The sequence below is a fragment of the Nostocoides sp. F2B08 genome, assembly GCF_009184895.1.
Lineage (GTDB): Bacteria > Actinomycetota > Actinomycetes > Actinomycetales > Dermatophilaceae > F2B08.
On sequence record NZ_WESE01000009.1, the window covers coordinates 57672 to 173014 of the forward strand.

101 protein-coding genes (2 of these 101 cut by a window edge) are annotated in these 115343 nt (G+C 70.1%); 29 read left to right on the plus strand and 72 right to left on the minus strand.

Annotated features, from left to right (window positions below):
- From hpf to mtrA, 5 genes are all read right to left on the minus strand, one after another.
- A protein-coding gene (gene hpf, locus GA707_RS16735) for a ribosome hibernation-promoting factor, HPF/YfiA family (protein WP_152179597.1) crosses the window boundary here: on the minus strand, positions 1–575 show its 5' portion. 106 nt of this gene lie to the left of the window's left edge; 575 of the gene's 681 nt are visible here — the first part of the coding sequence; it begins with the start codon at positions 573–575; its stop codon lies beyond the left edge, outside the window.
- Between the two features lie 167 nt (positions 576–742).
- Complete coding sequence (locus tag GA707_RS16740; protein ID WP_152179598.1) at positions 743–1426, minus strand: ComF family protein; 684 nt, start codon at positions 1424–1426, stop codon at positions 743–745.
- 167 nt (positions 1427–1593) lie between these two features.
- Entirely contained in the window at positions 1594–3543 is a 1950-nt protein-coding gene (locus tag GA707_RS16745; RefSeq protein WP_152179599.1) for an LpqB family beta-propeller domain-containing protein, read from the minus strand.
- Entirely contained in the window at positions 3540–4562 is a 1023-nt protein-coding gene (gene mtrB / locus GA707_RS16750; protein WP_226963891.1) for an MtrAB system histidine kinase MtrB, read from the minus strand. Before mtrB ends, GA707_RS16745 begins: the two co-directional genes overlap by 4 nt.
- 623 nt (positions 4563–5185) lie before the next feature.
- Positions 5186–5863, minus strand: a complete 678-nt coding sequence (gene mtrA, locus GA707_RS16755) for an MtrAB system response regulator MtrA (protein ID WP_152179600.1) — start codon at positions 5861–5863, stop codon at positions 5186–5188.
- 193 nt (positions 5864–6056) lie between these two features.
- Between mtrA and GA707_RS16760 the strand changes: the two genes are divergently transcribed.
- Entirely contained in the window at positions 6057–7790 is a 1734-nt protein-coding gene (locus GA707_RS16760; protein WP_152179601.1) for a GAF domain-containing sensor histidine kinase, read from the plus strand.
- Positions 7787–8473, plus strand: coding sequence for a response regulator transcription factor (locus tag GA707_RS16765; RefSeq protein WP_152179602.1), 687 nt, complete (start codon positions 7787–7789; stop codon positions 8471–8473). The genes GA707_RS16760 and GA707_RS16765 overlap by 4 nt, the downstream gene beginning before the upstream one ends.
- Here GA707_RS16765 and GA707_RS16770 read toward each other — a convergent pair whose 3' ends face one another.
- From GA707_RS16770 to ahcY, 11 genes are all read right to left on the minus strand, one after another.
- On the minus strand, positions 8474–9385 hold the full coding sequence (locus GA707_RS16770) for a type II secretion system F family protein (RefSeq protein WP_226963892.1): 912 nt from the start codon (positions 9383–9385) through the stop codon (positions 8474–8476).
- Between the two features lie 5 nt (positions 9386–9390).
- Complete coding sequence (locus tag GA707_RS16775) at positions 9391–11391, minus strand: type II secretion system F family protein (RefSeq protein ID WP_152179604.1); 2001 nt, start codon at positions 11389–11391, stop codon at positions 9391–9393.
- On the minus strand, positions 11388–12752 hold the full coding sequence (locus GA707_RS16780) for a CpaF family protein (protein WP_152179605.1): 1365 nt from the start codon (positions 12750–12752) through the stop codon (positions 11388–11390). Before GA707_RS16780 ends, GA707_RS16775 begins: the two co-directional genes overlap by 4 nt.
- Entirely contained in the window at positions 12749–13918 is a 1170-nt protein-coding gene (locus tag GA707_RS16785) for an AAA family ATPase (protein ID WP_152179606.1), read from the minus strand. Before GA707_RS16785 ends, GA707_RS16780 begins: the two co-directional genes overlap by 4 nt.
- A complete protein-coding gene (locus GA707_RS16790; RefSeq protein ID WP_152179607.1) occupies positions 13915–14706 on the minus strand; it encodes a Flp pilus assembly protein CpaB in 792 nt (263 codons plus the stop codon). The genes GA707_RS16785 and GA707_RS16790 overlap by 4 nt, the downstream gene beginning before the upstream one ends.
- Before the next feature lie 48 nt (positions 14707–14754).
- Positions 14755–15963 carry a pilus assembly protein TadG-related protein gene (locus GA707_RS21855; RefSeq protein WP_152179608.1) on the minus strand — a complete coding sequence of 403 codons (1209 nt, stop codon included), beginning with the start codon at positions 15961–15963 and terminating at the stop codon, positions 14755–14757.
- Positions 15964–16356: a TadE/TadG family type IV pilus assembly protein gene (locus GA707_RS16800; RefSeq protein WP_152179609.1), complete on the minus strand. Its 393-nt coding sequence runs from the start codon at positions 16354–16356 to the stop codon at positions 15964–15966.
- 7 nt (positions 16357–16363) lie between these two features.
- A complete protein-coding gene (locus tag GA707_RS16805; RefSeq protein WP_152179610.1) occupies positions 16364–16510 on the minus strand; it encodes a Flp family type IVb pilin in 147 nt (48 codons plus the stop codon).
- Between the two features lie 86 nt (positions 16511–16596).
- On the minus strand, positions 16597–16767 hold the full coding sequence (locus GA707_RS16810) for a Flp family type IVb pilin (RefSeq protein ID WP_152179611.1): 171 nt from the start codon (positions 16765–16767) through the stop codon (positions 16597–16599).
- Positions 16768–16866: 99 nt separating this feature from the next.
- Positions 16867–18327 (minus strand): hypothetical protein, encoded by a 1461-nt coding sequence (locus GA707_RS16815; RefSeq protein WP_152179612.1) that lies wholly within the window; start codon positions 18325–18327, stop codon positions 16867–16869.
- Between the two features lie 27 nt (positions 18328–18354).
- Positions 18355–19803, minus strand: coding sequence for an adenosylhomocysteinase (gene ahcY / locus GA707_RS16820; protein WP_152179613.1), 1449 nt, complete (start codon positions 19801–19803; stop codon positions 18355–18357).
- A gap of 160 nt (positions 19804–19963) precedes the next feature.
- On the opposite strand from ahcY, the gene GA707_RS16825 reads away from it, so the two are divergent.
- Positions 19964–20491, plus strand: a complete 528-nt coding sequence (locus GA707_RS16825) for a YbaK/EbsC family protein (protein WP_152179614.1) — start codon at positions 19964–19966, stop codon at positions 20489–20491.
- 207 nt (positions 20492–20698) lie between these two features.
- Positions 20699–21526 carry a YihY/virulence factor BrkB family protein gene (locus tag GA707_RS16830; RefSeq protein ID WP_152179615.1) on the plus strand — a complete coding sequence of 276 codons (828 nt, stop codon included), beginning with the start codon at positions 20699–20701 and terminating at the stop codon, positions 21524–21526.
- Between the two features lie 79 nt (positions 21527–21605).
- On the opposite strand, the gene GA707_RS16835 is transcribed toward GA707_RS16830, so the two are convergent.
- The 3 genes from GA707_RS16835 to GA707_RS16845 all read right to left on the minus strand — a co-directional run bounded on the left by GA707_RS16835 (position 21606) and on the right by GA707_RS16845 (position 24244).
- Entirely contained in the window at positions 21606–22679 is a 1074-nt protein-coding gene (locus GA707_RS16835) for a PxKF domain-containing protein (RefSeq protein WP_152179616.1), read from the minus strand.
- A gap of 174 nt (positions 22680–22853) precedes the next feature.
- Positions 22854–23921: a PxKF domain-containing protein gene (locus tag GA707_RS16840; RefSeq protein ID WP_152179617.1), complete on the minus strand. Its 1068-nt coding sequence runs from the start codon at positions 23919–23921 to the stop codon at positions 22854–22856.
- Between the two features lie 131 nt (positions 23922–24052).
- Positions 24053–24244, minus strand: coding sequence for a Trm112 family protein (locus GA707_RS16845; protein ID WP_152179618.1), 192 nt, complete (start codon positions 24242–24244; stop codon positions 24053–24055).
- Between the two features lie 135 nt (positions 24245–24379).
- Here GA707_RS16845 and GA707_RS16850 point away from each other — a divergent pair, with 135 nt between their 5' ends.
- Positions 24380–27553: a VCBS repeat-containing protein gene (locus tag GA707_RS16850; protein ID WP_152179619.1), complete on the plus strand. Its 3174-nt coding sequence runs from the start codon at positions 24380–24382 to the stop codon at positions 27551–27553.
- Here the strand turns inward: GA707_RS16850 and GA707_RS16855 are convergent.
- From GA707_RS16855 to GA707_RS16870, 4 genes are read right to left on the minus strand one after another with little or no spacing between them, the layout of a single operon-like run.
- Positions 27518–28996 (minus strand): phosphomannomutase/phosphoglucomutase, encoded by a 1479-nt coding sequence (locus tag GA707_RS16855; RefSeq protein WP_152179620.1) that lies wholly within the window; start codon positions 28994–28996, stop codon positions 27518–27520. The two genes, GA707_RS16850 and GA707_RS16855, sit on opposite strands and share 36 nt — an antisense overlap.
- Positions 28997–29029: 33 nt before the next feature.
- Complete coding sequence (locus GA707_RS16860) at positions 29030–29833, minus strand: SagB/ThcOx family dehydrogenase (protein WP_152179621.1); 804 nt, start codon at positions 29831–29833, stop codon at positions 29030–29032.
- A 9-nt stretch (positions 29834–29842) separates the two neighbouring features.
- On the minus strand, positions 29843–32269 hold the full coding sequence (locus GA707_RS16865) for a TOMM precursor leader peptide-binding protein (protein WP_152179622.1): 2427 nt from the start codon (positions 32267–32269) through the stop codon (positions 29843–29845).
- 54 nt (positions 32270–32323) lie between these two features.
- The gene (locus GA707_RS16870; RefSeq protein WP_152179623.1) at positions 32324–32668 is read right to left on the minus strand and encodes a hypothetical protein; all 345 of its coding nucleotides are present in this window, start codon (positions 32666–32668) and stop codon (positions 32324–32326) included.
- Positions 32669–32832: 164 nt separating this feature from the next.
- On the opposite strand from GA707_RS16870, the gene GA707_RS16875 reads away from it, so the two are divergent.
- Positions 32833–33606, plus strand: a complete 774-nt coding sequence (locus GA707_RS16875; protein WP_152179624.1) for a methyltransferase domain-containing protein — start codon at positions 32833–32835, stop codon at positions 33604–33606.
- Between the two features lie 212 nt (positions 33607–33818).
- Here the strand turns inward: GA707_RS16875 and GA707_RS16880 are convergent, their stop codons facing one another.
- Positions 33819–34289 (minus strand): DUF3499 domain-containing protein, encoded by a 471-nt coding sequence (locus GA707_RS16880; protein WP_152179625.1) that lies wholly within the window; start codon positions 34287–34289, stop codon positions 33819–33821.
- Between the two features lie 120 nt (positions 34290–34409).
- On the opposite strand from GA707_RS16880, the gene GA707_RS16885 reads away from it, so the two are divergent.
- The 3 genes from GA707_RS16885 to GA707_RS16895 are packed head-to-tail and all read left to right on the plus strand — an operon-like array spanning position 34410 to position 36849.
- Positions 34410–36002: an MFS transporter gene (locus GA707_RS16885; protein WP_226963893.1), complete on the plus strand. Its 1593-nt coding sequence runs from the start codon at positions 34410–34412 to the stop codon at positions 36000–36002.
- A 59-nt stretch (positions 36003–36061) separates the two neighbouring features.
- Entirely contained in the window at positions 36062–36517 is a 456-nt protein-coding gene (locus GA707_RS16890; RefSeq protein WP_193315388.1) for a metallopeptidase family protein, read from the plus strand.
- On the plus strand, positions 36517–36849 hold the full coding sequence (locus tag GA707_RS16895) for a hypothetical protein (RefSeq protein ID WP_152179627.1): 333 nt from the start codon (positions 36517–36519) through the stop codon (positions 36847–36849). The genes GA707_RS16890 and GA707_RS16895 overlap by 1 nt, the downstream gene beginning before the upstream one ends.
- Here GA707_RS16895 and GA707_RS16900 read toward each other — a convergent pair.
- From GA707_RS16900 to GA707_RS16915, 4 genes are all read right to left on the minus strand, one after another.
- Positions 36785–41479: a peroxidase family protein gene (locus GA707_RS16900; RefSeq protein ID WP_152179628.1), complete on the minus strand. Its 4695-nt coding sequence runs from the start codon at positions 41477–41479 to the stop codon at positions 36785–36787. The genes GA707_RS16895 and GA707_RS16900 overlap by 65 nt on opposite strands.
- A gap of 89 nt (positions 41480–41568) precedes the next feature.
- Positions 41569–42078 carry a signal peptidase I gene (lepB, locus tag GA707_RS16905; RefSeq protein WP_152179629.1) on the minus strand — a complete coding sequence of 170 codons (510 nt, stop codon included), beginning with the start codon at positions 42076–42078 and terminating at the stop codon, positions 41569–41571.
- Positions 42078–42629 carry a hypothetical protein gene (locus GA707_RS16910; protein ID WP_152179630.1) on the minus strand — a complete coding sequence of 184 codons (552 nt, stop codon included), beginning with the start codon at positions 42627–42629 and terminating at the stop codon, positions 42078–42080. Before GA707_RS16910 ends, lepB begins: the two co-directional genes overlap by 1 nt.
- Before the next feature lie 5 nt (positions 42630–42634).
- A complete protein-coding gene (locus tag GA707_RS16915) occupies positions 42635–44116 on the minus strand; it encodes a multicopper oxidase family protein (RefSeq protein WP_226963894.1) in 1482 nt (493 codons plus the stop codon).
- A 265-nt stretch (positions 44117–44381) separates the two neighbouring features.
- Here GA707_RS16915 and GA707_RS16920 point away from each other — a divergent pair, with 265 nt between their 5' ends.
- The 3 genes from GA707_RS16920 to GA707_RS16930 all read left to right on the plus strand — a co-directional run bounded on the left by GA707_RS16920 (position 44382) and on the right by GA707_RS16930 (position 46946).
- Positions 44382–45212, plus strand: a complete 831-nt coding sequence (locus tag GA707_RS16920; RefSeq protein ID WP_193315389.1) for a BTAD domain-containing putative transcriptional regulator — start codon at positions 44382–44384, stop codon at positions 45210–45212.
- A 146-nt stretch (positions 45213–45358) separates the two neighbouring features.
- Positions 45359–46000 (plus strand): response regulator transcription factor, encoded by a 642-nt coding sequence (locus GA707_RS16925; protein WP_152179633.1) that lies wholly within the window; start codon positions 45359–45361, stop codon positions 45998–46000.
- A gap of 67 nt (positions 46001–46067) precedes the next feature.
- Positions 46068–46946 carry a Cof-type HAD-IIB family hydrolase gene (locus GA707_RS16930; RefSeq protein WP_152179634.1) on the plus strand — a complete coding sequence of 293 codons (879 nt, stop codon included), beginning with the start codon at positions 46068–46070 and terminating at the stop codon, positions 46944–46946.
- A 122-nt stretch (positions 46947–47068) separates the two neighbouring features.
- Here the strand turns inward: GA707_RS16930 and GA707_RS16935 are convergent, their stop codons facing one another.
- Together GA707_RS16935 and GA707_RS16940 are read right to left on the minus strand one after the other, a co-directional pair.
- On the minus strand, positions 47069–47722 hold the full coding sequence (locus GA707_RS16935) for a response regulator transcription factor (protein WP_152179635.1): 654 nt from the start codon (positions 47720–47722) through the stop codon (positions 47069–47071).
- On the minus strand, positions 47719–48780 hold the full coding sequence (locus tag GA707_RS16940; RefSeq protein WP_193315390.1) for a sensor histidine kinase: 1062 nt from the start codon (positions 48778–48780) through the stop codon (positions 47719–47721). Before GA707_RS16940 ends, GA707_RS16935 begins: the two co-directional genes overlap by 4 nt.
- Before the next feature lie 208 nt (positions 48781–48988).
- Here GA707_RS16940 and GA707_RS16945 point away from each other — a divergent pair, with 208 nt between their 5' ends.
- The gene (locus GA707_RS16945) at positions 48989–49678 is read left to right on the plus strand and encodes a hypothetical protein (protein ID WP_152179637.1); all 690 of its coding nucleotides are present in this window, start codon (positions 48989–48991) and stop codon (positions 49676–49678) included.
- A gap of 273 nt (positions 49679–49951) precedes the next feature.
- Positions 49952–50842 carry a M23 family metallopeptidase gene (locus GA707_RS16950; RefSeq protein WP_152179638.1) on the plus strand — a complete coding sequence of 297 codons (891 nt, stop codon included), beginning with the start codon at positions 49952–49954 and terminating at the stop codon, positions 50840–50842.
- 27 nt (positions 50843–50869) lie between these two features.
- On the opposite strand, the gene GA707_RS16955 is transcribed toward GA707_RS16950, so the two are convergent.
- Positions 50870–51733 (minus strand): LysR family transcriptional regulator, encoded by an 864-nt coding sequence (locus tag GA707_RS16955; RefSeq protein ID WP_152179639.1) that lies wholly within the window; start codon positions 51731–51733, stop codon positions 50870–50872.
- A gap of 69 nt (positions 51734–51802) precedes the next feature.
- On the opposite strand from GA707_RS16955, the gene GA707_RS16960 reads away from it, so the two are divergent.
- The 4 genes from GA707_RS16960 to GA707_RS16975 all read left to right on the plus strand — a co-directional run bounded on the left by GA707_RS16960 (position 51803) and on the right by GA707_RS16975 (position 54804).
- Positions 51803–52747, plus strand: a complete 945-nt coding sequence (locus tag GA707_RS16960) for a DMT family transporter (RefSeq protein WP_226963895.1) — start codon at positions 51803–51805, stop codon at positions 52745–52747.
- A 7-nt stretch (positions 52748–52754) separates the two neighbouring features.
- A complete protein-coding gene (locus tag GA707_RS16965) occupies positions 52755–53177 on the plus strand; it encodes an SRPBCC family protein (protein WP_152179640.1) in 423 nt (140 codons plus the stop codon).
- A gap of 6 nt (positions 53178–53183) precedes the next feature.
- On the plus strand, positions 53184–54155 hold the full coding sequence (locus GA707_RS16970) for an alpha/beta fold hydrolase (protein WP_226963916.1): 972 nt from the start codon (positions 53184–53186) through the stop codon (positions 54153–54155).
- A gap of 154 nt (positions 54156–54309) precedes the next feature.
- Entirely contained in the window at positions 54310–54804 is a 495-nt protein-coding gene (locus GA707_RS16975) for a hypothetical protein (RefSeq protein WP_152179642.1), read from the plus strand.
- 13 nt (positions 54805–54817) lie between these two features.
- Here the strand turns inward: GA707_RS16975 and GA707_RS21660 are convergent, their stop codons facing one another.
- The 8 genes from GA707_RS21660 to GA707_RS17015 form a co-directional block, all read right to left on the minus strand.
- Complete coding sequence (locus GA707_RS21660) at positions 54818–55183, minus strand: biotin/lipoyl-containing protein (RefSeq protein WP_152179643.1); 366 nt, start codon at positions 55181–55183, stop codon at positions 54818–54820.
- Positions 55184–55187: 4 nt separating this feature from the next.
- Positions 55188–55499, minus strand: coding sequence for a hypothetical protein (locus GA707_RS16985; RefSeq protein WP_226963896.1), 312 nt, complete (start codon positions 55497–55499; stop codon positions 55188–55190).
- Positions 55496–57064: an acyl-CoA carboxylase subunit beta gene (locus GA707_RS16990; protein WP_152179737.1), complete on the minus strand. Its 1569-nt coding sequence runs from the start codon at positions 57062–57064 to the stop codon at positions 55496–55498. Before GA707_RS16990 ends, GA707_RS16985 begins: the two co-directional genes overlap by 4 nt.
- A gap of 22 nt (positions 57065–57086) precedes the next feature.
- Entirely contained in the window at positions 57087–58595 is a 1509-nt protein-coding gene (locus GA707_RS16995) for a methylmalonyl-CoA carboxytransferase subunit 5S (RefSeq protein WP_152179644.1), read from the minus strand.
- Between the two features lie 82 nt (positions 58596–58677).
- Positions 58678–59406 carry a DinB family protein gene (locus tag GA707_RS17000; RefSeq protein ID WP_152179645.1) on the minus strand — a complete coding sequence of 243 codons (729 nt, stop codon included), beginning with the start codon at positions 59404–59406 and terminating at the stop codon, positions 58678–58680.
- A gap of 59 nt (positions 59407–59465) precedes the next feature.
- Positions 59466–60995: a DUF5719 family protein gene (locus GA707_RS17005; protein ID WP_152179646.1), complete on the minus strand. Its 1530-nt coding sequence runs from the start codon at positions 60993–60995 to the stop codon at positions 59466–59468.
- Positions 60992–64240 (minus strand): glycosyltransferase, encoded by a 3249-nt coding sequence (locus GA707_RS17010; RefSeq protein WP_152179647.1) that lies wholly within the window; start codon positions 64238–64240, stop codon positions 60992–60994. Before GA707_RS17010 ends, GA707_RS17005 begins: the two co-directional genes overlap by 4 nt.
- 49 nt (positions 64241–64289) lie before the next feature.
- Positions 64290–64547 carry a WhiB family transcriptional regulator gene (locus tag GA707_RS17015; RefSeq protein WP_152179648.1) on the minus strand — a complete coding sequence of 86 codons (258 nt, stop codon included), beginning with the start codon at positions 64545–64547 and terminating at the stop codon, positions 64290–64292.
- A gap of 433 nt (positions 64548–64980) precedes the next feature.
- Between GA707_RS17015 and cofD the strand changes: the two genes are divergently transcribed.
- Together cofD and GA707_RS17025 are read left to right on the plus strand one after the other, a co-directional pair.
- Positions 64981–65955 carry a 2-phospho-L-lactate transferase gene (cofD, locus tag GA707_RS17020; RefSeq protein WP_152179649.1) on the plus strand — a complete coding sequence of 325 codons (975 nt, stop codon included), beginning with the start codon at positions 64981–64983 and terminating at the stop codon, positions 65953–65955.
- Positions 65952–67025, plus strand: a complete 1074-nt coding sequence (locus tag GA707_RS17025) for a coenzyme F420-0:L-glutamate ligase (protein ID WP_226963897.1) — start codon at positions 65952–65954, stop codon at positions 67023–67025. Before cofD ends, GA707_RS17025 begins: the two co-directional genes overlap by 4 nt.
- A gap of 34 nt (positions 67026–67059) precedes the next feature.
- Here GA707_RS17025 and GA707_RS17030 read toward each other — a convergent pair whose 3' ends face one another.
- The 8 genes from GA707_RS17030 to GA707_RS17075 all read right to left on the minus strand — a co-directional run bounded on the left by GA707_RS17030 (position 67060) and on the right by GA707_RS17075 (position 78768).
- Entirely contained in the window at positions 67060–67983 is a 924-nt protein-coding gene (locus tag GA707_RS17030; RefSeq protein ID WP_152179650.1) for a DNA-3-methyladenine glycosylase, read from the minus strand.
- Positions 67980–68798 (minus strand): class I SAM-dependent methyltransferase, encoded by an 819-nt coding sequence (locus GA707_RS17035; RefSeq protein ID WP_226963898.1) that lies wholly within the window; start codon positions 68796–68798, stop codon positions 67980–67982. Before GA707_RS17035 ends, GA707_RS17030 begins: the two co-directional genes overlap by 4 nt.
- Positions 68795–69793, minus strand: coding sequence for a lysylphosphatidylglycerol synthase domain-containing protein (locus GA707_RS17040; protein ID WP_226963899.1), 999 nt, complete (start codon positions 69791–69793; stop codon positions 68795–68797). The genes GA707_RS17035 and GA707_RS17040 overlap by 4 nt, the downstream gene beginning before the upstream one ends.
- A gap of 1 nt (position 69794) precedes the next feature.
- Entirely contained in the window at positions 69795–71774 is a 1980-nt protein-coding gene (locus GA707_RS17045; RefSeq protein WP_226963900.1) for a glycosyltransferase family 4 protein, read from the minus strand.
- The gene (locus GA707_RS17050; protein ID WP_152179651.1) at positions 71767–72891 is read right to left on the minus strand and encodes a glycosyltransferase family 2 protein; all 1125 of its coding nucleotides are present in this window, start codon (positions 72889–72891) and stop codon (positions 71767–71769) included. The genes GA707_RS17045 and GA707_RS17050 overlap by 8 nt, the downstream gene beginning before the upstream one ends.
- A 49-nt stretch (positions 72892–72940) precedes the next feature.
- Positions 72941–74770, minus strand: a complete 1830-nt coding sequence (locus GA707_RS20940) for a cell wall-binding repeat-containing protein (RefSeq protein WP_193315391.1) — start codon at positions 74768–74770, stop codon at positions 72941–72943.
- 95 nt (positions 74771–74865) lie between these two features.
- Positions 74866–76878 (minus strand): hypothetical protein, encoded by a 2013-nt coding sequence (locus GA707_RS17070; RefSeq protein ID WP_152179652.1) that lies wholly within the window; start codon positions 76876–76878, stop codon positions 74866–74868.
- A 30-nt stretch (positions 76879–76908) separates the two neighbouring features.
- Entirely contained in the window at positions 76909–78768 is a 1860-nt protein-coding gene (locus tag GA707_RS17075; RefSeq protein WP_193315392.1) for a peptidoglycan-binding protein, read from the minus strand.
- Positions 78769–79153: 385 nt separating this feature from the next.
- Between GA707_RS17075 and GA707_RS17080 the strand changes: the two genes are divergently transcribed.
- Positions 79154–79972: a CoA transferase subunit A gene (locus tag GA707_RS17080; protein ID WP_152179654.1), complete on the plus strand. Its 819-nt coding sequence runs from the start codon at positions 79154–79156 to the stop codon at positions 79970–79972.
- An 18-nt stretch (positions 79973–79990) separates the two neighbouring features.
- Positions 79991–80653, plus strand: coding sequence for a 3-oxoacid CoA-transferase subunit B (locus GA707_RS17085; RefSeq protein WP_152179655.1), 663 nt, complete (start codon positions 79991–79993; stop codon positions 80651–80653).
- A gap of 24 nt (positions 80654–80677) precedes the next feature.
- On the opposite strand, the gene GA707_RS17090 is transcribed toward GA707_RS17085, so the two are convergent.
- Entirely contained in the window at positions 80678–81766 is a 1089-nt protein-coding gene (locus GA707_RS17090) for a glycosyltransferase family 2 protein (RefSeq protein WP_370460056.1), read from the minus strand.
- A 175-nt stretch (positions 81767–81941) separates the two neighbouring features.
- Between GA707_RS17090 and GA707_RS17095 the strand changes: the two genes are divergently transcribed.
- Together GA707_RS17095 and GA707_RS21860 are read left to right on the plus strand one after the other, a co-directional pair.
- Positions 81942–82832 (plus strand): ABC transporter permease, encoded by an 891-nt coding sequence (locus GA707_RS17095; RefSeq protein ID WP_152179656.1) that lies wholly within the window; start codon positions 81942–81944, stop codon positions 82830–82832.
- Positions 82819–84546, plus strand: coding sequence for a cell wall-binding repeat-containing protein (locus GA707_RS21860; RefSeq protein ID WP_193315393.1), 1728 nt, complete (start codon positions 82819–82821; stop codon positions 84544–84546). Before GA707_RS17095 ends, GA707_RS21860 begins: the two co-directional genes overlap by 14 nt.
- A 35-nt stretch (positions 84547–84581) precedes the next feature.
- Here GA707_RS21860 and GA707_RS17105 read toward each other — a convergent pair whose 3' ends face one another.
- From GA707_RS17105 to GA707_RS17170, 14 genes are all read right to left on the minus strand, one after another.
- Positions 84582–86195 carry a hypothetical protein gene (locus GA707_RS17105; protein WP_152179657.1) on the minus strand — a complete coding sequence of 538 codons (1614 nt, stop codon included), beginning with the start codon at positions 86193–86195 and terminating at the stop codon, positions 84582–84584.
- A gap of 17 nt (positions 86196–86212) precedes the next feature.
- Positions 86213–87595, minus strand: coding sequence for a hypothetical protein (locus GA707_RS17110; RefSeq protein ID WP_152179658.1), 1383 nt, complete (start codon positions 87593–87595; stop codon positions 86213–86215).
- The gene (locus GA707_RS17115; RefSeq protein WP_152179659.1) at positions 87592–88542 is read right to left on the minus strand and encodes a glycosyltransferase family 2 protein; all 951 of its coding nucleotides are present in this window, start codon (positions 88540–88542) and stop codon (positions 87592–87594) included. The genes GA707_RS17110 and GA707_RS17115 overlap by 4 nt, the downstream gene beginning before the upstream one ends.
- A 69-nt stretch (positions 88543–88611) precedes the next feature.
- Positions 88612–89550: a hypothetical protein gene (locus tag GA707_RS17120; protein WP_152179660.1), complete on the minus strand. Its 939-nt coding sequence runs from the start codon at positions 89548–89550 to the stop codon at positions 88612–88614.
- A gap of 2 nt (positions 89551–89552) precedes the next feature.
- The gene (locus GA707_RS17125) at positions 89553–90437 is read right to left on the minus strand and encodes a glycosyltransferase family 2 protein (protein WP_226963901.1); all 885 of its coding nucleotides are present in this window, start codon (positions 90435–90437) and stop codon (positions 89553–89555) included.
- Positions 90438–90497: 60 nt separating this feature from the next.
- The gene (locus GA707_RS17130) at positions 90498–93098 is read right to left on the minus strand and encodes a hypothetical protein (RefSeq protein ID WP_152179661.1); all 2601 of its coding nucleotides are present in this window, start codon (positions 93096–93098) and stop codon (positions 90498–90500) included.
- Between the two features lie 3 nt (positions 93099–93101).
- Positions 93102–94160 (minus strand): pseudaminic acid synthase, encoded by a 1059-nt coding sequence (gene pseI / locus GA707_RS17135; protein WP_152179662.1) that lies wholly within the window; start codon positions 94158–94160, stop codon positions 93102–93104.
- On the minus strand, positions 94157–95041 hold the full coding sequence (locus GA707_RS17140; protein WP_193315394.1) for an NAD(P)-dependent oxidoreductase: 885 nt from the start codon (positions 95039–95041) through the stop codon (positions 94157–94159). Before GA707_RS17140 ends, pseI begins: the two co-directional genes overlap by 4 nt.
- A 1-nt stretch (position 95042) precedes the next feature.
- Positions 95043–96161: an acetyl-CoA carboxylase biotin carboxylase subunit family protein gene (locus tag GA707_RS17145; RefSeq protein ID WP_152179664.1), complete on the minus strand. Its 1119-nt coding sequence runs from the start codon at positions 96159–96161 to the stop codon at positions 95043–95045.
- A gap of 27 nt (positions 96162–96188) precedes the next feature.
- Positions 96189–97472 (minus strand): UDP-2,4-diacetamido-2,4,6-trideoxy-beta-L-altropyranose hydrolase, encoded by a 1284-nt coding sequence (gene pseG, locus GA707_RS17150; RefSeq protein ID WP_193315395.1) that lies wholly within the window; start codon positions 97470–97472, stop codon positions 96189–96191.
- Entirely contained in the window at positions 97465–98154 is a 690-nt protein-coding gene (pseF, locus tag GA707_RS17155) for a pseudaminic acid cytidylyltransferase (protein WP_152179666.1), read from the minus strand. The genes pseG and pseF overlap by 8 nt, the downstream gene beginning before the upstream one ends.
- A 3-nt stretch (positions 98155–98157) precedes the next feature.
- Complete coding sequence (gene pseC / locus GA707_RS17160) at positions 98158–99303, minus strand: UDP-4-amino-4,6-dideoxy-N-acetyl-beta-L-altrosamine transaminase (RefSeq protein ID WP_152179667.1); 1146 nt, start codon at positions 99301–99303, stop codon at positions 98158–98160.
- Entirely contained in the window at positions 99300–100346 is a 1047-nt protein-coding gene (gene pseB / locus GA707_RS17165) for a UDP-N-acetylglucosamine 4,6-dehydratase (inverting) (RefSeq protein WP_226963902.1), read from the minus strand. The genes pseC and pseB overlap by 4 nt, the downstream gene beginning before the upstream one ends.
- A gap of 194 nt (positions 100347–100540) precedes the next feature.
- Entirely contained in the window at positions 100541–101965 is a 1425-nt protein-coding gene (locus tag GA707_RS17170; protein WP_152179668.1) for an LCP family protein, read from the minus strand.
- Positions 101966–102694: 729 nt separating this feature from the next.
- Here GA707_RS17170 and GA707_RS17175 point away from each other — a divergent pair.
- Complete coding sequence (locus GA707_RS17175; RefSeq protein WP_152179669.1) at positions 102695–103939, plus strand: LCP family protein; 1245 nt, start codon at positions 102695–102697, stop codon at positions 103937–103939.
- A 24-nt stretch (positions 103940–103963) separates the two neighbouring features.
- Here GA707_RS17175 and GA707_RS17180 read toward each other — a convergent pair whose 3' ends face one another.
- The 4 genes from GA707_RS17180 to GA707_RS17195 are packed head-to-tail and all read right to left on the minus strand — an operon-like array spanning position 103964 to position 107061.
- A complete protein-coding gene (locus GA707_RS17180; protein ID WP_152179670.1) occupies positions 103964–104512 on the minus strand; it encodes a hypothetical protein in 549 nt (182 codons plus the stop codon).
- A gap of 11 nt (positions 104513–104523) precedes the next feature.
- Positions 104524–105687, minus strand: coding sequence for an acyl-CoA dehydrogenase family protein (locus GA707_RS17185; RefSeq protein ID WP_152179671.1), 1164 nt, complete (start codon positions 105685–105687; stop codon positions 104524–104526).
- Positions 105688–105739: 52 nt separating this feature from the next.
- On the minus strand, positions 105740–105949 hold the full coding sequence (locus GA707_RS17190) for a DUF6767 domain-containing protein (RefSeq protein WP_226963903.1): 210 nt from the start codon (positions 105947–105949) through the stop codon (positions 105740–105742).
- A gap of 50 nt (positions 105950–105999) precedes the next feature.
- Positions 106000–107061 (minus strand): LLM class F420-dependent oxidoreductase, encoded by a 1062-nt coding sequence (locus tag GA707_RS17195; RefSeq protein ID WP_152179672.1) that lies wholly within the window; start codon positions 107059–107061, stop codon positions 106000–106002.
- A gap of 128 nt (positions 107062–107189) precedes the next feature.
- Here GA707_RS17195 and GA707_RS17200 point away from each other — a divergent pair, with 128 nt between their 5' ends.
- Both GA707_RS17200 and GA707_RS17205 read left to right on the plus strand, forming a co-directional pair.
- Entirely contained in the window at positions 107190–108527 is a 1338-nt protein-coding gene (locus GA707_RS17200; RefSeq protein WP_152179746.1) for a UDP-glucose/GDP-mannose dehydrogenase family protein, read from the plus strand.
- A gap of 68 nt (positions 108528–108595) precedes the next feature.
- Complete coding sequence (locus tag GA707_RS17205) at positions 108596–109048, plus strand: CoA-binding protein (protein ID WP_152179673.1); 453 nt, start codon at positions 108596–108598, stop codon at positions 109046–109048.
- A gap of 96 nt (positions 109049–109144) precedes the next feature.
- Here GA707_RS17205 and purE read toward each other — a convergent pair whose 3' ends face one another.
- Both purE and GA707_RS17215 read right to left on the minus strand, forming a co-directional pair.
- A complete protein-coding gene (purE, locus tag GA707_RS17210) occupies positions 109145–109669 on the minus strand; it encodes a 5-(carboxyamino)imidazole ribonucleotide mutase (RefSeq protein WP_152179674.1) in 525 nt (174 codons plus the stop codon).
- A 26-nt stretch (positions 109670–109695) separates the two neighbouring features.
- Positions 109696–110823 carry a 5-(carboxyamino)imidazole ribonucleotide synthase gene (locus GA707_RS17215; RefSeq protein ID WP_152179747.1) on the minus strand — a complete coding sequence of 376 codons (1128 nt, stop codon included), beginning with the start codon at positions 110821–110823 and terminating at the stop codon, positions 109696–109698.
- Positions 110824–110948: 125 nt separating this feature from the next.
- Here GA707_RS17215 and GA707_RS17220 point away from each other — a divergent pair, with 125 nt between their 5' ends.
- Positions 110949–111479: a GtrA family protein gene (locus GA707_RS17220; protein ID WP_226963904.1), complete on the plus strand. Its 531-nt coding sequence runs from the start codon at positions 110949–110951 to the stop codon at positions 111477–111479.
- On the opposite strand, the gene GA707_RS17225 is transcribed toward GA707_RS17220, so the two are convergent.
- The 4 genes from GA707_RS17225 to GA707_RS17240 form a co-directional block, all read right to left on the minus strand.
- Positions 111457–112479: a cell wall metabolism sensor histidine kinase WalK gene (locus GA707_RS17225; RefSeq protein ID WP_226963905.1), complete on the minus strand. Its 1023-nt coding sequence runs from the start codon at positions 112477–112479 to the stop codon at positions 111457–111459. The genes GA707_RS17220 and GA707_RS17225 overlap by 23 nt on opposite strands.
- A gap of 7 nt (positions 112480–112486) precedes the next feature.
- A complete protein-coding gene (locus GA707_RS17230) occupies positions 112487–113170 on the minus strand; it encodes a response regulator transcription factor (RefSeq protein WP_152179675.1) in 684 nt (227 codons plus the stop codon).
- A 114-nt stretch (positions 113171–113284) separates the two neighbouring features.
- Positions 113285–114382, minus strand: a complete 1098-nt coding sequence (locus tag GA707_RS17235; RefSeq protein ID WP_226963906.1) for an adenylate/guanylate cyclase domain-containing protein — start codon at positions 114380–114382, stop codon at positions 113285–113287.
- 19 nt (positions 114383–114401) lie between these two features.
- On the minus strand, positions 114402–115208 hold the full coding sequence (locus GA707_RS17240; protein WP_152179676.1) for a biotin--[acetyl-CoA-carboxylase] ligase: 807 nt from the start codon (positions 115206–115208) through the stop codon (positions 114402–114404).
- A gap of 23 nt (positions 115209–115231) precedes the next feature.
- On the opposite strand from GA707_RS17240, the gene GA707_RS17245 reads away from it, so the two are divergent.
- On the plus strand, positions 115232–115343 hold the start of the coding sequence (locus tag GA707_RS17245) for an acyl-CoA carboxylase subunit beta (RefSeq protein WP_152179677.1). Its footprint extends 1514 nt past the window's final position; the window shows 112 of its 1626 coding nt (coding positions 1–112); it begins with the start codon at positions 115232–115234; the stop codon falls past the right edge of the window.

Sequence of the window (115343 nt, forward strand, 5' to 3'; positions counted from 1 at the left end):
CGGTAGACGACGCTCGGGCGGTCGGTCTCGATGTCGTGGAACAGGTAGAAGTCGTGTCCGACGAGCTCCATCTCCTGCAGTGCCTGCTCCAGGTTCATGGGGGCGCTGGCGTGGACCTTCTCGCGGACCTCGATCGGGGAGTCGGCGAAGCGGTCCTCGAGGCTGCTCTCCCCCTCGCCCTCGGAGCCGGTCTCGCCGAGCTCGCCCTCGAGCACGGTCGCATCGAAGCGGGCGGTCGCCTGTGCGACGGACTCGGGAGTGCGGTGGCCGCGGGAGACGCGTCGACGGTCGTTGCGCCGGCGGAGGCGCTCCACGAGCCGGTCGATGGCCAGGTCGAGGGCGGCGTAGCGATCCTCGGCGCTGGCCTCGGCCCGGATCACCGGACCCTTGCCGTAGCACGTGATCTCGATCCGCTCCGCGGCCTTGGACTGTCGTCTGTTGGGCTCGTGGCTCACCATGACCTCGATGCGTTGGGTCTTGGGGGCGAGGATCGCAGCCTTGCCGACCTTTTCCTCGACGTGCGAGCGGAACGACTCGGCGACGTTGGTCTGGCGGCCTGTCACGACAATGTCCACGGGGGAACTCCTTCGCAGCTGGGGGACTCCACGCTCCGGGCCGTCTGCCCAGAGGTCACGGCGGGCCAAGCCTCGCTAGCGGCCACTCACCCCCTGCCGGGGTCTCTCGTCGCATACCTTCATAACCTGACGCTAGTCCACTTGCAGGGGTGGTGGTAGGCCTGGGGTCACATCCGTCTGGCGGTCGCGCAGATCACTCCCGCGCGCACCGAGCGGGGTCCGCGCAGGCCCTCGGTATGCAGTGCTCGCCTGGCCTCGGCGAGCGTCGCCCCGGTCGTGACGACGTCGTCGACGAGAACCACCTCCGCACCTGCGAGGACGCGCTCTGCGCCGCGCACCAGGCCCATCGACCCGGCGAGGTTGGCGCGTCGCTCGCGGTGGTCGAGACCCGCCTGGTCACGCACCCGGCGCACGATCCGCAGCACCGGCGCGATCCGCACCGGCCGGATGGTGCGGATGCGGCGGGTGATGTCGAGCAGCGGCTCTCGGCCCCTCGTTCGGCGCGAGGCAGGCGAGGAGGGCATCGGCACGAGGACCGGGTCGTCGAGGCCATCGATGACCGCCTCGACCACGTCCCCGAGCAGTGCCGCGAGCACGGGCTCGAGGTCGGTGCGCTCCTCGTCCTTGTGCGCGACGACGATCCGCCGCAGCGCCCCGGCATAGCCGCCCCACGTCAGCGTCGGCGGGAAGCCCGGTGGCGGCGGCGTCGGCGAGTGCCACCGGAGGTCGGCCTGCGCGGCCACGTCGAGGGCGCACCGCGGGCACAGCACCCGGCCGGCGACCCCGCAGGCGGCGCACGCTGCCGGCCACACGAGGTCTCGAAGCGGACCGAGGCCAGGCAGGTGGAGCACATCTCCACACCCTGCCTTCGCCGTCCGCGAGCTCGCAGCCCCTGTCTCCGGCCTGTGGACGACCCACCCGACGACACCGCCGGGTGTGGACTCAGTCGGCAGACCGATGCGTCCCCGTCCCCGGGTGCCCCGGGGGCTGGAACGAGGTGGGGCGGGCCCCGCAACGGTCACCGTGCCGCGACGATGACCTCCGAGCCGCGGTCCTGGGCCGGCAGCCACTCGGCGCCGACCCGCACATAGATGAGGTCCTCGGGCCCGGTGACGACGAGGTTCCGTTCGCCGCCGGTGGAGGTGATCCGCTCGGCACCCTCGATCGGTGGCAGATAGCTCGTGCGCCCGCCGACCGTGAGGATCGCGGGCTGCGATCCGGGCACCGCCTCGCCGTCGGCGTCGAGCTGCTCGGTCGGCACCGAGCGCGGCCGACCGAGGATGGCCAGGGAGTTCTCCCCGAGCCAGACGGCGTCGGTCACCGTCGTGTACTGCGCGGCGACGCTCTGCGGGCCGACGACGGTCGTGGGCAGTCCGTTGGGCTCGCGGATGACGGCGCCGATGTCGAGCCGCGCGGGCCCGCCGTCCTCGGCGGTGCTGATGACGGCGATCCTCGTTCCTTGCGGGGAGACGTCGCACGCGACGACGCGGCGCTCCTCGAGCCAGCCGACCCGCACGGCCCGCGCCGGTGAGCGCAGCGGGTCGGCCGGAGAGGCGGCAGCGTTGACGGCGAACAGCCGGTCGCGGGCGAGCAGGTCGCCGATCCCGCCGGCCCACAGCGACTCGTAGCGGTCGTAGCACGGCCGCCCCAGGTCAGAGGCGAACCCGGGAACGTCGTAGCGGATCTCCTCGCGCCACCGGCTGAGGTCGTCACCGGAGATCCCGGCGAGCTCCGAGCCGGAGTACGACAGCGCGAGCTCCTGCCACTCGGGCTCGATGGCCGGGAAGCCCTGATCGTTCGGCGGCGCCGGCTCCGCGTCGACGGGCACGTCGTCGAGCTGGGGACGCAGGGTCGCCTGCCCGATCGCGGTCCCTTGTCGGATCAGCGGGGGCACGCGGGACGGAGTCGGCGGTGCGGTGAACCCGAGGTCGCTCAGCGAGCGCACCTCCTCGACGCCGGGGATCTCGAGTGGGCTGCCCTCGAGGGTGATCTCGACGCGGTCGACCCCGCGCACCTGGGTCAGCGTGGCGACGAACTGCGCCCAGAGGTTCGCGCGCGCGGTGGGGTTCGCGCCGACCCCCTCGCCGCGCAGGTCGACGGTCGCCACACCGTCGAGGACCGGCACCGCACCGACGGCCAGGCGGGCGTCGGGCGGGATGTCCTCGCGCACGGCACCGCGCAGGTAGCCGGGGGTGTCGCCGAGCTGCAGCTGGGCCAGGCGGGTGGCCACCCGGTCGGTCGGCACGTAGCGGATGTCCGGGATGAGCTGCCGCTCACCGGTGGAGACGTAGTGCACCGCGTAGGGGTCGTAGAGCCGCTCGAAGTCCGCGGTCTGCAGCCAGCGCCCGAAACCCTCCTCGATGTGCCGTATGCGCCACTCGCCGTCGCTCTGTCGCAGGACGACGTCGGTGGTCCGCTCCTCCTGGGTGGGCAGTTCGCGGTACATCCCGTCCCGGCCGATCTCGGCCCAGGCCGGAACCGAGATGCGCAGGACGACCTCGTCGGGACCGGGCGGCGGCACCGGCCCGGTCCCGGTGGGCTCTTCGGTCGGTTCGTCGGTGGGTTCGTCGGTGGGTTCCTCAGTCGGCTCGTCCGTCGGTTCCTCCGTCGCCTCGGCAGCACCGTCGGTCACGTCGGTCACGTCGGTCAGCTGAGCCACCCCGCCGAAGACGACGGTGCCGGCCTCGGGCGACCATGTGTCGGCGGCATCGCCGACGAGGAACTCGCGCGCGGTGACGAAGTCCCCGCCGCTGCCGGCGAGCGCCTGGAGGAAGCCGCTTGCGATCTCGGCCGGCTCCGCGCCGGGACGCGGTCCCGGAGGGGCCACCTGGAGGTCGGCGTCCGGCTGGGTCCGGCCGACCCCGAGGCCGGGGCGGATCGTCGGGTCCGTCGCGAGGACCGTGCAGCCGGCCAGGAGGATGGAGACGGCCAGGACCACCGCATACCGAAGGGCGTGGAGGGGGTTCACTCGGCGTCCTCCTCGACCCCACGGGGGACGAGCGGGAGGGGCGACTCGCCGATCGGCAGGTCCTGGCGGCGCGGGAGGGTGAGCCGGAAGCGGGCCCCCTCCCCCGGCATACCCCAGGCCTGCAGCCAGCCGTGGTGCAGGTGGGCGTCCTCGAGCGAGATGGCCAGCCCGAGGCCGGTGCCGCCGGTGTGGCGGGCGCGGGCGGGGTCGGCCCGCCAGAACCGGTTGAAGACCAGCCCGGCCTCGCCGGGGCGCAGGCCGACGCCGTGGTCCTCGACGAGGACGGCGACGGCGGTCTCGTTGCCCTCGACGGCGATGCAGATCGGCCGGCCCTCGCCGTGCTCCACGGCGTTGACGACGAGGTTGCGGATGATCCGCTCGACGCGGCGCGGGTCGACGTCAGCCTCAGCGTCGCCGGTGGCGCGTTCGAGGATCAGCGCGCTCCCCCGCCGCTCCGCGAGCGGGCGGGCCCCGAGGACGACCCGGTCGACGAGCTCCTCGAGGTCGACCGGCTCGGTGTCGAGCGCGGCGAAGCCGGCGTCGAAGCGGCTGATCTCGAGCAGGTCGGCGAGCAGCTCCTCGAAGCGGTCGAGCTCGCCGCTCAGCAGCTCGGCGGAGCGGGCGACGGGGACGGTGAACTCCTGGCGGGAGTCGTGGATGAGGTCGGCGGCCATCCGCACGGTCGTCAGGGGCGTGCGCAGCTCGTGGGAGACGTCGGAGACGAAGCGCTGCTGGACCCGCGAGAGCGCCTCGAGCTGGCGGATCTGGGTCTGCAGGCTGTCGGCCATCGAGTTGAACGAGGTCGCGAGGCGGGCGAGGTCGTCCTCGCCGCTGACCGGCATGCGCTCGCCGAGATCGCCGGCCTCGAGCCGCTGCGCAACCGAGGCGGCTCGGCGGACCGGGGTGACGGCCTGGCGGGCGACGAGCCAGGCGATGGCGCCGATGAGGAAGATCAGGGCGATGCCGCCGATGAGGAGCGAGTTGGAGATGAGCCGGAGAGTGGCCTGTTCCTGGTACATCGGGGTGATGTAGTAGAGTGGCCTGTTCCTGGTACATCGGGGTGATGTAGTACAGGTCGTAGGGTCCGGCGACGGGCACGTCGATCTGCGATCCGACGACGACGGCCGGCACCTGCTCGCCGTCGATGGTCACCTGGGTGAGCTGCGTCTGCTGGCGGGTCGGGTCGTCCGCGACGGACTCGCGCAGGGCGTCGCTGACGGCGGACAGGCCGACCGCGCCGGCGGAGACGGTCGGCAGGACGGTCGTGGCGGTGTTGTTCTGGGCGCGGGTGAAGACGACCGAGAGCGACTGGTCGTTGCCGGGCGGGGCGAGGGAGTTGACCAGGTCGAAGGCCTGCTGGCTCTGCGCGTCGCCTTCGCGGGGCGCGGCGGCGTCGACGCTCCCCTGGGCTTGGGCGGTCAGGGACAGCGCCTGCTGCTGGGATCGCTCGACCCGGTCGTCCTCGAGGCCGTCGGCGATCGCGGAGTACAGATAGGTGCCGATCATGCCGATGACGAGCAGGCCGAGCAGCATCGTCGAGACGACGATGCGGAACTGGAGGGAGGACCGCCAGACGCCGGTCAGCCGGCGCAGACCCTGGCGGACGGTATGCGACGCTCGCCTCGCGAGCACCGTCACCCGGTCAGACAGATCCGGCTTTGTATCCGACACCACGAACCGTCACGACGATCTGGGGGTTCTCGGGATCGTGCTCGATCTTGCTGCGCAGCCGCTGGACGTGGACGTTGACGAGGCGGGTGTCGCCGGCGTGCCGGTATCCCCAGACCTGCTCGAGGAGGGTCTCGCGGGAGAACACCTGACGGGGCTTGCGGGCCAGGGCCACGAGGAGGTCGAACTCGAGCGGGGTGAGCGAGACCGGCTTGCCGTCACGCGCGACTGAGTGGCCACCGACGTCGATGGTCAGGTCGCCGATCTCGAGCTGCTCGGGCTCGGGCTCGTCGCCGCGGCGCAGCCGGGCCCGGATCCGGGCGATGAGCTCCTGCGGCTTGAAGGGCTTGACGATGTAGTCGTCGGCGCCGCTCTCGAGGCCGACGACGACGTCGTGGGTGTCGGTGCGGGCGGTGAGCATGACGATCGGGACGCCGGACTCAGCGCGGATACGCCGGCAGATCTCCATGCCGTCCATCCCGGGCAGCATGACGTCGAGCAGGACGAGGTCGGGGCGCGTGGTCCGGAAGGCGCCGACCGCCTCCGACCCGTCGGCGACGTGCGAGACGTCCAGGCCCTCGTTGCGCAGGACGATGCTCAGCATCTCCGCGAGCGAGGAGTCGTCGTCGACGATGAGAACGCGACCCTTCACGGTGTATCCATCCTTCCCATGTTCTTGCACAGCCGGTCCAAGTCGGCAGGCTCGTGCACCCCCGATCATCACATACGGTTGCGGGCCCGAGGAGTTCCCGAGACCCGTCGGGGCATCAGCAGTTCGGCTCTATTCCGGCGCGCCGGAGCACTCTGGCGAGGACAAACTCAACTAGGCACTACAGACTGGAGCGATGGAAGGCGCGTTTTGGTTCCGGCCGCACCGGATGCCCGGATTCGGGCTCGTCCTCCGGCTGAGCCTCTCGCTCGCCGCCGTCGGCATCGCGTTCCTCAGCGGCGACTTCTTCGACATCCTCCCGTGGGCGCTCGCCGTGACCGCACTCGACGGGATGTCGATGATGGTCCGGTACTGGCGACCCGAGGACGCTCGGATCTGGATGCCGGTCGCCACGGTCTTCCTCACCGCACTGAGCATGACCGGTTTGCAGGTCGTCGGCTCCGAGGCGCTCCTCCTGCTGCTCGTCGCGGCGATCCACGGCGGCTTGTACTCCGGCTTCATGGGCACCCTCATCGTCGGGTGGATCAGCCTCATCGTCGGCTTCCTCATGACGATCGTGGACGTCGAGCACGTCTACGAGGGTGCGGCCGTCCTCGGGTGGATGGGCATCGCCTTCCTCGCCGCGCTCATCGCGAAGCGCTGGCACCAGCCGCCACTCGACCCGGAGGCGGCTGCTGCACTCGAGGCCAAGGCCCTGCTCACGCGGCTCGGGTCTCTCGCCGACACCCTCGAGACCGGCTTCGACATCCCGGCCCTCGGCGACTCCGCGTTGGAGGACATCTCGGAGGAGCTCGAGATCGGCAGAGGCGCCGTTCTGCTCCGCACCGACGACCACGCCGTTGTGGTGGGGCTGCGCGGCCACACCCGGATGCCGTGGCCGTCCCCGACTGAGTCGTGGTCGATCCTGCACCGCACCTGGTCAGAGGGCGTGCCGATGCGTGGCGCCTTTGGCATCTCCCCCGAGCGATCGTTCATCATGACCGTCCCCATAGCGACGGCCGACGACACGCTCGTCGGCATGATCGCCCTGGATCGCTCCACCCAGCCGTTCTCCGCCGACGAGCAGCGGCATGTCGAGGCGGTCGCTCACCGTGTCACCCCGATGCTCGAGGTCGGTCTGCTGTTCTCCCGGCTCCGGGGCCGTGCCGCGATCGAGGAGCGGGCCCGCCTGGCGCGGGACATGCACGACGGCGTGGCCCAGGAGCTCGCCGCCCTCGCGTTCTCGGTGGACACGCTCATCGAGCAGGCTCCGGAGGACTCCCCGATGCGGCGCGGCCTGGAGTCACTGCGCACGATGATGCGCGATTCGCTCGGCGACATCCGGAGCCAGATCTCGACACTCCGCATGGTCGAACGGCCGGGAGTCTCACTGGGCGCCATGCTGTCGCGCGCACTGCAGGAGTTCACGTCGAACACGAATGTGCGCACGACCATGACGCTCGACGAGAGCCCCTTCCGCTTCCCGGCCCACGTCGAGATGCAGGTCCAACGTGCGGCCCTCGAGGTCCTCAACGATGCTCGGGCGACCGGGGCGAGTTTCGTCGACTGGAACGTCTGGCTATCGGCTCCCAACGCCCGCATCGTCTTCCAGCACGACGGCGCGACCTTGATCACCGCAGACTCCTATGTCTCTCACCCTCTCCTGGCTCATGGCGCGGTCATCGTCGACTCCCTCGTTCCGCAGGGGCTCTATCTCGAGATCGGTCTCGGAGCGGAGGCGCCGCCCCCCGCGCACCCCGTTGTCGACACCCTCTCAACGGACGAATCCTCCGACTCTTGGTCGACACGGTCCTTATCGAACGGGCATGATGACGCTGTTCCTGGGGGGACGGGAGCCGAGCCCGTGACCGGTGACTCCGCCTATCCGACCCTCGCCGTGCCACTGCCGAGGAGGTCCTTGCAGCAATGACAGCCGCACCGCCCGGGCGGTCTCCTGCCATTGACCCTGCGCCGGTCCGCGTCGTCATGGTCGAGGACCACGCGATGATCGTCGAGATGCTGGCGCAGTTCCTCGAGACGGTCGAGGACGGCCAGCGCCCGATCCGCATCGTCGCCCACGCCGGCTCCCTGCGTGAGGCGGTCCAGGTGCTCGGTGAGACGCAGGCCCATGTCGTCATCGTCGACGTCAGCCTCCCGGACGGCAGCGGCCTGAACCTCGTCAAACAGATCCGCGCGAAGTCCTCGACCATTGGCCTAGTCGTGCTGACGATGTACGACGACGACGCCACGTTGATGGCTGCTCGTGAAGCCGGGGCCTCGTCGCTGGTGCTCAAGTCGGAGGGTGCGGCGAAGGTTCTGGCTGCGGTGCGCCTCGCGGTGGAGAAGCCCACCGTCTTCCGCGCCCATAACCTGGAGGACGCCCTCGTCCGGCGCGAGTCGCTCCCCCGGCTCTCACCGCGCGAGCTCGAGGTGCTCGAGCTGCTCGCCGAGGGACATAAGGTCTCGGGTGTTTCTCAGTCGCTCTTCATGAGTGAGTCGACGGTCAAGACCCACATCGGGAAGGTCTATGACAAGCTCGGCGTCCACAACCGCGCCGGGGCGATCATGAAGGCCATCCAGCTTGGCCTGATCAAACCCCGCCAGGGCCGCTGATCAGAAGCCGGAGAACGCGTCGACGATCCGGATGATCCCGGGTCCGATGATGACGACGAAGATCGTCGGGAAGATGCAGAACAGCAGCGGGAAGAGGATCTTGACCGTGACCTTCTGTGCCTTCTCCTCGGCCCGCTGACGGCGGACGACTCGCATCTCCTTGGTCTGCTCTCGTAGCACCGCGGCAATGGGGATGCCCATCCGGTCGGCCTGCACGAGCGCACTCACGAAGTTCTTGACCTCGGGCACGACAGCGCGCTCGCCGAGGTCGGAGAATGCCTCGGCCCGTGACTTGCCGATCTGGATCTCGGAGAGGACTCGGGCGAACTCACCGCCGATCGGCCCGGGGACGGTCTGCGCCACCTGCCGGATCGCGGCGTCGAACCCCTGCCCCGCCTCGACGCAGACCGTCAGCATGTCGAGAGCGTCGGCGAAGCCCTTCTGCAGCTGCTCCTGCCGGCGCAGTGCTGCATTGTAGACGAGCAGGTCCGGCAGGAAGAAGCCGGCGGTTGCAGCGATGACGGCGAACAGGATCCCGCGCGGGTTGAGTCCCCAGATGAACAGGGCGAAGAGTGCCCCGAGGAGCAGACCGAGACCCTTGGCACCCATGACCCGATCCGGAGTCCACGGTTCCGGGTTGCCGGCCCGGTCGAGAGATCTCGCGAGGCGGTCCCCGGTGCCTGTCGGAGACAACCGTTCGGCTATCGCTCTGGTTCCGTCCAAAATGGGAAGAAACAATCGGTCTCTCGCCGGCAGCTCATGGCGACTCGCCGACCTGGAGTCCGGCCGGTAGTTCACCAGCTCGAGAGACCTGGCGACGCCGGTCGTCTGTCCCGATCCCAGGGAGACGGCGAGCACGATCACGCCCACCGCGATGGCGATGAGGAGCACGGCGAGGATCAGAACGGTCACTGACGTCATACCTCGATCTGGACGACTTTGCGCATCCAGAAGATGCCGATGATGAGCAGGATGAAGGCAACGACCAGCATGAGGATCCCGAGGGCCCTGGTCCACAGTAGACTGACGTACTCGTAGTTGACCATCGTCATGTAGGCCATCAGACCGAGCGGCAGAGCGATGAGGACATACGCCGAGAGCCGACCTTCAGCGGATAGTGCGCTGACATGGCGTTTGAGGTACTCACGCTCCCGAAGAGTCGCGGCCGTGGTCCGGAGCGTCTCCGCGAGGTTGCCACCGACCTCGCGCTGGATTCGGATGGCCATGGTGGCCCAGCGAAGGTTCTCGCTGTCCATGCGCGTCGCGACCGTGTCCAGGGCATCGGCCACGTCAGCGCCGATGCGAGCCTGCGCCAGCGCCCGCGAGAACTCCTTGTCGGCAGGAGCTGGTGCATCCTTGGCGACCGCATCGAGTGCCTGTAGGAGGGAGAACCCGCTCGACAGACTGGTCGCGACGAGCATCATCACGTCGGGCAAGGTCTGCTCGAAACGTCTGGCCCGCCGTGCAGCCATGACCCGCAGAACCACGGACGGGAGGACCAGCCCGATGACTGCACCGACCACCAGCCCGAGCAGTCCGGACCGTCCCGAGAGGACGAGATAGCCGAGCGAGGCCACGATCACGACCGAGATGATCCGGACGAGAAGCCACTCACCTGCGCGCAGTGGCAGATCGGCGCGCTCGATGAGGGCCATTGTCCGGCTCGTATGTCTGCGGCCGGCCATCAAGCGATCGCCAGCACCGACGAGCTGCTCGGTCACGGAGGTCGCCTGGGCCCGTGAGGTCGCCCTGGTCGCGACCACGCCGGCCCGGAACTGCTCGATCGCCTCGAGACGTTCGGATTTGCGGCTCCGAAGGCCGGGGGAGAGCAAGGCCATGACGAGGACGAACGTCCCGAGGAAGATGCCTGCAGCGGCGAGAAGGAGCAAGCTGATGCCCAGCGGACCCCGGGATACACCACCCGCCCCGCCGGTCGTTCCGGCCGTTTCAAGGGCCGGAGGAGTCGGCGACGCGGTGCCCGGGGGTGGGGCCGATCCGGCCGCACCGAGATCGACGGTTGACTGGGCCGTGAATGGCACTCCACCGGCCACCCCGTCTACCCCGAGTGATTGGCTGCCGGAGGCACCCTCCGGCCTGTCGACTGTGAGGACCAGCTGGGATGAGAACGCCTGAGCGGCAGCCTCGAACGCCGCGGTCACCGCGGCGCCATCGGAGGCATCGGCGACGGAGCCACCCCCGGCAGCCGCCAGGTCGGCCACGACGTCGTCCCGAGCCTCGTCGCTCTCCTTGAAGGCAACGACCTCGACCCGTACACCCCCCTCACGCACAGCCGCCACGGTCGCCGCTCGCGCTTCCGCGTCGGCGCCAGGACCCCCATCGCGAGCGGTGACTGTGTCGCCCCCGTCGCTGAGGAGGATGATGCTCCGCTCTCCTTCGGTACCGAGAGCATCTACCGCCGTCTGTACGCCCTGGTACAGCGCGGTGTATCCATCCGAGTTGAGCCCGTCCACCCACTCGAGCACGGCCTCTCGATCGAGGGTGGGCGCGAGGTCGACGCCAGCCGTGTCCGCGAAGCTGACCACGCCCACCTGGACATCGTCTGGCAGTTCGTCCAGGAAGCCCCGAACTGCCTCCCGGACGACCGCCATTCCCTGCGCTCCCATCGACCCGCTCGTGTCGATGACGAGCATTGTAGTGCGGGGGACACTCGCTGCCGGGGAGACCGCGAACGTGGTCTCGTCACCTCCGAGCCTGACCGACAGCGATTCTTCATCGATGGGGCCGGGTGCTCCCCGGACGGTGAGTGTGGTCGTGACCGACTGCTCGCCCACCGAGGTCCCAGTGAGCGCTGCATCCGCGAGGTCGATATCTGCTGAGGCGGTCTGCACGCCTAGGACGACCAGTGCGAGCCACAGGAGCCACCATGGGTCGACGATGGAGCGCCGCTGTCGTCTCATTGCGAACTGAACGTGAACAACGTGGTCGGGAGGTCGACTCCGAGGTCGACCAGGTCCTGGGCGAACTTGGGACGAATGCCCGTGCTCACTAGCTGACCCCGGTAGCGCCCGGCTTCGTCCCGGCCGGCCCCCCAGTCGAAGGTGAAGAGGTCCTGCAGAGTCACGACGTCGCCCTCCATGCCGACGACCTCGGTAATTTGGACGATGCGACGAGAGCCGTCCTTGAGCCTCGCCTGCTGCACGATGAGGTCGAGGGCCCCGACCACCTGCTCCCGGATCGCCCGCACTGGCAGCTCGACGCCGGCCATGAGGACCATCGTCTCGAGACGTGCCAACGAGTCACGCGGGCTGTTGGCGTGCACCGTCGTGATCGACCCGTCGTGACCTGTGTTCATCGCCTGAAGCATGTCCAGAGCAGCGCCGTCCCGGACCTCGCCGACGACGATCCGGTCCGGACGCATCCGCAGCGCGTTGCGCACGAGATCTCGGATCGAGATCTCACCTCGGCCCTCGATGTTGGAGGGCCGCGACTCCAGACGCACGACATGGTCCTGGTGCAGTTGCAGCTCGGCGGCATCCTCGATGGTGATGATGCGCTCGTCGCCGGGAAGATACGACGAGAGGACGTTGAGAGTCGTGGTCTTGCCCGATCCCGTTCCACCGCTGATGACGATGTTGCGTCGACCGATGACGCACGCCCTGAGGAAGTCGCGGACGCCGGGACTGAAGGTCCCGAAGGCGATGAGATCGCGGTCCGTGAACGGATCCGCGGAGAACTTTCGAATGGTGAGCATCGCACCATCCAGGGCCACTGGGGCGATGACCGCGTTGACCCGTGATCCGTCCGGCAGTCGCGCATCGACCAGAGGGCTGGCTTCGTCGATGCGACGACCGATCCGTCCGACGATCTTGTCAATGACGCGCCTCAGGTGAGCCTCGTTGGTGAAGCGCGCCTCGACGGGGTGGATCTTCCCCTGGCGTTCGATATAGATGCTGTCAGCACCGTTGACCATGATCTCGGTGATCTCAGTGTCTCGAAGTAGCGGCTCCAACGGACCATGCCCGAGAATCTCGTCGGAGACCTCCTGTGCGATGCGCGTTCGGTCAGCCACCGACAGCGGCGTCTCCTCACGATCCATGACCTCCTGCAAGGTGCTGCGGACCTGGGCAGCCAACTCAGACTCGGGCAGGTGGGGATCATAGAGGCGCGGACCGAGTCGGTCGATGAGGTTCTCGTGCACCCGACCCTTGAGGTCGGCAAACGGATCACGCACCCTCCGCCGCGCCGTCGTCCCCGAGGTGGTGGCCTGTGGTGGCGCTTGGGATCGGCGAGCTGTGTCGAGACGATCGGCGAGACTCATGTCCTGCTCCTGAACAGTCCTCTTCGACGGGCGGGTGCGGTGGTCAGGTCTTCGCCGAAGCGCACACGGATCTCGCGGTCTGCGAGGTCGGCAAGGGCGACACTGACAGGATGTCGAGGCTCCTCCAATGCAAGTGACACGCCGCGATTCACCGCGGCGGGCACAGCGATTGAGCCCGGGATCTGAACGCTGATCGGACTGTGGATGGCGCCGACGACGTCGTCCGGGTTCAGGCCGACCTTGGCGTCAGACCGGTTGAGCACGATGATGCGACTCTCTTTCGGGCTGCCGAGGGCGTCGAGTGTGTCTAGTGCGACGCGGAGGTTCTTGACGGCCGGGATGTCGAGCGTAGCGATCAGGATCAATAGGTCGCTTACATCCACCGCTGCTAGGACGTGCTCGGTGAAAGACGGGGGCGTATCGACGATGATGTAGTCGAAGCTGCCGCGGGCCACCCGAAGAATCTCCGCAACGAGAGTCGGCGGCAAACGATCCGCATCCCCGGGATCCTGCGGGGCGCAAAGCACGTCGAGGCCGCTTGGATCATGACGTGTGACGAGCGACTCCAAACCCTCGAGGTCGAGGTGCCCGGTCATCGCTCGCGCTTCGCTGACCGTCCTGGTGGGGGCGAGGTGCAGGCTAATCGCCACATCTCCGAAGGCGAGGTCGAGATCTACCAGTAGCGTCCGACGGCCAGCTTTTGCGAGCAACGCAGCCACGTTGGTTGCCAGGGTCGTCTTGCCCACTCCCCCTTTGGCAGAGAAGACTGTGATGACCTTGCCGAACGATGCGCCACCCGGGCTGACGCCGGCCATCCGAGCGGACAGGTCGCGGCTCCGCCGCAGCGCCTCTACGAGAGCCGACTGGTCATCCGCGGCAACGACCTCCCGAACGCCCACCCGAAGGGCCTGCGACAGAGTAGTGACATCGAGACGCTGCCGAATGAGAAGGACACCCACGTCAGGCCGTTCGACTCGTATCTCTTCCGCAAGGCCCATGGCGCTCTCCAGGGAAACGCCGGGCCCGATCACCAGGTGGTCAGCAGCAGCGTTCTCGTGCAGGGCACGAAAGGTCAGACTTGCGGAATCGAGCGACATCGCCTGAGACCCGAGAGCAAAGCGGTAGTTCTCGATGCTCCCAGGTGAGGAATCCCAATAGAGGATCACTGTGGAATCCTGTCACGTTCTACGTCCCCGAAGTACTGTTCCGCGACCTGCGCGTCCTCACCACGAAGACCGAGGTAAAGCACGTACTGGTTGATTCCGTGCACGAGCTTGGCCGCATCCCGCGGCGTTACTGCGACTGTCACCAAATAACTAGGGGCCTGGTTCGACGGTTGGTTGCCCTCATCCCCTTCGCCATCGGCCGGACGAAGGGTCGGGGTGAGGGACTCCTCGCCCATCGCCAGAACTTCAACATCCGGCAACCAGACTGAAGTCTCGCTAAAGCCTAGTTCGTTGAACTGGTCTGCGTCATCAGTTGTTTCCAGTGACTTGAGTTCATAGGTCGCGAAGATCGTGATCCGGCTCCCCGGAGTCACAAACGTGCCGACGCGCGCGGGATCGGATAACTCAACGGACACCGCAAGCATGTCGGCCGGGACATTGACTTTCCTGATGCCCTCGGGCGTCTCTCCGAAGGCGGCTGCGAGGACGACTTGGCCAGGAGGAAGATCCGTGAGCGCAAGGAGAGACGCGGTTGTCCCGTCGATGCTCTCGAGCGCACCTTCTGGCTTTGATGCCGACGGGACCTGTGTCTCGACAATGCGACCGGTGCGTACCGCCTCCCGCAGGGATAGCCCAGCCGGGACCCGGTCTTGAGACACGTATACGGTCGTCGGGGCCTGCGCTTGCACTGCGCGCTCGTCCGCGTTCGCGGCGTACAACAGGACAAGCACCGCCCCGATCAGAGCAAGAAGCACTGCGGCGAGGATGGCAATGATGCGCTTACCCATTATTCCTCATTCCAAACATCAGGGTCGTGGACGTCTAGACGAGGCATTCTAGCCAGCCATCTGAATAATGAGTGGGCCGCGTGTCGGTGCAGTCGGATCGATTGATCCAACAGGCAGGATTGGCGACGTGAACCAGCCCCAAATGCACGTAGCCTTCTTAAGTTGATTGGGCGGGGGATCGAGCATCATGCACATATCATTCTCGGAACTTCCCGGCAGACGGTCTGGCCTGATGTAGACACCGTAGTCTTTCGAAGGATTCGCTGTTTGCATCTCAGACCAGCCGGCGAAGAAGAACGATGATATCCCCGCCAGTGTGTACGTTGTACTAGACCCCGTTCCGGACACTCCTGAAAATACCGGAATTAGCACTTCCTTTCCAACCCATTGCTTCATGCCGTCGTTCTTGCATCCTTGGGTAGGAGCTGCGCCCGAATCACCTGGGGCCGTGCCATTACTCGAGAATACGGCGCGGCAGTCCGAAGTGGCGCCGTCGCTGAGCCAGCCAAAGCCCCCAGGGGTGTACTTCGTCGGCCCGCAGGCATCACTTGGATTGCCAGTGGCGTGAGCGAGGATGTGCGTCACGTACGGCGAAACTGCGTCAGGGACGGCCGCTGTCGGGGCAGCGTCCGGCGTCACGTGCGCCGGAGAGTAGGGAGGGCTGGGTGCGAAACTAGTTCCATTCTGAGTGACAGCGTTCCAGTTGCACTGACGAATAGTGAGTGGAAACGTCGTTCCTGTATCGCCAGGAGGTCCCCACGCCGCACGAGCGCAGGCTTCGACTACTGATCGATCCTGGCCACCGCTGGCTGCGCCAAACAGATTGGAGATATAGTCGCCCTCAGCCGATGCGGTACTAGTATGAACTTCGACATACTGCGTGAACCCTGCTGGCACCTCAGGACATACCTCGAGGTTGCTCACATCGGGCAGTGGGCAGGAAACGCCGAGTGCCGGCCCGCAGACTTCCGCGTTATGCCCCTCGATATCACTCGCATTATCGTCGATCAGTTGTCCCACGGAAGCTAGTAATGAATCCTGGGTGCAGGCTGACGGGTTATCGGCGCAGACTCTGGCAGCTGCGAGCGCCCCCGCGTCGGCTCCGTTTTGTAGTTCCCTGCGTTCCAGCACTGTTCGACCGAAATCGATTGAGAGAGCCAGGAAGCCAAACAGAGCGCCCATCGAGAAGAGAACCACGACTATCGTCGAGACTGCTCCCCGCTCATGTGCGCGAGGCCAATTGTCAAGGATGATCATTCAACCCCCACAAGCCATCGCGGCTTCCGCGTAGACGTTTGGACTGGCTAGGGGCACGAACGCATCGAGCAGTATCCAGGTGAATTCTGAACTTACTGCATACGTAGCGATAGCCCCAGCAGCACAGGGCCCGGCGGACGGAAATGTGAACTGACCCTCAATCGAATCGGGGACACTTGCCATGGCACGAGTGGGAGCGTCGGCTGGCATGCCCAACGCAACCATCCTCACACCTTCGCGCGCAGCATTTGAGGCAGTTATGTCGTAGTAGAGCAAACGCCCGACGTCGATGATCCCGCCGAGAATAATAATCAGGATAGGAAGGAGAATGGCGAACTCGACTGCCGCGGCGCCAGATTCCACTTCAAATCGTTTTACTTCAGCACGGTACATGGCGACTTCAGAAAGCAGCTACAGCAGAATTGAACAACGCGACCACACTGTTTCCCAGCGTGGTGACTACTCCCACGATCACGGCCGCTATCAGGCTGGCCATGATGGCATACTCCACCGCGGTGGCTCCGCCTTCGCCATCCGGACGGCCCATGCGGTGAGTGCTCGCTTTCCGATTGGTCGAAACTATGTCCGAAGTTGCAGCAGCAACCGACGCCGGCGGCTCGCTCTGTGTGAGGGTCAGGGGTTGGGCAGGGCGTTCACGACACGCTGGAAGGCGGCGTTCACCTCGGTGCCCAACGTCGTGACAACCACAACGATGATCGCGGCGATGAGGGCGACCATGATGCCGTACTCGACGGCGGTCGCACCGCGCTCACGGTTCTGGAACTTGACAAGGGCCTTAAGCATGGTTGGTCCTTTCGACCTGGCAGAGTCGGGTCCGGTTGGCCCGGCAGCACCGACTTTACTTCCTCTTGAACTCGGGCGAACTACAAGAACGCACACGGATCACCCGTTCGGACGAGTGCCTTGGTGTTGTGGATCACTGTTGCACAGTCGGGGGCTCGCGAGCAGCACGTAGCCTCGATCGGCAGCGACGACGCACCATCCCTCTTCTTGCTTCAGGAGGTTGGCGAGCGGGTCGCCGTCCTTGACCAGGGCCCGCAAGGCTCCGCTCCTGGAGACAAAGCCCCTCCACGCCTCACCACCTGCATTCGCCTCCATGAATGCAGCGAACCACTGGATGGCGTACACATCAGCACGACCGTCGATCACCGGTTCGACGTTGGGATGCTCAAGAAGCAACCAGCCGCCGAGGGTGTACTCGTTGATGACACCCGTGCCTTCAGGGAGTGAGGCGAGCGAAGAACTCAGTCCTGTGGGAACCGCGGGTCGGGCAGCCGTCTGCGGCAGAGCGAACGCAAGCAGGAGTGAACCCACGGCTGCTCCGGTCAAGAGCCACCGAAGATCCCAACGCGCCGAGACAGTCGCCGGGCGTGGGGCGAGCGCTTGAACCGCCTTAGCGGCCAGCGGAGCCACAAGGACAGCGCCCACTGCAATCGTCCTTGCAGTGACCAAGGCACTAAGCACCCCGCCGGCCATGAGTAGGAGATCGCCCCACGAGAAGGCAAGACGCTTGGTCGCCCACCCGGCAACCACAAGGCCGGCCGAGGCCAGCACCAGGAGAACCGAGTACTCCGTCAACTCAGGTCGTTGCCACTCGGTCACGTATCGGGTATATGGGGCCATGCCGGCTCCGACCGTGAAGAGTTCAAGCCCAAGCGGTGTTAGCGCAGAGGCGAAGAACTGCGCGACTGGAATCATGAGCATCCGTGTGTGTTGACGAGTCCACTTGCGTTGGTCACACACGGTTCCGGCGATCACCGTGAATCCCACGAGTGGGCCAAGGAACCAGAAGCCGTGACTGCACGCCCAGATCCACGCCATTGGCACGAGCCACCAGGGCAACTTGCCCTGTCGGCTCGCCCAGTCCCACGAGGCGACGGTGATGGATAGGAAGACGAAGCTAAGGACTTGGGGGCGAGGGGAGATGGATCCAGCAGCGGCGGCGAAAGCGATGAGAGACGCCCCAAGAGCAACGACCGTCCGGCTGTGCAGCCGACAGCTAACAAAGAGAGCGCAGAAGAGAATCAGCGCAAATGTGCCACTCAGCCACGCAACGCCCGGATAGTCAAAGACCGCATAAGCGCCGAACAGCAGCACCTGCCCAAACCATTCGTGAAGCACCCAGGGTTCTGTCGCATACCGGGAGAATGTCTCGCTGCCGGCAAAGGAACCCGTTTGGAGGAGGTGGCGTCCTCCAAGGATATGGAAGTATGTGTCAGGATCGCGGACGGGCTGGATAAGGACGACTGCCAGCAGGATCGGCACGCCGACTAGGAAACCAACGCCCAGAAGCCGTTCTACGCGGCCAGCATGAGCGGCCTCAGCGGAGCCCACAGTCGGCATCGACCGAAGGGTGGCTGCTCAGGCTGGTCAGTACCTGTAGTGGTCCGGCTTGTACGGTCCGGCGACGTCGACACCGAGGTACTCGGCCTGTTCCTTGGTCAGCTCCGTGAGCTCGACGCCGAGGGCGTCGAGGTGGAGCTCAGCGACCTTCTCGTCGAGGTGCTTGGGGAGCGTCTCGACGGTGGGGTTCCCCTCCTCGTCGACGTAGTCCTCGGGCTTTGTGAACAGCTCGATCTGGGCGATCGTCTGGTTCGAGAACGAGTTGGACATCACGAAGCTCGGGTGACCGGTGGCGTTACCGAGGTTCATCAGGCGCCCCTCGGACAGCACGATGATGGAGTCGCCGTCCTCGAACGTCCACTCGTGGACCTGAGGCTTGATCTCGGTCTTCGTCACGCCCGGCAACTTGGCGAGGCCGGCCATGTCGATCTCGTTGTCGAAGTGACCGATGTTCGCGACGATCGCCTTGTTCTTCATCTGTGCCATGTGCTCCGCAGTGATGACGTCGAAGCACCCGGTGGCGGTGACGAAGATGTCGGCGTGCTCGAGGACGCTCTCCAGCTTGGCGACCTGATATCCGTCCATTGCCGCCTGCAGCGCACAGATGGGGTCGATCTCGGTGATCACGACGCGCGCACCCTGGCCGCGGAGGCTCTCGGCGCAGCCCTTGCCCACATCACCGTAGCCAGCCACGACGGCAACCTTGCCCCCGATGAGGACGTCGGTCGCGCGGTTGAGGCCGTCGATAAGGCTGTGCCGGACGCCGTACTTGTTGTCGAACTTGCTCTTCGTGACCGAGTCATTGACATTGATGGCTGGGAAGAGCAACTCGCCGGCACGGGCCAGCTCGTAGAGCCGGTGAACACCCGTGGTCGTCTCCTCGGTGACGCCCTTGATCTCGGCCGCGACGCGGGTCCACTTCTGCGGGTCCTCGGCGATCGTGCGGCGAACGAGCGCCTTGAAGATCGCGAACTCCTCGGAGTCCTCCTCGGTGGTGGGCGGCACCTGGCCGGCCTTCTCCCACTCGACGCCCTTGTGGACGAGCATCGTGGCGTCCCCGCCGTCGTCGAGGATCATGTTGGCGAACTCGCCCTCGGGCCAGGTCAGGATGGCCTCGGTGCACTCCCAGTACTCCTCGAGAGTCTCACCCTTCCAGGCGAAGACAGGCACCCCGGCCGGCTCTTCGACGGTGCCGTTGCCAACGACGATGGCGGCAGCCGCCTCGTCCTGGGTGGAGTAGATGTTGCAGGAGGCCCAGCGGACCTCGGCACCGAGCGCGGTGAGCGTCTCGATGAGCACGGCGGTCTGCACGGTCATGTGCAGGGAGCCGGCGATCTTGGCGCCCGCGAGGGGCTGGCTCTCGCCGAACTCCTCCCGCAGGGCCATCAAGCCCGGCATCTCGTGCTCGGCGAGACGGATCTGGTGGCGGCCGGCCTCGGCCAGGCTCAGGTCGGCGACCTTGTAGTCGAAGGACACGACGAATCTCCTCAAAGATGAGTTGAAGGTGGCGGACCCGGCGCGCTCAACTGAGCGGAACGGTTGCGGGGTATCACCCACGCCGGATAGACCCTCAACTCTACCGGCCCGCACGCGAGGCGCCGAAACCTGCGAAGGGCGCGGCGCATACAGTCGGGTCATGCCTTCTGCGCGCGGAACCCTCGACTGGACCCCGGCCACCGACCGTCCCGAGCTGCTCGCCGTCCCCGTGCTGGCCGCCATCGGCGGCACCCCGGACGCCCTCGTCGCACCCATCGACCCCGAGCTGGCGGACACGGCCGCGTTCTGCGACGCCTACGACGTCGCGCCCGAGGCGAGCGCCAACTGCGTCGTCGTGGCGGGACGGCGCGGGGAGGTCACGCGCTACGCGGCGGTCATGGTGCTCGCCACGACCAGAGCCGACATCAACAACGTCGTGCGGCGCCGGCTCGACGTCCGCAAGATCTCGTTCGCCCCGCGCGACGACGCCGTGCAGCTCACCGGCATGGAGTTCGGCGGGATCACCCCCATCGGCCTGCCCGAGGACTGGCCCGTGCTCGTCGACCGCCGAGTCGTCGAGGCCGGTGAGGCGGTCATCGGCTCAGGGCTGCGGCAGAGCAAGATCCTCGTCACCGGCGAGGGGCTCGCCTCGTTGCCGGGGGCCGAGGTGCTCGACCTGGTGCGTTAGGCGTGGCGACCAGCGTGTCACCCTGACCGGCCGACCTGTCGCCGCCACGCGGGTCTCGGGGCACGGTACGGTCGCAGCGTGCAGGGCCCGCGGAACCTCCCTCCCATTCCGGGTGAGCGCGTCGACCCGCCCGTCCGGGATGTGCCAGAGCGTCTGCGTCTCCTGCAGTCTCGTTCGGGGCCAGTCGGTGCGGGTGTCGGCATCGGGATGCGGACCATCACTCGCTTCACGCACTCGCGCGCCACACTTCTTGCCGCCGGCACGACGTACTACCTGTTCCTCGCGCTGTTCTCCGTCCTGACGCTGGCGTACGGCGTGACGGCTGCGGTGGGGGCCGAGCAGCTCGCCCGCTATGTCACCGAGGCGCTCACGGAGGCGTTCCCGGGTCTCGTGGGCGGCTCCGGGATCGACCCGGAGGAACTGCGGAGCATCGCGCAGGCGACCTCGATCATCAGTGCCGTCGCGCTGCTATACGGCGCCACAGGAGCGGTGCTCGCTGCCAGCCGCTCTCTCCATGCGGTCTACGGCGCAGCGAAGAACCCGCGAAACTTCGTCAGGGTGCGGCTGTGGGCTCTCGGCTGGTTCCTCGCGCTCGCACCGCTGATCCTGCTGTCGTTCGTCAGCGCCAGCTTCACCACTGACCTTGCCGGCAGGCTGCTCGATGCCTTCGACCTTGACTGGGTCGGTCCGAGGCTGCTGCTCACTGCCGGCGCCCTGGTGCTGACGATGGTGCTGAACTTCCTTGTCGTCTACCTGATGCTCGGCAGGCTCGGGGGCATCCGACCAGCACGCACACCCCTCCTCGCCGGTGCCGCGGTGGGAGCACTGGCCATCGAGGTCCTCAAGCAGGTGATGGCCCTTCTCGTGGGCTGGGTCATCGACAGACCTCAGTACGGAGCGCTGGCGGCACCGATCGGCATCATGTTCGTCCTCTACCTGCAGTCCTCGGCCCTGTATGCGACAGCGTCACTGACAGCCGCACTTGCGGAGACTCGTGGCGCACCCGCAGCGCCTGAGGGGGCACCCGCGAACTGACCGCCCCCGCGAGGTGCTCGCCTCGCTGGCTGAGATGCTCGACCTCACGCTGTCTGAGGTCGAGGACCATCCCTCGCGGTCAGCGGAGGACGAAGTCGGCGGTCAGGGCCGCTCCGTCGGTGGTGGCGACGGTGACCTGGTAGCAGCCCTTGGTCTTGGGTGTCTTCCAGTTCTGCTGGAACCTGCCGTCGGCGTAGCGCAGCTCGGTCTTGCCGGTCGTTGTGAACTCGACCTCCTCGGCCGGGCTGTCCTCGTCCGGGCAGACGACGGAAGTGACGGTGAAGGACTCGACCACGGCGGGGTCGGTGATCTCGGTGTCGCCGTCGAAGACGCGGAACTGCAGCGGAACGGTGGAGCCGCCCTTGACGGTGTTGACAACGTCCTTGGCGACCGGGCCGAAGAACCCCTCGAACGAGTACTGCTGCAGTGACCCGAGGCAGAGGTTCTTGGCCAGCACGTCGTTGTCGTGGTCGGCGTAGAAGATCCACGCCAGGGTGTCGCTCAGGACGTTGGAATCTCCGAGAAGTACGAGGGTGCCGGATCCAACCGTCTCCGCCGCGATGAAGGTCGTGCCGGGTGCATCGCCGCCCTCACGCATACGCACCAGGCTCTGAGCTGCCCCGTCTACGGTGAGCGAGACTGCCGTTGTCGTCGCGTATCCGACGGACGAGACACCGTCGGTCAACGGAGACGGGTCAATGAGGGTGGTGAACTGGGGAGGTAAGTCGAGTCTCTGGTTCGTCAGCGACATCGACGCACCTGCTGCTTGGGCAATTTGGTTCATGTTCGTGTTCGCAGCGTCGAAACCGGGGGGAGAATCTCCCTGGGCAAGGAGGTTGCCGCCTTCGTTGACGAAGGCCACGAAGGCGTCTGTGATCTCGGGGCTGAAGGGAGCCCTGTTGAGCGGTAGAACGATGCACGCGTACCCCGACAAGTCCTGCGGCAGCGTGGAGTTCGTCTCCACCGGCAGGCCAACCGCTTGCCCGAACCGGGTGTAGCCGTCGTCGGTGTAGGCGTTGTTGCCTGTGTAGACGAGGATCTTCTCGTCCTCGGCGGCCACGGCTGGCGTTCCCGCCGCGAACGCGAGTGTCCCGGCGATCAGTCCTGCGATCGCGAGTCGGACTGTTCCTCGATGACGTTGCTGGGTGGCCATGTTTGCTCCTCGGTGTCGTCCTCCGGCCGTCGCGCCGTTGCGCGACCGGATAACCGAGGCTATGAAGACTCCACGGCGCCGACATCGGGCATTTGCCCGTCTTCTTGCCGAGACCGCTGCAACGTCCTCGACTCCGGCCTATGCCCGATGCCGGCGCACGCTGGTCACTCAGGGTCAGCGAAGGACGAAGTCAGAGGTCAGGGTGGCTCCGTCTGTGGTGGCGACGGTCACCTGGTAGCAGCCCTTCGTTTTGGGCGTCTTCCAGTTCTGCTGGAACTTTCCGTTGGTGTACCGCAGCTCGGTCTTGCCTGTCGTGGTGAACTCGACCTCGTCAACTGGAGCGGCTGCGTCAGGGCAGGTGACCGGCGTGACGGTGAAGGACTCGACCACGGCGGGGTCGGTGATCTCCGTGTCGCCGTCGAAGATGCGGAACTGCAGCGGCACCGTCGCCCCGGCCTTCACGGTGTTGACGACGTCCTCGTCCACGGGACCCATGAACCCGTCGAACGATCGCTGTACCAGCGACCCGGTACACAGGTTCCTTCCGAGAACGAGGTTGTCGTTGCCGAACAGATCGAGCAGATTGTCGGCCAGCATGTGGTCACCCATCAGGACGAACGTGCCACCACCGATCGTCTCCGCCGCGACAAAGGTCGTCCGCGGGGCGGTTCCACCAAGGCGAGTACGCACCAGACTCTGTGCGGTCCCATCGACGTCGAGCGCCACTCCGGCCGTGCCGGCGTATCCGATCGACGAGACACCCTCCGTCAGCGGTGATGCGTCGATCTCGTGGGTGGCGAACACGCCCGGGTCGATATTTTCATAGGTCAACGACATGGACGCGCCAACTGCTGCGGACACCTCGTTCATCGTCTCGATCGCAGACGCGTAGTTGAGGTCATTCTCCCCTATCGCGAGAAGGTTGCCGCCGCCATTGACATATGCGACAAGCGCGGACGTGATGCCTGGGCTGAAGGAGGTCCTGTTGACTGGGAGAAGGATGCACTCATAGCTCGAGAGATACGTCGGGAAGGTGGAGCTCTCGACGACCGGAAGCCCGACCGCGCCGCCCAACTGTAGATAACCCACTCCCAGGGGATCTGCATCGTTGCCGGTGTACACGAAGACTTCGGAACCCTCAGCAGCGATGGCAGGCGTAACCCCCATCCACGCGAGCGCCCCGACGATGAGTCCTGCGATCGCGAGCCGTGCTGATCCTCTATGACGGCGCTGGGTGGCCATGGCTGCTCCCTCGGTGTGGTTGCCTGCCGGTCGCGTCCTTTACGCGACCAGGTGGGCCCGAGGCTATGAAGGTTCCGCGGCGCTGACATCGGGCATTTGCCCGTCTTGTCGCCGAACGTCTTGCATCCGCGTCAGGACTGGCGTGTCTCCCGCGCCTCGTCGACGAGCAGGACCGGGATGCCGTCGTCGATCCGGTAGGCCAGGCCGCACTCGTCGCTCATGCACACGAGCTCCGGTCCCCCGGTCGGGCCGGTGTCGTCGCGCAGCTCGGCCAGGCACTTCGGGCAGCGCAGGATCTCGCGGAGCCAGGGGCTGATGCTCATGGGTGCGATCCTCTCACGTCGTCGCTCGACGCATCACGCGCTGTCGCCGTCGAAAGATTGAGCAAGCGCTAATCAGAGTCGGATTCCCGCGGGCTTGCTAGCGTCGAGCATCTGCCCGCCGTCTGGGAGAGCACCATGGAGCCGACCGAGTCCGCATTCCACCGACCCCTGCCCCGCGGCCCGCACGTGTCGCGACGCACCCTCATGCGAGGGGCGACACTGACCGCGCTCACCGGCGCGGTGCTCGGCGAGGCCGCCGTCACGGCGGCGCCCGCCCAGGCCGCACCGGCGGCCCCACCGGTGCCACTGCTGACCAGCCCGCAGTCCCCCTTGGCCCTGCCCATCCTTGGCGACGCGGTCAACATGGACCAACCGAGGTACTACGACACCATCCAGGCCGGGACGAGGCGGATCAACCGCACCCGACAGAGCGCCGACCTCGATGGTGACGGGTCGGACGAGCTCGTCATCCGTGGGCCGGGCGGCATCCTGGCCTATCGGTTCGACGTCGCCTCGGGGCAGTGGTGGGACCTGCTCGGCGACGCACCCACGTGGTCGGACCTGCAGGGGTGGGGGGAGGCACAGTACTACGAGACCATCCAGACCGCCGACCTCGACGGCGACGGCAGTGCCGAGCTCATCGGACGGGGACCGGACGGGCTCGAGGTCTGGCGCTACGACCCGGTCCCGACGGCCGGGGTGTCGGAGTGGACGAAGGTGGACGCCGCGAGCGGCGCGACGCTGCTCAAGGACGACGTGTGGCGTAAGCCCGAGTACTACTCGACGATGCAGTGCGCCGACATCGACGGCGATGGTCGCGCCGAGCTGCTCGTGCGCGGCCCGGACGGGCTGATGGCCTGGCGCCTCGAGGATGACGACACGTGGACCCAGTTGCCGACCCTCCAGGATCTGTCCGACGCCAACGACTGGGTCCTTCCCGCGAACTACCTGACCATCCAGTGCGCGGACATCGACCCCTCCACCGGCGCCGGTCACGCGGCGGTCCTCGCCCGAGGATTCGATGCCCTGCTGGCGTGGACGTTCGACGGGTCGACATGGAGCTCGCTCCCCACCCTCGACGGGCTGTCGAACGCCAACGGCTGGGACGACCCGTCCCTGTACTCAACGCTGCAGTGTGCCGACGTCGACGGCGACGGCTGGGACGAGCTGGTCGGCAGGGGCGGCGATGGCCTGCGCACCTGGCGGCTGACCTCCTCCGGCTGGGTGCAGATCGCCTTCCTCCCGGACCTGGACGACGGCGCCGGCTGGGACAAGCCGCCGTACTACGTGACCCTGCAGTGCGCCGACGTCGACGGCGACGGCCGCTTCGAGCTCGTGGCCCGCGGCGCGGCCCGCGTCCAGACCTGGCGGTACACCGGGTCGGCCGGGACGGGCTCGGGTGAGTGGGTGACCGGACCGGACGGCCCGTCGTGGTCCGACGCCGCCGGCTGGGGCCAGGTGCAGTACTACGCCACCATCCAGACGGCGTCGATCGCGCGCGGCAGCGGACCGGCCCGAGCCATTCTGCTGGGCCGCACGTCCTCGGCGATCGACACGTGGGAGCTCGTCGGCGGGACGTGGCGACGCACGTCGGCCGACTGGCCCGCCATCGCCGACGACCCGGCCGACGAGACCGCGATTATCGCTGCTGTCAACGACGCGCTCGGCATCGCCGACCCGAATGGACCCCGAGGCCAGTACAACAACAACGAGCAGAGCGACAACTGGGTCACCTGGGCCGACGCCACACTCCCCGGGATCGCGAGACCGAGCGGCGTCGACCAAGCTGTCTGGGACGCCGCCATCGCGCAGTTCCGCGCGGAGTTCCAGTGGGTGGCCGCCGTGCAGCGGTGGTACTCCCTGCTGTCCGACCTCATCGACCGGGTGAACACCCAGAACCAGCTGACCCTGACCTCGCTCGCCGGCGACCTCACCCTCTCCGAGGAGGTCCAGTCGAGCACGAGCTGGATCCTCGACGTCGTATCGCTCATCGCCGATATCGGCGCATCGCTCCTAGGCTTCGGCGAGCTGTTCAAGGCCGTCGAGAAGGCGTTCTCGGCCGCCGAGTCCATCGCCGGCACGGTCAGCGCGGTCTGCCTCACCGCGTCTGAGTTCCTCGACCAGGGCCTCGAGAGCGACGGCACCATCTCAGGAACGCTCACGGTGCTCGAGGACCAGCTCGGCCAGCTGTGGACACGGTCGAGTGCCATCGCCGTCGCACAGCCCGGAGCGATCACCGGCGGGTCGAACGTGGACGACAACACCTACGTGCCTGGGGACTACGGCCTTCTCGCCGCCATGGGCGGACAGATGCGCGCCGGCGTCGCACCCAAGTGGACCTGGGGCAACGAGGCGACGGCCAACGCCCTGCTCGGGATGCTCCAGGGCTACGCCCTCAACGCCTGGCAGATGTTCCAGCCCGCGACGAACTGGGCCTGGTCGATCAACCTCCAGGATTGCCGGCTCAGGGATCCGAGCTACCCGAACTACGTCAACGCCCAGTGGTACTGGTGGCCGATCCCCGACGCAAGCGTCCGTCAGCCCTTCCGCACCGACAAGTGCTCGCAGTACTTCGTCGTCGACACGAAGACGGGCAACCTCATCGAGACCGCGCTGATGCAGAAGCTCGCCGGCCCCCGGAACACCGAGACCCTGTACCCGCTAGGCGCGTCAACGGAGGATGTGCTCTTGGCCCGCAGCGGGTGGAGTCGGCTGTACTGGGGCGGAAGCTGCGCGGTCATCCCGACCAGCATCAACAACCCACCCTGTGGCACGAAGCGTCCTCCCAACCCCTGGGAGCTGTATGTGACCGGCATCCATGCTCCGATCCCACCGGTAGCCGGGGGCACGACCGCGCTCGGGTCGGCCAGCACCTCGACGAGCACCACCGCAAGCACCGACGCGGCACCGAAGGAGAAGAAGGCGAAGAAGGGCCGCAGGCCGGTCACCCCCGGTCCACGCGGCGAGCGCCCGATCTCACCCACGGCCCCGGTCGCCGGCGTCGACCTCCACGCGCTGCCGCTCCTGACGAAGAACGAGGCCGGCGAGATCATCGTCGAGCTCGAGGTGACCAACCGTGGTCGCACCCCCGCGACGAACGTCGAGGTCACCCAGCTCGCCGTGCGCGGACGGTCGGCGGACGGACACCTGCGGCAACGGCAGCATCACATCGACTCCGGCGAGACGGTGCGCTACCACCACCGGCTCCCCCCGCTCCCGGGCAAGCCCGGTCAGCTCGCCCAGATGCAGATCCGGCTCGGCCACCTCACCGGCTCACACGTGCAGACCTTCGACGTCCTCATTCCCTGACTCGCGGACCAGGGCGAGAACCGCACCGCGCAGGTCGCGCATCGTCTCCTCGTCGCGGGCCTCGACGTTGAGCCGCAGGAGCGGCTCGGTGTTCGACGCGCGTAGGTTGAGCCACCACAGCCACCGCCCGTCCGTGTCCGGCTTGGTGATCGTCATCCCGTCGAGGGTGTCGACCTCCAAAGGTCCGTAGGTCGCCTCCGCCCAGTCCCGCACCGCGGCGGTCGCGGCGACCGCCTCCTCGACGGTCGAGTTGATCTCACCCGAGGCGGCGTAGCGGTCGAAGTGCCCGCCCAGCTCCGACAGCGGCCGGTCGCTCTCCCCCAGCGCCGCCAGGACGTGCATGGCCGCGAGCATCCCGGTGTCGGCGAACCAGAACTCGCGGAAGTAGTAGTGCGCCGAGTGCTCGCCGCCGAACACCGCGCCGCAGCGCGCCATCTCGTCCTTGATGAACGAGTGGCCCACCCGCGTGCGGACCGGCTCGGCGCCGGCCGATAGCACCTCCTCCTCGACAACCCTTGAGGTGATGACGTTGTGCACGATGCGCACGTCTGCGGCGGCGGTTCCCGTGGCGACCTCGCGCGCGATCTCCCGGCACGCGACAAGGGCCGTGATCGCGCTCGGGCTCACCGGCTCCCCCCGCTCGTCGACGACGAAGCAGCGGTCCGCGTCCCCGTCGAACGCCAGACCGAGGTCGGCGCCCTCGCCGCGCACCGCCTCCTGCAGGTCGACGAGGTTCGCCGGGTCGAGCGGGTTCGCCTCGTGGTTCGGGAAGGTGCCGTCGAGCTCGAAGTACAGCGGCACGATCTCGAGCGGCAACGCCTCGAGGCCGGCGCCGTCGCCGAGCACGGCCGGCACCGTGTGCCCCGCCATCCCGTTCCCCGCGTCGATGACGACCTTCAGCGGACGACAACCGGACAGGTCCACCAGCGAGCGCAGGAACGCCGCATAGCCGGCAAGCACATCCTTGCGCCGCACCCGGCCGGGGCGCTCGACCGGGGCGAGCACCGCATACCCCTGCTCAAGGATGCTCTGCGCGAGCTCGCGGATCTGGACCAGCCCGCTGTCCTGCCCGACCGGGCGGGCGCCGGAGCGGCACAGCTTGATGCCGTTGTACTGCGCCGGGTTGTGGCTCGCGGTGAACATCGCGCCGGGCGCGGAGCGCGAACCCGAGGCGTAGTACAGCTGGTCGGTGCTCGCCAACCCGATGAGGACGACGTCGACTCCTCGCTCGGCCACCCCTGACGCGAACGCCTCACACAGCTTCGGGCTGCTCGGCCGCATGTCGTGACCGACGACGACGTGGTCGGCCCCCTCGGGTCGGGCGACCACCTCCGCGAACGCCGCACCGATCGCGCGGACCACCCGCGGGCTCAGCTGGTCCGGCACCAGCCCGCGCACGTCGTAGGCCTTGATGAACGCTGACAGGTCCGGAGTCGCAGTCACACGCCCAAGTATGCGGTGAGCCGGCACCGTGCATCAGTAACGGCGGAACACACCGTCTTCCGCCGGTGGCGTGCGGACCTCGACCCGGTCCTCCGTGGCTGCCCTTCCGACGGCGACGCCGTACAGCGCTATCTCCGTGGAAGGATCCGCGCGGACGACCCCGAGCAGGTCGCTGTCGAAGAAGCCGCCCAGGTTGAGCGACCCCAGTCCCAGCCCCGTCGCGCACAGGTTGACGTTCTGCGCGACATGGCCGGCCTCGAGGAGGATGTACCGATACCCGCGGTCGTCGTATTTCCACAGGGATCGCTCCACGACCGAGGTGATGACGATGATGGCCGCGGCCTGGGCGAGGTAGGGCTGCCCCAGGAACATCTCCGCGGTCATGAGCGGCGGAAAGGGGTGCGCGTGCATGCTCTCCACACGATGCCCAAGCGGCACGTAGTGCCACGACCCCGCGTCCAACCCGTCGACGCGCTGCGCGATCACCGAGAGCTCGAGCGGGTAGAGGCCTCCTCCGGATGGAACCGGCCGCTCGAGGAACAACCCGTCGAAGTCCACCGAGGAGATCACGCCATAGCCCACATAGAGGAGGGTCGCGAGATCACTCAGCGACAGGGGGTCGGCAGCGAACCTGCGGCAACTGCGGCGACCTCGGATCAGGGTCTGCAGCCCCACCTCAGGAACAGCGGCCTCCGGCAGGTCGATCGAGTCGTTCAGGGGATGCTCCCTGAACGGAGGTGTCTCGTAGCGGGGCTTGTTCAGCCCGTGCATGTTGTACGGCGTGCGAGCCGTGGCGTCGTGGAAGGACCACGCGAGCGGATGGTCGGCTCGGAACATCGGGTTCCCCTAGGCGATGGGATGCGGGAGTGGGTTGAGCTCGGCGATGGTCGCGGGTCGCGTTCGAAGTCCCAGGTGCACGGGCAGGTCGAAGAGCCGTGACCCGCCGAGTCGCCGCTCGCCGCGCCCGAAGGAGATCGGCTGGAACTCGGGCACGATGACGCGCGCCGTATGCAGGCCCAGCCCCGCCATGTCGGGCGGCGTGAGGTTGGCGTAGAGGACGTCGTGGCCGTCCGTCGCCAGCGATTCGACGATCCGGCTGAGGGCCTCGGCCGGGCTGGCCGGTGCGGATGGTGGCCACTCGGCCACCTCGCCGCGCAGAAACCCGAATGACTCCGCCATCTCCGGGAGTGAGTACAGAAGGGCGTGGTCCTCGAGTGAGTCGAGTGCAGACGGCTCCTCGAGCAGGGTCCTCGCGCGCTCGGCGCCGCTGGTGCGGGAGTGCCGGGCGAACGTCGGTCGCACCTGACCCACCTCGAGAGCCGCTTTGCGGGCCGCTGTCAGTGGGTCGATGTCGGCGCCCAGGCCGACGACCGCGGCGGGCACCTGCGTCGGATCGTGCGGACGAAGGACGCCCATGAAGACGGACACCGGGTGGTCGGTCGGGAGCCGGATGAGATCCAGCACGAGCCCACGCCGCTGCCACAGGCGGGCGAGAGTCCGGACGTCGTCGTCGGGATGGGTCATCGCGTCATGGAGGGTCCCGGACAGCCGGTTGTACCAGGAGATGAGCATGGCGTCCCGCTCGAGCACCTCGCACAGCGCGCCGAGGACGGCGTCCTGCAGGGTTGCGCCGGCGGCGAGGCCGTTCGAGGTGATCGGGAAGAGGAACTCCTCCGGCGTGGGAACGGGAAAGTCCATGACGACAGCCGAGGCCGCGACCCACACCAGTTCACCGCCCACGAGAGAACGGCACCGGAACCAGGTCAGCTCGGTCCCGTCCCGGTAGGGCGCGTACGGATGGTCGGCGTACTGCTCCTCGGCGTAGAGCACGAGGGCGCGCGGATCGAGGGACGGACCGTCGAGGTCCGACCGCCGCGCGACGGCGAAGTCGTCTGCGCTCCAACAGGCTCCGGAGTACCGCTCCACCGCCTCCCCGAGGCAGGCGACATGAGCGTCGGCGATGGTCATGCCCTTGCCCGAGGACGTGGCGCGCTCAGCCTCGTAGTCCGGGAGGAACCGATGGTTGGCAACCCTGGCCCGCCAGATGTGCGGCAGCGGCGACTCGGTGGGTTCGCGAGGCACCGCCGAGAGATCGACCACGATCCCCGTCTGCGGATCCACGAGTCGCTCGACCAGGGCGAGGAGATCGGATCGGGGCTGGGTCCTGTCGACCAGCTCATCGAACGGGGGCTGGTCCCTGAGGGCTTTTTTTCGGCACACCGGACAGTCTGGGACGGTCAGCACCGGATGGCGCTCGAGCGCTCCGCTCAGGCCGTCGTACTCGACGACGGTGTCAACGTGGATCGGCTGGTGCAGCTCGAGCACGACCCGCAGCGCCTCCATGGCCAGGGCCGAGGACAGCTGCTGCGCCAGGGGCGGAAGGCTCGGCCGCGTCGCGAGCGCCGGCCGGTTGCTGCGGTCGAGGTGCTCCTCGAACGCCATCGCCTCCCCGAAGTCAGGGGCCGCGGCCACGTGTCGCATCCGGTAGCACATCCAGCAGGCACTGCGACCGGGCAGGACGAGGGGGCCCGCGAGAGTGCTGGTCGCCCGGAGCTCGCTGTAGAGCACAGGGACACCGACATCGAGGGCCACTCGGTTGAGTCGATGGGTCGCAGCGGCGTTCGCCTGGTCCCAGCACGCGAAGGCCAGATCGCAGCCGGTCAGCGCCTCACGCAGGCCTTCGGCGTCATCACCTGTCACACCAGGCAAGGTCACGACCGTGGCGGGGGCTCCGAGCGCGGCCGCGACGGCGTCCTGAAGAGGACGGCCGACGTCGTCCGCAGGGGCCACTCCGACGCCACGATGTGCCGCGGTCGCCGGAAGCGGGTCGATGAGGCGGACCTCTCCGAGGCCGAGACGGACGAGCTGCGCGGCGAGCAGTGCACCGTGAGATTCGAGGCCGAAGACCGCTGCGGTGAGGGAGGACAGTACGGCGCGGACCTCGTTCGCCTCGTAGCCAGCTGCAGCGATGAACGCCGTGAAGGCGTCGGGAGAAGGGGAGTCCTCGGCCTGGACCTCCCGCAGCAAACCGACCTCTGCGAGTCGCTCGAGTTGAGCCATGACGCTGTCGTGACTGAACCCAGGCAGGCGGCCGACGATGTCGTCCACCAGCATCGGGTCGTGGAGGTGGGTAAGCACCTCCCGTGCGAATGTCGATGCGCTCGACCCGCTCAGGTCGAATGCGTCGAACTCGGAGCGCAGCGTGAACCGGTCCTCCCCCACCTCCACGACCTCGACACCCGGTGACAACCGGAAGTAGCGCGCAGCGGTCATCGGGCCGTCACAACGAATACGCGTGCCGGCGCCATCGGTGAGTCGGTTCCGTGGTCAGCGGCCGAAGGCGCTGAAGCGCGACACCGCGCTCTGGAGCCGCCCGAACTCGCCGAAGTAGTTGCACGGTCCGCAGGTGCACTCGAACACGCACGGCGGTGTCGGGATCGGGACGAACTTGCAGAGCTTGTCGATGACCAGACAGCTCACGACGCACGGGCTCGTCTCGTTGATGCCGCAGGCACCGTCCTCCCACAGCACCTCACGCACTCTGTGGTAGGCGGCGACGTCCTCTTCGCTGAGGTCCACGGTGGCCTGCCGTCGAACCGAGACCTTCTGGATGGCCTTCTCGATGCGCTCAAGACGCAGTTCCAGGTTCTTGAGGGCTTCTTCGTCCGCCATGTCGCACTCCTAGACGAGGGGGTGGCGTCGAGCTGGTGAGACTCATGCTGGCCCTGATCAGAGGGGTTGTCAACGGGACGAGACCCCACTCCTTGCCTGGCACCTGCCCGGGGAGGACACTCGAATGACCGGTGCACTGGCGACTCGAGGCGAAGGAGGCCGCCATGACCGAGACGACGGCGGAGGTGTTCGAGCGGCTGTTCCTGCCGGCGATGGCGGGCCCGTGGGCGGTGCGGGTGGTCGATGCCGCCGGCATCAAGCCGGGCGAGCACGTGCTCGACGTCGCCTGCGGCACAGGGGCGGTGGCCGCCGAAGCGGCCGCGCGGGTCGGTCCCGAGGGCAAGGTGGAGGGCATCGACCGCAGCCCCGAGATGCTCGACGTGGCCCGACGCAAGCTCCCCGACCTCGACCTGCGCGAGGGGATGGCCGAGTCGCTGCCGTTCCCCGACAAGGTCTTCGACGTGGTCACCTGCCAGTTCGGCCTGATGTTCTTCGAGGACCGGCGGGCCGCGCTGCTCGAGATGCGGCGGGTGCTGCGCCCCGAGGGGCGGCTGGTCGTGGCCGTCTGGGACAGCCTGAAGCAAACCCCCGGGTATGCGGCGCTCACCACCCTCGTCGAACGGCACCTGGGCCGTGATGCGGGTGTCCCGGTGCGCGGGGCGTTCTGCCTCGGGGATGTCGGCCTGGTCTGGTCGCTGCTCGAGGACGCGTGCTTCTCCGGGGTGGACGTCGACGTGGTTCGGGCGACCACCCGGTTCCCGTCCGTCGACGAATGGGTCGAGGCCGAGGTGCGAGGCTGGATCGGCGGGGAGTTCGGCGAGCGCGAGTACGCCGCGCTCATGGCCGACGCGCGCGAGACCCTGGCGCCCTACGTCCAGCCGGACGGCTCGGCCGAGTTCGTGATGCCCGGGATCATCGGGACCGCCGTGCGCGAGTGACGGGTCACAGCGGAACGGCCTCTGCGGCGACACGACGGGCAACGGGAGGTAGGAGTGTGTCGTCTGAAACGAGGTCGGCATCCGCTCCGATGAGCCCAGCGAGCCGGGCTTGAAGTGCTTCCAACTCCAACAGGCCGAGTGGGCGAGTCATCGTGAAGAGCAGGTCAACGTCCGAAGCCTCTGAGTCATCCCAGCGATGCTATCGGAGGGTCTCAGCCGTCGAGCGGATCAGCAACCGAGCGGACGGCGCGGAGGTGACCGCGGGTGGCGCCGGTCTCCCACGAGGTGGGGGTGGCGGGCGTCTGCGCCGGCACCTGGACGATCGTCGGGGTCTCGAAGGCGCCTTCGCGCACGGCGTCGACGATGGCGGAGAGGTCGTCGTTGATCCGGACCGGCGTCACTGCGGCGGGGTCGAAGGTTTCATCGTCACGGGTCAGGCGCACGATGTCCCAGCCACGTGGTGGGGTGAGTCGCTCGGCGTGGTCGGTGCAGAGGTCATAGGTGTGCGGCTCGGCGTAGGTCGCGAGCGGGCCGACCACCGCGGTCGAGTCCGAGTAGACGTAGGTGAGCGTCGCGACGGCACCGTGCCGACACCCCATGCGCGAGCACCTGCGCTCGAGCATCGGACGGGACGGGGCACTTCGAGTCACGTCGGCTGTCACGTCACGGGACTCTAGATCCATCCTGGGGCGGCGGCTCGGTGCCACGCCGATGACGTGTCGTTTCGTCACCTCGGGAGGCCAGGCTCGTCGGATTTCTCACCCCGCCGAAGGGTGCGGGCACGGCGGTGCGAGACTGCGACCATGTCGTCGCAGACACGAGAAGGGGGCGAAGCCCTCTCGATGACCCGCCGCGACTGGGCGGCACTCCTGACGATCGGCTTCGGCGTCTCACTGGTCATCATGGACGCGACCATCGTCAACGTCGCCCTGCCCGTCGTCATCGAGGATCTCGGGCTCACGGCCACCGAGGCGCAGTGGATGAACGCCGTGTATGCGCTGGTCTTCGCCGCGCTGCTCATCACCGTCGGCCGAATCGGCGACCTGCGCGGCCGTCGTCTGTTGTTCCTCATCGGCATGGTCGTGTTTGCGCTGGCCTCGGTCGCCGCCGGACTGTCGGTCAACGGCCCGATGCTCATCGCCGCGCGGTTCGTCCAAGGAGTCGGCGCCGCGCTGATCCTGCCCTCGACGCTGTCCAGTCTCAACGCCTTGTTCACCGGCAGGGCCCGGGTGGTCGCCTTCGCCGTCTACGGCTCCGCGATCGGCGGAATGGCGGCACTCGGTCCGCTCATCGGCGGGTGGCTCGCCACGGACTTCTCCTGGCGGTGGGCCTTCTGGCTGAACATCCCCGTCGGGATCCTCGTCGTCGTCGGCATCGTGCGCGCGCTGCCGGAGACGCGGGACCTGTCGGCGACCCCGGGCCGAGACCTCCCGGGCATCGCGCTGAGCATGGTCGGCATGGGTGCGATCGTGTTCGGGCTCATCGAGTCGGGGAGCTTCGGCTGGTGGCGCACCGACACCGGCGGCATCTCCCTCGTGCCGTTCGTGCTGGGCGCCGGCGTCCTCGCGATGGTCGCCTTCGTCCTGCATGAGCGTCGCCGTGCGGCCGCCGGCGCACCCGTGCTGGTCGACCTGCGGCTGTTCACGATCCCGACCTTCAGCGCCGGCATCGTGGCGGCCCTGATCGTCGCCTTCGGCGAGTTCGGGCTGCTCTTCACCCTGCCGCTGCTGCTGCAGGGAGCCCTCGGCTACACCGCCCTGCAGACCGGTTGGGTCATCGTCGCCCTGGCGCTGGGCACCTTCCTCGTCTCCGGGGCCCTGCCGAGGATCTCGCAGCACCTGTCGCAGCGCACGGTCGTGCAGATCGGGCTCGGCCTCGAGGCGGCGGCCGTCGGAGCCCTCGCCCTCGCGATCTCGGCGAACATCGCGACATGGGAGCTGTGTGCCCTCCTCTTCCTCTACGGCGTCGGGGTCGGCATGGCGACCGCGCAGCTGACGTCGCTGCTCCTCCACGACGTGCCCGTCGACGAGAGCGGCCAGGCCTCGGGCCTGCAGTCCACGGTGCGTCAGCTCGGATCCGCGCTGGGCGTGGCGGTGCTCGGTGGGTTCCTCATCAGCACCCTGGGCCGCGCCACGCGAGACAACCTCGAGGCGCTGTCGCTGCCCGGCTCGGTCGTCGATCGGGTGACGGCCGTCGTGGCCGACTCGGCGGGCACCGCGATCGCCGGCCTGCAGGCCCAGCCCGACATGGCCGCCGTCGCCGACGCCGCTGCGGGCGCCATGATCGACGCGAGCCGGCTCACCACTGGACTGGCCGCCATCGCGCTCGTCGTCGGACTGCTCGCCACCTTCCGGCTGCCACCGTCCGCGGACACCACCGCCACCTCCGACGCCTGACCTGCCCCCGACCGAGTGGCGCGGAGCGCGGAAGGTGCGGCGCGCATACGATGATCGGTATGGCTGCTGCAGGCTCTCCCCGGCCGTTGCGCACCCGCCGGGGGCGGCGTGACCGGCACGGTCGCGGGGCTCGCGGACCACTGGCGTGGCCGGCGGTGCCTGCGATGCGCACTCGGCGCGACCGCTTCGACGACATCGTCCGCGACGTCGCCGAAGAGCTCGACAAGAAGCTCGAGGCGCGCGGACTCGTCGTCGAGTACGCCGCCATGGACATCCCGACCGACCTCGGCGAGAAGTGGTCGCCGGAGGTTCCGCTCGCGCGGACCGTCGCCGCGACGAAGACCGCGCCGGCCCGGATCATCGCGTTCCGGCGGCCGATCGAGACCCGCGCCAGCGGACCCGCCACCCTCGTCGAGCTGGTCCGCGCGGTGCTCGCCTCGGAGGTGTCGGCGCTGTTCGCCATCCCGCTCGAGGAGCTCGACGAGTTCGGGGATCTCGGCGACGACGACCTGTGATGGCCGACCGGCCGCTGGCGGCCGAGATCGAGGAGAACTCGGCCGCCAACCCCGGCCTCGCACCGATCACCGTGGAGACAGCCTTCGTGGGAGAGGACGACGGCGACGCTCCCGTGACGATCGACGCTCTCGCCGAGCGGCACTTCGTGCCGGACCTGATGAAGCTCGACATCGAGGGCGGCGAGGTCGACGCCCCGCGCGGCTGCGCCAGGTCCGGCCCCGGGCGGCCACCACTCGGCGAGTGTGTGGTGGCCGCCTCGGACCGGATCAGCGCCCGATGCCGGTCAGCCCGACCGAATGAGGTGCGCCGACCGCGTTGCTGCCCACGGTGAGCGTGCCGTTGACCGGCCCGACCGCCGCGGGGGTGAAGGACACCGACAGGTTGCACTGCCTGCCGACTGCCAGTGATGCCGGACAGTTGCCCATGGTGGCGGTGAACGGTCCGGTCGTGATGAGCGGGTTGGTCGGGAAGGTCAACGCGACGGGCCCGTTGTTCCTGACCCGCACGCTCTGCGTCCTTGTCGTCCCCACCGCCCGACGACCGAAGTCGACCGTCGCCGGAATGGTGATCGTGGGCCGGGCCGTCGGCGCCTGACCCTGACCGGACAGGGCGATCGCCGTCGGCGAACCGGCCGCGTTGTGGGTGACGGTCAGCGTGCCCGTCTGGGCCGCTGTCGAGGTCCCCGGCGCGAATGCCACCGTGATGGTGCACGTGCCGTCCGGAGCGATGGCCGCGGTGCAGCCGTTGTCGCTGACCGAGAACGCCGTGCCGGACGTGATCGTCGCGGCGGACACGGTCAGGTTGGCATTGCCCGTGTTGGTCACGACGACGGGGAGAGTGTTCGTCGTGCCGGTGTCGCGCAACCCGAAGGCGAGCGTCGTCGCCGGCGCGAACGCGGCGATCGGAGCGGGAGCCGCGATCGACGAGGTCTCCACCTCGACGCCACCGGCGAACCGGAGGACCTCGACGTTGCGCACGGTGTCGATGCCGTCGGCCTGGGTGCCGCCGGTGTGGCTCACCGTGATCACCCGCTGGCCGTCGACGGTCGCGACGGTGATGTCGTAGTTCGTCCGAACGTCCGAGAAGAGCGCCACGTCGACCGCAGTACCGTTGGGAGGCGTCTGGATCTCGCGGACGATGCGGAGCTGGCCGGGGTTGATCGTCCCAGCGGTGATCCGCGCCGTGACGTCGGCGAGCTTCTCGACACTGTCGAGCTCTATCGTCGGGTCGGCGGCATTGCGGACACTGATCCGGACGTTGAGCTGGGCGTCACCGTCGATGAGGTCGTCACCGCCGCGGCCCTCGATGAGGTCGCTGCCGCCACCACCCAAGAGGAGGTTGCCGCCGGTGAAGGTGGTCGCTCCGCCCAGGACCGCGCTGAGACCGGCCACGCGGGCGGTGCCCGCCTCGGTAAGCTCGTGGCCGACCATGGCTGCGGCGTCCCGGTCGTCACCTCGGAGGGTGTCGTCGAGGACCCAACCGGACAGGGACTCGACGAGGTCGAACCGGTCCTTGTTTGTCTCGACGCTCGGAGGCAGGAGACCGGTGAGGGCCATGTCGGAGTCCGCCGCGGCGAGGTCAGAGTCATGTGTCGTGAAGTCGAAGCCGAGCATGCCCTCACTGCGCTGGATCCCAGGGCCGAGCAGCATGACGTCGTCACCGCCCTCACTGTCGTAGTCCGTCTCGCCGCCGTAGCCGATCAGGACGTCGTGTCCGGGCTCGTTCAGGTCGTCCTGGAAGGGAGCGCCGTTGTCGCCCTGGAGGAGGTTGAAGGCGCCGCCACCGGTCCCGGTGATGGTTGCCCCGCTCTCCACCCAGTCGTCGCCGTCGTCGCCGAAGACGGTGTCGTCGCCCGCGCCGCCGAGGACGTAGTCGTCACCCGGTCCGGCGAAGGACTCGGCCAGGTCGTTCCCGTGGATCAGGACGTCGTTGCCGCGTCCGCCCTGGAGGAGGTCACCGCCGAAGCCCTGGCCCGACGAGAGCGCGTCGTTGCCGTCGCCGCCCTTGAGGGTGTCGTCGCCGTTGGAGTCGAGCAGGATGTCGTCGCCCAGACCACCGATGAGGTTGTCGTTGCCGTCACCACCCTGCATCCAGTCGTTGCCGTCGTTGCCGCGGATGGTGTCGTCACCCTCGCTCGACCAGACCCGGTTGTTGGCGTCCGTGCCGTTGAAGACGACGTGCTCCGGCCCGCCGTAGCGGATCGTGCCGTTCGACATTCGGGTGAGCAGGACCGACTCGTCGTACTCGGTGGCGGGGTCGTCCAACACCGCGCCCGAGGTGCCGAGCTTGGCCACGTCGAAGACGTACGCCGGCCGCGAGAACGAGTCGGCCGGAAGGCCGCTGACATCCGTGTTGCGCTGGATCAGCTCGGAGAACGAGTTCCCCTCGAGCTGGGTCAGCATGTTCAGACCAGCGGTGCGGGAGAGGTAGTAGAAGCGGTCGCCGAACTGCAGGTCCTCCATCTGCGCCTCGAAGACGTAGTTGAAGGTTGGGCCGAGCAGACCGCCGAAGACATGCTGCTTCTCGGCCAGGCCGCCGACCCACAGGTCGATGTCGTCCACACCCGTGGTGGTCGCGGTCGAGGAGCCGACCCAGTCGCTGTGGACGACCGTGGTCTCACCGGTGTCGGGGTCGGTGACCTCGTGCGCCACGCTGTTGAGGAACGCGTAGCTGTCCGCGGGGCCGTTGTCCGCGGCCTCGTCGGCAGGGGTGTCCGGGTCGTTCAGGAGAATCCCGTCGACGCCGGCCGGACCGGCCAGGAGCCTGTCCGCCGCCACCCGCTTGTCGGCCAGGGTCGTGGCGCCCGTGATGCTCGGGTGCGTCCCGTAGGCGGCGATGAAGTTGTTCAGGCTCGCCGAGTGCTTGAGGCCGAACGCGAAGTCGGCCCAGCTCTCGTAGGGCGCCAGCGAGGAGTTGTTCGACGCTGCGTAGAACGAGCGCCGCGCCGCGTTGAGCGTGGGTATGCCGGTGTCGCGGGCGCGTGCGATGTTCAGCGACGCCAGGTCGAGCGGCAGCCCGAGAAGGCGGTTGCGCAGCGCCTCGGTGACGAACTCGTCGAGCTCGTTGCCGACCTGTCGGGTCATGCCGCGCACGACGTCTCCGGCCGCCTCCTCGGGTGTCCGTCCGTCCTCCATGAACGACGGCGGGTTGAGGAAGGCGTCGAGCAGGTCGATGTCGTCGCGGGTGCCGTCGACGCGGACGCGGTCGACCGACTCGGTCAGCATGGAGTGGCCGAAGCGGTAGACGGCGTGAGCGAACTCAGCGCGGATGGCGGCGTTGATGGCGGTGTTGTAGCCGGTGCCGGCCTCGCCGAAGGGGTTCACCAGCGGCTGGACCTTGCGGATGAACTCCTCGAAGGCGAGGTGCTGGTACTCCATCTCGGTGACGAAGCGGGCCGCCTGGAAGAGCCGCTCGCCGTAGTCGTAGCTGCCGGCGTTCGCGGTGTACCGGGTGGCGCGCCAGTCTGCCTGCTCCGCCTCGGTCAACAGGGTCGTGATCTTCTCGTCGATGTCACCGACGAGCCGGTTGTGCTCCGCGTGGAAGATGTGGTGCACCGCGGTGAGCCCGATGTTCTCGTTGACGCGACCGTCACCTGCGATGAAGTGCGCGTCGAGCATCTCGTCGTCGTACTCGTCGACACATCCGGCGGGAACGCCCGGCTGCTCGCAGACGATCAGCCCGGGTGTGACGACGCTGTCCCCGTCAGGTGCTGCGCCGGCCTTGGGCACGGCGTTGTGTGCGATGTCGTCGAGGAAGGCGTGGCCGGTGCGGACCGTCCCAGCGGGGATCGTGATCCCCGCGCCGCCGTTGGCCGTCGGGTCGCCCTCGATCAGGGCACCGGCCGAGGTGACGAGCTGCGGGAAGCCGTTCGGTCCACGGTCGAAGCGGCCGTACGGGTCGGTCGCGAGCAGCGGGATGCTGAGCGCGTCTGCGTCGGTCAGCGCGATGCCGAGCATGCTCGCCGCCTGGGCCTTGACGTCGGCCCACGTGGCCATGCCGCCGCCGGGTCCGGTGATGAGCCGTCCGGTGGCCTGCGGCCTGCCGTCCGTGTCGAGCGTGTAGGCGCGCAGGAACACCTGGTGAGAGGGGTGGGAGGTGTAGGTCTGACTCTGGTCGACCCACGGGGAGGTCTGGTTGTTGGCCTCGTGGTCACCGTCGTGGCTCGCGCGGGTCAGCACCATGAAGTTCGTCGGCGACCCGTCCACGTACAGAGGGTCGTCCGACTTCAGGGGCATGAAGACGGTCCCGGTGCCGCCCTTGTTCACCAGGTCCAGCCCGTGGTCGAAGAACTGCCCGAAGAGGGTGAACCAGGAGTTGTACGGCGCGGAGAGCCCGACGTCCGGTGCCACGTTGGGGATGAAGAAGGCGCCCGAGGGCGTGATCTCGGGCGCCTCACCCGCGGCCTCTACCGCCGCCGGGTTGCTCTCGGTCTGGTCGACGATGAGGTTGCTGATCATCCGAGGACGACTGTCGACCACGGTTCCGGCGGTCTGGGTGTACGTCGTGTTCTGCTCGGCGGCGATCAGGCTCTTCGGGACAAGGCGCGGGAAGTCCTGGTCGGCGGCACCCACCGCCGTCTTGCCTTCGACGAGGTTGTTGCACGTGCCGTCGACGAGGCGCAGGCCCCACGGGAGGGTGTCGCCCACCTCTCCTGCCGGAATCTGGTCGGGGCCGCTGCCGCGCATGGTGTCGCAGGGGTTCGAGGCGGTGCGTGTGTCCGCGTGCTGTTCGGCGATCTTGATCTGCTTGAGGATGAATCGCAGGTCGGAGGCGTTCAGGTTGAACCCCTGACCGACGGGGGCCGCGGCCGAGGCCGCGGGCCAGGTCGTGAGCGAGGCCGCAGTGAGCGCCGCGACGCCGGCGGCGAGCACCTGGGTGCGCACCCTCGACCGGCGTGTGCCCGCTGTCCGGGTGCCGGATGCGCGGCTGTGGAGGTCACTGCGGCGGAGTGAACTGCTCATGGTCGAACTCCTGTCAACACGGTGGTGATGGGACACCTTGACCGACGCTCCTTCGACATACCTTTTAGATTTCTGTGGCCGCTTCACCGTCAGAACGTCAGCAGGACGGTGCCGATGAGCTCGCCGTAGGGGATGGCGCCGTAGGTACGTGAGTCGATCGACTCCGCGCGGTTGTCACCGAGCACGAACACAGCTCCTGGAGGCACGGTGACGGGGCCGAAGTACGTCGAGTCGATCCGCGTCAGATCCACCTGCGGCTCGTGCCTCGCCTTCCCGTCCACGACGAGCACCGCGTCCTCGAGCCCCACCGTCTGACCGCCCAGGGCGACCACCCGCTTGACGACGAGCTCACGGCCCTGTGGGACGCGGAAGACAACGAGGTCTCCGACCTCCGGCGTGCGCCACCGCACGGACAACTTCTCGACGACAACGTGGTCGCCCGGGTTCAGCGTCGGATCCATGCTGTCCGAGACGACCTCCAACGGCTCGACGGCCGCGAGCAGGAGGAGTCCCCCGACGACGGCCCCCGTGACCGCGGCACGGGTCCGAGTCCGACCGTCCCGCGTCGATGGTCGGGTCGGGACGTCCGGGGCCGGCATCACCCGAATGCGAGGCCGAGACGGAGCAGCCAGACACCTGCGCCAGCGACCAGCAGGACGTCGACCGTGCGCCGCCGGAGCCGCGGCGGCAGGAGGGTCACGAGCAGCCAGACGACTGCAAGCCCGGCAGAAATCGCGAGGAGGTCTCCGGGCACGGCCCCGTCGGTCGGGTGGACCCCGTGGCCGGGCAGAGGCCGACCATCGACGTTCAGGGGCGTGGACGCAGCAGGTGGGCCGGTCGCTCGGATCGCCACGTGCGCCAGTGCCGCACCGAGGTTGACGACGATGCCGGTGAGAGCGACGGGCACCGTTGCCCGTCGCCAGACGAGGCCGGCGAAGGCGAGCTGGAAGCACCCGAGGGCGATGACGAAGGGCACGACCAGAGCCCCCTGGTCGGACTGTGTCGGGGCCACCCCGAGGTGGATGACCCCGGCGACGAGCGAGGCGAGCGCGGCCCAGTGACGGGTGGCAGCCGTCCGGTCCTGCCCGATCGCGTCCCGGCCGCGGAACTGCTCGGGCCGGACCGTCTCCCTGCGCGTCGGGGACGACATGCCGGTCAGAGATCAGGGGCGGGCAGCGGGCGGGCCGGGGCCGTCGTGATCGGGTCGTAGCCGCCCGACCCGACCGTGAACTGGCCCATCATGTCGTGGTCCTCGTGGACCAGGTTGTGGCAGTGGACCATGTAGGTGCCCGGATGTGGTGTGAACTGGGTGATGAGCCGCACCCGCTCGTTCTCCCCGACGTGGACGACGTCCTTGGGGCCGCGCTCGTGGGCGCGTGGAGCGACCCGCACACCGCTCCGGTCGAACTCGCGGTCCAGGATCTTGAAGTCGACGAGGTGGATGTGCAGCGGGTGGTGCCATCCGCCGGAGTCGTTGTGGATCTCCCAGATCTCCACGCCACCGAGCTCGGGGTTGGCGAGCGCCCGGGTGAATCCGCTCGCCTCGACGTCCGCCCAGGTCTCGCCGTTGATGGTCCACTCTCCCCCCTGCCTGACCAGCGCGAGCGTCCTCGTCGGCGTGGTCGCGGTCGGGGTGAGCGCCATGATGGCGTTGCCCGGATAGATCGTCTTGGGGATGCTGTTCTTCGACGGTGTGCTTGCCTTGGAGACCACGTCGAACGCCATGACCTTGTCGGTGTGGGTGTAGTCCACGTTGTTCCTGGGACTGAGGTTGCGCAGCGTCACCCTGGTGCCGATCTTGTACTTCGCGAAGTCGATGACCACCTCGTACCGTTCCGCGTTCCCCTGCAGAAGGGTGGTGACCGGCTGCGGAACGGCAGTCAGCCCTGCGTCGGTGCCGATGACGACGAACGGCTCTCCGCTGTCGAGCTGCAAGCGGTAGGTCCGGGACACCGAAGCGTTGAGGATGCGGAACCGGTACTTGCGGCGCTCCACCTTCATCACGGGCCAGGGTCGACCGTTGACGAGGATGACGTCCCCGAAGAGCCCCGACTCGTCGTCGTCGTCGAAGAGGAGCTGACCTTCACTGTCGAACATGGCATCGGTGATGACGAGCGGCACGTCGTAGTACCCCTGGGGAATCGGCAGCGATCGTTCGATCGGGTCGTGGATCCGGTACATGCCGGCGAGCCCCATGTAGACGTTCGACGCGGTGTGGTGGACCCCGTGGTCGTGATACCAGAGTGTCCGACAGCCCTGGTGGTTCGGGTAGCGGTAGTCCTTCCAGGACCCCGGGTAGGTGACGTCGTTGGCGTAGCCGTCGTACTGGGGCAGCGACGCCGAACCGTGCAGGTGGACCGAGGTGTACGGCGTGTAGCCGAGAGTGGGATGTGCGGAAGGCAGCCGGTTCACCTGCCTGACCACGACGTCCCGCCCCTGCTGGACGTCGAACGTCGGCCCGGGGAACGACCCTTCGTAGCCCCAGATCCGGGTCTGGTAGCCGGGCAGGATCTGCACGGCCTGCTCACGCATGGTCAAGAGGTAGTAGTCCGTCGTCCCGGCCGACCTCACGGGTGCCGCCACCGGGGGCACGACGAAGGGGACCGTGAACGGCGCCGGGAGCTCGCTATCGGCCATTCGGCTGATATTTGCGGCTGCAAGGACACTGCGCTCCAGCGGCACCAGAAGCGCCCCTCCGGACAGCACTCCGAACGCAAGCAACTCTCGTCTCGTCAATGCCATTGCCCTCGCCCCTTTCGCTGGACGGAGGGGACCGTACAAGCGGGGCCTTTGGAAGACCTTTCAACGAAACCCCCAATTTTGGGGGGTTTCTCCTGATCCGGGCCGCGTGCTTCTCTGTGCCTGGCGGCAGGGGCTGTGTTTGAGAGCGGAGGCGAGCCGCGTGGACATCCTCATACTCGGGCTGCTCCTGGTGCGCGATGCCGAGCGGTTGTTCGGACCCGGCGACCTGGGCGGAGTCAAGCCCCGACAAGTCTTGGAGCTGCTTGTGCTGGCCCGAGGCCACGCCGTCTCGACAGAGGCCATCGCGGCCGCACTGTGGGCCGAAGGCCGCGAGCCGCACAACGTCACGGCGACCCTGAACACCTATGTCTGCGTTCTCCGGCGCAGCTTGTTCGGCAGCTGCCGCGACCGGGCTCGGCGGACGATCGTGACCGGGCCCGGCGCCTACCGGTTGGACCTGGAAGGGATCACCCTCGATGTGGCGCGATTCGACGACCTCGTGCTCGCGGCCCAGCGGTCGCCGGAGCGGCCCCACCGTATTCGCCTCCTCACCGAGGCGGTCGGACTCTATCGCGGACCGCTGCTGGAGCATGCGCGCTACGACGAGTGGGTTCAGGAAGAGCGGACGTCGTACGAGGACCGAATGACCCGAGCGCATCTCGACCTGGCCCGTGACTGGCTGGGCGAGGGTGACCGCCTGACCTCCTTGCGCCACGCCGAGCTGGCCCTCAGGCACGACCGGTACTCGGAGGAGGCCTACCGTCTCATCATGGTCGCCAACTACGACCTGGGGCACCACGACGCCGTGCGCCGGGCGTTGGAGCGCTGCAGGACGGTGCTCGACCGCGATCTCGGCGTGGGCCTCAGCCCGGAGACGAGTCGGCTGGCGGCGTGTATGCAGGCACGGAACTGCACCGCGGACCTCCTCGAGCGCTTCTATCCCCAGCCGGCCATCCGGGTGCCCGCACTGGCGGAGGGCTCGGTCGCCTAGCGCAGACCTCTGGACGGCCGTGCGGGTGGCTGCGATAGTGACACCAGCCCAGTGCGTGGCCGGAGAGGCGGTGGCGACGAGGTGTCCTCGACACATGACGATCTGTCGCGGTGCCGCTGTTCGGCCGAGTGGATGAGTGAGGCACGGTGTCGGTAAGTCTGCAGGCCACGGACCTGCCGCTGGTCCTGGTCGAGGATCCGTTGCCGATCCCTCCCGACCGGACCCAGGTGTTCGTCATCGATGCTCACGAGTCTGTGCCGGAGCTGGTCTTTCGGACGATCGACGCGGGGCCGTATCTCGAGCTCGTCGGTCACGCCCGAGAGCCTGCAGCGGCGCTGGCCGAGATCGCCCGGCTACGCCCCCAGGTCGTCCTCATGGACGTGACCTTCCCGGACCGAGTCGGCGTGTGTGAACCGCACGACATCGTCGCCGCCTTCCCGGGGCTGAGGTCACTGATCCTGTACTCCCGCGTCGCCCAGACCACCCCTCATCTCGACCTCGACTCAGGCACCGCCATGGCCGGACGCGCCCCACTGGTCGACGTGCTGCGTGAAGCGGCGCAGCCGGATGTATCCGCACAGCTGTGGAGGCTCACCCCCCGAGAGCAGGAGGTCCTGAGCCTGCTCGGCGAGGGCCATGACCTGCGCGAGATCGCCCAGGAGCTCGGGCTGAGCCCACACACCTGCCGCGGACACGTGAAGTCGGTGCTCGCGAAGCTCGGTGTGCACTCCCAGCTGGCCGCTGTGGTGATGGCACGACGGCGCGGCCTCATCGCTTCCGAAGGCTAGAGCACCGGACGCGTCCGCGTCGCGCGCCGCACGTGGTTAGGCTCGCCACCGACGACCGGAAGGACCCATGATCACCACGACCACGCCCGCCCTCCTCGCCTTCGACATGGACGGGACGCTCTTCGACAGCACCGGAACGGTGCTTCCCGGCACGATCGTCGCGATCCGTGAGGCACTCGACCGGGGCGTGACGGTGGCGCTGGCCTCCGGTCGCGACGCGTGGGCGCTGCGGCACCTGGCGGTCAAAGCCGGGCTCGACCCCACCCGGTTGGTCTACCTCGGTTTGAACGGCACGACCATCGTCGACGGCGCGACCGACCGCCTGCTGTGGAGCGCGGCCATCGACTCCGACCTGCTCGGCACCCTGATGGCGCACCTGCGAACCTTCGAGGTCACCCCAAGCGTCCCCTCCGGCGCGACCCTGTATGTCGAGGATCCGCGTGGCTTCAACGTCGATATCGAGGCCCGCGCCAACGCCCAGACGGTCGCCGTGGTCGACCCGCTGGAGGCCGTGCCCGTGCCGGCGAACAAGGTCCTCGTCTCGGGCCGCCCGGAGATTCTCGCCGCGCAGCACCGCGCCATCGCCGAGCCCTTCACCGGCAGCCTGGACTTCGCCTTCTCCGCCCCGACCCACTACGAGTGCCTGCCGACCGGCGTGAACAAGGGCGCCGCGCTGGCGCACTTTTGCGAGCTGGCGGGGATCGACCTCGCCCACACGGTTGCCTTCGGCGACAACGAGAACGACATCGAGATGCTCTCGATCGCCGGCATCGGGGTGGCCATGGGCAACGCCCTCGACTCCGTCAAAGCGGCCGCCGACCTCGTCACCGCCGACAACGACAGCGACGGAATCGCAATCGTCCTGGCCGAGCGCTACGGCCTGGGCGCTGATTTCCCGACTGGACGCGGGCCATCCTGCGAGATCGGACACCCACCAGCCCCCTGAGATCGACGGTCACACGAGTGCTGTCCCCGCAGCGCGCTCCCCGGCGGCTCAGTAGCACTGCCTTTGTCCGCCGGACGCTTCCCAGACGAGACTTCAGAACGCCCGTCTGGACTCCGGAACCTCTACCTGTGAGCTTCACCCGGGCGGACGAGGCCGCTCTCGTAGGCCAGGACAACGGCCTGAGCCCTGTCACGCAGGTCGCACTTGGCGAAGATGCTGCTCAGGTGGGACTTGACGGTCACCTCACCGATGACCAGGTCGCGGGCGATCTCAGCATTGCTGAGACCCCGCCCTACAAGACGTAGAACCGACTGCTCACGCTCGGTCAGGCCGTTCAGAAGGCCTGTCGCGGCCGGGGTACGCATGAAGCGTTCCACCAGACGCCGGGTCACCGAAGGCGCGAGCAACTCGTCACCGGCGGCCACCACGCGCACGGCATGCACTAGTTGCGTGCGGGGCACGTCCTTGAGCAGGAAGCCGGCTGCACCGGCTTCCAACGCGCGGAACACGTATTCGTCACGATCAAACGTGGTCAGAATGAGAATCGCAGTCTCTGTCTGCGTCGCGGCGAGCCGGCGGGTCACCTCGATGCCGTCGAGTCGCGGCATTTGGATGTCGAGGACCAGCACGTCGGGCCGGAGCCGTGCGACCGCATCGATCGCCTGCACGCCGTCAGCCGCCTCTCCCACGACGCCGATGTCGTCCTGGAGCTCCAACAGCACAGTCAGTCCCTCACGCACTAGCGCGTGGTCCTCGGCGATCACGACACGGATCACGGGCTCTCCACACGCGGAATGGTCGCTTCGAGTACGAATCCGTCGCCGGCAGGTCCAGCCCGGAAGTCGCCGCCCAGAAGGGTGGCGCGCTCCCGCATACCGACCAACCCGAGTCCAGGCCGAGAGCCACGGTCACGAACGATGGACGGACCGTCGTCCTCGACCCGAACGGACACGACATCTGCCAGACAGACACGCACTCGCGCGTGCCCTGCTCTCGAGTGGGCCGCGACGTTGGTCAGTCCTTCCTGCACGATTCGAAAAACTGCCGCCTCGACTGAAGCCGGCAATCCTCCCGCTCTGCCTTCCATAGCGAAGTCCACCGCTAATCCGTCTGCTGTATGTTCCGCGGCGAGCGCCGCGAGCTGGTCGAGCCGTGGCGAGTCGTCGTCGTCGGTGAGATCCCGGAGGGCGTTGAGAAGCCGTCGGGTCTCCCCAAGTGCCGCACGCGCCACCGTGCCGATGCGTTCCAGCGAGCCCGCCACCAGCTCGTCGTCTCGCCCGAGTGAGGCCTCGGCCACCTCGGTGTGCACGACAACAGCGTTCAGCGCCTGGGCGAGAGAGTCGTGCAGGTCGCGCGCGATTCTCCCCCGCTCAGCCGCAACCGCCAGGCGCGCATGTTGCTCGCGCTCTGCTCGCAGTGCGGCGGTGACGACCTCGAGTTCCTCGGTCCGCTCCCGCCACCGGCGTAGCGCACGCCCGGCGGTCCAAGGAACTGCGAGCAGGATCACGGGGAAGACGTAGTCCCCTGCATCCCGGCTCCCCGACGCGGCGCTATTGCCCAGTGCCGCACCGATCACCACCGCCAGCGCCACCACGGCCGGTCGAAGCGTCTCCAGCAGCGCGATGGTGTAGGTCACCAACATGAGTGCGAGGAGCTCGGCCACAGTGAACTCATCCGTCTGCATCGCCGAGAGGATGAGCAACACCAGGACACAGACACCGAACGCAATTCGTGGCGCGACGGTGCGCCACGCTACCGGCGCCGTGGCCAGCACAGCCAGCATGAGGTCGCCGCTGGCAATCCGTCCTTCGGCGAAGAGCTCGACGAGGGCCATCCCGACCAGCAGCGCGGCGACACCGACGTCGGTCGACCGGGGACGGGGGACACCCATGACGCCACGGTAGTCACAGGCGTGCATGACGGCATCCGCCTGCAGTCGGAGCCGCTCCTCCAGATGGACCAACGAGCTCGTCACACAGGCGGATGTGTGGCCCCGTGTGCGCTTCCTAACCTCGAGTCACCTCACTGGAAAGGAACCGACCATGAGCCCCATCTCCTGGCTGCGCGCCACCGCCATCGCCTTCGCGGCGCTGTACTTCGGCGCGCTCTTCACCGCACCCCTTCCCGAGGGCGCCTACGACGATGAGCGAGTCGTCGGTCTCCTCTCGGGCACCGGGCTGCTCGGCATTGTCATCGGAGGCTATGCGCTCGTCCTGGCCGGGCTCAGCGCACTCGCATTCACCTCGATTCTGGCCGACATGCTTCATCGGGCAGTGCCGGAGGCCAGCGGACCCGCGCTGGTCCGCGCGCTCGGTACCGCATACGGGGTGCTGCTGATGACAGCGTCGGCCCTGTTCCTGGCGGTTCCGATGGGCCACGTCGTCGAGGAGCTGCCAACGGCGACACCTTCGCCATTCCGCGAGCTGACGATGGCCGGCTTCACCACGCTGCTGGTCGCAGCCCTCCTCTGCGCCGGCGTCCTCGTGATCGTCGCATCGTTGCTCCAACGACGCGGGGGTTTGGCACCGCGGTGGTGCACGACGACGGCTCTGCTCATCGCGCCACTCCTCCTCATCGGCGTCGGTTGGGCGCCACAGTTCCTGGTCCCGATCTGGGCGATCCTCGTCGCCTTCACCATGCGACCTGAACAGCGTGACCGCGGGCGTGTGCAGGGTGCTTCGGCCGCATCGGGCGGTCATCCGTCCCCCCTGGGCGACCGGTCCGCGGAGTAGCTGACGCGACGGCCGGGACCGGAGTGGCTATGGGCGACGGAATCGCGATCATCCTCACCGAGCGCTACGGCCTGGGCGACTGAGCGGCGGCCGCGCGACACACTGAGGTCGCCGAGTGCGTCCCACCTGCCGGAACCTGCCTGACCCCTAAGTTCAGATAACGAAAAGATCACGCTAGGGTGGGGGACTTCACCGGCGAACCGCTGCTCCCCTGCCCTGGCGTCGTCGCCGTGCTCTTTCGTGATCAGCCCCTGCCGTGAGGATCAATCCGCTGTGAGTTCAGGCTCGTACGTGCCCCGCCACCGCGCCCCCGGCCGCCACCGCGCACGTCGGCCCCGACCCCTGCCCCGTGCCCTGAGTCCGCAGTTCGCTCTTCCCAGTGCGGCCTCCCTGGCGCTGGTGTTCTCGACCGCAGGAGCCTCGGTCGCCGGGTCGGCACCCCTGGCGCTGCAGACCTCCTCCGCCGACCGCGCCCTCGCGCAGAGCCAGGTGAGCGACAGCGTTGCGGACACCTCCGCCCTGGCCGAGCGGCGCACCGCGGTTACGGATCAGACGGCGCTGCTGCAGGGTCGCCAGCAGGAGGCCGAACGCGTCGCCCGTGAGAAGGCGCGCAAGGAGCTGGAGCAGAAGAAGAAGGAGGAGGCCGCCAAGAAGAAGGCCGAGGCCGAGGCGAAGAAGAAGGCCGAGGAGGCCAAGAAGAAGGCCGAGGCGGAGCGCAAGGAGGCCGAGGCGCGGGAGCGGGCCGAGGAGGAGGCGCGCCGATCGGCGCAGCGGTACGTGGCGCCGATCAACCGCTACAAGTACACCTCCGGGTTCGGCAGCCGGTGGGGCCGGCTGCACGCGGGCGCCGACCTGGCCGCCCCGATCGGCACCCCGGTGTTCTCTGTCTCGTCCGGCACGGTCATCCGGGCCGCCCACACCGGCTCGTGCGGCAACAACGTGTGGATCGAGCACTGGGACGGATCGGTGAGCCGGTACTGCCACATGGACTATATGGCGGTCCGGTCGGGGCAGCGGGTATCCGCCGGCGAGCAGATCGGCGGCAGCGGCAACACCGGCCGCTCCTACGGACCGCACCTGCACTTCGAGATGCGCCCCAACGGCGAGAACAGCAACCCGGTCGACCCGGTCGCGTGGCTGCGGTCCAAGGGCGTCGGCCTCTGACCGATCCGGCGGCAGCTGCGCGGCCGATCAGCTCGAGCCGGCATAGAGCCGGGTCACGACGTCGACGAGCTCGGCCAGCCCCCGCGGTCGGTCCTCGCGCCACCACACGAGCCGGACCGGGATGCGCGGGCCGTCCTTGACCGGCCGGTAGGTCACGCCGGGACGCACGTGGTGGTGTGCCGTCGCCTCCGCCGTGGTGCCGACGGCCTTGCCCGCGGCGATCGAGTCGAGCCACTGGTCGACGTCGCCGGACTCGACGAAGGTGGGGCGGGTCGGCAGGTCGGCCCACATCTCGCCCGTCGTCGAGCCGGTGCGTGAGTCGATCAGGACGGTCCGCTCCGCGAGCTCGGCCATCGAGAGGCTACGTCGGCGGGCCCACAGCGGGTCGTCGGAGGCGAAGGCCACGACCCGGCGCTCGAGACCGACGACGACCGACTGCAGGCGGGGGTCGTCGACGGCCCGCCTCAGGATCGCGACGTCGCACGTTCCCTCGGCCAGCCCGGCCGTCGGGGTGTTCCGCTTGACCAGCTCGAGCTCGATGTCGGTGTGGTCCCTGGCCCAGGTGCGCTGCAGGGCGGCGGTGTGCCGGCCCAGGCCGGCCCACGCATACCCCAGGCGCAGCGTGCTGTGTCGGGACCGGAGGAAGTCGCTGAACCGGTCGGCCTCCGCGAGCACCCGGCGCGCGTGCGGCAGGATCTGCGCTCCGGTCGGCGTCGGCTCGCAGCCACGCGGTATGCGGCGCAGGACCCGGTCCCCGACCGCCCGCTCGAGCGAGGCGATGGTCCGCGAGACGGCGGCCTGGGAGACGTGCAGCTCTCGGGCCGCGTCGGTGAACGACCCGAGGTCGGCGGCGGTGACGAAGTGGCGCAGCTCTCGTAGGCTCCAGTCCATAACAAAAGCGTATGGCAAGTACGAAACATGCACTGGACTTATGGCACAGTGAGCCGCACGCTTCTCGACATGACCACTCATGTCGAGACACCCCCGCAGGGGACCGATCCCGCTCCTCTGCTGTCGGCGGAGACCGCGACAGCGAGCGAGCGTGCCGCGGGGCTCGGACTGATGCTCGCGGGCTCGGCCTCGAACCAGGTCGGGGCCGCCATCGGCGCCCTCGCCTTCCCCGTCATCGGCCCAGTGGGTGTCGTCGCCGTCCGGCAGCTGACGATGGCCGCGTTCCTCACCCCGGTGGTGCGCCCCCGACTGCACCGCATGACGCGAGCGCAGTGGCTGCCGGTGCTCGGACTGGCGCTGGCGTTCAGCGTGATGAACCTCGGCCTGTACGCCGCCGTCTCGCGGATCGGGCTCGGTCTCGCGGTGACCCTGGAGTTTCTCGGTCCCCTGGCCGTGGCGATCCTCGCCTCCCGTCGAGTGGTGGACGCCTGCTGTGCCCTGGTGGCCGGAGTGGGCGTCGCCGTGCTCACCGCACCGGGACCGTCGACCGACTACCTGGGCATCGCCTTCGGTCTCGTCGCCGCCGGGGCGTGGGCCGCATACATCCTCCTCAACCGGGCCGTCGGACAACGGCTCCCCGGCCTGCAGGGGACGGCCGCCGCGGCCGTGGTGACGGCCGCGGCCTGGACTCCGGTCGCGGTCGTGTGGTTCTGGCTGCACCCGCCGACGGTCGAGGCCCTGACCTTCGCGGTCGTGTGCGGGCTGCTCGCCTCGGTGGTGCCGTATGTCGCCGACCTGCTCGCCCTGCGGCGGGTGCCGACCCAGCTGTTCAGCACGCTGTCCAGCATCCACCCGGTATGGGCCGCGCTGGCCGGCTGGCTCGTCCTCGGTCAGCTGCTCGGCGCGAACGAGTGGACCGGTCTCGGGCTCATCGTCCTGGCCAACATCGTCGTGTCGGCGCGCGGCGTGCGAGCGAGTCGAGTCTCTCGCGCGGTAGCACCGACCACGTCATGATGGGCGGATGGAGCAAAGCGTCACGGTCGACATCGAAGCCGCACCCCCGCGGGTCTGGGCGGTCCTGACCGACGTCGAAGCGTGGCCGGAGTGGACCTCCACGGTGACCTCGGTGCGACGGCTCGACGCCGGCCCCCTGCGCGTGGGGAGCCGGGCGAGGGTCGCTCAGCCGCGCATACCGGAGACCGAGTACGTCGTGACCGAGCTGATCCCGGACTCGTCGTTCACCTGGGTCGCCTCGGGGCCCGGCGTGTGCACGACCGCCCGGCACGAGATCGAGCCGCTCTCCGAGACCACGTCGCGGGTGCGCCTCTCGGTGTCGCAGTCCGGCTGGCTCGGCACGGTCATGGGCCGCTTCTACCGGGGGTTGACGGACCGCTACCTCGCCAACGAGGCGAGGGGACTCAAGGGCCGCGCCGAGCAGGCGTGATCTGTGATGGGCCATACGGATGCGCCTGGGCAGGACTGGGGCGAGCGCTCCCGCCGCTGGGCCGGCGTGGTCAGCCGCGTCCACCAGGTCGACGGGATGGAGGTTCACTACCTCCGTGCGGAACCGAGCCGACGACCGGGCGAGCCGACCACCCACCTCCTCCTCCACCCGATGGGTGCGGGGTCGTGGTCCTGGTTGGACGTCGTCGCGCCGCTGGCCACCGGTGGTCGGGTCATCGTGCCGGACCTGCCCGGAGCCGGCCGGACCCGACCGGCCGACCCCCGGGACGCGCGCGCCGAGAACAGTCCCGAGTTCCTCGAGGGACTCTGCCGCGCCTTGGACCTGGATCGGGTCGTGGTGCACGGACACTCCCTCGGTGGACTGGCGGGTACGCTCTTCGCGGCCCGGCACCCGACCAGGGTCTCGCGGCTGGTCCTGACCAGCCCCGTGCTCCCCGGGTCGCCCGACCCGCCACGCTTCCCGCGGGCCTGGCGGCTCGCGCTCGGCGCGGCGCCCACCGTGGCCCGGGTGCCGGTGCGAATCGCCCTCAGGGTCAAGGGCAGAGCCTGGCGTCGCTGGCAGGCCGACCCGACCGACCCGGCCCTGGCCGAACGGATGTTCCGTGGCAGTGTCGACGTCACGCAGATCTCGCCGGACCTGCTCACCCTTCTCGCGGAGGAGGTCGAGCGGGTGCGGCTGCCCTGGCGGGTCGACGGCATGCTCCAGGCGGCGGCGTCGGCGGTGGCCGCTCTGACGGTGAAGGAGGAGGCGGTGCGCGCCGAGCTGGACCGGATCCGGGCACCGACCCTCGTCCTCTGGGGTCGGCACGACACCGTCCTGCCGCGTGCCCTCTGCGAGGAGCTCCGTCAATCCCATCCGGAGTGGACCGTCACGGAGGTCGAGGGTGTGGGGCACCTTCTGCCGTGGGAGGCGCCGACGACGTACGTCGAGCTCGTCCGAGACTGGATGACGCAGTGAGCCGAACGGCTACCGGGAGTGATCCGTGCGTCACACCACCACGTGCTGCCACGGTCCACAGAACAACAATCGGAGGTACGACGCCACATCCGGTGTCGCACATCGCGCAGGTCGGTCGACCTCGTTGGGCGCCTGCGCCGAACGAGGAGGGACGATGACAATGCGCAGGGCCATGACCGCAGCAGCCGCGCTCGCCATGCTGGGCTCGGTGGTCGCCGCAGGCTCGGCCACAGCCGAGGACTTTACCCAGTTCTACCCTGCCGGGACGGCGTGCGACTTCCCGATCCGGATCGACGGGGGCGGCGGGCACCGCACGGAGCACACCATCACCAACAAGCATGGAACTGTATTCATGTCCACGGGGACGGGCTCGGAGCTGACCTTCACGAACGAGGACTCGGGTGCGACCGTGTGGCTGCGCTCGAAGGGCGCCGTCGTGCGGACCACGACACTGGCCGACGGATCGGACCTCTTCGTCCTGAATGGGCACAACGTCGTCATCCTGTTCCCGTCCGACGTGCCGGCCGGCCCATCGACGACGCTGTACAGCGGCAAGGTGACGTTCACGGTCAACCCTCAGGACGGCCAGTGGACAATCCTCGACACGAACGGCCTTTCACGGGACCTCTGTGCCGAGCTGAGCGGCTGAGGTCCGTCCCGCGTCAGGCGATCTGCAGCAGCACCTGGCCCGATGTCACTGCCGTGCCCGGTGAGACGAGCACGGCGGTGACGGTCCCGGCCTGCGGCGCGGTGATCTCGGTCTCCATCTTCATCGCCTCGAGCACGAGGACCACCTCGCCGGCCTCGATCGCCTGACCCTCCTCGACCAGGACCCGCGCCACCGTCCCGGCGAGGGGTGCCGTGACGCCGTCCGCGTCGGCAGCCGTACCCGCCGACGGAGTGCCCGCGTGCGGCGGCGAGAAGTTGCCGCCGGTCATGAAGATCGCGCCAAGGGGTGTGTGTGGCTCCTCCTCGACCTCGACCTCGACGTCGTACGCGACGCCGTTGACCGTCACCTTGAGCTGCATGTCCTCACCTCGGCCGCTGGATGTTGTGGTGGGCCTGGACGACGACCCGGCCCTGCTGGGCCCACGCCTGGCCGGTCCGGTAGTGCATCTGCTTGATCTTCGCCCGGTGTCCCAGGAAGGCCGCCACCGCAGCGGAGATGGCGATCGCGACGTCCTCCGGCACGCCGGGGTTCTGGGCCCGGCGCTGGGCGAGCTCGGCCTCGAGCTGGGCCACCCGCTCCGAGAGCGAACGGACCGCGTCGACGAGCTCGGCGACGGTCTGCCCATCCGCATTCGGGGCGCCGCTGCCTGCTGGGCCGGTGTCCGGGGCACTCATGTCGGGCCCAACCCGTGCTTCTTGGCGGGCCGGATCGTGCGCTTGGTGATGTTGATCTCGAGTGCCCGGGATATGTGCTCGCGAGTGCGCGCCGGCTCGATGATGTCGTCGACGAGGCCGCGGGCGGCGGCGACGTAGGGCGTCGAGAACGTCGAGCGGTACTCCTCCACGAGCTCGGCCCGACGCTGCTGGGGGTCCTCGGCCTCGGCGATCTCGCGACGGAACACGATCTCGGCCGCGCCCTCGGCACCCATCACGGCGATCTCGGCCGTCGGCCAGGCGAGCACCTTGTCGGCTCCGAGGTCCTTGGAGCACATGGCGACGTAGGCCCCGCCGTAGGCCTTGCGTAGCACGACGGTGATCTTGGGGACCGATGCGGCGGAGTATGCGTAGAGCAGCTTCGCCCCGTGCCGGATGATCCCGTTGTGCTCCTGAGCGACACCGGGCAGGAAGCCGGGCACGTCGACGAGGGTGAGCAGCGGGATGTTGAAGGCGTTGCAGAACCGGACGAACGCCGAGGCCTTGTCCGAGGCGTTGATGTCGAGGACGCCGGAGAGCACCATCGGCTGGTTGGCCACGACCCCGACGGTGCGGCCGATGATCCGGCCGAACCCGATGACGATGTTGCCGGCATACCCGGCCTGGACCTCGAGGAAGTCGCCGCGGTCGACGAGGCGGGCGATCACCTCGCGGACGTCGTAGCCCTTCTTGTCCGACGTCGGGATGACCTTCGGCAGCTCCGGGTCGGCCTCGACGACATGGTCGGGGTCGACGATCGGCGGGTCCTCGGAGTTGTTCTGGGGCAGGAAGCTCAGCAGCTTCTTCGCGATGAGAACGGCCTGCTCGTCGTCGTCGGCGACGAAGTGGGTCACCCCCGACAGCGCCATATGGGCGTCGGCGCCGCCGAGCGCGTCGGAGGTCACCTGCTCGCCCGTCACCTGCGCGATGACGTTGGGCCCGGTGATGAACATATGGGCCTGCCGGGTCTGGATGATGAAGTCGGTCAGGGCCGGGGAGTACGCGGCACCACCTGCGCACGGACCGGCGATGATCGAGATCTGCGGGACGACGCCGGAGAGCAGGACGTTGTTGTAGAACACCCGGCCGTAGCCGGCCAGCGAGCCGATGCCCTCCTGGACACGCGCGCCACCGGAGTCGTTGATGAAGACGAACGGCGTGCCCGTGCCGAGGCTCGCCCGCAGGGTGGCTGCGACCTTGTTGGAGTGGATCTCGCCCGCGCTGCCGCCGGCGACCGTGAAGTCCTGGCTGGCGACGTGCACCGGTCGGCCGAACACCGCCCCCTCGCCGGTCACCACACCGTCGGCCGGCAGGTCGGCCTGGTCGAGGCCGAAGTAGGTCGACTGGTGACGGGCGAACATGCCCGTCTCCTCGAAGGTGCCCGGGTCGAGCAGGGCCGCGATCCGCTCGCGGGCGGTCAGCTTGCCGGCCGCGTGCTGCTTCTGTATGCGCGCCTCGCCTCCGCCCTGCTCGACCTCCCGGCGGCGGGCGAGCAGGTCCGCGGTGCGCTCCTCCATGGAGGCCTGGTGGTGCTTCTTCTTGGACATGTTGTTCTTGGCCACGTCTGCCTCAGGCTCTCTCGACGGTGACGGAGTGCGCCGTGCCGTTCAGGGTCACCGAGTAGTTGATCGGTCCCTTGACCGGGCCTCCCGAGCTCTTGGACAGCTCGTCCGTGGCGACCACGGCGGGGTCCTTGCCGACGTTGCGCGGACCCTCCGGCCGCTCGACGAAGAAGCCGGGTGCGACGCCCGGGAACATCGCATACGTCAGCACGTCCTCGTCGGTCCCGTCGAAGCCCTCGAGTGCGCTCGCCTCGATGACGAGACGCTCCCACTCCGGCGGGATGAGGTCGGCCGGGCGGACGTCGATCGGGTCCTTGCCGGCCTGCTGCCGCGCGGCCTCGACGATCTCGGGGTCGCGCTCGCCGAGCGTCTCGCCGTAGTACCCGAGCATGAGGTCGGCGAACTCCGCCGTGAGGACCTTGTAGGGACCCATGAGCACGTTGAACACGGCCTGGGTGCCGACGATCTGGCTGGACGGCGTGACGAGCGGCGGGAACCCGGCCACCTCGCGCACCCGCGGCACCTCGAGGAGGACCTCGCGCAGCCGGTCCCCCGCCCCCTGCTGGCGGAGCTGGCTCTCCATGTTGGAGATCATCCCGCCTGGGATCTGGCTCTTGAAGATCTCGGTCTCCACGCCGGTGATGGCGGACATGAACTGGGTGTACCTCGGACGCACCGCCGCGAAGTGGTCCTTGATCCGCAGCAGCCGCTCGTCGTCGAGGTTCGTCGTGTACGGCGTGCCGCGGAGCATCTCGACCAGCGACTCGGTCGGGTTGTGGCCGGGTCCGAGCGAGATCGAGGAGATCGCGGTGTCGACGACGTCGGCGCCGGCCTCGATGGCCTTCATCAGGCTGACCAGCGTCACGCCGGTCGTCGCGTGGCAGTGCACGTGGATGCGCACATCGGTGCCGAGGTCGTCCTTGATCGCCTTGACGATGTCGTAGGCCGGCTGCGGCTTGAGGAGGGCGGCCATGTCCTTGATGCAGAGCGAGTCACAGCCCAGGTCCATGAGGTCACGCGCCATCTGCACGTATCCCTCGACCGTGTGCAGCGGGCTCTCGGTGTAGCAGATGGTGCCCTGGGCGTGCTTGTCGACCCGGCGGACCGCGGCGATCGCCTCCTTGACGTTGCGCACGTCGTTGAGCGCGTCGAAGACCCGGTAGACGTCCATGCCGTTCTCGGCGGACTTCTCGACGAAGCGGTTGACGACCCCGTCCTCGTAGTGGCGGTAGCCAAGTAGGTTCTGCCCCCGCAGCAGCATCTGCAGGCGACTGTTCGGCATGAGCTCGCGGAAGGTCCGCAGCCGCTCCCACGGGTCCTCGTTGAGGAACCGGATGCACGCGTCGTAGGTTGCTCCACCCCAGCACTCCACCGACCAGTAGCCGGCCGCGTCGATGTCGGCACACGCGTCGACCATGTCCTCGAGCGCCATCCGGGTCGCCATCAGGCTCTGATGCGCGTCGCGCAGGACCAGTTCTGTGACGCCGACCTCGCGCGGCGTCGTCTCCTCAGCCATGCCCCGATTCTGGCATCTCCCATCGGGTTTGGCCCCGCAGGGAACCCTTACCTTTGTCGGTGCGGTCATCGACCGGACGGCGTCAGCGCAGGAGTTGCAGGTCGCGTCGGACATAGCGCAGGTGCGCCCACTCCTCCTCGAGGATGACGCGGACGCAGTCACCGACGCTCGGGTGCCAGTCGTCACCACCCCACGGGTCGGAACGCTCCTGCGCGAGCAGCTCGGGCGTGGCCGTGGCCAGGAACTCGGTGACCATCCGCTGCCGCTCGGCCCGGACCGCGAGGATCTCCTCGAAGGTCGGCGGGTCGGCGCGGAAGACCGACATGTCGAAGCCCATCCGCTCTGCGCCGGTGAAGATCTGACCGATCTCGTGGAAAGGCTGCTCGATGCCCAGGATCCCGCCGCGCAGCCAGGCATCCGTCGCGAGCACGAGGTGTCGCAGCGTCTGGGCCAGGGACCACTCGTCCTCGACATGGGCGTCCCGGAGCTCCGGCGGTGTGGCCGCCACCGTCTCCGCCCAGGCGGCCTGGACAGCGGCCCACCCCTCGCGCAGGCCGTCAGGCGTCTGCGCCTGCTGTAGCTCCCGTCCCGGGAATTGGCGGTTCAGCTCGGCCTCGACCAGAGGCACGACGTCGACCCCGTTGACGAGGAGGCTGCCGAAGAACAGATCGTGACTGTCGATGTCGAGCCCGTCGATGTCGACGCCGCGCATCGTCACCCCGCTGACGTCGGAGAACCGCACGGTCGCACCCTTGAAGCTCGTCCGCACGAACGTCGCACCCTCGAACTCACTCCCCGAGTAGGTCGTCATCGCCCCATCATGCCGACCCGGAGCGGGGTCTGCACGCCGGAGGGAGAGCGGCAGACCTCCTAGCCGAGCGGCACGACCTCGGACCGCCGCGCCGAGACCAGGGGCTCGACGAGCGGGACCGACGACAGCACGACAGGGCCGCCGTCGGCGCCGGTCGTGACGACGGCGCCGTGCACCTCTCCGCTGCCGGCGACCTGCCGCACCCAGACCCCGTCACCGGTGAGCGGGACGGTCACGGTTCCGTTGGCCGGCACGAGCGCCTCCGACGTCGTCGCCTCGCCGCCGGCGACCTGGGTGACGGCGACCGTGGCCCCGGCACCGCGCGCTGCGACGACGAGGGTGCGGGTGACGTCGTCGCGGGTCGGCAGCGCGGCCCCTCCGACACCATCGAGCGCGGGACGGCTGACGGCCCACGCCGCCTCCGGACCGCCGTCGCTGACGAAGGTGCGGGCAGCGGCGAGCACCTCGGTGTCGGCGGAGACCGCGAGCGTGGTCGGACCGGCCGGCAGGCCCGACACCGGGACGTCGACGACGGACCCCGCGGGGACGCGCACGACGGCCTCGGGCAGCTGCCGCTCCCCCTGCGCCGTCAGCGCGGCGACCGTGCCGATCGCCTCGGTGTCCGAGGGGTTGACCACCCGCACGAGCAGGGTGCCGGAATCCTCGGACGGCACCTGGACCCCGGCGATCACGTGGTCGCGGCTCGGGTCGGCGGCGTTGGTGACGGCGTCGAATCCGGTCGGCTGGGTCCCGGTCAACGAGGTCTCGAAGAGGGCGACCGCGATGTCCCCGCCGTCGGCGACGAACCCGAAGGCAGGCTGGGCCTCCTGGGGCGCCAGGGCGTCGCTGAGCAGCACGACGCGCCCCTGGGCCGGGACGACGAGCCCCTGCCCGTCGGGCGGCGACGTCGTGCCCTCGACCCCGTAGGCGGTGATGTCGACGGTCACCGGGTTGCTGCCGGGGTTGGTCACGATGAGCCGCTCGGCGCGACCCGGGCCTCCCCCTCCGCCGAGCAGCCAGGCGGTCGGCCCGGCCTGGCCGCACGGCACGCTCGCGAGCCCGGCGACCTCCTCGGTCTCGGCGAAAGTCTCCTGGGTGGCGACGAGTCCGGGTGCGGCGGCACCGGTCCCCGACGCGAGGTATGCGCCGGTCTCGCTCAGCCCGGACGTCGCCACGGTCGTCGGGTCGGGGCGGTCCGAGTCGTCGGCGTCGTCGTCAGGTGCCGTCGCGGTCGGGAGCGGCTCGATGCCCAGCGCCGCCGTCCCGCTCGGAACGGGGACGTCACCGACGGCCTCGACCGGGGCGGCAACGACCGTCGCCGAGGTCTCGAGCGCCAGGTCGCGCGCGCCGTCCAGGCCGAGCAGCTCGGGCCCGGGGCAGACCAGCGTCGCTCGCTCGAGCGCGACCGTCGTCGAGCCGGGTTGGCGACCGTCGGCCGACGTGCGGGCGACATCGACCGCGTCGATGCGCTCGGTCACCGCGGGCTGGCCGCCGGCCCAGGCGACACCCGCGACGAGCAGCACCCCGAGGGAGGCCTGGCCGACGGCGAGCGCTGCGCGGCGGACGCGACGGGCGCGCGGTGAGGTCATGGCCGGTCCTCCGGACGAGCGGCGACCCCGCCGAACGGCAGCGCCAGGTAGGCGATGACGAGCAGGGATAGCCCCGCCAGGGTGAGAAGTGACGGGTCGGGAGTGGGCAGGTCGATCGCGAGACGCCCGGCCGCCGGGACCTCGTAGGTCACCGTGTCGCCGGTCGTCGTCGGCGTGAGCGGCTCGCCGTCGAGGGTGACGCCCGCCTCGAGGGCCCACCCCGGGGTCTGCGCGACCTCGAGGGTTCCAGGGCCCTCGAGTGTCGCCGACGTCTGCGCGTGGTGGCGGCTCGGGATCGCCGCGCCGTCGCCGGAGGCGCCGCCGTCGTCGCCGCGCAGGACCACCCGGGCCGGTGAGGGGACGTCACTCGTCGTGGAGTCGACTCGCCACCACCGCAGACCGTCCCGGTCCGGGAGACGGCGCAACCCGTCGGCCGCGTCCAGCGCGCGGGCCGACTCGGCAGGCAGCGCGTCGGTGAGCGCGACGAACCCGACTGCGTGCCGGGCGAGGACGGCCGCGGGGCCGCCGGGCAGGTCGTCACCGGGCACGTCGAGAGCGCCGACGTCGAGCCGGGACACGAAGGCGTCGAGGCCGGCGCTGACCACGGTCGGCTCGGGCAGCGACCGGACCGGCATGCCGCTTTCGGCGACGAACAGCCGGTATGCGGTGGCCGCCTCCGCGCCCTGCTCGGCCGTGAGTCGGTCGACGAGCAGGCTGCGGCCCGCCAGCGGGCCGTCGGCGTGGTCGACGGCGACCTCGGGCCGCTGGTCGACGAAGGTCGACAGGGTCGAGCCGAACCCGGTCCAGGCAGTGGCCACGACGAGCACGCCGACCGCGAGCAGCCCGGCGACGGGAGCCGCGGGACGGACCGAGCGGTGCCGCAGCGCCGCGCGCGCCAGCACGTCCAGGCCGCGCACCGCGAGCGCGATGACGACGAGCGCATAGACGGCGAGGAGGGCGCCGGCCCACGGACGGATCGGCTCACCCGCGCCGTCGACCCCGATCGGGACGGTGTCGACGACGAGCCGGCTCGCGGTGATCGCAGCGGCCAGCGCCAGCGCGGCGACCAGGGCCGCCGCAAGACTGGTCAGCCGGCGACGGCTGCGGAGCAGACCGACGAGGGCAAGGGCCAGGACCGGCGCCGCGGCATACGGCAGGACGACGGCGAGGACCGCCGGGAGCCCGGTCGTCGTCGGTGCGGCGACGTCGAGCAGGGCAAGCCGCCAGGGCTCGGGCGGGGTGCCGGCCCAGTCGAAGAGGCCGACCCCCCCGAGCGCGAGCTGCGGCTCCCGCACGAGCTCGCGGACGAACGGCGCGAGCACGAGGGCCGGCACGAGCGCGACACCGAGAGCGCGGCGCAGCGACCAGCGCGGCACGAGGCCGAGGAGGACGCCGAGGACGGCGACGAGCGCGGCGACACTCGGGGCGAACGCAGCGATGAGCGCGAGCGCCAGCCCGGCCTGGGCCGCGTCGTAGGAGCGGCCGTTCGGGCCGAGGGCGCGGACCAGGCCCGCCGCGGCGAGCGGGAGGACGACGAGGACGACCGCGCCGCCGAGGCGTCCGTCGGCGACGACGTCCGCGGCCAGTCCCGTGGCCGCCCAGGAGATCCCACCCAGGCCACGGATCGAGCGGCGGGGCGTGACCAGGGCGAGCGCCGCATACATCGACAGAGCGGACAGCGGGAGGGTGAGGAAGAGGAGGGCGGCGATCGTCGCGGCGGCCGGGGCCGACGGTGGCGGCAGGAACGGCAGGTGCTCGCTCACCGCGGTCGCGGCTGCGAGGACGGACAGCGCCGGCGACCACGTCGTCTCGGCACCCAGGCCAGAGCCGCCCCACGAGTCGACCGCGCTGCGCCAGAGCGCAGACGCCGTCGCGGTCGACGTCGATCCGGTCACCTCGCCGCCGGTCACACCCCAGCCGATCCGGCGGATGAGCGGGCCGCCGAGATCGCGGCCCGCGGCGACCGTGAGCGCGAGGCCGACGAGGAATGCGAGGAACGCCGGGTGGGCGACGGCCTGCGGACGCGGGCCGCGCAGGGCGAGGTCCTGCTGGCTGAGGATGCCCCGACCGCGGCGCTGGGGGATGAGGTCGTCGAGGACCGCAGTGCGGGCCGCCTCGCGCGGCACGAACAGTTGGCTCAGGGCGTGTCGAGGAACCTGCGCGGCCCGCGCGAAGCGCCGGTTGGCGCGCCAGGCCCGGCCGAGCCGCAGGACGGCGAGTGCGTCGACGACCTCGCGGCCGGCGGCGCGGGGTCGCTTGGCGAGCAGCATGACGACGACCGCGACAAGGGCGGTGCCGAGGACCGCGAGGATACGGATCGGCCAGAGCACGACGGGCTGGGCGCCGAGTGCGATCGCGCGCAAGGCTCGGCGGGAAGCGCCGGTCGGCCCGAGCGGCTGGGCACTGGTCTCGCCGGGCGCGTCCTCGGGGGGCTCGATCTCGACGACGGCGTCCGCGTTCACGATGACGCGGCGGCCGGCGCGGTGCAGGCGCCAGCCCAGGTCGACGTCGCCGGCAAGAACGAGGCCGTCCGACCGGAACCGCCGCGCCCAGCCGCCGACCTCGGCGAGGGTGTCCAGGTGAACGAGCGCACCGGTCGTCGAGGTGGCGAGCACGTCGGCGCGGTCGTCGTACTGGCCCTGGTCGCGCTCGCCGCCACGGGGCTGGGGGACCCAGCGGCCGGCGCGGGTCAGCACGTAGCCGACGGAGAGCAGCTCGGGCGGACGCTCGGTGGTCCGCAGCTTGGGGGCCACGATGCCGGCCGCACGCGAGGTGCGAGCGGTGCGGTGCAGGGCGGCCAACGCACCGTGCGCGGGTCGGCAGCGGTCGGTGAGCAGCCACACCCACTCGATCCGGTCGTGATCCGGTGCGGTCGGCAGCGCCTGCTCGAGCGCGGCGGTCGCGGCGACCTGGGGAGTGAGGTCGCCTGCGACACGGATGATCCGCACCGAGTCGAAACGGCCGCGCACCTTGTGCCCGGAGACGGTCGGGCCGAGGGCGTCGTCGTCGGTGTCGGCGCCTTGACGGGCGACCACGACCAGGTGCCCCGGGACGAGGACGCCGATGGCGAGCCGGTCGAGGAGCTCGCGCAGCCGCGTCGGGTCGGTCACCGCGACGACGGCGACGACGTCGCGGGCCAGGGGGGTGCTCGGCGATGGGGTCGGGATGGGAGTCGGGGTGGGGCTCGCCTCGCTCCCGGACTCGATGGAGACGAGTCCGGCGCTGAGCGGGGGGACGGCGTTCATGCGGAGAGGGCGCGGTGGCGATGGGCCACCGCGGGGTGAGCCGTGCGGCTCAGACCGCGCGCTTCTTCAGCTTGCGGCGCTCGCGCTCCGACAGACCGCCCCAGATGCCGAAGCGCTCGTCGTTCTGCAGGGCGTACTCGAGGCACTCGGCACGGACCTCGCACCCCGTGCACACCTTCTTCGCCTCGCGGGTCGAGCCGCCCTTCTCGGGGAAGAACGCCTCCGGATCGGTCTGGGCACAGAGCGAGCGCTCCTGCCATGACAGTTCTGCCTCCTCTGCACCCCCCAACACGTGCAGCTCGAACATGTCTCCTCCTCGACCCTCGATCTCGACCCGTGTGAGACCCCGATCACCTGTGTCTGGTGTCTCACATGCTTGAAATTACATGCGTGTCATGCACCGGAAGTCAAGCAGAAATCTGCTAACGGTCCGAAAGTTTGACCGATGGATACCGCGTGCTGGGCCCGCACATACCTCCACGCCGTTCGACCTACCCCCCGGCACGGCGCCTCGTCGCGGCCGCTGGTCGAGCATACGGGGTCGGTGAGGGGGGCTCGTGACCAGCTGCGGCCGCGGTTACGCGCCGATGGCGCGGTACCGGGCGGCTGCCGCAGAAATTTCCGCGGCAACCGCCGCTTTCCGCGGCACGTGGGCAGACATGCGGCACGTGGGCTCAGGTGCGGCGGGTCGGCGGAACGGGGGTTGGTTGTGGGCCGCGTGCACGTGGTTGGGTTGGGCCATGCGCATCACTGCCCTGGCCGGCGGCGTCGGCGGGGCGCGGTTCCTGCGCGGACTGCGCCACCACCTCGACCGCCGCGACGACGGACCGCACGACGTGACCGTCATCGGCAACACCGGCGACGACATCACGCTGTTCGGGCTGCGGGTCTGCCCCGACCTCGACACGATCCTCTACACCCTCGGCGGAGGCGTCCACGACGGACAGGGCTGGGGGCGGGCCGACGAGAGCCACCGAGTGCAGGAGGAGCTGCTCGCCTACGGCGCGACACCGGACTGGTTCGCCCTCGGCGACCTCGACCTCGCGACCCACATCGTGCGCTCGCAGTGGCTCGGCCAGGGGATGTCGCTGAGCGAGGTGACAGCACTGCTCGCCCAGCGCTGGGGGTTGCCGGAGCAGCGGGTGCGGCTGCTGCCGATGACGGACACGCCGGTCGAGACCCACGTCGTGCTCGCCGAGGAGGAGCCACGGGCGGTCCACTTCCAGGAGTGGTGGGTGCGGATGCAGGCCGCGGCGCCGGTGGAGCGGTTCGTCGTCGCCGGGATGGACCGGGCGGTGGCCGCCCCCGGGGTGCTCGACGCGCTGCGCGAGGCCGACGTCGTGCTGCTGCCGCCGAGCAACCCGGTCGTCTCGATCGGGATCATCCTCGGCGTTCCCGGAGTGCGGGACGCCCTGCGTGGCACGGCCGCACCCGTCGTCGGGGTGAGTCCACTCATCGGCGGCCGGCCGGTGCGCGGGCACGCCGACGCCTGCCTGACCGCCATCGGCGTCGAGCCGACGAGCGCCGCGGTGGCGGGGCTGTACGCCGACTTCCTCGACGCCTGGCTCGTCGACCCCACCGACGCCGACGTGGCCGTCCAGCGGGTGCGGGTCGAGGCGCACTCCGAGCCGCTGCTGATGTCGTCGGTCGAGGCGGCCGGCGCGATCGCCGGTGCCGCGCTGGGGTTGGCGGAGTCGATCCGGACCTCCCGGTGAGCCTCGAGATCTTCGCCGTCCCCGGCATCCCGGAGGTCCGGGAGGGAGACGATCTCGGAGCGGTCGTCGCCACGGCGGTGCGGGCGGCCGGGCTGGAGCTGCACTCCGGCGACATCCTCGTCATCGCGTCCAAGGTCGTCTCGAAGTCCCTCGGGCTGCGCCGGTATGCGTCGCGCGACTCGGTCATCGCCGACGAGACGGTGCGGGTCGTGGCCGAGCGACGGGCCGGTGACCGCGTGACGCGGGTCGTCGAGTCCGTCGCCGGACCGGTCATGGCCGCCGCCGGAGTGGACGAGTCCAACGTCGGCGAGGCTGGCGGGGTGCTCGTGCTCCCGCGCGACGCCGACGCCGCGGCGGCCGAGGTCCTGGCGTCGGTGCGGGCCGCGTGGGAGTCCGAGACGGGCGGTGGAGACGTGGGGCCGCTCGGAGTCGTCGTGTCCGACACCGCAGGTCGTCCGTGGCGGGCCGGCGTCGTGGACTTCGCGCTGGGGAGCGCCGGCGTGCGAGTGCTCGAGGACCATCGAGGAGGTGTCGACGCCGACGGCCGGGAGCTGTCGGTGACCGTCATCGCGGTGGCCGACGAGATCGCCGCTGCCGCAGACCTCGTGAAGTCGAAGTCGGGCGCGCTGCCCGTCGCCGTCGTCCGCGGGCTGCCGTGGGCGAGCGACGACGTGGACGAGCCGGGAGCCGGTGGGCTGGTGCGCATCGGGCCCGGCGACTGGTTCCGCACCGGCCCCGTCGAGGCGCTGCGCGCGGCACTCGGCGTCGAGCCCGGGTCGGCCGAGTCCGAGTCGATCGGGATCCGGGCCGTCGGCGCGCTCGAGGACGTCGAGGTGCGGGCCGGACGGGTGGTGGCACTGGCCGGGCACGGGTCGGGCGCCGGCGTCACCGGTCGCATGACCGGTTCCGACGCCGAGGTGAGGATCGAGGTGGAGGCGAGCAGCGCATACGGGCTCGGGCGGGTCGTCGAGCGGGTGAGCGTCGCTGCGGCGAGCGAGGACCTCGAGGTCGTCGGGTGCGAGGTCGCGGGGTTGCGGGCCGTCGTGACGGTCCGGTCGATCTGGCGGTAGCCCGCGCGGGTCTGTCGGATCGGCGAGATGCCGCTCAGCGCGGCAGGTGGGTGCGCGGCGCCATCCGGGCGCCCCGTCGCGGTCGACGCGCTCCCACGAGCTCGAGGAGACGCTGGACGCGGTAGCGGTGGCCCGCATACGGCTCGAGCAGCTCGGCGAGGGCGTCGTCGTCGATCTCCTCGCCGACGAGCGCCCAGCCGATGTTCTTCGCGACGTGGTAGTCGCCGAAGCTCACCGCATCGGCATCCCCGAGAGCGCGCTGGGCGGTCTCGGCCGAGGTCCACACCCCGATCCCCCGGATCGAGCGCAGCCGTCGGTGGGCGTCCGGCAGCGGAAGCCGGACGCACTCCTCGAGCCGGCCCGGACTCACCAGCGCGCGCATGATCGTGTCGGCGCGGGCACTGTCGACGCTCGACCTCAGCCACTCCCACGACGGGATCGCCGCCCAGCCCGCCGCGTCCGGGGCGACGACGAGCCCGAGCTCCTCCCCCGGCCCGGGCGCCGGCGTGCCGTACGTGTACACGAGCCGCCGCTGCCCGCCGAACGCCTCCTGCCCGGTCACCTTCTGCTCGATCACCGCCGGCACGAGCGAGTGCACGACGAGCCCGGACCGCGGGACCCGCCACCCGGGCAGCCGCCGCCACGCCTCGGCGACCTGCGGGTGGTGCGCGACGAAGCCGGTGACGTCGTCGTGGCCGCCGAGCAGCGCATACGACTGTTCGAGCAGCCACGCGGCCCCCGCACCCCAGGCGCTGACCTCGACCCGCGACTCGCTCGCCTGCGTGAACCTGCCCGTGACCGGCCCGTCCGGCGTCGGCCAGGCGACCCACCACGTGCCGGACCATCGGCCCTCGGTGCGGGTGGTCGGATCCCCGCCCCCGCGCCGGAAGACCGCGAGGACGGCCCCGACCGTGCGCTCCTCGCCGAACTCGAGGACGCGGGTGCGCTCGGGGGTCATCGGCGCACGCGGCGCGGCGGCACCCGCAGTCGCGGCCCGCACGGCGCGCCGCCGTCCTTGAAGGCAACCCAAAGATAGGTCGGGACGACGGGCAGGGCGGCACGCATGAGCACAGGAGGTATGCGCGTCGACCACTGCGGGATCACGTCGCCTCCGGCGAAACGCGCCGGGTCGGCGAGCACCGGGAGCGTGTAGTCCCACGTGTCGAACCCGGCGACCATGCGGCGCAGGCCCGCCGGCGTCCGGTAGCGCTCGTAGTAGTGCTCGCCGCGGCCCGTGAGCCGCAGATAGCGGTCGGCGGCGCCCCGCGGCAGCCAGGACAGCAGCGGCAGGCGGTGGTGCGGCTCGACGATCTGCCAGCGGTGGCCGAGGCCGAGGTAGAGGACGCCGCCCGGCCGCAGCACGCGGTGGATGTCGGCGATGACCGCGTCGGGATCGACGACGTGCTCGTAGATGTGGTTGAGCACGACGAGGTCGATGCTCGCGTCGGGTAGAGGCAGGTCCTCGCCGCGGGCCAGCCGGAAGTCGACCCGGTCGCCGAAGCGCTCGCGCGCTCGGTCCAGTCCGGGCTCGTCGATGTCCACGCCGGTCGTGCGGGCGCCGGCGCTCGCGAGCTCGTCGGCGATGAAGCCCGCCGAGCAGCCGACGTCGAGAGCGTCCAGGCCGCCCAGGTCGTCGCGGCCGAGAGCATGCTCGACGATCGCGATGATCTTGCGGGCCTTGGTGCGGCGGGCCTGCTCGTCGAGCATCTTGTCCATGAGCTCGCTGTAGGCCAGCTGCTCGCCGCGCTGCGTCGGGTCGTCGGAGGCGCTCATCTCGGACCCGCACCACCGTCGTCGGGCGGGTCGACGTCCGGGACCGGGACGGCGAGCGCCTCGAGGTCGTCGTCGAGCAGGTCGTGGCCGCGGCCCCACATCCACCCCGCACCCGCGACGAAGACGTCGACGAAGATCGTGAGGAAGCGCGAGACGACGGCGACGGCCACGGCCGCCGCGAAGGGCATGCTCGTGGAGAGGATGAACGCCAGGACTCCGTCGCGAATACCGAAGCCGGCGGGGAAGAAGACGCTCACCATGCCGAACGCCGAGGCCAGCGCGAAACCGCTCAGACACGTCAGGAGGAGCGCCCCGTCGAAGGGCGCGTCGCTGATGTCGAGGGCCAGCACGAGGATCATCAGGCCGCTGACCGACCACGCGAAGGTGAACCACACCAGCGACGTCACGAGCGCCCGCCCGGCGAGGTCGTGCTCGAGGGGCTGTCGCCGCAGCAGCCGCAGACCGCGGGCGATGCCCCAGTTGAGCAGCGGCGGATAGCAGGCGACGGCGAGGATGACGACGACGGCGACGACCGCATACCCACCGATCTCGCTGCGGCCGAGCAGGACCGGGAGGGCCGGCAGGCCGATCGCCCCGCCGGTGAGCAGGGCGAAGGCGATCGCCAGCAGCCCGGCGACACCGACCCGTCGTCGTGGGACGCCGAGGCGCGAGCCCATCTCGGCCTGGGCGAGCACGGCCCAGATCGAGCCGGGGACGTACTTGCCGAGCTGGCCGACGAAGAACACGCTCGCCGCGGGGGCCAGCGGGAGCGGGCTGCCCAGGTCGGCGAGCAGGGTGCGCCACCCGAGCATCGTGAAGTACGGCGCGAGTAGGGCCAGCACGAGCGCTGCGACGACACCCTGGGCGCTGAGCTCGGAGAGGTAGGGAGCGACGTCGTCCCAGGACCGCACGAGCGCGACGACGACGGCCACGACGACGAACAGGCCGAGGAACAGCCGGAAGATCGCCAGCATCGAGCGACGGCTGCGCGTCACGTCAACGCCTCCGGTAGGTCAGCCGGGCCAGGGCGTCCGCCCCAGGCTCGAGATCGCCGAGGAGGGGTGCGATGTCGCGGTCGAGGTCGCCGACGAGCGCCAGCCCCATCGCGTCCGCCCGGGCGGCCACCGCGCGCAGGTCCGCCGGGCTGACCGCGGCGCCGGCGCCGGCGCCGGCTCCGCCGGGCGGCGCTGTCGCGCCCGCCGGCTTGTGCACCGGGAGGGTGAGGCTGACCAGTCCGCCGCGGCGGAGCAGGCGGGCTGCCTGGGCCAGCGCGCGGTCGACGTCGTCGGCCGTGCAGCCGTTCGGGTGCAGCCGCACCACGACGTCGAGCGATCCGGGGTCGATGGCGGGGTCGGACAGGCGCAGGGCGACCGGCGCATACCCGATCGCACGGGCCCAGCGCGCGAAGACGGTCGAGGTTCCGGCCGCGTCGACCACGAGGCTGGAGCGGCGTTCGCCGTCGCGCACGCGCAACACCGCCGACAGCGCCCCGAGGGCCGCCCAGGCGGCCGCGCGGCGGTCCGTCCCGGCGCTGCCCGGGAGAGCGGGCAGCCAGGGAAGGCCGAGCGAACGGGCCAGGACGACGACGTCCTCGGCCTCGTCGTCGGTGAGCAGGACGTCGGTCGGCCGGACCCAGTCCGGCAGGTCCCGCGGCCCGAGGTCCGTCTCGCGCCGGGCCAGCGCGCGGACGGTGCGCGCCGCCGACAGCGCCCCTGCCGCCAGGGCGGTGGTCGCCTCCGCCGCTCGCTCGGACAGACCCGGGCGGGGGACGGCCCCCTCCCCCGGGGCCGGGTCGAGCAGGCGCACGGCCTCGACCGTCCGCCCCGCCGCGATGGTCTCGATCGCCGCGACGTAGCGCGCCCAGGGCCCGGACAGGTCGGGGGCCGTGATGCCGTCGCGCAGCCGCTCGACCGTCCCGCGGTCGGCCAGGCTCCGCAGCGCGGCAACGAGGGCCGCTCGGTCGATCGCCGGCACGACGAGACCGTCGACGCCGTCGCGGACCTGCGCGCCGAGCGTCCCCACGTCCGTGGCGAGCACGGGCAGACCGTGGTGGTGGGCGAGCAGGACGTTCTGCGACCCCGTGGCGGACCGGTAGGCGAGCACCAGGGCGTCGTGCTCCGCGAGCAGACCTGCGACCTCGTCCGCCGGGACGTAGCCGGGACGCAGACGCACCCGGTCCGCCAGCACGGGGTCGGAGGCCAGCTCGCGCACCCGCTCCCCGGCCGCGCCCCACAGCTCGCCGGCGACCGTCAGCGTGAGGTCGGGAACCTCGCGCAAGGCCTCCAGGACGAGGTCGAGACCCTTGTAGTGCCGGACGATGCCGAGCGCGAGCAGGGCAACCCGCCCGGTCCGGCGCGGGCGGGGAGCCGGGTCGCCACCGGGGAGGTGGGGCGGGAGTGCGGCGACGGTGACGTCGGGGGCGCCGAGGTCGTGGGCGGCCCTCGCCTCCTCGGCGCTGTGCACGAGCACCGCGTCGACCGCGCCGAAGAAGCGGCGCATCAGCGCCTGGTCCCCCGGCCGCGGCTCGTGCGGCAGGACGTTGTGGACCAGGGCGACGATGGTGGGGCGGGCGGCGCCGCCGCGGGCGGCCCGGATGAGCGCCAGGTGGGCCGGGACCACCGCGGGCAGGACGTGTACGAGGATGACCACGTCCGCCTCCTGGAGGCGCCGCCCGGTCCGCCACCAGGAGTCCGGCCGCGCCCAGCTCAATGGGTGGCTGGTTCGCGGGTAGGGGGCGACGTCGGGCGCACCCGCCGGGACGACCTGCTCGCCCGGGTAGAGCCGGCTCGGGTAGAGATGACGCCACGACACGAGCGCCACCTCGTGACCGGTCTCCTCGAGCTCGTGCGCCAGCGCGGTCGTGTGGGCGGCCACGCCGCCCTTGAACGGGTACGTCGGCCCGACCACCGCGATCCGCAGGTGGGCCGAGGCGGCGGGTGCGCCGTCGGTGGCGCCCGGTCCGGTGCGCTCAGACACCGTCACGGGAGCGCACGACCAGATCGGCGAGCAGGGCGAGCGAGGCGATGGTCAGGCCGGTGACGACGAGCAGCACGGTGTTGTTCGCGAGATACGGCGTCTGGTAGCGCACCAGGTCGACGACGGCCTTGACGGCGCCGATGCCCAGCAGCCACAGCGCGACGGGCATGAGCACCCGCAGCGGGTCGAAGTACATGACCATCCGCAGCACCTGGAGGATGTAGCGGTAGGCGTCGTGCACGAAGTGGAACTTGCTCTGCCCGGCGCGCTTCGCATACCGCGTCTCGACATAGCGGATGTCGTGCTGGTTGGACAGGAACGCGATCGTCAGTGTCGTCACGCACGAGAAGCCCGCCGGCAGCAGACGCAGGTAGGGCAGCGAGACCTCGCGCCGGAACGCGCGCAGGCCGGAGTTCAGGTCGGGGATGCGGGTCTTGGTCAGCCGTTCGGCGACCTTGCGGATGAACCACTTCGCGGGCACCCGCGCCCACTTGTGCGTCCCCTCCTCGGTCGTGCGCGCCGCGACGACCTGGTCGTAGCTCGGGTCCTCGACGAGCATCCGCACGAGCTCGGGGATCCGGTCGTTCTCGTAGGTCATGTCGGCGTCGGTCCACACGACGATGTCGCCGCGGGCGAGCTGGGTGCCGATGCGGCGGGCGGTGCCGGAGCCGCCGTTGCGCCGGAACGGCAGGACGCGCAGGTGCCGGTGGTGCGGCAGGGCGGAGCGCAGGACGGCGAGGGTGTCGTCGGTGCTCGCGTCGTCGATGGCGAGGATCTCGTAGTCGAACTCGCTCGCGTCGAGCGCCGCGCCGATCCGCTCGACCTCGGCGAGCACGTGCTCGGCCTCGTTGAAGCACGGCAGCACGACGGTCACGAGCGGCACCGGCGCCTTCGGGTCGCCGCCCTCGATCCGGTATGCGGCGCTCGCCCCCTCGCTGCGCTCACCGGGCAGGTCGGTGCGGGGCGCGGCGGCCGGGTGGCGGGGCTGCCGGGAGGTCCGCCGCGGGTCGATGGCACGACCGGCCGTCTCGCCGACGTGGATGCGTTCGGTGACCGGGGCGGGGATCCGCTCGGTCACGTCGGCGGGGGCGCGCCTCGGGTCCGAAGGTGTACTCATCTCGAGGGCGAGCCTACGCGTTCGCGGGCGCGGACCAGAGCGCGATGCGTTACGGCGCCCCCGGCAGGCTCTCGCAGGCGATGCCGTCGTTGTCGCCGTCCAGGCGGGCGACGTCGCCGTAGTAGGGGTAGTACTTGAGGAACCATGCCTGCGCCTGGGACCAGGTCGAGAAGTCGCTGCAGTTGACCGAGTCCCCCGGGTTCGGCGGGATGCTCGGCGGTGGTGGCGGCGGGGGCGGTGGTGGCGGGGGTGGAGCGACGCACTCGGTGTTGGCCGCCGCCGCACTGCTGACGATGCCGGTTCCGCCCATGACGACCCGGGCCGGTGCGCCGAGGGCGGCGATGGAGTCATGTATTGCGGACGGGGTGCAGTCCGGCAGGGTCACGTAGAGCGGTGCCGCGAGTCGTCCGGCGATCGCGGCCGCCGCGAGGGCGTCGGGGAAGTTGAGCCCCGTCGCGAGGAAGCTCGTCGTCGAGGAGCCGGACGGGAAGTAGGCGTTGTTGAGCAGAGCGGTGGTCTCGTAGCGAGTTGCTCCGCCGTACCGGGTCACCGCATACCCCCTCGCCCTCAGCTGCGACTCGATACCCGCGCTGACCGCCCCGGTTGCACCGGCGATGGCGACGGACGAGACGCCGAGTCCGCTGAGCGCAGTGAGAGTCGACGCCGGCAGCGCCGAGAGGGTGCCGTCGACCAGGACGACCGGCGCCTGACGGGCACCGGCGACGCCGGTCGCGGCGAGGGCGTCGGGGAAGGCCCGCCCGGTCGCGAGCACCGCATGCGTCGAGGACGTGAAGGACTCGGCGATCACGCTCAGCCCGGTGGCGTAGCGGGTCGGCCCGGCGAGCCGCTCGGTCGGCGCGATCGACGAGAGGGAGGTCTGCACGGCGTCGCCCAGCACGGACGAACCGCCGACGACGTAGATCCGCTCGGGCGCGAGCCGCCGGATCTCGGCAGCCACGTCCGGCCGCAGCGACGTCGCCGGCGTGAGGAGGAGCGGCCCGCCGAGCTGAGCGGCCGCCGCCGCTGCCGAGAGCGCGTCAGGGAAGTTCGCACCGGTGGCGACGAAGACCACGGGGACGTTGGGAGCGAACCGCTGGGATGCGGCGATGGCCGTGGCATACCGGTCCGGGCCCGACAGCCGGGTGACTCCGGCCGGGAAGGGCGTGATGACCGTCTGCCCCGGATCGACCGGCTCGCCCGTGGGCGGCGGGACCATGACCGTCGGCAGGGTGACCGTCGTCGCCCCGCAGGCACCGCTGAGCGTGGTGGAGATCGCCGCGTGCTCCGCATCGTCGACCGCGAGGCTCCATCGGTACTTGCCGAGCGTCCAGCCGATGACGTACTCGCACGTGTACTCCGACAGGCCGGGGAGCCACTCGGCGGGATCCTTGTCGGCCTTCGCCTGGTTGGCGGCGCTCGAGGAGGCACTCAGCGCATACGGCACGTCGAGGTCGTTGGCGAAGGCCAGCCGCTGTGCGTTCGACCAGGCCGAAGCCCCCGATCGCCAGGCCTCCGCCAGGGCCACGACATGGTCGATCTCGATCTGGGCCGGACTCGTGGCGAGGAACCCGTCGTACGGCGAGACCCACGTGCCCCCGGTGAGTGAGCATCCCGAGCCGACGGTCACCGGGGTGGTCGACTCCTCGATGAGCACCTCGTAGCGCGTGTTGCACCCGTCGCCGTCCGCATCGACCCAGTGCTCGAAGAGATCCCGGTCGTAGGCCGGCGTCGTCGTCTCGGGGGCGACCCGCAGGAGCGCCGGGAGGCTGGACGCGGCGACCGGGTCTCCGGGGGCGGCGGCGTTCGCGGCCGGTGCCAGGAAGGGTGAGAGGGCGAGGATGGCGGCGGCCAAGGCCGCCGAGCGCGCACGCAGACGCATGTGGTGAGTACTCCTGACAGATGTCCCCCGTGGTCATCTGAACGGTATGGCCCGAGCGGCGACGCTCTGGACCAGGCGCGGATACGGGTGCGGACTTACGGCTGAACGGACGATGTCCACAGCGCGATGCGCAACGGGACGAGGGAGTCAGGGCGTCGCTCGAGCAGACGGTCGTCCTCGAGAACGGTCCGGTCCACCGCGACCGTGGGCTCGGCTCCGGTCAGCTCGACGATCGTCTCCGGGGACTCAGCCGCGACGAGGACGAGCCGGTGTCCCTGTGCCTCCACCGCCGTCCGGACCTGCTCGACCGCGCCCGCCAGGGCCGTGGCGTCGGCCCGCAGCCCGGCCGTCGTCGACAGGGCGGGCACCCCGCACCGGCCGCGGAGCACCTGGGGCCACTCGTTCGCGGCGCGGGCGTCGACCATGAGCGCCACGTCACCCTCCGCGAAAGCGGTGCAGGCCTCGTCCACCGCAGCCGGGGAGCCCTGCTCGACCCGGTCACCCAGGTGCGGCCAGGACGCCGCGACGGTGGGAGCGAACAGCGCCACGATCACGGCCGCCGCCGCCGTGAGACGCAGCGGCGACGGCCACGGACGATCCACCAGCCATGCGGCCGCGGCGACGACGAGGACGGCCACGAGAGCGACGGCGATGACGAGCCGCCGCTCGGCCCACGGGTGGTCCGGGGTGATCGCGGGCCGCCACAGCGTCAGCGCCGTCGAGGCCGCGGCGACGAGCAGCGGGCCGGCCCAGGGCGGCGGGTCCCCGCGCTGCCACCGTCGCGTCGCCGTCGACACGGCCGCTGCGAGGACGACCAGCGCGATGCCGAGCGCGATCGGCCCCACCCACCACGACAGCCACTCGACCGTCCGCTCGGCATAGGTCCGTCCCCCGTCGACAGGCAGACCCTGGCGCAGCTGCAGGCCCGCAACGACGCGGGAGCCCGGGTCGTCCGGGGACTGACGGACGACCTGCCACAACGGACGCGTGGCCAGCCCGAGCCCGACGAGCACGACCGCCGCGCCCGTCGCGTGCGGCAGCCAGGACGGCCCCACCGGACTGCGACCCCGGGCGCCGAGGACGAACAGCCCGGCGGTGGCCCCGCACGCGAGCAGTCCCCCGGCGACGAGCGGGACGAACGAGCCGGAGATGTCGGCGAGGTAGCGCGGTGAGAGCACGGCCGCCGCCAGGAGGCCGAGTCCCGTCGACCCGGCCAGCCCGACGAGAAGGTGCCGGGTCCAGGGAGCGGTGCGCAGCGCATACAGACCGGCGACGAGGGCCACGAGAAAGACCTCGCGCAGCGCGTCGATCCGGATCAGCGTCGTGCCGCCGACGAGGACGCCGGCGAGCAGCGCCGCGCGTGGTGAGCGGTCGCGGGCCGCGAGCGCCAGGCAGAGCAGGCCCGCCGCGAGGGTCAGCGCGGCGAAGGGCTCGGAGTACGTCGAGCGCCCGGTGTGCAGGACGGGGAACGTCAGGGCCACCGCGGCGGCGACGACCGGGCCGGCCCGCCCCCCGAGCGCGGTCGCGGCGAGCAGGCCGATCGCCAGCACCGCGAACGCCATCGCCAGCGGCGCCGGCAGGAACGCCGGGGTCAGCCCTCCGGCGACCTCACCCGCCCAGACCCCCAGGGAGAGGACCGCCGCCGGTCCGACCGGGAACTGCGGCTGGATGGCCGGGTCCTCCACCGGCCCCACGGCATAGAAGGCCGGGCTCGCGAGGGTCACACCGGGCACCTCCACCGACGCCGGGGCGCCGATGGCGGCGGGGTCGACCGCGACGACCCTGCTCCCGGTCAACGCCAGCGAGACCGCGGCCTGCAGGTTGCTGCCGGCGTCGCGGCGCGGCAGCACCTGCTCGGCATGCGTCGCTCCGTAGCCGAGCGCGGTCAGAGCGGTGACCATCACCAGGGACACGATCGAGACCCGGTCGAGCGGTATGCGCGGGAGACCCCGCGTCAGGCGCACCGCACCCAGGGCAACGGCCACGATGAGCGGCAGGACGAGCCACGGCCGCCACAGACCCAGCCCGCCCAGGAGTGCGCCGAGCCCCGCGACGGCGAGGACGACGAGGGCGGCGACCACCGCATACCGCTCGGGTCGCGCGCTCACGCGCGCCACTCTATGCGGCGCTCTGGGTGATCAGGATCCGATCAGTGCGGCCCAGGTCTGCCGCCCCACCACGCCGTCGACGGTCAGCTCCTCGGACCGCTGGAAGTCGCGGACCCGCTTGTCGGTGGCCGGACCGAAGACACCGTCCGCGGTCAGTCCGCCCAGGGCCTTCTGGAGAGCCACGACGGCGTCGCCGCGCGACCCCAGGCGAAGGACGACCGAGCTGTACTGGCTCAGCGAGCTGCTCGGTGCGGGAGCCGGTGCCGCCACCGCTGTCTTGGTGTAGGTCTTGCCCATGAGGGCGTTCCACACGTTGGCGTTGACGACCCCGTTGACCGTCAGCTGCTTGGACTGCTGGTAGGACCTGACCTTGGCCTCGGTGAGGGCGCCGAACACGCCGTCCGCCGTGAGTCCGCCCAGGGCCTTCTGCAGCGCGGCGACCGCAGCGCCGCGGGAGCCGCGCTGGACCGTCACCGTGGCGTGCTGCTCGAGCGGGTGGGTGGCTGCGGGGGGTGGAGGCGGGGCGGGCGAGGGCGCTGTGCTCGGCGCCGTCTTCGTGTAGCTCTTGCCCATCAGCGCGTTCCACACGTTGGCGTTGACGATCCCGTCGGCCTTGAGCTCCTTGGACCGCTGGTAGCTCTTGACCTTGCTCTCCGTCATCGGCCCGAACACACCGTCCGCGGTCAGCCCACCCAGAGCCTTCTGCAGCGCGGTCACGGCAGCACCGCGCGAGCCGACCCGCAGCGTCGTGCTCGCGTACTGCTGCAACGGGTGTGCCGCCGCGACGGGCGCCGTCTTCGTGTACGGCTCCCCCATCAGCGCGTTCCACACGTTGGGTGTGACGACGCCGTCGGCGGTGAGCTCCTTGGTCTGCTGGAACGCCTTGACGCGGGCCTCGGTCACGGCCCCGAAGACGCCGTCCGCCTCGACGCCGCCGATGGCGCGCTGCAGCGCGGCAACGCCCTCTCCCCGTGACCCGAGCCGCAGGGTGGACCGGGCGTACTGCTCGAGCGGGTGCGCCGCGGCCGTCTTCGCCGGCACCAGTCCGTCGGCGATGAGTCGGTTCCAGGTCTCGTTGCCGACGATGCCGTCGGCGGTGAGGCCCTTGCGGCTCTGGTAGGCACGCACGGCCTCGAAGGTCACCGGACCGAAGGCTCCGTCGTCCGGGATCTGCAGGGCTCGCTGGACGAGCTTGACCTCGTCGCCGAACGATCCGACGCGCAGCACGTAGTACCCGGTGGAGGTCAGGACCGGGACGCTGCCGGGGGGCGGGGCCCCGGGGACTCCCGAACCGGCTCCGATCGTCACCGTCTTCAGCGCGACTCCGGTCCACCACGAGGTGCGCATGTAGGCGCCGTCCCACGTGAAGCTGAAGTGGATGTGGTCGGTGTGCGGGGAGGATCCCGTGTAGGCCGCCCACCCGCGCTCCGGCGCGTAGGCGCGCCAGACCTTGCGGTCCCAGATGATGTACATGATGCCGAGCCGTCGGGCCATGACGCCGGCGTTGCCCTTGTCATCACCGGCCGAGAGCCACTGGACGACGGCATCGGCGATCGCCTTCTGCTCGGGGACGTTCGCGTTGATCATCCAGTCGAGCGCCCGGCCCTCGCTGTGCTCCGTGACGCCGTTCCCGCAGGACCGGCTGATGCCGTAGCTGCGGGACCCGTAGTGCGAGTTGAGCAGCTGGGCCAGCGCGATGGGTCCCGGCTTCGCGGTCGGGTCACACGTGTTCTGGCCCTGGTAGCTCGGCGCGATATCCACCTCCGCAGGCAACGTCACCTTCGGCGTCGGCGGCGCCGGGACGGTGAACGCGGCCAGGCTGGGGACTGCCTGGGCGGTGCCGGTCGCGAGCAGCGGAGCGGCGACGAGCGGCGCTGACAACGCGCTCACCGTTCGCCAGCTGGGCGCGCGGAACTGCGGGCGGGTGTTCGGACGAGGCATGGACGGACCGACCAATCACGTCAGGCTGCCGCTCCGAGGAGCGAGCGCGGTGCGGAGGGACTGAGGGTTCCGGTCGGCACCCCTGGGTGACCCGGTGGGAGCGGCTCATCGCCCCCTCCGAGGTCGCCCAGAACACCGACCACACGCCGGTCACACCCGTCACACTGGTGTCGGGAGTGGCAAACGCTTTCCCTTTGTCCCACTAGTCACTTACGTCCCGCAACCTCATCGTCGGAATTACATCGTTGTAATTGCCTTTGACGCAAGGATTTTCGGCCTGCTTGGGCATTTCGCCGGAGAAATTGCGGCACCGCCGCCCGCTAAGGTGTCCCCCATGGACAAAGTGGTCTCCTCTCCCTCGGCCGCAATCGAGGGTCTCCGCAGCGGCATGTCGGTCGCGGTCGGCGGCTTCGGCCTCTGCGGCATCCCCAGCGTTCTCATCGCCGCCGTGCACGACGCCGGCCTGACCGACCTCGAGGCGGTCTCGAACAACTGCGGCGTCGACGACTGGGGTCTCGGCATCCTCCTCCGGGACCACCGGATCCGCCGGATGGTGTCCTCCTATGTCGGGGAGAACAAGGAGTTCGAGCGTCAGTTCCTCTCGGGTGAGCTCGAGGTCGAGCTCACCCCGCAGGGCACCCTCGCCGAGCGGCTGCGCGCAGGTGGGGCGGGCATACCGGCGTTCTTCACCATCACCGGGTCGGGCACCCAGGTGGCCGAGGGCGGCCTGCCCTGGCGGTATGCGGCGGACGGGTCGGTCGAGATCGCCTCACCTGCCAAGGAGGTCAAGACCTTCGCCATGGGCGGCTCGCGCGCCGCCGCGTTCGCCGAGGATGAGCCCCTGGAGCGGGAGTACGTCCTCGAGGAGGCCATCGTCACCGACTTCGCGCTGGTCCGGGCCTGGAAGGGCGACCGACACGGCAACCTGGTGTTCCGGAAGAGCTCGCGCAACTTCAACCCGTTGTGCGCCATGGCGGGCAAGGTGACCGTCGCAGAAGTCGAGGAGCTCGTCGAACCCGGTGACCTGGACCCGGACTCGGTGCACCTCCCGGGGATCTATGTCCACCGGGTGCTGCCGCTCACCCCCGAGCAGGCGGCCGAGAAGCGGATCGAGAAGCGGACCGTGCGCGTGTTCGACACGAACGAGATCTGAGATGACAGGAGAAGTCCAGTGCCACTGACCCGTGAGCAGATGGCGGCCCGCGCCGCGCAGGAGCTGTCCGACGGCTCGTACGTCAACCTCGGGATCGGCCTGCCGACCCTCGTGCCGAACTATGTCCCCGACGACGTCGAGATCGTGCTGCAGTCCGAGAACGGCATCCTCGGCGTCGGCGCATACCCGATCGAGGACGACGTCGACCCCGACCTGATCAACGCCGGCAAGGAGACCGTCACGGTGCGACGCGGGGCGTCGTACTTCGACTCCGCACTGTCGTTCGGGATGATCCGCGGCGGCAAGGTCGACGCGGCCATCCTCGGGGCCATGCAGGTCTCCGCGGCCGGTGACATCGCCAACTGGATGATCCCCGGCAAGATGGTCAAGGGCATGGGCGGCGCGATGGACCTCGTGCACGGCGCGAAGAAGGTCATCGTCCTCATGGAGCATGTCGCCAAGGACGGGTCCTACAAGATCGTCGACGAGTGCTCACTGCCCCTGACCGGACAACGCGTCGTCCAGCGGATCATCACCGACCTCGCCGTCATCGACGTCGACACCCACAAGCACGGCACTCCGGAGGAGCCGCGGCTGGTCCTCATCGGGCTGGCGCCCGGTGTCACCGCGGACGAGGTCCGCGACAAGACCGAGCCGGAGCTCTTCGACGCGCTGTCCTGACGACGGCGTGTCGCCGCCCGCCGATCAGGCTCGGCGGTCGACCTCTCCGACGACCCCGCCATCGGCCGCCGCAACATCGTCGGTCGCGCCGGAGAGATCCCGAGTCGAGAGCAGGAAGCCCAGCCCCCATGACCAGTGCATGGTCATCAGGACCAGGGGGGTGAGGGCACGAACCTGTGGCGGCTCAGCACGACTGATGTGAAGGCCGGCCAGGACCGTGCCCGCGAGATAGGCGCAGGGGACGGCGAGCGCCTCCGGTCGCCAGGCACCGAGAAGCGCGGCGCCGGCGACGCCGAGCACCATCGACGGGGCCGCGAGGTAGCGCGCGTTGATCGTCCCACGATGACGGCGGGCCACGACCCGCCGCCACCGACCGTAGTCGTAGTACTGCCGCGCGAGTGAACTCACGGTGGAGCGCGGGCGATAGACCACCCGGAGCGCGGGCGTGAAGTAGACCAGACCGCCCGCCTGCCGAATGCGATGGTTCATCTCCCAGTCCTGCGCCCTGGTGTACCGGGTGTCGTATCCCCCGATCCTGCGGATGGTCTCGGTCCGGAACACACCGAGATAGACGGTCTCGGTCGGCCCCGACTCTCCGCCCACGTGGAACCGCGAGTTCCCGACCCCGACTGGGCTCTTCATCGCGACGGCGACGGCGCGTTCGAAGATGGTGACGCCCCGGGCGTCCATCATGCCGCCCACGTTGTCGGCACCCGTCTCGAGCAGCGTGGCGACCGCGGTCGCGATGTAGTCGTCGGCGATCTCGGCATGGCCGTCGACCCTGACGATCACCTCACCCGTGGCCGCGGCCACCGCGCGGTTCAGGGCGTCCGGGGTGCGGCCGCTGGGGTTGGCGACGACGATCACGCGCGGATCCTCTTCGGCGAGAGCCGACGCGATCTCGCTCGTGTCGTCACGAGACGGACCGACGGAGAGGATCACCTCGAGCCGCCCGGGCCACTGCTGTCCGAGCACCCGTCGCACCGCAGCGCGCAGGTGACGACCCTCGTTGAGGACGGGCATGATCACCGAGACGGCGATGTCCGTGGCGTCAGAGCCCACGGTCATCGAATCGGCCGGGCCGTCCTGGGGCGCCTCGCGTTCGGAGTCCACCCCGCCAGTATCTCCCACTCCGCCCCGCTCCACGGGCACGCCCGGTAGCCTCCGACCGCCTGGGGTAGACTCCGCGAGGCGTTGGGCGGGCCGGCCGCAGCGACAAGCCAAGGAGCGATCCGATGTCTGAAGACGTCACTCTCACCGATCTCACGAACGTCTGCCTCTGCTGCCGATGAACCCACCGGACCCGGCAGCGTCCGCGCTCTCCGCCGAGGACGCCCGTGCGCTCGCACGACAGCACGGGCTGACCTCGCTCGCCCAGAGGCCCACGCTGCGGGCCTATCTCGGCCAGCTGTGGTCACGCCGCCAGTTCATCATGACGCTGTCGGCCGCACAGAGCGCCGCGAAGTACGAGGGCAACCGGCTCGGTCAGCTGTGGGCGCTGTTCAACCCGGCGCTGCTCATCGTCAGCTACTTCCTCGTCTTCGGGGTGCTGCTGCGCACGAGCCGAGGTATCGACAACTTCGTCCTGTTCCTCTCCATCGGTGTCGTCCTGTTCGGGGTCGCCGCCACCGTGATCACGAGCGGCGCCAGGGCCATCTCGAGCAACCTCGGGCTCGTCCGAGCCCTGCGCTTCCCCCGGGCGGCACTCCCGATCTCCGCCACCCTCACCGAGCTGATCACCTCGTGGCCGGCCTTCGCGCTCCTGCTGCTCCTCGTCCCGATCACCGGCGAGCCGATCACCTGGCACGCCGCGCTGTTCCCGGCTGCCATCGGGTTGCAGATGCTCCAGCTCACCGGGATGGCACTCATCGCCGCACGCCTCGTCGACGTCTCGCGCGACCTGGCCAATCTCATCCCGACGGTGCTCCGGCTGCTTCGCTACACCTCCGGCGTCTTCTTCAGCATCGCCGTGTTCGCGGCAGCCTTTCCCCCCGTCGTCGAGGCGCTCCTCGCCTACCAGCCGTTCGCCCTGCAGCTCACGCTCGGCCGCCAGGCTCTGATGCAGGAGGTCCCCCTCGACGGGGGGCCGTGGCTGGCATCGGTCGTGTGGACGGTCGTCCTGCTCGTCGGCGGCATGATCGTGTTCTGGCGCGGAGAGGGCTCGTATGGACGCGGCTGAGCCGAAGCCCTCGGTCATCGCCTCGCACGTCGACATCGTGTACCGGGTCTTCGCGGGGCGGCGTCCGGGCGGCGGGTGGAGGGGCCGGTCGACGCGTGGTGTCCGGCAGGTCCATGCCGTCAAGGACGTCTCGTTCGTCGCCAACCACGGGGAGTCGATCGGCGTCGTGGGGCGCAACGGGTCCGGCAAGTCCACGCTGCTGCGTGCGGTCGCCGGGCTCGTGCCACCGACCAAGGGGGATGTCTGGGCCGATGGGACCCCGTCGCTGCTTGGTGTCAACGCGGTGCTCGTCAAGCAGGTCTCCGGAGCGCGCAACATCTACATCGGCGCCCAGGCGCTAGGCCTGAGCAAGGCGGAGGTCGACGCGGTCTTCGACGAGATCGTCGACTTCTCCGGCATCGGCGACGCGATCCACCTGCCCATGTCCACCTACTCCTCGGGCATGGCGGCCCGCCTCCGGTTCGCGATCTCGACGGCCGTCGTTCCGCCCGTCCTCGTCATCGACGAGGCACTCGCGACCGGCGATGCGCACTTCCGGGCCCGCAGTGAGCAGCGGATCAAGAAGCTCCGCGAGCAGGCCGGCACAGTCTTCCTCGTCTCGCACTCCGCCGACACCATCCGCTCGATGTGCGACCGGGCCCTGTGGCTCGACCAGGGCGAGCTCGTCATGGACGGCCCGGTGGACGCCGTCGTCGACGCCTACTCCGCGGTGACGAAGAAGTCGCTGGGAACGACGAAGCGCCCGGAGGAGCCCGACGTGCCGGGTGTGCAGCGCTGGTACGGCTCCAACAGGTACGAGACGTCGGCGCTGGCATCCCGCAGCGGGACCCCCGGACCGCACGACACCGTCGTCCTGGCATCGGGTCTCGATCCGACCCTCGCCATGTCGGCCGTGCCTGCCGCGGCGACGGTCGACGCTCCGGTGCTGCTCACCGCCCCCGACCGCCTGCTGTCGGTCACCAGGGCGGAGCTGGCCCGCCTCGAGGTCGACCGGGTCATCCTGCTCGGTGGGGCCGAGATCCTCGGAGATGAGGTCGCGGCCGAACTCTCGGGAGCGGGCCTGACGGTCGACCGGGTGACCGGGACGACCGCCGTGGAGACCAGCCTCGCGCTGCTCTCGGAGGTGACCGCCGAGGATGCCGTCGACACGGTCTTCCTCGTCGCGCACGGCGAGACCGAGAACGTCCTCGCCGCGAGCATCACCGCCCTCGCAGGGCTCGGGAGGGTCCTGCTCGTCGACTCCGACGGGCTCACGCCCACACATCTCGAGACGCTCGCGCGCCTGCGCCCGCGGAAGATCGTCGTCGTGGCCGAGGAGGGCGTGGTCGGTGACCACGACATCGCGGAGCTGAGGCGGCATGCCGAGGAGGGCGCCGAGCGGCATCTGTCTCCGACTCCGGTGCTCGCGGCGAACGAGGCCTCCCTCGGATACCGGCCCGAGGATGTCGAGGTGGCCTATCTGGCCTCTGCCTCTCCCTCGTCCGTGTGCGATGTGGTGACGGGCGCGGCTGTCGCCGGTCTCGTCGACGCTCCGATGCTGCTCGTCGAGCGCGACTCGGTGCCGGCCGCGACGCAGCAGGAGCTCGAGCGCCTGGCGCCGAGCCGCCTCGTGGTCATCGGAGGACCGCTGTCGGTCTCGTCCGCCGTGCGCCAAGCGCTCGGCGACCACCGTCGGTCCGAGACACCCGATTCCGAGCTGGACGTCGACCTCTGAGGATCACTCGTCGAGGCGGGACGCGTCGACCTGGGTCACACGTGCACCAGCGCTGCCCGCAGGCGCGCGGCGAGGACGGCGGTGGGGCCGGAGCCCGCCAACAGGCCGGCCCGCGCGTGGGTGGCCTTGCTCCACGCTTCCCAGGTGGAGGGCTCACGGAGCACTGGGCGCAGCACGGCGGGCAGAGCCAGGTCGTCCTCGAGGCCCACCGCGAGATCCCCGAGGAGCGACCGGACGGCGAGCGAGCCCCCGTGGTCGACGACCGGGACTCCCGCGCGCAGTGCGGACTCGACGACGATACGCGCGCGGGGGTCGTCACCGACGACCACCGCCTGACGCCGGCGCACCTCCGCGTCCACGGTCTCGAGACCCGGGTCATCGCCGAGCGTCTCGTCAGCCGACGTCACCGCGACGTCCGATGCGCCGTGCAGGGCGACCTCTGATCGCCGTCCGACCGTGAGGACCCCCGTGAGCCCATCGCGGAGCACGCGTGGGCCCGGAGGCCGGCCGAGGGTGGCCGGCTCGGTCACGATCCGCGCGACCGGGGCGTCGACCGTGACGTTCTCCGGCACCAGCACGGTGGTTCGCTGCAGCAGGTCGCGCCACGTCGTGCGGTCGGCGAGCGCCGCGACACCGGCGGCGTCCACTCTGAGCAGGAGCCGGGACCCACGCTCGACGCCCGCGACGAGTTCTCCCGCCACCGGCCACTCCGAGGGCGGAACGCCGACGAGGTCGACGATAGCGGGACCTCCGGGAGCGTCGACGAGCGCGGGGACGGCGAACACCCGCCACCCGACGGCCCGCAGCCGGTCGGCCAGCGCGGAGTCGGTGGCGACGACGGTGATCTCCGGGGGGGCGTTCGTGGTGACGGGCTCGGCGGGGAAGGTCTGCCACCTCGGCCACGCCCCGACCAGTGTCGTCACGGTCCTCCCGACGTCCAGCCCGGAGCCGGCCCGCTGCGTCGACTCCCGTGAGATCGACCGCGCCCCCCGCACCATGGGCGAGGCCCAGCCACGCTCGTGGCTGAGGACCACCATCGGCACCCGTTGGCGCTGCGCCGCGAAGGCCAGCCACACGTCTCCCATGTTGGGCAGGAGGAAATCCTCCAGCGCGATGTCGATCGTGCTCGTGTGGAAGCCGGCTATTCCGGTGCCGAGCATGTGCACCGGCACGTCCGTGCGCACCTCCCGGTTGAAGGCGACGACCTCACGCGACCCCTTGACGTCGTAGAAGTCGGTGTAGGCCTCGGTGATCAGCGACCCGTGCCACCCGACGACGGCTCGCCGGCCATACCGCTCGATCCCGTCGACGATCGCCCGGACATAGAAGGGCGGATACGTGATGTCGTCGTCGCAGAGGAGGTAGTAGCCCTCGAATCCGTCCATGAAGACGAACTTGGCCCGGTCCCCCAGGTCCGGTCCCGTGACGAAGCGCACCCGATCCTCGCCCCGCAGGCCGGGTGGGACCTCACTCATGCCGTTGAGGTAGACGAAGACCTCGTCCGCCTGCGGCACCAGACGGGTCAGGACCTCGGCGAGCCCGTCCTCGCGGCCGACCATCGACGCGATGCCGATCCGCACGCGGTCGTCGCGCGCTCGAGAGGCCACCAAGGGGCGGACCGCGCCGGAGGGGAGGTCGGGGACCCTCACCTCTGCCGGAAAGTCTCTCATCGGTCGCCCGGGCGGTCGGTGCCGATCTCCGCGTCCACGGCGAGGAGTGCGGCGACCCGCGCGATGTCCTCGGTGGCCACGACGTTGCGCTCCTGCATGGCGGCGATGACGATTCCCCTCTGCTCGATCGCGGCCAGCTGCGCGCGATGCTCGTCGTGCTGCTCGCGCAGCTCACGCAGGCTCGTGCCCAGGTCGCCCATACCCTTCTGGAGCTCGCCCACACCGACCTGCAGGTCACGAAGCGTGGCCTCGAGCCTGCGACGGCCGGCTCGCACCTCATGACGATGGGCGCGGATCTCCCACACCACGGCCGCGGCAAGGGCGATGCCGAGACCTCCGAGCAGGAGCGCGGTGGTCGCCACAGCGGCCGCGCCACCGAGGAGAGAGTCGACGAGAACCACCGCGACGGCACCCACCGCGAGCGCCCCGAGAGCGAAGAGGACGCCCACCGTGGACAATCGGAACTGGCGGGTCGCCGGTCCCGCTGGGACCCTGTCGCGTGGCTGGTCGTCCTTCACCGCATCCTGTCCTTCACTCGTGCGACCGGGCCTCCCGGTCGGGGGCACCATCATGGCGTATCCGCTGTCCTGCCCAGCGCCGTCGACGAGGCGCACATGTGGAACCCCGAGCAACCCGGCCCGGGCGGCAAGCACAGGGTCGCGCGTCACGAGGGTCTCGACCGGGTGCCGCAGGAGTGCGACCTCGGGCGCCACGTCAGCGGTGATGAGCGTGACCTCGCGGAGCAGCTCCCCTGCCGGGACCTCGTCGAACCACCCGTGCGGCAAGGACGGGAGATCTCTGACGAGCACCTGGACCGGGTGCCCGTCCCGGGCCGCGACCGTCAGCAACGCCTCCAGCTCCGCGACGTCGCGGTCGACGAGCGTCGAGCCGTTCGGCACCCAGACCGCAGCCCCCGACGAAACCTGGCGTGATCGCAGTGGGGCGAGGAGAGCCGCGACATCGGCGTCGGAGGCCGGCGCAGCAGCGCCGGGGCCGACGGCGAGCCGGGTCACTCGAACGCCCCTGGATGCTCGCGCCAGGATCTTCCACGCCGGGTGGTCATCGGCGACGATCAGCTCCTCGAGGGTGTCCTCGAGCTCGACGAGCAGCCGGCCCACACCGTCGACGAGCAGGTCCGACGCGCGCCAGCCCTGCGGCACCTGCGGCCAGATCAGGGTGTTCAGCGACTCGACGCGACGTACGCCGGCCAGGAGCGCGGCCATCTCGGGCACGGTGCGCGGGTCGGGTCTGACCTCCGAGCCGTGATCCATGTCCCCGACGAGCACCACGATGTCGGCGGCGGAGACACCTCGCTCACGGAGCGCGGCGAGTGCGGTCGCCGCGGACACCACGTCCCCGACGCCCACGAGGACGGTCATCGCAGCTCCCCGTAGTCGGGCAGTTCCACGCCCAGAGCCCGAAGAGCCGCGGTCCGCACGGTCGCCATCCGGGCGAGCACCCACCGAACCTCGCTGTCGGGGAGCTCCTCCAGCAGGGTCTCCAGGTCACCGGCGAGCGTCCGACGCGCGTCCTCGTCATCCGGAGCCGCTGCGAGAGCGTCACGCGCCACCCGATGGCAGATCGCGTGGACCGCGTGACGCAGAGCAGGACCGCTGGCGCGCTCTCGAACCAGCTCGACGATCGCCCGTGATGCCGGGAGCAGCGACTGCGCCGCGGAGGCCTCCGAGCCCGTGGTTCTCGGCGAGCGGTAGTAGGCGGGAGCGCTGACGACGCCGTACCTCGTATCCGTGAGGTGCAGGGCCCACACCCATGGCCAGGCCGCTTCCGATCCGACGGCCTCGTCGAAGGTCGATGCGCCTCCAAGGCGGTGCAGGTCGTACGCGCCGGCCCACACCGCGACGTAGTCCACCATCGCCTCGCGGGTCCCGTCGCCCACGCCGGACCTCGACGCAAACGGCACGCCGTGTCGACGCTCCGGGGTCCGGACCACCTGCCGCCGGCTCCCGCGCACCTGGACGTGGTCGGTGCGCACGAATGCGACGTCGAGCTCCTCGAGAGCGCCCAGAAGCGCGATCATCCGGCCGGGCGCACAGTAGTCCGGGGCGTCGAGAAACGTGACGAACCGGGTATGCACCCCATCGAGGCCGACGTTGCGCGCGGCGATGGGACCACAGCGCCGGTCCAGGTGGAGGACGGCAGCGCCGTCGGTCGTCTCCGCCCACGCCTCGGCGAGGTCGCCGGTCCGGTCGGCCGAACCGTCGTCGACGATGAGCCACCCGATGCGTTCGTCGCGATTGTGGTCCAGGCTCGCAGCGACGGATGCCCAGTGCGGCTCGACGTCGCAGGCCCATAGGACCACCGTCATGGCACGCTGCAAGGGCTCAGCCTCCTCCGGGCTGGGAGCCTATCACCGCCGATGGCGGCGTCGGCTTCGTCAGCTGGGGCTCACGGGCGGGAGGTAACGGGAGAGCAGCCGTCGTTGGTCAGCGCTCAGTCGCGCCTCGAGATGCTCCGTCCCCGGCGCGCGGACCCGGTGCACCGGAGTCCCATGCAGCGCAGCGAGATTGAGCAGCGCCGTGCTCGACGCACCGATCACGAGGCCCGCGCCGACCACCTCCGGGTCGAGCTCCGCGGGACCCACCTCGACCATGGTCGCGAAGTCGCGGTACCGCTCGGGGGGCTCAGCGGGGTGGGGCCGGACGACGAGCCGGCGGCCGAGGTCGGCCTGCTCGGTCGCCAGTCGCATGACGTGCGCGAGGTACCGGTCTTCGGAGGAGAGCCCGAGATCGACCCACGGCTGGCTGAGGAACACGGCACGTCGAGGGTCGGCCGCAGTCGGGTCGAGCGGCCCGAGCGCACGACGGAACTCCTCGCCGACCGGTTCGAACACCGCCCAGTCCCGGTCCTTGAGGTAGAGCGGCCAGCGGGTCCCGGTCAGGGTGCGGGCGCCGAGGTCGACCGCCGCCGCCCGCACTGCCGAACGCACGGCGTGCCCACCCTGACGGCGGTATGCCGCGTACCGGGTTCGCCGATCCCCGTAGCTGCCGAGCCCCTCGTCGACGACGACCACATCGATCCGTCGGAACAGCTGCGCGCGACGCATGGCGGCCAGAGGGCGCAGACCGGGAGCCCCGACAGCGATGTAGGTGAGGGGACCCCGCGGGGGCAGCTCGTCCGCACTCGAGCACATCTCGAGCCGCACCCCCTCCGGGAGGTGGGTGAGGACCTCGTCCGACGTCACCTTCGCGCCCAGGAAGTCCGGGCCGCTGAGGTAGTGCACGCTCACCCGGTCGGTGAGGGTGCGGAGGAACGACGCGGCATAGACGAGATGCGTCCGCCCACGCACTCCGCTCAGCACGACCTCGCGGGTCACCGTTACACGACCGGCGGTCGACCGGCGCGGGTCAGCCGGAGCACTGTCCGCCAGGACATCGGATGTCGTCCGCCGGGGTCGGAGCGCACTCCCTCCACGAAGCCGTCACGCCAGGTCCGCAGAGCGTCGGCGTCGCGGACTCGCACGACGGTGACGAGGACCCAGCTCGACAGGTAGACGGGCACGAGGGGCCACGGAAGGTTGCGCCGCGCGACCCACACCCGGTTGCGGGCGTTGGTGCGGTAGAAGATCGCATGACGTGCCGGTGCGGTGGACGGGTGATGGACGACGATCTCGGGGGCGTAGTAGATCGTCCAGCCGGCGTCGATGAGCCGCCAGGCCAGGTCGATGCCCTCGTGACCGAAGAAGAACTGTCCGGGCCAGCCGCCGACCTCGTCGAAGGCCGTGCGTCGGATCATCACGACCGCCTCCCAGAACCAGGTCGCCTCACCGGCCTTCCCGCCGTCGCCGACCTGGAACCGCGGCACCCACCGGCGCGGCGGGGCCTTCCCGGTGGGGTCCAGCCCGCGTGGCTGGGCGACGGCGCGGCGCGGATCGGCCAGCACGACATCGGCGAGCGCGCGGAGCGTTCCCGGGTCGGGGAGGCTGGCGTCGTCGTCGTAGAAGTAGAGCAGCTCACCGCGGGCCTCGCGCGCGCCGACGTTGCGACCCTCCGGGATGCCGACGTTCTCCGGCAGGTGGACCGAACGCACCCACTCCGGGAGGCCGGTCGGCGACCACCCGTTGCCGACGACGACGACGTCGAGGTCGACGCCCTCCTGGGACCGAAGGGTCCGCAGCGCCTCGGCCAGCTCCGCCGGCCGGTCCCCCATGTGCAACATCACGACCCCCACGGTGGGGACCGGGGACGACTGGGGAGCGGACACCAGGTCAGGGTACCGGGCCTTGACCGCGCCCCGAGGCCGCCACCGAACAAGGCGCAGAGGCTAGCGCAGCTCCTTCTCGAGCGCGGCCAGCTGCGCTTCCCGCAGCGTGGCCCATGCGCCCTCGCTCGACAGCTGGGCGAGTCGTTCGGCCACGGTCGAGAGGGACAGCTCTTCGACGGACCCGTCGTCGGCGGTGAGGTAGTCGCGGGAGTACCCACCCCGGACGACGACGCCCGGAATGCCGCGCACGACTCCCTCGAGGAGGGCCGACGACGAGACCGACACGGACATGAACAGCGGATTGTCCAGGGCGATGCGATTGGGATGGGCCAGCACGCGGGACCAGCCCGCGGTGCGACCCACCACGGTGTCCAGCCACTGCTCGTGCTCGCCGGTCAGTCCGCGCGGCTTGAAGTACACCCGGATCAGTCCCTCGTCGACGAGGGGGGCCATCGCGGTGAAGAGGTCACGGTAGGTCTGCTCGTGGGCGGCGATGTCGAGGATCGGCAGGTTGCGCAGCTTGGGTCGACCCCCGATGACGACGACCGAGAGGGGCTCCCCCGGCTGCCAGGGGACGATGGAATCGGGTCGCCGCAACATCAGGTGCGGCGCCTGTCCGACGGTTGCGTCGGGCAGGCGCTCGCGCCATCGCGCTGCGCCGGAGCGGGTCACCGCCCGCACGGAGTCGATCATCGTCGGGTCGTGGAACCGGACGTGGACCGGGTTGGTGGAGTGCGGCCAGACGTGCACCGTTCCCCCGCGACGCTTGACCCGAGAGGCCAACAGCGTCGGTTCCGCATACACGTAGTCGCCTATGTGGATCTCGTCGACCCCGTGCTCTGAGAGGAAGTCGTCGGCCTTGCCGAGGTACTCGCGGAAGTAGGGCAGCAGGGCCCTAGCGAGCAGGTCGAACCAGTCACCCTGCGGGAGTCGAGCGTGCAACAGCCGGACCTCGGCCATCGCCGTGGCCTTGAGCAACGAGTCGTCCGGCTGCACGTCGATGGCCGTCAGCGTGCCCGACGATCGCACCCACCACCGACGTGGGTGCAGGTCGATGGCGAAGTCCGGGAGGACGTCGGCGTGCGGGTGCAGCTCGGCGTGCACCGGGAAGTCGAATCCCTGCCGCACCGACCGGTCGTACGCCAGTCCCTTGATCACCGAGCCGGAGTTGACCACGATGGCCGGCGCGATCATCTCGAGGACCCCGGAGACCGAGCGGAGGCCGGCGGGGACGAGCACCCGAGCGGTCCGCGGTGCCTCCTCGAGCGTCCGGAACTGCGGTCGCAGTCCTCCGGCCTGGGGAGTGAAGACGAGGGTCGCGGTCAGGTCCCCGGTCAGGCGGGACCGGCGCCGCGGGCGGCGCTGGGTCGGGAACCGGACCAGGAAGACGTTGCAGCCGAGGCGCCGCAGGGCCGCGTAGAGGTAGACCTGCTGGAAGCGGCTCGACGCATAGCTGCTGAGGTAGGAGATCTTCATGCTGGGCAGCTCGACGAAGACCGGCCCCCCATCTCCGGTGGCGACGATCTCCTCCGCGATCCGGTCCGCCGGCAGCTTCAGACACAGCTCGTTCTTGACGAAGTGGAAGACGGCTCTGGCCAAGGTCTCGTCGGAGATCCCGAGGCCCTCGGCGCGGGTGCGGGCGAACTCCAGCGCTGTCTCCCAGGCCTGCTCGGAGAGCAGGTCGGTGTCGGCGAAGCCTTCGGGCCAACGGTCCCGGTCCGCCAGCCGCAGTGCCTCCTCGGCGATCCGGCGCTCGTCCCAGTAGTCGGCCGAACGGATGACGAAGTCCGCGCCGCTGAGATGGGCCACGTCGAGGATCCTCACGTGATCGGCATCCGGAACCTCGTGGCCGAGGTCGGCGACCACATCCGTGGCGGACTCCATCTCGGACGCGACATCCCGGCCGGTCCGGGTGGCGCCGGCCTCGGTGAACCGTTCGCGGAGCTCGCCGACCGTGCCGAGGTCGCCGATCCTCGCGAGCGCGTCGACGACGCACAGGGCCATCTCCCGGTCGTTCGGGTGATCGCGGAGCGCGAGCCGGCTCAGCTCACCGAGCTCTGCGGTCATGTCGGCGTTGACGAGGGTGGACAGCAGCCGCGCATACGTCTCCGGCTTCGGCGACTGACCGGCCTGGGCCCACCAGCGGTCCCAATCCGAGACGATGTGGGACCACGAGACCTCATACCAGTCGAGATCGTTCCCCCTCACCGGAAAGGCGGGTGCCCGGCGGACCGTGACGCCGCGGCGACGCTTGTCGTTCGACATCGCGAAACGCTGCCAGTTGACGAGCGCCCGCGGATAGTCCCGTTCGTGCATCGCCCACTCGGCGAGCAGGCGAGCGATCGCGTCGCTCCAGGGCATCCTCCGACCCGCCTGCTCGAGAACGGCCCGAGCGGTCGCCTGGTCGCCGAGGTGGGCATGGCTGACGCTCAGCCGCAGGTAGATCCGCGGTGAGAACCGCAGTCGCGGATCCCTGTCGAGGCCCGCGACCAGGTCCACGACGTCCTGCCACCGACCCTCGACGAAGGCCCGGTCCACCTCGGCCCGCTGACTCAGCAGACTCCTGTTGACCGTCCGGTAGGCGAAGGACGCCACCCTCCGGAGCCTGGGGTCGCGCAGGACGACCTTGCGGACGGCGACGAGGGCATCCCCCCTGGGCAAACCTCAGGCCTCCGGTTCGGCGTCGATCAAGTCCCAGGAGACAGGGGTTCCGCGGGAGACGTCGGTCCGGGTCCGTGACCCGAGGACGCGCTCGTAGTACTTGGGCGAGAGGCCCTTGCCCGGCCGGATCCGACGGACCTGCGAAGCGGTCAGGGTCGTCCCCGCGGGGACGTCCTCGACGAAGTAGAGCGAGCGTCGACGCAGCAGCGCGCCGGCCTCACCCGCCACGGGACCGTAGTGCACCTCCCCCAAAGCCTGATGGGCCCGCTCGGACTCCGTCACGAGCGCCGCCAGCTCGTGCGGCTCGAGCGAGAAGGCCGCGTCGACACCCCCACCCGCTCGGGAGAGGGTGACGTGCTTCTCGACGATGACCGCTCCCATCGCGATCGCAGCGAGGGGCACCCCGATGCCCATCGTGTGATCGGACAGCCCGACCTCGCACCCGAAGCGCTCCCGCATGTCCGGGATCGTGCGCACGTGGGACTGGGTCGGATCGGCAGGGTAGCTCGCTGTGCACTTCAGGATCGCCAGCTGCGTGCACCCCGCCGACCGGGCCGCGTCGACCGCCGCCGCGACCTCGTCCTCGGTGGCCAGGCCGGTCGAGATGATCAGGGGCAGGCCGGTGGCCGCTGAGTAGCGAATGAGCGGCAGGTCGACGTTCTCGAGAGAGGCGATCTTCAGGGCGGGCACGCCGAGGTCGACGAGGAAGTCGACGGCCTCCTCGCTGAACGGAGAGCTGAAACACGCCAACCCTCGCTCCGCGGCCCGCGCGAAGATCGGTGCATGCCAGTCCCAGGGCGTGTGGGCCTCCTCGTAGAGGTCGTGCAGACGTCGTCCGACCCAGAGCGAGTCGGGGTTGCTGATGACGAAGTCCGGGTGATCGATGTCGAGTGTCATCGAGTCGGCCGTGAACGTCTGCAGCTTGACGGCGTCGGCCCCGGCCTCGGCGGCGGCATCCACGATCTGGAGGGCGGTCTCGAGTGAGCCGTCGTGGTTGCCGGACATCTCGGCGATGATGTAGGGCCTCTCGGCCAGTCCGATGGGTCGGTTCGCGATCCTCATCGCGACTCCTCCTTCTGTTGCATGGCCTCGGTGATGATATCGGGCATCGACCACTTCGGCTCCCACGGCAGCACCTCGCGACGGTGGGTGGGATCCAGTGCATAGACGCTCAGGTCGTCATGGTCGACCGGCACGTGCCGGACCGCCTCCGGGCCCAGACCTGCGGATTCGGCCACCTGCCCGGCGATCTCGGCGACCGTCATCGGACCGACCCCTCCCACGTTCACCGGCGTCCACGGCCCACGGTGCTGAAGGGCGCTGATCACGGCCTCGACGACGTCGTCGACATGGACCACCTCGCGCACCGCCGCGCCGCTGCCGCGGACCGTCAGGCGTCCCGTCTCCCGCGCCTGTCGGATGAAGGTGTTGATCACTCCGAGTCCCGGATGGTCACCACCGGTGACCTGGGCGACCCGCAGGCTCAGAGCCGACGTCCCGGTCCCGGCCGTCCGAAAGCGGACGACGTCCTCGGCCCAGAGCTTGCTCAGCCCGTATGCGGTGTCGGGCCGCGCGTCCCGGTCCTCGACCGCCGGGGTCGTCAGGTCGGACGGGTAGACGAGACGGCTGGAGGCATGGACGACGACCTCCACGTGGTCCTCGACCGCGGCAGCGAGCGCCCGGTCGGTCAGCACCACGTTGGGCTCGAGGTAGGCCTCAACGGGGGCCGCGACATCGTCCACGAGGCGACCGGCCAGATGAACCAGTGCCTGCGTCCCGACCATGAGCTCGGCGAGCGTGCCCTCCCGGCCGTCGAGCAGGTCACGGAACCGCCCGGTCTCACCGGCCCGGGAGAGCGCTACGACGGACGTGCCCTCGCCCTGGAGGCGGGCCACGACCCGACGTCCGATGTATCCCGAGGCTCCGGTGACCGCGACCGCCACGTCAGAACCCGCGGTAGATCTCGTACCCGAAGCGGGCGACGACGTCGTTGGTGCGGCGTGGGCGCTCACCGCGGGGCACCTGCAGATCGACGAAGAGGGCGTCCGGTGTCGCCGTCGCCGCGAGGTACTCGTCGGTGGCGAGCACATCGGGTGAGTCGAGGAAGAACCGCAGGGTCATGGGCTCCGCCGCGGGCTCTTCCGGAATGTCGGGCCATGGGTCCCCGAGCAGCCGGCCCAGGACCGCGTCGAGGAAGTCGAAGCCGGTCGTCATCTTGATGAGCCGCCACATGTGGCAGCCGTCGAGGCGCGAGGCGATCTCGATGATCCGGGGACCGTCGCTGGTGACGATCGTCTGGAAGTAGAGCGGGCCGTCGGTGACACCGAGGGCAGCCACACACTGCGCCACGAGCTCGCGCAGGCTGTCGTGGGCGCCCTGGGTGGCCGGCGCGAGCGGAATCGCATGCGACTCGGCGACCCCCACCATGGGGCCGTCCCACACGTAGCGGTCCGACGGCAGGAAGAACCGGACCTCGCCGTCGTCGACGAAGACGTGGATGGACACCTCCGGACCCTGGAGCACCTCCTCGACGATGACCTCGCCGCTGCGGGTCGCACTGCGCGCCTCGGCGAGGGCCGCCTGCAGCTGCGCACGATCCGAGACGACGGAGATCCCTCGTTGTCCCTGTGAGTCCACGGGCTTGACGAACGCGGGGAACACCGCCCAGTCGTTCGCGTCGTCCGCGGGACCGACCCTCAGGTGGGCCACCGGGCTCAGACTGGCGGCATCGAGGCGTTCACGGGTCAGCGTCTTGCTGCGGAGCACCTCGGTCAGTTCACTGGAGTGGAAGTGCGGCAGACCCAGGGCTTCGCTGACACCGACCACGGTCGGCATCGCGATGTCGGAGCCGACCGAGTAGACCAGCTGCGCATCGATGCTCTCCGCCAGGTCTCGCACGGCGGAGACGTCGGTGATGTCCACCTCCCAGAAGCGGTCGGCGGCGGTCACGCCCGGGCCGACCCGCTGGTGTCCGCAGGCGTGCACCTCGAGCCCGCGCTGCTTGAGCGCATCGATGGCATCCACCTGTCCGGGAAGGGTCCCCAGGATCAATGCTCGCGTCATGTGCACCACCCTCTCAGTTCGCCCGCGTCATGAGACGTAGGAATCCAGCACCCTGCCCGAACCACCCGGGCCGCCGACGACACCGACCGGGACACCGGCCAGCTCGACGATCTGCACAGCACCGCTCGCCTGCGTGCCGAACCACTCATCGCGTCGACGCCACGCCGTGACGCCCTCATCGTCGCCTATCCCGGCGCCACCGGCCGTGACGAAGGCGGCGGCGTCCTGTGGAAGGGCATCGCGCATGGACAGCTCGCCGGAGTGCGGGGGGACGACGGCGAAGCCGACCCGGACAGCACCGTAGCCGTCCACCAGGGCGGGGATGTCCATGGGGCCGTCGTCGAGGTAGTCGCGGAGGGCGGAGCGGTAGATGTCCACGGTCGCATCGGCGGCCGTCCCGATCCATCGGGTGAGACCGGCCTCGTGCAAGGCCCGGGTCACTCCCGACTGGCCCTCGCCCACCGTCGTCACGAGCGCCGGAACGCCGAGACGGAGTCGCTCCCAGGTCGCGGTGCCACTCGCGCCCAGGGCCAGGTCGGCTCGCGCGTACAGCGGCGCGAGGCTCGGCAGCTCGACGTGCAGCCGGGCCCCCCGCCGCGCGGTCGCCGCGACCAGATCCTCCGTGACCGCGGCCGCCGAGCCCACCACGACGTCGACCTCCGCGCCCTGCATGACATCGAGGGCGTCCACGGCCCTCGCCGACTGGCCCCCTGCGTCCGTGCCGCCGTACGACACCACCACCCGCCGGGGCGGGTGCACGACGGGACCGTGCTCCCGGCCGCACAGATAGTCGGACTGGAGCAGCGCATACCGTGGGCCGAGGAGCAGGTCGGTCGAAGGGTCGACGAGCTCCCGGTAGCGCTGTGAGGTGTGCGAGCCGTACCAGTTGTGGTCGACGAGGACATCCGCCCGATGGGCGCGGTTGGCCAGGTCGTCGATGACGACGAGTCGTCCGCCGCGCTCGGCCGCGACGGACTCCCACGCCGCGTCGAGCCGGTAGTGGTCGACCACCACGGCGTCCCAGCCCCGTCCCACCAGGTCGAACACGAGGCGGACGTCGGCCTCCTGCCGCTCGGCGGGCCAGACGCGGCCGATGGCGTTCTCGCCGGCATCGCCGGCGGGGAGGGCCACCTGGTGGGCACCGGCAGCCGTGATCATCGCCTCGACGTGCCCTCCCTGTGCCCGGGTCGCCACCGTGACGTGCACCCCGCGGCTCGTCAGCGTGCGCACGACCGCGAGCGACCGGACCAGGTGACCGTGACCGATCCCCATCCCCGCATCGACACGCACCAGAACACGGGGCTCAGCCATCGACATCCGCCCGGAACAGCCGTTCGGCTCGCACCCAGTCCTCAGGAGTGTCGATGTCGACTGCTCGCCAGGACTCCATGACGTAGGCCCTCGTGCGGGCCGTGGCGACAGGGGTATCGGTTCTCCAGGCGCGGACCGTGCCCCAGTACATCTGGCCGAGATCGTGGTAGGCCGGCACGAGGTCCTGGGACCGCACGGAGAGGTAGGACGCATCGTCGACCTCGACGAGACCGTCCGGTCGAACGCGCAGAGCGCGCTCGATCGGCGCCGGGAACTCCGCCACGGTCATGACGAAGTCGACCGTGGCGGGCTCGAGCAGGCGCTCCGCCTCGACGACGTCCCGTGGCTTGACCATGACCGCCGTGGCGTAGCACACCCCCAGACGGACATCGGCGTCCAGCCCGAGCTCGGCGATCGCGTGCTGGATCACCGGGCGGGCACCCGTGTACGCGTCGGCGAGCTCGGCCGGGCGCACGAACGGGACGTTCGCCCCGGCCGCTCGCGCAGTGTCCGCGATCTCCGCATCGTCGGTCGAGACGACGACCTCGTCCACCACACCACTGGCCACCACGGTGTCGATCACGCGGCTGATGGCCGGTCGGCCCAGGAACTCCCGGACGTTCTTGCGGGGAACTCGGGTGCTGCCACCCCGCGCGGGAATCAGGACGACGCGATTCCCCACCTGTCAGCCTCGGAGGGCGGCACTCAGGGTCGCGACCACGTGGTCCTGCTGGGCTTCGGTGAGCCCGGGCCACATCGGCAGGGAGAGCAGGCCGGAGTAGACCGCCTCGGCCTGCGGGCACAGGCCCTCGGGATAGCCGAGGTCGCGGTAGTACGAGTTGAGGTAGACCGGGCGGTAGTGCACGTTGACGCCGATCCCCGCGTCCCGCATCCGGGCGAAGACCCGCGCCCGAGCCTTGCTCGCGTCGGGTGTGGTGATACGCACGGGGTACAGGTGCCAGGCACTCACGCGCCCGTCGGGGACGACCTGGGTCTGGACCTCGGGCATGCCGGCGAAGGCCTCGTCGTAGCGCTTGGCGATCTGGCGGCGCCGGTCGAGCCACTCCGGCTGCTTGTGCAGCTGGCTCAACCCAAGGGCACAGGCGGTGTCTGGCAGCCGGTAGTTGTAGCCGAGCTCGCGCTGGTCGTACTCCCAGGTCCCCTCCGACTCACGCGCCCGGAAGTCGTTGGCGATGCCGTGGCCGCGCAGGCTCTTGAGGCGCGCGGCTCGCTCGGCCGTCGTGGTCGTCACCATGCCGCCCTCGGCGGTGGTGAGGTGCTTCACCGGATGGAACGAGAAGCACGTGAAGTCCGCGATCGAGCCCACGGGACGCGCGTCGATGGTGGCGCCGGGGGCGTGTGCCGCGTCCTCGATGAGGACCAGGCCGTGGGTGTCGGCGAGCTCGCGAAGCGCCGGCCAGTCACACGGGGCCCCCGCGTAGTCGACCCCGACGATCGCCCTGGTGCGGTCGGTGATCAGCCCACGGACCGCATCGACGTCGATGAGCCACGTGTCGGGGTCGACGTCGGCGAACACGACCGTCGCGCCGACGTAGCGCGCGGCGTTGGCACTGGCCACGAAGGTCAGAGCGGGGACGATCACCTCGTCCCCCGGGCCGAGGTCGGCCGCCAGCGCCGACAGGTGCAGCGCCGCGGTGCCCGAGGACACCGCGACGGCGTGCGGCGCCTCGACGAAGGCGGCGAACTCCTCCTCGAAGGTCACGACCGTCGGCCCGGTGGTGAGCCAGTCGCCCCGGAGGACGCCGATGACGGCCGCGACGTCGTCGTCCTCGATGATCTGACGCCCGTAGGGGATGAACTCACCGCTCACGGCAGCACCGTCTCGATGAGGGTGCGCAGCTCGTCCACGGTGAGGAAGTGCTCGTTGGTGCCGCTGTTGTACTCGAAGCCGTACTCGAGCAGGCGCCCGGGATTCGGCGCGCTGTTGGCGATGAAGTCGTCGATGTCCCAGTTGGAGTAGGACGGGAGGATGACGTAGTAGTCGTCGAACTCGACAGTGGACATCGCATCCGTCGAGGTGATCATCTCCTCGTGCAGCTTCTCACCGGGCCGGATGCCCACGATGCGCTGCTCCAGCTCGGGGGCGATCGCGGTCGCGACGTCGACGACGTGGTAGCTCGGGATCTTCGGCACGAAGAGCTCGCCTCCCCACATCCGCGCGAGCGAGGCGAGGACGAAGTCGACGCCCTCCTGCAGCGTGATGGTGAAGCGGGTCATCCGCTCGTCTGTGATCGGCAGGAAGCCGTTCTGCTGCTGGGCGCGGAAGAACGGAACGACCGAGCCGCGCGATCCGAGCACGTTGCCGTAGCGCACGACGGAGAAGGATATGTCCCGGCTGCCCTTGTGGTTGTTCGCGGCGACGAAGATCTTGTCCGACGCGAGCTTGGTCGCACCGTAGAGGTTGATCGGCGCCGCCGCCTTGTCGGTGCTGAGGGCGACCACGCGCTTGACACCGGCGTCGATGGACGCGTTGACGACGTTCTCGGCACCGTGGACGTTGGTCTTGACGGCCTCGAAGGGGTTGTACTCGGCCATCGGCACCTGCTTGAGCGCGGCCGCGTGAATGACGACGTCGATGCCGTCCATCGCCTTGCGGAGCCGCTTCTCGTCCCGGACGTCGCCGAGGAAGTAGCGCATGGTCGACGCATGGTCCTTGAACGGCTCGGCGTTCTGCATCTCGAACTGCTTGAGCTCGTCTCGGCTGTAGACCACGACGCGAGCTGGCTTGTACTGCTCGAGCAGGGTGGCGATGAAACGCTTCCCGAAGGACCCGGAGCCGCCGGTGATCAGGATCGACCTGCCGTCGATCCAGGACTGTGCGTTCATGGTCTCCTCTGTCTGGGTCTTCTTCATGGGTGGAGTGATGAGAGTGGAGTGGTCGGGACGGTGCCGCAGAGACGATGCACCGAGGGACCACTCTAGCCGGGATCACCCCCTGCTCCGGGCCTCGGCACACTCCGGCGGCACCCCGCGGGGGCGGTGTGCGGCGTCGTGACCGACGCCGAGAAACCCGGAGATGCCCGCCGCGGCGGGCGGGCGAGCGGCACCTACCCGACGGCGCACACGGACGCGATGTCGTCGGTCTGCGCGAAGGCGTCCTCGCTCGGTTTGGCCAGCGGATCGTATGCGGGGCTCGCTTCGTCGTCGGACGTCGCGTCGTTCCCCGGGTCGGCAGCGGGAGCGGAGGCGGTGACACCGGGAGTCGGCAGGGGAACGGCGGAGGTGCTCACTGCCTCTTCGTCGGCCGTGTCCTCGGAGGCCTCGATGGCCTCCTCGACGATCCGGTGCACCTCGGCACGGTCGAAGTCCCAGGGGTCGATCAGCGGCGGCACGAAGTTGACCCCGGTGATCTTCTGCGCCCTCGTCTTGAGTGCGAGCTCGGCGAAGTTGCCCAGCTCAGACTGCGGGATGTCGGTCGTCAGCACGCCCGTCGAGGCGGCCGCGATGTCGCCGAACCGCAGCGCGAGCGTCCGTGGGTCGACCTGGTCGACCATCGCCGACATCACACACCGCTGGCGGGCCATCCGCTCGTAGTTGGACGAGCCCTCGCGCGATCGGGCGTACCAGAGCGCGTGGTAGCCGTCGAGCCGCTGACGCCCGGGCTCGATGTGGTCGATGACCGGAGAGGTCCCCCCGCCGATGGGCGTCCGCCGCATGACCGTGATGTCGAGGCCGCCCAGAGCGTCGATGAGGCTGCGGAAGCCGTTCATGTCGACGAGGGCGTGGTACTGCACCTCGAGACCGGACAGCGCCTCGATCGCCTCACGCGTCGCCAGGATGCCAGGATCCTCGGTGCCCGGCGGGAACTCGTCCTGGTGGTCCCAGGCCCAGGTGTAGAGGCCGTTGAGGAGGCAGTCGTCCCCGCAGGTCCACCCCTCCGGCATCAGCCCCGCCATCACCGACCCGGGCTCGAACACGATGTTCTCCGTGTCCCGGGTGAAACCGAAGGTGACCGCTCGTCCGGTGTCGGCGTCGATGCTCACCAGCTGGAGGCTGTCGGGACGCGTGCCCTCGCGGCCCTCGCCGCTGTCGCCACCCATGAGCAGGACGTTGTAGCGGCCGTCGACGGGCGGGACGGTCGGTCCGCCGCCGAAGACCGCACCGAGAGCCGCGCGGCCGGCCGAGACGGACGCTCCCGCATAGGCGACCCCGGCCGGAGCGAGGAGCAGGACGACCGTCGCGATGGCGAACCGCCGCCGCGTTCGGGTCGGCTGGCTCGCCGGGCGGCCGAGGCGCCAGGCGTCGATGAGGACCAGGGCCCAGATCGCCGCCCAGGCATAGAGCACCCACTGCGCCACGGCGAGGAACCACGGCGCCGACATCAGCCCGACGACCGTCGAGAGGCTGATGTAGGCGATGCCGCCGAGGAGCGCGGCCAACGCGAGCAGCCCGAGCCAGACCCGCAGGACCAGCCGCCCGACCGCCCGGTTCCCGGCGACGACCTGCGCGGTGCCCGGGAGCACCAGACTCATCGCCAGAAGGCTCACGGCGCGACGACGGGCGACCGCATGACTGACGTGGGTCTGGTAGTCCTCGTCCGTTGCGCCGCCAGGGTGCGCCGACGAGCGCCGCGGCCGATGAGCGGCGACGGGGCGGCTCCTCGTCTGAGCAGGGACCATCGCGACAAGTAAAGCGGAGCAGGTCAGGGCCGTCGGGGAGGCACCTCGGGCGTGTCGCGAGCCGGCCCACACCTCCCGGGACCCCGGATGGGCCTGCCAGACGCGCGGAATGCCGCGCCGTCGGCATGCCGGGATCGGGAAGTTGCGGCGGGGCATGCCAGACGCGCCGAATGTCGCGCGGTCGGCATGCCGGCACGAGGAGACTGCGGCGGCGGCCTGCCAGACGCGTCGAATGTCGCGCGGTCGGCATGCCGGCACGAGGAGACTGCGGCGGCGGCCTGCCAGACGCGCCGAATGTCGCGCGGTCGGCATGCCGGCACGAGGAGGTTCAGCCGGGGGCATGCCAGACGCGCCGAATGTCGCGCGGTCGGCATGCCGGCACGAGGAGACTGCGCCGGGGGCCTGCCAGACGCGCCGAATGCCGCGCCGTCGGCATGCCGGGACCGGGCATCTGGTCGCCCTCCAGTGCATTCGGGGCAGCCGAGTGGACTGGGTCGGTGCACGGCCACCCCAACAAACGGGTATGCGGTGGTCCCCCGGGCGCGTTTGGCGAGGGCGGCGAGGGCGCGTGACACTGGTGGGATGACCCCGGGACACGAGGACGACGCGCGCGCGATCCCCATCGGCAGGCGCGGCCGTCCGACGGGCCCCGATACGGCTCCGGACTGGGACGAGGTGGACACCCGGTCCACATCGCACCGGGCTCCCGAGTCACCCGACCGCGCTCCGGTGGACCGGACTCGCGTGATGCCGGTCCAACCCGCGGCCGCACCACCACCACCTCCTCCCCCACCGCCCCCACCGCCGCCTCCGCCGCCCCCGGCCCGCGCATACCCCCAGGCGCAGCCACCCCCGCCCGCACCCCGGCGTCGATCACGCAACCGCACGCTCGGCCCGCTGCGGGTCTTCACGTGGCTGCTCACCGCCTGGGTGGTCTTCACAATCGCCACCCCGCTCATCGCGTGGTTCCGCATCGAGCGCGTCGACGCCACCCCCGAGACGCGGGTCGCCGCGAGCAGCGGCTCGACCTACCTCCTCGTCGGCAACGACGGCCGGGGCGACCTCACGCCCGAGGAGCGCAGGCGGCTCGGCACCGGGTCCAGTGAGGGGCAGCGCACCGACTCGATCATCCTCGTCCACGTCCCCTCCGGCGACGGCCCTCGCGCCCTGATCTCGGTGCCGCGCGACTCGTTCCTCTCGATCCCGGGGCAAGGAGAGAACAAGGTCAACGCGGCCTTCGCGATCGGTGGCCCCGAGCTGCTCGTCGAGACCCTCGAGCAGCGGACCGGCCTGCGGATCGACGGGTACGCCGAGATCGGCTTCGCGGGCTTCGCCGGTGTCGTGGACAGTCTGGGCGGCGTCGACATCTGCGTGCCATTCGACATGGACGACCCCCGAGCCCACATCAACCTGCAGGAGGGGTGTCAGACCCTCGACGGGCCGACCGCGCTCGGCTACGTCCGCGCCCGGTACTCCGACCCGCGCGGCGACCTCGGTCGGGCCGAGCGTCAGCGGCAGTTCCTCGGCGCCATCATGGACAAGGCGGCCACCCCCTCGACCGTGCTCATCCCATGGCGCTGGTGGGGCTTCACCCAGTCCGCCGCCGACGGGATGGCGATCGGCGACAACACGTCGATGATCGACATGGGCCAGGTGCTGCTCACCATGCGCGGCGTCTCCGGTGGTCAGACCCTCAGCCTCCAGGTTCCGGTTGCGAACATGAACGCGCAGACCAGCGCCGGCAGCGCGGTGCTGTGGGACGACGCCGCCGCGGACCGGCTGTTCCAGCAGATCCGCGACGGGGAGCCGCTCGTCGCCCCCTCCTGACGCCCGTCGGCCTGACCGGGGGGACTATTGACGCGTGCGGGCGCGGTGTCGCCCGGCGAGGAAGACCGCGGTGAGGGCCAACAGCGCCGTCATCGCATAGGCACCCACCGTGTCGCCCGCGTCGATCACGAGCAGCAGCAGCCCGACCGAGCACTGCACGGCGCCGGCGACGAGGAAAGCGCGCTCGCCGTACAGGTGGGCGAAGGGGAAGTAGTGGGCTCCGACCGCGACCATCGCGAGCGGGAAGAATGCCTCCTGGATCGAGGGCGACACCAGCCACAGGGCCAGAAGCACGACCGACATGGTGGCGGCCGTCTGGATCGCCAGACCGCGCATCGGGTGGCCTGCCGGGAGGTCTGCCCGCCCGCTGAGCATCCTGTTGAGCAGCAGGTTGGCCGGGAAGATCAGCAGCGCGCCGCCGACGAAGAGGACGGCCGCCCCCGTCGGGATGGTGCTGCGGCCGGCGACCACACCTGCGGCCAACCACACGACGGCGGAGACGGCCGGACCACCCCATCCCCCGGAGTAGATCCGCCTGACGTCGGCCTGTGCCCTGGCGAGCTCGGTGCTCACGCCGTCTTCTCCTATCGCAGCAGCTGGCGCGCCATGACCAGGCGCTGGATCTGGTTGGTGCCCTCGTAGATCTGGGTGATCTTCGCGTCCCGCATCATCCGCTCGAGCGGGAAGTCGCGGGTGTAGCCGGCGCCGCCGAGGAGCTGGACGGCATCGGTCGTCACCCGCATCGCCATGTCGGTGGCGTAGCACTTCGCCGCCGCGCCGAAGAACGGCAGGTCGCTCTCTCCCCGCTCGGACTTGGCGGCGGCGACATAGACCAGCTGGCGGGCCGCCTCGAGCTGCATCGCCATGTCGGCCACCATGAACTGGATGCCCTGGAAGTCGGCCACCCGCTGCCCGAACTGCCGCCGTTCCCGGATGTAGTCGAGCGCGTGGTCGAGCGCCCCCTGGGCGATGCCGACCGCCTGGGCCCCGATCGTCACCCTTGTGTGGTCGAGGGTGCGCAGCGCGATCTTCAGGCCCTCCCCGACCTCGCCGACGACGCGGTCACCGGGGATCCGGCACCGGTCGAACATCAGCTCGCGCGTCGGGCTGCCCCGGACCCCGAGCTTGCGCTCCTTGGCGCCGAGGTCGAAGCCGTCATCGGAGGACTCGACGACGAAGGCCGTCACGTTGCCGCCGCGCGGGCCGTCGGGGTCGGTGACCGCCAGGACGGTGTAGAGCTCGGAGACCCCGGCACTCGTGATCCACGACTTCTGGCCCGACAGCACCCAGTCGTCGCCGTCGGCGACGGCACGGCAGCGCATCGAGGCCGTGTCGGAGCCGGCCTCGCGCTCGGAGAGGCCGTAGGAGATCGACGTGCTGCCGGACGCGACGCGGCTGAGGTAGCGCGTCTTGACGTCCTCGCTGCCCGCGACGATCAGCGGCATCGACCCCAGCTTGTTGACGGCGGGGATGAGCGAGGACGATGCGCACACGCGGGCGACCTCCTCGATGACGATGCACATCGCGAGGGCGTCCGCGCCCACTCCGCCGTACTCCTCCGGGATGTGCGGCGCGAAGAAGTCGGTCTCGACGAGCGCGTCGTGCGCCTCCTGCGGGTAGCGCTCCTGCTCGTCGACCTCCGCGGCGAACGGCGCGATCCGGGCCTCGGCGATCTCGCGCACGGCCGCCCGGATGGCCTCGTGGTCCTCGGAGAGCCGGTAGGTGTCGAAGGTCGAGTCAGCTGGCATGCGTCGATCGTATGCGCCGGTCACCGACCGCTTCCGGCGCCCGGGCCTGCGGTCAGGCGCTCGCCGCGCCCGGCCTCGCGAGAAGCCCGGACCGGCGCACCTCGGCGCGACGCGTGGCGAGCTCGGTGGCCAGATCCGGGTCGTCCATGACGAGGTAGACCAGTCCGCAGTCGTGCGGGCCTGTCGCGCCGGGCACACACAGGGTGCAGTGGTCACCGGGACGCACCGGGCACAGGGGTTCGGGCCGGCGGTTCGCACTCACGGTCGACTCAACACCTCGGGCCGGACTGGGATTCCGGGGGACGTGACGGCTCATCGTCCAGCGAGACGCTCCCAGAGGTGCCGGTGCGGCTCGTGGTCGACGAGCTCGGAGAGGACCTCGCGCTCGAAGAGCTGGATGCCCGTCATGTCGTAGGCGGCCTCGACGAAGTACGTGATGGCATAGGTCATCCCACGGCGCTCCATGTCCTGGAGCGTCTCGATGATCTGCTCCGGAGTCCCGACGAGCGGGCCGTTCGCGAACGAGCGGACCGTCGCCTCGACGACGTCGTCCGGCATGCCGGCCGACGCGTAGTGGTCCCGGATCCAGTCGAGGCGGCTCTGGACCTCACTGTCGTTGCGTCCGATGACGACGTTGAAGTTCGCACTGCGGACGATCTCGTCGACGTCGCGGCCGATGTCGCGACAGTGACCGGCGAGGATCTCGCTCTTGGCGCTGAACTCGTCGGGCATGCCGGAGAAGTTCGTGTAGTCGGCGTACTCGGCCGCGAGCCGGAGCGTCTTCTTCTCGCCGCCTCCGGCGATCCACATCGGGATGCCGTTGGCGGGGCTCCCGGGGGCCGACGTGCCCTGGAGCGGCTGGGGGAAGCACATCGCGCCGTCGACCTGGTAGTGCTCACCGTCGAGCGTCCCGTACCCGGTGGTCCACATCTGGCGCATGATGTCGACCCCCTCGCGCAGCATCGCCAGCCGTTCACCGGCGCGGGGGAAACCGTAGCCGTAGGCGCGCCACTCGTGCTCGTACCACCCGGCTCCGATGCCCATCTCGAGTCGACCCTCCGAGATGACGTCGACCGTCGCGGCGACCTTCGCCAGGTAGGCCGGGTTGCGGTAGCCCATGCACGTGCACATCTGGCCCAGGCGCACGCGGCCGGTCACGCCGGCGAAGGCCGCCATGAGGGACCAGGCCTCGTGGGTGGCCTCCTCGGTGGGCCGCGGTGTCGTGTGGAGATGGTCGTAGACCCAGATCGAGGTCCAGTCGTCGTTGGCGTCGACGCGTCGCGCCAGTCCGGCCATGACGCCCCAGTGCAGGGCCGGGTCGATCCCGACCAGGTCGTGCCGCCAGCCCTGCGGGACGAAGATCCCGAACTTCATGGTTCAACCTCTCTCACTGCACCCGGGTGCGGGTCGCATACCGTCTCATCTGCGTCTCATTCGGTGACGTTACTCTGCAACGCGTGACCGAGACGACGCTGAGCACCCCGACCACGCCGACAGCACCCGTGACCATCTCCGTCATCGGGACCGGCTACCTCGGCGCCGTCCATGCGGTCTGTATGGCCGACCTGGGTCACACGGTCATCGCCGTGGACGTCGACGAAGCCAAGATCGAGGCGCTCTCCGCCGGACGGACCCCGCTCTACGAGCCCGGGCTGGACGAGATGCTGCAGGAGCAGCTCGCGACGGGGCGGCTGACCTTCACGACCGACCTCGCCGCCGTCGAGCCCGCGGACGTGCACTTCATCTGTGTCGGGACCCCGCAGGCGTCGGGCGAGAACCGCGCCGACCTGACCTACGTGTATGCGGCGGCCGACGCGCTCGGCCCGCACCTGCGGCCGGAGTCCCTCGTCGTCGGCAAGTCGACCGTGCCGGTCGCGACCGCCGAGCGACTGCGCCGACGGATCGCGAAGGCGGGTGGGCGGAAGAAGTCCGAGGTTCGGCTCGTGTGGAACCCCGAGTTCCTCCGCGAGGGCTTCGCCATCGAGGACACCGTCGCGCCGGACCGCTTCGTCTACGGGGTGGCCGAGCCCGGCTCTCCCGAGTCCGACGCCGACGTCGCGCTCCTGGACCGCGTCTATGCGCGGCCTCTGTCGACCGGGACCCCCCGCCTCGTCACCGACTACCCGACCGCCGAGCTCGTCAAGGTAGCGGCCAACGCCTTCCTCGCGACGAAGATCTCGTTCATCAACGCCATGTCGGAGGTGTGCGAGGCCGCGGGGGGCGACGTCCTCGCGCTCGCGGAGGCGATCGGACACGACGACCGGATCGGGCACAAGTTCCTCGGTGCGGGTGTCGGCTTCGGCGGCGGATGCCTGCCCAAGGACATCCGGGCCTTCATGGCCCGGGCCGGGGAGCTCGGCGCGGACCAGGCCCTGACGTTCCTGCGCGAGGTCGACGCGATCAACCTGCGTCGCAGGGCGCGCATGGTCGACCTCGCCCGGGAGGCGTGCGGCGGCACGTTCAAAGGCCGCCGGGTCGGCGTTCTGGGTGCGGCGTTCAAGCCGAACAGCGACGACATCCGCGACAGCCCGGCTCTCGACGTCGCCGAGATGATCAAGGCCGCCGGCGCGCAGGTGCGCGTGCACGACCCCCGCGCGCTGCACGTCGCCCGGGTCCAGCGGCCCGGACCCGAGTACGTCGACACGATCGCGGAGGCTCTCGAGGGCGCCCATGTCGTCCTGCACCTGACCGAGTGGCAGGACTACCGGGACCTCGACCCCGCGTCCCTCGCGTCGACCGTCGAGGCGCCGGTCATCATCGACGGCCGCAACAAGCTCGACCCGGCCCGGTGGCGGGCGGCCGGCTGGACGTACCGGGCTCTGGGGCGGCCGCAGGTCTGAGGACGCGGCGGCTCGTCGCCGACCCCGACCCCTCGCCCGACCTGCGGATATTTGGCACAGTGGACCCTATGGCGATCCGACACCAGAACGACCCGCACCTCATGTCCGCCCTGCTCGCCGACCCGGGCATCTGGGTGGTCGTCGGCCTGTCGACGAACGAGCAGCGCACCGCCCATCGCGTGGCGCGCTGGCTGAAGTACGAGCGCAGCAAGGGCATCATCCCGGTGCACCCGAAGGCCGAGACCGTGTTCGACCAGCCGGGCTATGCGACGATCTCCGACATCCCCGACCAGGACATCAAGGTCGTGGACTGTTTCGTCCGCAGCGAGCTCGTCGGGGCCGTGGTCGACGAGGCGATCGCCAACAAGGACCGGCTGACGATCGACGCCATCTGGATGCAGCTCGGCGTCGTCGACGAGGAGGCCGCCGACCGTGCCCGCGCCGCCGGCCTGGGCGTCGTCATGGACACCTGCCCGAAGATCGAGGCCCGCCGCCTCGGCACCCTCGGCGCCTTCCGCTGAGTGGCGCCGCCACTTTCTCTCCGCAGGCAAGAACCTTCCGGATCGGGCGGGAACGGTTCTCTCCCGAAGCCGAACGTTCTCTCCCGCGGAGAGAAACTATGCCCGGGCCTCGCGCAGGGCGGCACCCTTGGCGTGGGCCAGGTCCCGCAGACGGTCCTGGTATGCGGTCATCGCCTCGCGCAGCCGTCCCGCCTCCTCGCCGGTCCCGGAGGCGAGGATGCGAACGGCCAGGAGTCCCGCGTTGCGGGCACCGCCGATCGAGACCGTCGCGACGGGGACACCCGCCGGCATCTGCACGATCGACAGGAGCGAGTCCATCCCGTCGAGGTGCTTCAGGGGTACGGGCACGCCGATGACGGGCAACGGGGTGACCGAGGCGAGCATGCCGGGCAGGTGCGCCGCTCCGCCCGCTCCGGCGATGACGACGCGCAGCCCGCGCTCGGCGGCGCTCGAGCCGTACTCGATCATCTCGTGCGGCATCCGATGGGCGGAGACGACGTCGGCCTCGTAGCCGACCCCGAACTCCTCGAGCGCCTCGGCCGCCGCGGACATGACGGGCCAGTCGCTGTCGCTGCCCATGACGAGCCCGACGACCGCCGCCCGGGGGGTGGAGTCCGTCATCGGTCGATCAGTCCCTGGAGGCTGCGTCATTCCTGAATCACTCCCTGGAGGTAGTCAGCGGCGTGGCGGGCGCGCTCGCGCAGGTCGGCAAGGTCGGTGCCGCCGACGTTGACATGCCCGAGCTTGCGGCCGGGGCGAACGGCCTTGCCGTAGAGGTGGACCTTGAGGAACGGGTCGCGGGCCATGAGATGGCGGTACGTCGAGTACAGCTCCTCGATCTCGCCACCGAGCACGTTGGCCATGACGGTCCACCGGTCCCGGGGCGCCGGCGAGCCGAGCGGCAGGTCCAGGACAGCCCTCAGGTGTTGCTCGAACTGGCCCGTCACCGCGCCGTCCATGGTCCAGTGACCGCTGTTGTGGGGGCGCATCGCCAGCTCGTTGACGACGAACCCTGGGCGGCCCGACGGGTCGACGACCTCGAACATCTCGACGGCGAGCACCCCCGTGACGCCGAGCTCCCCGGCGATCCGCAGCCCGGCCTCGGTCGCCCCGGCGGCGAGTCCGCGATCCAGGCCCGGCGCGGGTGCGAGCACCTCTGTGCAGACACCGTCGGTCTGCACGGTCTCGACGACCGGCCACGCGGCCGCCTGCCCGGACGGGCTGCGCGCGACGAGCACGGCGAGCTCGCGCACGAACTCGACCTTCTCCTCGAGGAGGATCGGGGACGATCCGTCGAGCCAGTCGCCGAGCTCGGCGGCGGAGCCGACGACCCGCACGCCCTTGCCGTCGTACCCGCCACGAGGCGTCTTGGCGACGACCGGCCAGCCCACCTCCGCGCCGAACTCCTCGGTGTCGGCCGCCGTGAGCGCGCGCGCCCACCGGGGACACGGGATCTGCATCTCGCTGAGGCGCACCCGCATGGCCAGCTTGTCCTGCGCATACCGCAGCGCCTCCGGCGTCGGGTGCATCGGCACGCCACTCTCGGCCACCGCCTCGAGCACATCGGGCGGCACGTGCTCGTGGTCGAAGGTGACGACGTCGCAGTGCCGGGCGAACTCGAGGACCCGTTCCCGGTCCGTGTGGTGCCCCACCGGTGCGTGCGCGGCGACCAGAGCGGCGCTGTCGGTCGACTCGGTCGAGAGCACGCTCAACGTGATGCCGAGCTCGGCCGCCGGACCCACCGACATCCGGGCCAGCTGGCCGGACCCGATCATCCCGACGACGGGGAAGCCGCCGGGAGTGGACGGTGGTGGCGGGATGGTCTCGGGCACGCGGCGAGGATATCGGGCCGCACGGGCGACCCGGGTGGGAGGCGGCCGCAAGCGTCTACGCTGGTTCGGTGCCACCCGTCCACCGCACGCTCGAGCGCCTGCGCGCCGGCATCGGCCTGGTCTACCGAGAGATGATCAAGTTCGGGGTCGTGGGCGCCCTCGCCTTCATCATCGACATCGGCGGCGCCAACCTCCTGTGGCACACCGTCCTCGAGGACAAGGTCACCACCGCGAAGATCCTCTCCGGGATCGCTGCGACGCTCTTCGCCTGGATGGGCAACCGACTGTGGACCTTCCGCCACCGGCGCAGCCGCGAACCGCTCCAGGAGGTCCTGCTCTTCTTCGCCGTCAACGCCGTCGCCCTCGCCATCGCCGCCGGTGTGCTCGCCCTGTCGCACTACGGCCTGGGCTTCCAGACCCGACTGGCGGACAACGTCGCGACCATCATCGGGATCGGGATCGGGACGATCTTCCGGTTCGTCGCATACCGCCATTTCGTCTTCGCCGGGGTGGTGCCGGCCGAGACCGGCTCGAGCGAGGCGGCGGCCGAGCGGCTGGCCAAGGAGTCGGCGCGGCCTACGGGGCCGGCGCCTCGCTGAGGAAGAGCGCGAAGATCGCCGGCTGGGCGGAGACGAGCTCGAGCCGCCCGCCGCTCGCGGCGGCGAGGTCACGGGCCAGAGCCAGACCGAGGCCACTGCCTCTGCTCGAGACCGAGCGCTCGAAGATGTGGGCCGCGATGTCCAGCGGCACGCCGACCCCCTGGTCGCTCATCTCCAGGACGACCGACGGTCCGCTGCGCCGGGCGTGCACGTCGACGGTGCCCCGACCGTGCTGCAGGGAGTTCTCGAGCAGGGTCGAGATGATCTGGGAGACGGCCGAGCGCGTCGCCTGCACGTACAGCCCCCGCTCGCCGTGCACCCGGACACTGCGCCGGGCGCTGGCGAAGGCGGGCTGCCACTCCCGCTGCAGGGCGGCGAGGACGGAGTCCAGGGAGACCTGCGGCTGGTCGTCTCCGTGCGCGCGTGAGCGGGCCATGAGGTCGTCGACGACCTTGGTCAAGCGCTCGACCTGGTCGATGGCGATGCCGGCCTCCTCCCGGGCGGCCTCGATGTCGTCGGTCGCGGCGATCTCGTCGAGGCGCATGAGGAGGGCGGTGAGCGGTGTGCGCAGCTGGTGCGACGCGTCGGCGGCGAAGTCGCGCTGTTGAGCGAGCTGTCGGGTGATGTTGACCGCACTGTGGGAGAGCACGTCGCTGACCCGGTCGATCTCGTCGATCCCGCTCTCGACCCGCCCGATCCGTGACTCCCCCGCGCCCAGTCGCTCCGCCTGGGCGGCGAGCTCGGTCATCGGCCGGGTGACCCTGGCCGCCTCTCGTTTGGCGATCCACTGGCTGACGGCGAGACCGGCGACCACCTGGATGATGGACACCGCGATGACCCAGACGATCCCACGGGGGCCGCGGAGCAGGTCGAGGACGGACTCGAACTGTGCATCGTCGGTGGTGAAGAGCCACAGCCTGGCGATCGCGGGCGGGATGACGAGAAGGGCGATGACGGCCGCGACGGCGACCATCGTGCTCCGGACGAGCGCAGCGCGCACGCCGGCCTCAGGTGCGCGCCGACACCGGGGCGTCGAAGCGGAAGCCGACCCCCCGCACGGTGGTGATGAACGTCGGCGCGGCGGCGTCGTCGCCGAGCTTGCGGCGCAGGACGGAGATGTGCATGTCGAGCGTCTTCGTCGAGCTCATCCAGCGCGTGCCCCAGACCTCCTTCATGATCTGGTCGCGTGGAACCACCCGGCCCTCCTCCCGCACGAGCACCGCGAGCAGGTCGAACTCCTTTGGAGCGAGCTGCAGCTCGGTCTCCCCGAACCACGCGCGTCGCGCCTCGGTGTCGATCCGGACGTGCGGTTCGCTCGGTGCGGACTCCGGCAGCCCACGGCGCAGCAGGGCCCGGGCCCGGGCGAGCAGCTCGGCGAGCCGGAACGGCTTGGTGACGTAGTCGTCCGCCCCGGCGTCCAGCCCGACGACGGTGTCGACCTCGTCGGCGCGAGCGGTCAGCACGAGGATCGGCACGGTCGAGCCGTCGGCACGCAGTCGGCGGCAGACCTCGAGGCCGTCCATCTCCGGCAGCCCGAGGTCGAGGATCAGCAGGTCGGTGCCGGTGCGGGTGGCACTGAGCGCTCTCGGGCCGTCCGCGGCCACGTCGACGGTGTATCCCTCCCGCAGGAGCGCGCGCGCCAGTGGCTCCGAGATGGCCGGGTCGTCCTCGGCGAGCACCACACGCGTCATGCACGACATGGTATGACCTCGCAGCACATTCGCGGGCGCGCCGAGCCGCCTGGTGGACACCGATCACCGCAGGTGGGGGCCGTTTACCGCCTACTCGCGAGTAACAACGCCGGGTCAGCCGGAGGCGCGCCGATCCCCGGAGTGTCGTCGCAGCTCGCGGGGCCGGACGGCGCCGATCCCGCGCAGGATGCGACGGCGGCTGGGGATGACCTCGAAGCCGCTCACCTCGCCCAACATGGCCGCGAGCGGCTCGTCGACGTAGACGCGCCCCTGCGGGGTCACGGCCGTGAGCCGGCTCGCCCGGTTGACCGTCGTGCCGAACACGTCGCCGAGCCGCGACACGACGTTGCCGTAGGCCATCCCCACCCGGACGGCCGGCAGCAACGGCTCGTGCTCCATGGCCTCGACGAGGTCGATGGCGATCGCCGCCGCCGGGGCGGCATCGGTGTGCACGAACAGCACCTCGTCGCCCACCGTCTTGATGACGCGGCCGCCGTGGGCCGTGATCACGTCCGAAGCCAGCGCCTCGAACCGCTGCACGACCGTCGCGAGCTGGCGCTCACTCATCCGGCGCACCAGGCTCGTGAAGGACACGAGGTCGGCGAAGCCCACGATCCGCCGAGGGGCGCTGCTCGTCTCGTCCGGCGTCGCGTCGGCGAGCATGCGGGTGACGGCCGCGGCGAGGTGGCGTCGCCACGCGAAGACGAGCAGCGGCTCGAGCTCCTCCCTGATTCGCACGAGCTCGCGCGCCGCGGCCTCGGCGACGGCCCGGTTGGGGATGGTGCGGGTGTCCTTGACGCTGGCTGTGGGGTCGACCCCGTGGCTGAGGTCGCTCGCGGTGGGGCTCGACCCGGTCAGCTCATGGGGCGTGAACACCTCGGCGATGAGCTGGGTCTGCCAGACGGAGAGCCGGTCGGCGGTGCGGGCCAGCGCCCGGGTCATCGCGAGCGCGGTCTCCTCGGCCACGCCGTCGGCGAGCAGGTGCCGGACTCGACGCAGCGCCTCGAGATCGGCGTCGGTGAACACGACCTCGTCGTCCTCGACGATCGGGAACCCCAGAGCGTGCCAGAACCGGTCGGTCACGGGGCAGTCGAGCCCTGCCTCTTCCGCGATCTGCGGACGGGTCATCCGCGGCGGCCGCCCGAGGATGAGCTCGGCCCAGGTGGCCTCACCGTCCTCGGGGCCGATCGGCCCGCCAGCGTCGGTCGTCACACCCCCACTCTAAAGAGACCTAACGCACGTGTGTGACGTCCCCGGCGGCGAGCGCCGACCGGCGGCCCTGGGAGAGCACGACCAGCCGACCCTCCTCGTCGACCTCGACGGCCTCGGCCTCCTCGACCGAGCCCGTGCCGCGGTCGATCCGCACCCGGCGCCCGAGGGTCGAGCAGGAGCCGCGGTATGCGGTGCGCACCCGGCCCGGGTCGCTCTCCCAGGCGGAGAGCAGATCCGCGAGGTGGGTCAGGATCGCGAGCAGCACGGTGTCCCTCGTGACTCCGTCGGGGTGAGGGGGAGCGGTCGAGGCAGGGTCCGACCCGGCCATGAGCCGCAGGGACGTCGCCGTCGGGACGGGGAGCTCGTCCTGCGTGTGGTCGACGTTGAGCCCGATCCCGACCACGATCCCCCGCCCGGTGAGCTCGCAGAGGATCCCGGCGAGCTTGCGGCCCTCGTGGACCCCGCCGACCGGACCGAGGACGTCGTTCGGCCATTTCAGGGCGGGGCGCACCGCATACACCTCCTCGATCGCGTCCGCGACGGCGAGTCCGGCGATCAACGGGACCCAGCCGGGTGCGGCCGGGGTGGGGACCAGGGCCGAGAACGTGAGAGCGGCACCGCGGACCGAAGTCCACGTGCGGCCGAGGCGGCCGCGGCCGGCGCTCTGGTGCTCGGTCACGAGGACGGCCCACGGGGCGGCCTCCCCGGCCTTCGCCGCTTCGGCGAGATCGGCGTTGGTGGAGGGGGTCTCGTCGACGACGGTCAGGCTCCGCCACGGGGGCGGAAGGGGGGTGGCCGATGTCCGGACCTGTAGCGGCGCGCGCACGGGGTCAAGGCTAGGCTGCGGGTATGTCGACCGCAGCGCAGAGCCCCACCCCTCCCCCCGGCGAGGAGATCGACCTCTCGACGACAGCCGGCAAGCTCAAGGACCTCAAGCGTCGCGTCTGGGAGGTCGCCCACG

What these genes read in the sequence shown, in the direction of transcription:
- mtrB (WP_226963891.1), bottom strand. Translation starts at nt 4,562, where the DNA reads ATGTACCAGGAACAGGCCACTCTCCGGCTCATCTCCAACTCGCTCCTC.
- GA707_RS16760 (WP_152179601.1), top strand. Translation starts at nt 6,057, where the DNA reads ATGGAAGGCGCGTTTTGGTTCCGGCCGCACCGGATGCCCGGATTCGGG.
- GA707_RS16765 (WP_152179602.1), top strand. Translation starts at nt 7,787, where the DNA reads ATGACAGCCGCACCGCCCGGGCGGTCTCCTGCCATTGACCCTGCGCCG.
- GA707_RS16775 (WP_152179604.1), bottom strand. Translation starts at nt 11,391, where the DNA reads ATGAGACGACAGCGGCGCTCCATCGTCGACCCATGGTGGCTCCTGTGG.
- GA707_RS16780 (WP_152179605.1), bottom strand. Translation starts at nt 12,752, where the DNA reads ATGAGTCTCGCCGATCGTCTCGACACAGCTCGCCGATCCCAAGCGCCA.
- GA707_RS16790 (WP_152179607.1), bottom strand. Translation starts at nt 14,706, where the DNA reads ATGGGTAAGCGCATCATTGCCATCCTCGCCGCAGTGCTTCTTGCTCTG.
- GA707_RS21855 (WP_152179608.1), bottom strand. Translation starts at nt 15,963, where the DNA reads ATGATCATCCTTGACAATTGGCCTCGCGCACATGAGCGGGGAGCAGTC.
- GA707_RS16800 (WP_152179609.1), bottom strand. Translation starts at nt 16,356, where the DNA reads ATGTACCGTGCTGAAGTAAAACGATTTGAAGTGGAATCTGGCGCCGCG.
- GA707_RS16805 (WP_152179610.1), bottom strand. Translation starts at nt 16,510, where the DNA reads ATGGGCCGTCCGGATGGCGAAGGCGGAGCCACCGCGGTGGAGTATGCC.
- GA707_RS16810 (WP_152179611.1), bottom strand. Translation starts at nt 16,767, where the DNA reads ATGCTTAAGGCCCTTGTCAAGTTCCAGAACCGTGAGCGCGGTGCGACC.
- GA707_RS16815 (WP_152179612.1), bottom strand. Translation starts at nt 18,327, where the DNA reads ATGCCGACTGTGGGCTCCGCTGAGGCCGCTCATGCTGGCCGCGTAGAA.
- GA707_RS16825 (WP_152179614.1), top strand. Translation starts at nt 19,964, where the DNA reads ATGCCTTCTGCGCGCGGAACCCTCGACTGGACCCCGGCCACCGACCGT.
- GA707_RS16830 (WP_152179615.1), top strand. Translation starts at nt 20,699, where the DNA reads ATGCGGACCATCACTCGCTTCACGCACTCGCGCGCCACACTTCTTGCC.
- GA707_RS16835 (WP_152179616.1), bottom strand. Translation starts at nt 22,679, where the DNA reads ATGGCCACCCAGCAACGTCATCGAGGAACAGTCCGACTCGCGATCGCA.
- GA707_RS16840 (WP_152179617.1), bottom strand. Translation starts at nt 23,921, where the DNA reads ATGGCCACCCAGCGCCGTCATAGAGGATCAGCACGGCTCGCGATCGCA.
- GA707_RS16845 (WP_152179618.1), bottom strand. Translation starts at nt 24,244, where the DNA reads ATGAGCATCAGCCCCTGGCTCCGCGAGATCCTGCGCTGCCCGAAGTGC.
- GA707_RS16850 (WP_152179619.1), top strand. Translation starts at nt 24,380, where the DNA reads ATGGAGCCGACCGAGTCCGCATTCCACCGACCCCTGCCCCGCGGCCCG.
- GA707_RS16860 (WP_152179621.1), bottom strand. Translation starts at nt 29,833, where the DNA reads ATGTTCCGAGCCGACCATCCGCTCGCGTGGTCCTTCCACGACGCCACG.
- GA707_RS16865 (WP_152179622.1), bottom strand. Translation starts at nt 32,269, where the DNA reads ATGACCGCTGCGCGCTACTTCCGGTTGTCACCGGGTGTCGAGGTCGTG.
- GA707_RS16870 (WP_152179623.1), bottom strand. Translation starts at nt 32,668, where the DNA reads ATGGCGGACGAAGAAGCCCTCAAGAACCTGGAACTGCGTCTTGAGCGC.
- GA707_RS16875 (WP_152179624.1), top strand. Translation starts at nt 32,833, where the DNA reads ATGACCGAGACGACGGCGGAGGTGTTCGAGCGGCTGTTCCTGCCGGCG.
- GA707_RS16880 (WP_152179625.1), bottom strand. Translation starts at nt 34,289, where the DNA reads ATGGATCTAGAGTCCCGTGACGTGACAGCCGACGTGACTCGAAGTGCC.
- GA707_RS16885 (WP_226963893.1), top strand. Translation starts at nt 34,410, where the DNA reads ATGTCGTCGCAGACACGAGAAGGGGGCGAAGCCCTCTCGATGACCCGC.
- GA707_RS16890 (WP_193315388.1), top strand. Translation starts at nt 36,062, where the DNA reads ATGGCTGCTGCAGGCTCTCCCCGGCCGTTGCGCACCCGCCGGGGGCGG.
- GA707_RS16895 (WP_152179627.1), top strand. Translation starts at nt 36,517, where the DNA reads ATGGCCGACCGGCCGCTGGCGGCCGAGATCGAGGAGAACTCGGCCGCC.
- GA707_RS16900 (WP_152179628.1), bottom strand. Translation starts at nt 41,479, where the DNA reads ATGAGCAGTTCACTCCGCCGCAGTGACCTCCACAGCCGCGCATCCGGC.
- lepB (WP_152179629.1), bottom strand. Translation starts at nt 42,078, where the DNA reads ATGCCGGCCCCGGACGTCCCGACCCGACCATCGACGCGGGACGGTCGG.
- GA707_RS16910 (WP_152179630.1), bottom strand. Translation starts at nt 42,629, where the DNA reads ATGTCGTCCCCGACGCGCAGGGAGACGGTCCGGCCCGAGCAGTTCCGC.
- GA707_RS16915 (WP_226963894.1), bottom strand. Translation starts at nt 44,116, where the DNA reads ATGGCCGATAGCGAGCTCCCGGCGCCGTTCACGGTCCCCTTCGTCGTG.
- GA707_RS16930 (WP_152179634.1), top strand. Translation starts at nt 46,068, where the DNA reads ATGATCACCACGACCACGCCCGCCCTCCTCGCCTTCGACATGGACGGG.
- GA707_RS16940 (WP_193315390.1), bottom strand. Translation starts at nt 48,780, where the DNA reads ATGGCCCTCGTCGAGCTCTTCGCCGAAGGACGGATTGCCAGCGGCGAC.
- GA707_RS16945 (WP_152179637.1), top strand. Translation starts at nt 48,989, where the DNA reads ATGAGCCCCATCTCCTGGCTGCGCGCCACCGCCATCGCCTTCGCGGCG.
- GA707_RS16955 (WP_152179639.1), bottom strand. Translation starts at nt 51,733, where the DNA reads ATGGACTGGAGCCTACGAGAGCTGCGCCACTTCGTCACCGCCGCCGAC.
- GA707_RS16960 (WP_226963895.1), top strand. Translation starts at nt 51,803, where the DNA reads ATGACCACTCATGTCGAGACACCCCCGCAGGGGACCGATCCCGCTCCT.
- GA707_RS16965 (WP_152179640.1), top strand. Translation starts at nt 52,755, where the DNA reads ATGGAGCAAAGCGTCACGGTCGACATCGAAGCCGCACCCCCGCGGGTC.
- GA707_RS16970 (WP_226963916.1), top strand. Translation starts at nt 53,184, where the DNA reads ATGGGCCATACGGATGCGCCTGGGCAGGACTGGGGCGAGCGCTCCCGC.
- GA707_RS16975 (WP_152179642.1), top strand. Translation starts at nt 54,310, where the DNA reads ATGACAATGCGCAGGGCCATGACCGCAGCAGCCGCGCTCGCCATGCTG.
- GA707_RS21660 (WP_152179643.1), bottom strand. Translation starts at nt 55,183, where the DNA reads ATGCAGCTCAAGGTGACGGTCAACGGCGTCGCGTACGACGTCGAGGTC.
- GA707_RS16985 (WP_226963896.1), bottom strand. Translation starts at nt 55,499, where the DNA reads ATGAGTGCCCCGGACACCGGCCCAGCAGGCAGCGGCGCCCCGAATGCG.
- GA707_RS16990 (WP_152179737.1), bottom strand. Translation starts at nt 57,064, where the DNA reads ATGTCCAAGAAGAAGCACCACCAGGCCTCCATGGAGGAGCGCACCGCG.
- GA707_RS16995 (WP_152179644.1), bottom strand. Translation starts at nt 58,595, where the DNA reads ATGGCTGAGGAGACGACGCCGCGCGAGGTCGGCGTCACAGAACTGGTC.
- GA707_RS17000 (WP_152179645.1), bottom strand. Translation starts at nt 59,406, where the DNA reads ATGACGACCTACTCGGGGAGTGAGTTCGAGGGTGCGACGTTCGTGCGG.
- GA707_RS17005 (WP_152179646.1), bottom strand. Translation starts at nt 60,995, where the DNA reads ATGACCTCACCGCGCGCCCGTCGCGTCCGCCGCGCAGCGCTCGCCGTC.
- GA707_RS17010 (WP_152179647.1), bottom strand. Translation starts at nt 64,240, where the DNA reads ATGAACGCCGTCCCCCCGCTCAGCGCCGGACTCGTCTCCATCGAGTCC.
- GA707_RS17015 (WP_152179648.1), bottom strand. Translation starts at nt 64,547, where the DNA reads ATGTTCGAGCTGCACGTGTTGGGGGGTGCAGAGGAGGCAGAACTGTCA.
- cofD (WP_152179649.1), top strand. Translation starts at nt 64,981, where the DNA reads ATGCGCATCACTGCCCTGGCCGGCGGCGTCGGCGGGGCGCGGTTCCTG.
- GA707_RS17030 (WP_152179650.1), bottom strand. Translation starts at nt 67,983, where the DNA reads ATGACCCCCGAGCGCACCCGCGTCCTCGAGTTCGGCGAGGAGCGCACG.
- GA707_RS17035 (WP_226963898.1), bottom strand. Translation starts at nt 68,798, where the DNA reads ATGAGCGCCTCCGACGACCCGACGCAGCGCGGCGAGCAGCTGGCCTAC.
- GA707_RS17050 (WP_152179651.1), bottom strand. Translation starts at nt 72,891, where the DNA reads ATGAGTACACCTTCGGACCCGAGGCGCGCCCCCGCCGACGTGACCGAG.
- GA707_RS20940 (WP_193315391.1), bottom strand. Translation starts at nt 74,770, where the DNA reads ATGCGTCTGCGTGCGCGCTCGGCGGCCTTGGCCGCCGCCATCCTCGCC.
- GA707_RS17080 (WP_152179654.1), top strand. Translation starts at nt 79,154, where the DNA reads ATGGACAAAGTGGTCTCCTCTCCCTCGGCCGCAATCGAGGGTCTCCGC.
- GA707_RS17095 (WP_152179656.1), top strand. Translation starts at nt 81,942, where the DNA reads ATGAACCCACCGGACCCGGCAGCGTCCGCGCTCTCCGCCGAGGACGCC.
- GA707_RS21860 (WP_193315393.1), top strand. Translation starts at nt 82,819, where the DNA reads ATGGACGCGGCTGAGCCGAAGCCCTCGGTCATCGCCTCGCACGTCGAC.
- GA707_RS17110 (WP_152179658.1), bottom strand. Translation starts at nt 87,595, where the DNA reads ATGACCGTCCTCGTGGGCGTCGGGGACGTGGTGTCCGCGGCGACCGCA.
- GA707_RS17115 (WP_152179659.1), bottom strand. Translation starts at nt 88,542, where the DNA reads ATGACGGTGGTCCTATGGGCCTGCGACGTCGAGCCGCACTGGGCATCC.
- pseI (WP_152179662.1), bottom strand. Translation starts at nt 94,160, where the DNA reads ATGAGGATCGCGAACCGACCCATCGGACTGGCCGAGAGGCCCTACATC.
- GA707_RS17145 (WP_152179664.1), bottom strand. Translation starts at nt 96,161, where the DNA reads ATGACGCGAGCATTGATCCTGGGGACCCTTCCCGGACAGGTGGATGCC.
- pseG (WP_193315395.1), bottom strand. Translation starts at nt 97,472, where the DNA reads ATGGCTGAGCCCCGTGTTCTGGTGCGTGTCGATGCGGGGATGGGGATC.
- pseB (WP_226963902.1), bottom strand. Translation starts at nt 100,346, where the DNA reads ATGAAGAAGACCCAGACAGAGGAGACCATGAACGCACAGTCCTGGATC.
- GA707_RS17170 (WP_152179668.1), bottom strand. Translation starts at nt 101,965, where the DNA reads ATGAGTCTGGTGCTCCCGGGCACCGCGCAGGTCGTCGCCGGGAACCGG.
- GA707_RS17175 (WP_152179669.1), top strand. Translation starts at nt 102,695, where the DNA reads ATGACCCCGGGACACGAGGACGACGCGCGCGCGATCCCCATCGGCAGG.
- GA707_RS17185 (WP_152179671.1), bottom strand. Translation starts at nt 105,687, where the DNA reads ATGCCAGCTGACTCGACCTTCGACACCTACCGGCTCTCCGAGGACCAC.
- GA707_RS17195 (WP_152179672.1), bottom strand. Translation starts at nt 107,061, where the DNA reads ATGAAGTTCGGGATCTTCGTCCCGCAGGGCTGGCGGCACGACCTGGTC.
- GA707_RS17205 (WP_152179673.1), top strand. Translation starts at nt 108,596, where the DNA reads ATGGCGATCCGACACCAGAACGACCCGCACCTCATGTCCGCCCTGCTC.
- purE (WP_152179674.1), bottom strand. Translation starts at nt 109,669, where the DNA reads ATGACGGACTCCACCCCCCGGGCGGCGGTCGTCGGGCTCGTCATGGGC.
- GA707_RS17215 (WP_152179747.1), bottom strand. Translation starts at nt 110,823, where the DNA reads ATGATCGGGTCCGGCCAGCTGGCCCGGATGTCGGTGGGTCCGGCGGCC.
- GA707_RS17230 (WP_152179675.1), bottom strand. Translation starts at nt 113,170, where the DNA reads ATGACGCGTGTGGTGCTCGCCGAGGACGACCCGGCCATCTCGGAGCCA.